Origin of the sequence: Pantoea piersonii, from assembly GCF_003612015.1 — a bacterium.
In the GTDB taxonomy this organism is placed as follows: Bacteria; Pseudomonadota; Gammaproteobacteria; order Enterobacterales; family Enterobacteriaceae; genus Pantoea; species Pantoea piersonii.
On the sequence record NZ_RARB01000010.1, the window covers coordinates 115344 to 210831 of the forward strand.

Here is a 95488-nt window from a genome sequence, read left to right on the forward strand (position 1 = left end):
TCCGTGCCAGGCTAAAACCTGCACAGCACCACACGCGGTTGAACATTAATGTTTAGGCTCTGGCGAGAGCTTTCTCACCAAAGGCGGCATACTATACAGAAAATAACCGCTTTTAGCAAATCTTCTGCAAGATACCCGCTGGTCGCGCCAGCGTGTACACTAGGCATCCCGCTATGAATCGTTGAACCGGAAAGAGATCGCTATGCCCGTCGTTCAGGTTGCCCTGCCCGTTCCGCTACCTCGTCTGTTTGACTATCTGCCGCCGCACGGCACGCAGCCGGTGATGGGCGGGCGCGTCAGCGTGCCGTTCGGCAACCGTAAAATGGTCGGCATTGTGGTGGGCTTTCGCGAACAGAGCGACCTGCCGGAAGCGCAGCTCAAACGCGTCGCCGAGGTGCTGGACAGTGAATCGCTCTATCCCCCTTCACTATGGCGTCTGCTTAACTGGGCGGCGGGTTACTATCACTCGCCCGTCGGCGAGGTGCTGAGCCATGCGCTGCCGGTGCTGCTGCGCCAGGGAAAACCCGCACAGGAGGCGCCGCTGTGGCAATGGGTTATCACTGAACAGGGCCAGGCGACCGCGCCGGAAAGCCTGAAGCGCGCGCCGAAACAGCAGCAGGCACTGGCGGCGCTGCGTAATCAGCCGCTTTATCGTCATCAGGTCGCCGAACAGGATCTCACCGAAACGGCCTTCCAGGCGCTGCGCGCTAAAGGATTGTGCGATCTGCGCGAACACCAGCCGCAGCGGCTGGACTGGCGCGAGCGCTATGCGGTGAAAGGCGAGCGTCTGCGCCTCAATACCGATCAGGCGATGGCGGTCGGCGCGATCCGCAGCGAAGATGAGCACTATGCCGCCTGGCTGCTGGCCGGGATCACCGGCTCCGGTAAAACCGAAGTCTATCTCAGCGTGCTGGAGAATGTGCTGGCGCGCGGCAAGCAGGCGCTGGTGCTGGTGCCGGAGATCGGCCTGACGCCACAGACCATCGCCCGCTTCCGCGAACGCTTCGACGCCCCCGTCGACGTGCTGCACTCCGCCCTGAACGACAGCGAGCGACTCGCCGTCTGGCTGCGCGCGCGCCAGGGCGAAAACGCCATTATCATCGGTACGCGGTCGGCGCTCTTTACCCCGCTGGCGCGTCCGGGCGTGATCATTATTGATGAGGAGCATGACAGCTTCTATAAACAGCAGGAAGGCTGGCGCTATCAGGCGCGCGACCTGGCGGTGTTCCGCGCGCGCGAAGAGAATATCCCGATTGTGATGGGTTCGGCGACGCCTGCGCTGGAGACGCTGCACAACGTGCGCAGCGGCAAATACCGTCAGCTCGACCTTACGAAACGCGCCGGAAACGCGAAACCGGCGCTGCAGCAGCTGGTGGATCTCAAAGGCCAGCAGCTTATCGGCGGCCTGGCGCCCGCGCTGATTGGCAAAATGCGCCAGCATCTGCAGGCGGGCAATCAGGTATTGCTGTTTCTTAACCGCCGCGGCTATTCCCCCGCGCTGCTCTGCCATGACTGCGGCTGGATTGCGGAGTGCCAGCGCTGCGAGCGTTATTACACTCTGCATCAGCAGCAGCGCCAGCTGCGCTGCCACCACTGCGACAGCCAGCGCCCGCTGCCCAATCAGTGTCCGCAGTGTGGCTCGACGCATCTGCTGCCGGTCGGCGTCGGCACGGAGCAGCTGGAGCAGCAGCTCGGCACGCTGTTTCCCGGCGTGCCGGTATCGCGCATCGACCGCGACACCACCAGCCGCAAGGGCGCGCTGGAGCAACATCTGGCCGATGTCCATCGCGGCGGCGCGCGCATTCTGGTGGGCACGCAGATGCTGGCGAAAGGCCACCATTTCCCGGACGTAACGCTGGTCTCGCTGCTGGACGTGGATGGCGCGCTTTTTTCCGCCGATTTCCGCGCCGCAGAACGCTTCGCGCAGCTCTATACACAGGTCGCTGGCCGCGCCGGTCGCGCCGGCAAACAGGGCGAAGTGTTGTTACAAACCCACCATCCTGAACATCCGCTGCTGCAGTCGCTCTTGCATCAGGGCTATTTCGCTTTTGCCCAGCAGGCGCTGCTGGAGCGCCAGTCGGTGATGCTGCCGCCCTGGACCAGCCATGCGCTGTTTCGCGCCGAGGATCACGATAACCAGCAGGCCGCCGAATTTCTGCAGCAGTTGCGCAATCTGCTGGACGCCAGCCCGTTGAAGGATAACGCCATGTGGCTGATGGGCCCGGTGCCGGCTTTGCAGCCAAAGCGCGGAGGACGCTGGCGCTGGCAGTTGCTGGTGCAGCATGCCTCGCGTAAGCGCCTGCAACAGCTGCTCGACGGCTCGCTGCCGCTGATCGCGACGCTGCCCGCCGCACGTAAAGTCAAATGGACACTCGATATCGATCCCACCGAGAGCTAAGCCTGCGAGCCAGATCGAAAAAAGTCGCACAAGTCACAATTTTTATGCAAATTAAGTAACAACCCAGCCGCGCAATCGTTAACAATGTGCGCGGCGTGGCTTTTTTCGGCCACAACTATCCTTTAAATGCGTCAGGAGTAGAGTGTTGGAGCAGAATCCTCAAGCGTCCGCCGCCACCATGAAAGATGTGGCCGAGAAGGCGGGCGTTTCAACCGCAACCGTCTCGCGCGCGCTGATGAATCCTGAAAAAGTCTCGGCGGCGACGCGACAAAAAGTCGAACAGGCGGTGATAGCCGTCGGTTATGCGTCGCACGGGCTGGCGCGCAACGCTCGCCGCGGCGAGACGCAGACGATTCTGGTGATTGTGCCTGACATCTGCGATCCCTTCTTTAGCGAAATCATTCGCGGCGTCGAAGTGACGGCGGCGCAGGAGGGTTATCTGGTGCTGATTGGCGACTGCGCGCACCAGAACCAGCAGGAGAAGACCTTTCTGGATCTGCTGCTGACGCGCCAGATCGACGGTATGGTGCTGCTCGGCTCGCGGATCCCGTTCGATCCCGTTAACGAGGAGCAGCGCAATCTGCCGCCGATGGTAATGGCAAACGAGTTCGCCCCGGAGATGGCGCTACCCACCGTGCATATCGACAACCTGACGGCCGCTTTTGAGGCGGTCAATCATCTGCTGCAGCTGGGCCATCGCCAGATCGCCTGCATCGCCGGGCCGGAAGAGATGCCGCTGTGCCAGTACCGCACCCAGGGCTATATTCAGGCGCTGCGCCGCAGCAATCTGACCGTCGACCCCACTTATATTGTCCGCGGCGACTTCAGCTTTGAAGCGGGCGCGCAGGCGCTGAAACAGCTGATGGCCCTCCCGCAACCGCCGCGCGCGCTGTTCTGCCACAGCGATATGATGGCGCTCGGCGCGATGAATCAGGCGAAGCGCCTTGGACTGCGCGTGCCGCAGGATCTGTCGATCGTCGGTTTCGATGATATTGAGCTTTCGCGCTACTGCGAGCCGCCGCTGACCACCGTGACGCAGCCGCGCTATCAGATTGGGCGCGAGGCGATGCTGCTGCTGCTGGATGAGCTGCAGGGCAAGCGCGTGAATAACGGTTCGCGTCTGCTGGACGCCGAACTCACCGTGCGCGGCAGCACGGCACCTGAGAAGAAGCGCGAGAAATAGCCGCACTTTTCAGTTATTTTCAGTAGATTCTTAAGGCGAACACTGCTGGTCAAAGTTCCAACCCTTGAGTAACATGGCGGACTCCTTGCCGGGCGGTCTTTCAAGGCGTTTTCGCCCCGTTGGCACGATTTTTTGAAGGGTATCAGAACGAGAGTGGCACAGAGAGATTACGTAAGCCGCGGGCGTTCAACAGGGACGCGTCGCAAAAAAAGCAACACCAGCCGTGGAAAGAAAAGCAAAGGCGGTTCAGGTGTTTCCAAACTCATGGTGGGGCTGGCCGTCGCGGTGCTGGTGACCTTTGCCGGTGGTTTATGGTTCCTTGCGCATCATAAAAAAGAAGATGTGCCAGTGATCCCGGATCATAAAGCCAACGGCAACGGTCTGCCGCCGAAGCCTGAAGAGCGCTGGAAATATATTAAAGAGCTGGAGAATCGTCAGGTCACGGTGCCGACGCCGACTGAGCCGTCGGCAGGCGGCGAGATCCAGTCGCACACGCAGCTTACCGACGAGCAGCGCCAGCTGCTGGAGCAGATGCAGGCGGATATGCGTCAGTCGCCGACGCAGCTGAATGAAGTGCCGTGGAATGAACAGACCCCGGCGCAGCGGCAGCAGACACTGCAACGCCAGCAGCAGCTTCAGATGCAGTCGCGCCAGCAGCAGACGCAGCAAACTACGCAGCAGAGCCAGCCGACGCGTCAGCCACAAACCACGCAGCAGAGCCAGCCGGCGCATCAGCCGCAGACCACGCATCAGACACAGCAGCCGAGCGCGCGCCCAACGCCGCAACCGCGTCAGACGCAGACGCAGCAGCCCGCTCCCGTCACGCGCGAGCCTGCGCAGGAGACGGCGAAGAAAGCGGCGGAAAAACCCGCCTCTTCGCAGCGCTGGATGGTGCAGTGCGGCTCGTTCAAAGGCACCGATCAGGCGGAATCGGTTCGCGCCGGTCTGGCGTTTGAAGGGTTCGAAAGCCGCATCACTACCGGCGGCGGCTGGAACCGCGTGGTGATAGGTCCCTTTAAAGATCGCAGCAGCGCCGACAGCACGCTGAAGCGGCTGCGCGGCAACGGCCATTCAAACTGTATTCCGCTCGCGGTCGGGGGTTGAAACCCGCCAAACCCGCCCCATATCTGGTTGCATGATGCGCCGCGCCTTGCCGCGCGGCGCTTTTTTTCTACTGCAACAAGGGGTCTGCCCGTGACAACAATAGTAAGCGTACGACGCAACGGACGAGTCGTGATCGGCGGTGATGGCCAGGCAACTCTCGGCAATACCGTTATGAAAGGCAACGTTAAAAAAGTGCGTCGTCTTTACAACGATAAAGTAATTGCCGGTTTCGCTGGCGGCACTGCAGATGCCTTCACGCTCTTTGAACTCTTCGAACGTAAACTGGAAATGCATCAGGGTCACCTGGTGAAAGCTGCCGTTGAGCTGGCGAAAGACTGGCGTACCGATCGTATGCTGCGTCGCCTTGAAGCGCTGCTGGCGGTTGCCGATGAAAACGCCTCGCTGATCATCAGCGGCAACGGCGACGTTATCCAGCCAGAAAATGATCTGATCGCCATTGGTTCCGGTGGCCCCTTCGCTCAGGCGGCAGCGCGTGCGCTGCTGGAGAATACCGAGCTGAGCGCGCATGATATCGTCGCGAAATCGTTAGATATCGCGGGCGACATCTGCATCTACACCAACCACAATGTTAACTTCGAAGAACTGCCGGCCAGGGCGTAAGGATTAAACATGTCTGAGATGACTCCCCGCGAAATCGTCAGCGAACTGAATCGCTTTATTATCGGCCAGGACGGCGCAAAACGTGCAGTTGCTATCGCGCTGCGCAACCGCTGGCGTCGTATGCAGCTCGACGAAGAGCTGCGCCATGAAGTGACGCCGAAAAATATCCTGATGATCGGCCCGACCGGCGTCGGTAAAACCGAAATTGCCCGTCGCCTGGCTAAACTCGCCAACGCGCCTTTCATTAAAGTAGAAGCCACGAAATTCACCGAAGTCGGCTACGTCGGTAAAGAGGTGGACTCCATTATTCGCGACCTGACCGACGCCGCGGTAAAAATGGTGCGCAGTCAGGCGATTGAAAAGAACAAATACCGTGCCGAAGAGATGGCAGAAGAGCGCATTCTCGACGTGCTGATCCCGCCGGCCAAGAACAACTGGGGCCAGCCGGAGCAGAGCAGCGAGCCTTCAGCTGCGCGCCAGTCGTTCCGCAAAAAGCTGCGCGAAGGCCAGCTGGACGACAAAGAGATTGAGATTGACCTTGCGGCCGCTCCGGCCGGCGTCGAGATCATGGCACCTCCTGGCATGGAGGAGATGACCAACCAGCTTCAGTCGATGTTCCAGAATCTGGGCGGCCAGAAGCAGAAGCCGCGTAAGCTGAAAATCAAAGACGCGATGAAGCTGCTTATCGAAGAGGAAGCGGCGAAGCTGGTTAATCCGGAAGAGCTGAAGCAGGACGCCATCGAGGCGGTAGAGCAGCACGGTATCGTGTTTATCGACGAGATCGACAAAATCTGTAAGCGCGGCCAGTCATCCGGCCCGGACGTGTCTCGCGAAGGTGTACAGCGCGATCTGCTGCCGCTGGTGGAGGGTTGCACCGTTTCGACCAAACACGGCATGGTGAAAACCGATCACATTCTGTTTATCGCATCAGGCGCGTTCCAGGTCGCCAGCCCGTCGGATCTGATCCCGGAACTGCAGGGCCGTCTGCCGATCCGCGTTGAGCTGCAGGCGCTGACCGTGAACGACTTCGAGCGCATCCTTACCGAGCCGAACGCCTCTGTGACCGTGCAGTACAAAGCGCTGATGGGTACCGAAGGCGTTAACGTCGAGTTCACCGATGACGGCATTCGTCGCATCGCCGAAGCGGCATGGCAGGTAAACGAAACGACCGAAAATATCGGCGCGCGTCGTCTGCATACTGTGCTGGAGCGTCTGATGGAAGATATCTCCTATGACGCCAGCGATCGCCATGGCGACTCCATCACCATCGATGCAGAGTATGTCAGCAAGCACCTGGATGAGCTGGTAGCGGACGAAGATCTCAGCCGCTTTATCCTGTAATTCCGTTTTTCAATGCGCTTGCGCAAAGCCCGGCCACTGCGCCGGGCTTTTATTTTCTGCATGCTGCTGATGCAGCGCCTTTTTTTCCGCTGATGATTTTGCCAACAATCCGCAACTGGCGGTATACTTACCGCTCCTGTGGCAAACAGATGAACCCATCATGAAATACGATACCTCTGAACTCTGCGACATCTATCATGAAGAAGTGAACGTTGTTGAACCACTTTTTTCAAACTTTGGTGGCCGCACCTCATTTGGTGGTCAGATAACCACAGTGAAATGTTTTGAAGACAACGGCCTGCTCTACGACTTGCTGGAAGAGAACGGTCGGGGCCGCGTGCTGGTGATTGACGGCGGCGGTTCGGTGCGACGCGCGCTGGTCGATGCGCAGCTGGCTCGCCTGGCGGTTGAAAATGAATGGGAAGGGCTGGTGGTTTACGGCTCCGTGCGTCAGGTAGACGACCTGGAGGAGCTGGAGATCGGCATTCAGGCGATTGCCGCTGTTCCGGCGGGTGCGGCGGGCGAAGGCATCGGGGAAAGCGATGTGCGCGTTAACTTCGGCGGCGTCACCTTCTTCTCCGGCGACCATCTCTATGCCGACAATACCGGCATTATCCTTTCTGAAGATCCGCTCGATATCGAGTAGCGTCAAAAACGAAAACGGGAGCGCGTCGCTCCCGTTTTTCATTCTACTGAGGCGCTTACACCTCTTCCATTTTTCCCAGCAGTGCACGCAGGCGATCCTGCCACAGATGCTGCTCTTCCTTTAGCTGCTGATTTTCACGCACCAGCGAGTCCTGATTGCCCGCGGCCTGTTGCGCTTCGTTTCTCAGCGCGTTGTTCTGCTCTTTCAGCTCTTCGATTTCCATCTGCAGCAGGGTGATGGTATCAATCGCCTGCTGTACTTTCGCTTCCAGTTTCTCGAATACTTCAAATGACATCTTTCTGACCTCTCCTAAATTCTCGCAGGGCGTTGATGATGCCAGCCTTAGCGCGTGACGCCCTGTATCAGCCAGGCCAGCAACAATGTTTCCGATTGTATGTAGCCTGCCAGCGCAAGTCCAGCGACGTGGGCGTTGCGAGCGCAGTCTGTAACATTTTTCGGCTTATGCCTGGAGCCTGACCTCCAGACGCGAGCCTGGCGAAAAACGAAGCGGCTAAAGAGATGAAATGATGTTTCATGAAAGTCAAAAGGCGCGAAAACGCGCATTTTTTTGACTCAGCACACAGATTTAGATTTCGCTATTTCTCGTTTATGCTCGTTAACGATAAATTCACATCAGCCCTACAAGAGAGCTGGGTGGCTCATGGATTGAGAACAAAAACTGATAAAATTTAACCTCGCTTCAGGAATACCATTATGAGTCAGACAACGAACACACTGAAAGGGCAGTGCATCGCCGAATTTATCGGTACCGGCTTAATTATCTTTTTTGGCGCAGGCTGCGTGGCCGCGTTGAAAGTTGCTGGTGCCGCTTTCGGACAATGGGAAATCTGCATTGTCTGGGGACTCGCCGTCTCCATGGCCGTCTATCTTACCGCCGGCGTATCTGGCGCCCATCTTAACCCTGCCGTCACGGTGGCGCTTTGTCTGTTCGCCAACTTTGAAGGACGTAAGGTGGTGCCCTATATTCTGGCGCAGGTTGCAGGTGCATTCTGCGCAGCCGCGCTGGTTTACGGCCTTTATTACAATCTGTTTTTCGATTACGAGCAAAGCCACCAGATGGTGCGCGGCACGGTTCAGAGCCTGGATCTCGCCGGTATCTTCTCAACCTACCCTAACCCGCATATCAGCGTGGGACAGGCGTTCCTGGTTGAAATGGTGATTACGGCGGTATTAATGGCAGTCATCATGGCGCTGACAGACGATGGCAACGGCGTACCTCGCGGTCCGCTGGCGCCACTGTTAATCGGTCTGCTGGTAGCCGTTATCGGCGGTTCCATGGGCCCGCTGACCGGCTTCGCCCTTAACCCGGCGCGTGATTTCGGACCCAAGCTGTTCGCCTTCTTCGCAGGTTGGGGTAACGTTGCCTTCACGGGCGGTAAAGATATCCCCTACTTCCTGGTACCGATCTTTGGCCCGTTAGTGGGAGCCTGTCTGGGCGCCTTCGCCTATCGCGCACTGATTGGTCGCCATCTGCCGGGCGCAGTAGTGGCCAGCAGCAAAACAGAAAAACCGGTCGCACGCGCTGAGCAGCGTAAAGCGTAAGTTTCACCTTTTCATCGGGAATGCATTATGACGACGACTACTGATAAAAAATATATTGTTGCGCTCGACCAGGGCACCACCAGCTCACGCGCCGTCGTGCTGGATCATGACGCCAATATCGTTGCGGTATCGCAGCGTGAATTTACCCAGATCTATCCTAAAGCCGGCTGGGTTGAACATGACCCGATGGATATCTGGGCATCCCAAAGCTCTACGCTGGTAGAGGTGCTGGCGCACGCCGACATCCGTTCTGATGAGATCGCCGCAATCGGCATCACTAACCAGCGTGAAACCGCCATCGTCTGGGACAAAGAGACCGGCAAGCCGATCTATAACGCTATCGTATGGCAGGATCCGCGCACCGCGGACTACTGCAATAAGCTGAAAAAAGAGGGTCTGGAAGAGTATATCCAGCACACCACGGGTCTGGTGATTAACCCCTACTTCTCCGGCACCAAGGTTAAATGGATCCTCGACCATGTAGAAGGCGCGCGTGAACGCGCGAAGCGCGGCGAGCTGCTGTTCGGCACCGTGGATACCTGGCTGGTGTGGAAAATGACCCAGGGCCGCGTGCATATTACCGATCACACTAACGCCTCACGTACCATGATGTACAACATTCACAAGCTGGAATGGGATCAGCGTATGCTGGAGATCCTCGACATTCCGCGTGAAATACTGCCGGAAGTGAAAGGCTCTTCAGAAGTTTACGGCCAGACCAACATCGGCGGTAAAGGCGGTACGCGTATTCCTATCGCTGGTATCGCAGGCGACCAGCAGGCGGCGCTCTACGGCCAGCTCTGCGTTCAACCGGGCATGGCGAAAAACACCTACGGCACCGGCTGCTTTATGCTGATGAACACCGGCACCGAAGCGGTAACGTCATCGCACGGTCTGCTGACCACCATCGCCTGCGGCCCGCGCGGCGAAGTGAACTATGCGCTGGAAGGCGCCGTGTTTATCGGCGGCGCCTCTATTCAGTGGCTGCGTGACGAGATGAAACTGATCAGCGACTCCACCGATTCTGAATACTTCGCTCTTAAGGTTAAAGATACCAACGGCGTCTATATGGTGCCCGCCTTTACCGGTCTGGGCGCGCCTTACTGGGATCCCTATGCACGCGGCGCGATTTTCGGTCTGACGCGCGGCGCGAATGCTAACCACATTATTCGCGCCACGCTGGAGTCTATCGCCTATCAGACGCGCGACGTGCTGGAAGCGATGCAGAACGACGCCAATACACGCCTGCAGTCGCTGCGCGTGGATGGCGGCGCGGTAGCGAACAACTTCCTGATGCAGTTCCAGTCCGACATTCTCGGCACGCGCGTTGAGCGTCCGGAAGTGCGCGAAGTCACCGCGCTGGGCGCCGCCTATCTGGCGGGTCTGGCAGTAGGCTTCTGGGGCGACCTGGAAGAGGTCCGCGCCAAAGCCGTGATCGAACGCGAATTCCGCCCAAGCATCGAGACCACCGAGCGCAACTTCCGTTACGCCGGCTGGAGAAAAGCTGTGGCTCGCGCGCAGGCGTGGGAAGAACACGACGAGTAATGCACCGTCCCGCGTCCTTACGCGGGATGTTTTACTCGCTGACCACGGCCTTTCGCCGACCCGCTCTCTGAGCGATCTGCGCCCGCGACCCTGTCGCGGGCTTTTTTTTGCCCTTCCCCGCTATGCTACACTGCCCTTTTTCATCAGGTGCAGGCCATGAAACGAGAACTTGCCATAGAATTTTCCCGCGTGACCGAAGCGGCAGCCTTAGCTGGCTATCGCTGGCTGGGCCGCGGCGACAAAAACAGCGCCGACGGCGCCGCTGTCCATGCTATGCGACACGTCCTGAACACCATCGATATCGACGGCCAGATTGTGATCGGCGAAGGTGAAATCGATGAAGCGCCAATGCTCTATATCGGTGAAAAGGTCGGCAGCGGTCGCGGCGACGCGGTAGATATCGCAGTAGACCCGATCGAAGGCACGCGAATGACTGCGATGGGCCAGGCCAACGCACTGGCGGTGCTGGCGGTCGGCGACAAAGGCAGTTTTCTGCACGCGCCGGATATGTATATGGAAAAGCTGATTGTCGGCCCGGCGGCGCGTGGTCATATCGATCTCAACCTGCCGCTGGAGACCAATCTGCGTAATATCGCGACGGCGCTGGATAAACCACTGGCGCAGCTGACGGTTTCTATTCTGGCGAAACCGCGCCACGACGCGATCATCGCGCAGCTACAACAGCTTGGCGTACGCGTGTTTGCGTTCCCGGACGGCGACGTGGCGGCCTCTATTCTCACCTGTATGCCTGACAGTGAAGTCGACGTGCTCTACGGCATCGGCGGTGCGCCGGAGGGCGTGGTATCAGCGGCGGTGATACGCGCGCTGGATGGCGATATGCAGGGCCGCCTGCTGCCACGTCATCAGGTCAAAGGCGAGAGCGAAGAGAATCGCCGCATCGGCGAGCAGGAGCTGGCGCGCTGCGACGAGATGGGAATTAAGGCGGGCGAGGTGTTACCGCTGGCGCGTATGGCGCGCAACGATAACGTTATCTTCGCCGCCACCGGCATTACCAGCGGCGACCTGCTGAAAGGTATTACGCGTCAGGGCAATATCGCCACCAGCGAAACGCTGCTGATTCGCGGTAAATCGCGTACTATCCGCCGCATCCAGTCGATCCACTATCTGGATCGCAAAGACGCGGCGCTGCACCCTTTTATCCTGTAACCGTGCCGCTTTGACTCTCCGGCTGCCGCGACAGCGGCAGCCAGCAGAGCAGCATCACCAGCGCGGTAGCGAACATCAGCATACCCAGGCTGAACTGGTCGCGCTGCGGCAGCAGCGCGGACGCCCACGCCACCACGCCCGAGCCCAGATTCTGCAAACCGCCAATCAGCGCGCCAGCGCTGCCAGCCAGCCATGCGTAGGGCTCCATCGCGCCTGAGGTCGCCAGCGGAAACAGCATGCCCGCGCCGAAGAAGAAGAGCGCAGCGGGCACCAGCAGCGTCCAGATATTCATTACGCCGAACCACGCCGGGATCCACATCAGCGCTCCGGCCAGCAGACAGCTGTTGACGCCGATCCACATCAGGCTGTGCCATGAACGCGCCTCGCGTCCGGCAAACCACGCGCCGAAAAAGGCGGCGGGAATAGGCAGAATAAACAGAATACTGACGGTGAACGCATCCAGTCCAAGCACCCCGCCCAGCAGCACGCCACAGCTCGCTTCGAATACCGCAATCCCCGCCAGCGCGCCGATGAGCAGCAGAATAAAGCGCACGAAGCTGGCGTCGCTCAGCAGACGCTGGTAGCGGCGGAAAAAGGGCGTTACGTCGCCGCCTTGCGGCCGCGTTTCCGGCAGCCAGCGCGCCATCGCGCCCGTTACCGTGACGCAGAGCAGCAGTAAAAAGGCGAAACAGGCGTGCCAGCCGAACAGCTTCGTCAGCAGCGCGCCGATGACCGGCGCGAGCAGCGGGCTGACCAGCAGCCCCATATTGAGCAGGCTGTTAGCCTGACGCAGCGCAACGCCCGCATAGAGGTCGCGCGGCATGGTGCGCGCCATAACGCCTGCCACGCCGGTGCCCAGTCCCTGGATGGCGCTGCCCAGTACCAGCACGTTCAGCGACGGCGCCAGCATAGAAGTCACGGCACCGATCATAAAGATCGTCATTCCAGCGAGGATCACCGGACGGCGTCCGATGCTGTCGGAAAGCGGGCCATAGATCAGCTGCGATCCGCCATAGGTCATCAGATAGGCCGCCATGACGCGCTGCATTGTGCCGTTATGCACGTTAAGCGCGTCCGCCATGTCAGCCATCGCCGGTACATAGATAGTTTGCGCCATCTGCCCAACCGCCAGCATTAAAATCAACATCAGCAGCAGCGGCCGATTTTCCATCTTCTTCATCGACATCTCGGTCTGGGAAATAAGGTTAATTCAGCAGCAAAACGCGCTGCATTGAGATAATGACGGGCAAAATATCAGGATTACGTGACAAATCGAGAGGCGGGCATAAAGCGGCCGAAGAAGGTGCGTCAAGTTTTCGTACCACCCTGTCAACCCGGGGCAACGGCGTGTTGAGGCGTGCGGTGCATTTGTCGATTAGAGCCTAAAAACCGGCGCGCGGGTGGAAAATCCGCCGTGCAGCCGCGATGATATCACTGTGCCTGAAAAATCAACGACCAGGAGAGTAATGATGGCCGAATGGGTCAATGCGCAAGTAAAGGAAGTGAAAAACTGGACAGATGCGCTGTTCAGCCTGCGGGTGCATGCACCGATCGATACTTTCACCGCCGGACAGTTCGCTAAGCTGGCGCTGGAGATAGACGGCGAACGCGTGCAGCGCGCTTACTCTTACGTTAACGCGCCCAGCGATCCGCTGCTGGAGTTCTATCTGGTTACCGTGCCGGAGGGCAAACTGAGCCCGCGTCTGCAGGCGCTTAAGCCAGGCGACAATGTGATGGTGACAAAGGAGGCCGCCGGCTTTTTTGTACTGGATGAGATCCCGCCGTGCAAAACCTTATGGATGCTGGCTACCGGTACGGCGATCGGCCCCTATCTCTCTATACTGCAACAGGGCGAAGGCCTGGATCGCTTCGACCATATCGTGCTGGTGCACGCGGTGCGCTACGCCGCGGATCTCAGCTACCTGCCGCTGATGCAGTCGCTGCAGCAGATCTATAACGGCAAGCTGCGTATTCAGACGGTGGTAAGCCGTGAAAACGCCACCGGCTCGCTGACCGGCCGCGTGCCGGCGCTGATAGAGAGCGGCGAACTGGAGCGCGCGGTGGGTCTGACGATAGAGCCGGAATCGGGTCATATTATGCTGTGCGGCAACCCACAGATGGTGCGCGATACCCAGCAGTTGCTGAAAGAGACGCGCGACATGCGCAAGCATCTGAAGCGTAAACCGGGTCATATCACCAGTGAGCACTACTGGTAAGCTGTGCTGCGATGCGGTAAATCTTATCTCAGGGCAAATTTTGCCCGTCGTGCTTTTGACTTTCGCAGCCAAAAACCGTTCTAATTTGGCACTAAGTTTACTGGTAGAGCCTATGAAATGAAGAATTTGCCTGGCGCATTGTTGCTGAGTCTTGCGCTTACGGCCTCGGCATTCGCTGCCGATCTCCCGCTGAGCGAGCGTAGCGAATCCGTGCCTGCCGCACCCTATTTGCTGGCGGGCGCGCCTACCTTTGATATGACCATCGGCCAGTTCCGCGAAAGGTATAACGCCGCCAACGCCGATCTGCCGCTGATGGAGTATCGCGCCATCGACAATAAAAACGACAGCAGCCATCTGACGCGCGCGGCGAGTAAAATCAGCGAAACGCTTTACGCCTCCACCGCGCTGGAACAGGGTACCGGGAAAGTGAAAACGCTCCAGCTGACCTGGCTGCCGGTGCCAGGACCGGATCAGAAAGCCTCGCAGGAGAAAGCGATGGCTTATATGACCGCGTTGCTGCGCTTTTTTGTTTCCGGTCTGTCACCCGATGAGGCGCGACAAAAGCTGAACGCGCTACTGAGCGAGGGCAAAGGCGCACGCTATTTTTCCCGCACCGAAGGCGCGCTGCGTTTCGTCGTAGCGGACAATGGCGACAAGGGGCTGACCTTCGCCATTGAGCCGATAAAACTCACGCTGCCGCCTGCCGATCAGGGCGGCAAAAATGACGAAAAGCAAAGCCATTGACCTGAGAGATCTCTATACTGTCTGGCAGTCTACGCTGCCTGACGGCAGTGCAATTTAATGAATCGCGTAACGCGGAGGATAGAATGCGACATCCATTGGTTATGGGTAACTGGAAACTGAATGGCAGCAAGCAGATGACGGGCGAGCTGATCGAAGGCCTGCGCAAAGCGCTTTCCGGCGTTGACGGCTGCGGCGTCGCGATCGCACCACCGGCTATCTATCTCGACCAGGCGAAACATGCCATCTCCGGCAGCCATATTGCCCTGGGCGCGCAGAACGTCGACGTGAACCTGTCCGGCGCTTTTACCGGCGAAACCTCCGCGGAAATGCTGAAAGACATCGGCGCGAAATATATCATTATCGGTCACTCTGAGCGTCGTACTTACCACAAAGAGAGCGACGAGTTCATCGCGAAGAAGTTCGCCGTGCTGAAAGCGGCTGGCCTGGTGCCGGTGCTGTGCATTGGTGAAACCGAAGCGGAAAACGAAGCGGGCCAGACTGAAGAAGTGTGCGCACGTCAGATCGACGCGGTACTGGAAACGCAGGGCGCTGAAGCCTTTAACGGCGTTGTCATCGCCTACGAGCCGGTCTGGGCTATCGGCACAGGCAAATCAGCCACCCCGGCGCAGGCGCAGGCAGTACACAAATTCATCCGCCAGCACATCGCGAAGAAAGACGCTGCGGTCGCCGAGCAGGTTATCATTCAGTACGGCGGTTCCGTTAACGACAAGAACGCGGCTGAACTCTTCACCCAGCCGGATATCGACGGCGCGCTGGTAGGCGGCGCCTCACTGAAGGCTGATGCCTTCGCTGTTATCGTTAAAGCTGCGGCAGAAGCGAAAAAAGCGTAATGTCAGCTAAGTAAAAAAGGCGGCCTGCAGGCCGCCTTTTTTATTGCCGTAAAATCTCGCAGCTATGGTCCTGCAACTCCTCCGCCGATCCCCGGTTTAGCAACAGCCAGTTGCGCTCAAGCGCCATCAGCGCCAGACGCCCGTCAGGTAGCGCCGCCAGCGCCAGACCATATTTTCCCATTTCGCTGCGCGCGTCAGGGATTTCATTCGCCACGCGGATAAACAGGCTCTGCTGCGTCAGCTCCGGCAGCGTTAGCGCGCGTATCCGGTAATCATGCTGACGCAGCCTTTCCGTTTGCCAGCGCCTGGATAGCACGGGCGCAAGACTGTTCAGCGTGCGGCGCACATCGGGACGCAGGCAGGAAATATGAATATGCAGCTGATTCTGGGTGCGGCCATACTGAGCGTTAATCGCCAGCGACAGCGCGCTGTCCGCGATGGGCGCGCCGCGCCGCGCCGCCAGCTGCGCGCGCGACTGCCAGGCGAAAGCGAAAAAGTTGGGCGTGGCGGGATCCAGCAGCGCCGGGCTCTCCATGCCGGTGATTTTCGCCAGCGGGATCAGCAGATACTGCAGCGGGCCGTTCAGATCTTTTAGCAGCGCATAGCCCTGATCGAGCGCGACGCGCTGGCAGGGCGCGGGGCTGCCCGTTGCGCGCTGATTCGGCTCGCATTTTTCGCTGACGATCTGCCACAGCGCATCGCTGTTTTTATGCAGGTGGAGAGCGGCGATCGCTAAACCGCTTATAAGGATCAACAGCAGCAGTGCAATCAGGCCCAGCGCACGGCGACGTTCCCGCATAGCAAGGTTCCTCTTTCAGCTTTTGCCCGAATCCTCGCCTGGCCGCCGCCGAATGTCACGCACAAATAAAAAGGGCCAGCTTGCTGGCTGGCCCTTTTCCCTGCATTTGTACGGTTAAGGCTTCATCACCTGATCGTAGGTGCCGCCATCGGCGAAGTGCGTTTTCTGCGCCTGCGTCCAGCCGCCGAACTTATTGTCGATGGTGAACAGCTTCACCGGCGCGAAGGTGCTGGCGAATTTTTTCGCGACTTCCGCATCGCGCGGACGATAGAAGTTCTGCGCCGCAATGGTCTGGCCTTCCGGCGAGTAGAGATACTTCAGGTAGGCCTCTGCAACTTTGCGCGTGCCCTGCCCGTCTACCACCTTATCGACTACGGAAACGGTCGGCTCGGCCAGAATAGATTCGCTCGGCGTGACGATTTCAAATTTGTCTTTACCCAGTTTATCGACCGCCAGGTAAGCTTCGTTTTCCCAGGCGATCAGCACGTCGCCGATGCCGCGTTCCACGAAGGTGTTAGTTGCGCCGCGCGCACCGGAGTCCTGAACCTCGACGTTTTTAAACAGCGCTTTTACGTAAGCCAGCGCTTTCGCCTGATCGCCGTTGTTTTGATCCAGCGCCCAGCCCCATGCAGCCAGATAGTTCCAGCGCGCGCCGCCTGAGGTTTTCGGGTTCGGTGTGATGACTGAAACGCCTGGTTTGATCAAATCCGGCCAGTCATGGATACCTTTCGGATTGCCTTTACGCACCAGGAAGACAATGGTGGAGGTGTAAGGTGCGGAGTTGTCCGGCAGACGTTTGATCCAGTTCTTATCGATACGGCCGCGTTCGGCGATGGCATCGACGTCGGATTGCAGCGCCAGCGTAACGACATCGGCGCGAATGCCGTTAATTACGGAAGTCGCCTGTTTGCCTGAGCCGCCGTGGGACTGGCGGATCACGACGTTATCGCCGGTTTCTTGCTTATAGTGCGCGGCGAAGGCTTTATTGTACTGCTCGTACAGCTCGCGCGTCGGATCGTAAGAGACGTTTAGCAGCTGGTAATCCTTTGCCAGAACGCTGGCAGAGGCCAGCAGAAGGGTAATTCCAATACTCCACTTTTTCATTATGCACGCTCCCGATGTCATCTGGCCGGTAGCGTGACATAAACCATTTTAGAGCTAAAAGAATTAAAAATAAGCAGTTATAACCGGCTGGAATATAGGCAGCTAAAATAAAGGCGTGCCTGTAAAGCACGCCTGAACCTGGCTGTAAATCAGTAAAGCTTCTTCGCCGTCTCGAGCCAGTCGCGCTTAAACGGACGCTTCATATTTTCGATAGCGTCGATAATGTCGTGATGGACCATCTTCTCGTTCTGGATACCGACGCAGCGGCCGCCGTAGCCCTGCAGCAGCAGTTCAATCGCATAGGCGCCCATACGCGATGCCAGGATACGGTCGTAAGCGCAAGGCGCGCCGCCGCGCTGAATATGGCCAAGCACGGTAGCGCGCGTTTCGCGTTTGGTTTCCGCTTCGATGTACTTCGCCAGATCGTCGATATCGCAGATATGCTCTGTGATCGCCACGATCGCGTGTTTTTTGCCTTTCGCGATGCCCGCTTTAATCTCCATCACCAGCTCTTCGCGGGTATAAGGAATTTCCGGCAGCACGATAAATTCGCAGCCGCCCGCAATTGCCGCAGCCAGCGTCAGGTCGCCGCAGTAGCGTCCCATCACTTCGACAATAGAGATACGCTGATGCGAAGAAGAGGTGTCGCGCAGGCGGTCGATCGCCTCGACCACGGTTTCCAGCGCGGTGAAGTAGCCGATAGTGTAGTCAGTACCCGCTACATCGTTATCAATGGTGCCAGGCAGGCCGATACAGGGGAAGCCCATTTCAGTCAGGCGCTTCGCGCCCATATAGGAACCGTCGCCGCCGATGACGACCAGCGCATCGATGCCGCGCTTTTTCATATTCTCAATCGCGACCTGGCGGACTTCGTCGTTACGGAATTCCGGAAAGCGCGCCGATCCCAGAAAGGTGCCGCCACGGTTAATCATGTCAGACACGCTATAGCGGTCGAGATTAATCATACGGTCTTCATACAATCCCAGATAGCCGTCATAGATACCAAAAACTTCCAGTCCTTCGCTCAGCGCTGATCGCACAACGCCGCGAATGGCTGCGTTCATGCCGGGGGCGTCGCCGCCGCTGGTCAATACACCAATTTTTTTGATCATGACAACCTCTGGATTGTTAAAACGAAAAGTTAATCCTGCCTGTCGTGCGCCGCTAAGCGGCATATCGTTATGCGCGACCCGTGATGGCAGATAGTATATCAAAGGCTTGCTGCTGAATTGATTCAGGTCAGACAAGTTTTCACTAAATTTTTTGCATATATGTTAGCGCTTCGTCATTTTAAATAATTGAAACTGATTTAATCAGGTTAAAAGCCGGGTGAATCTTGCTGTTCGATCGCGACTACCGAACAGGGATCCTGGTGAATGATCACGTCCGATCCGGGGAATCGTTTACGCAGCGCCTTTTCAACCTGATCCGCTACGCGATGCGCCTGAACCAGCGGCAAATTGTCATCCAGTTCCAGATGCAGCTGTATAAATTTAGTCGGTCCTGACTGGCGCGTGCGCACATCGTGCACCCCCTCTACGCCAGGCCAGTTCAGTGCGAGATTCAGAATGATGTTGTGCTCTTCTTCAGGAAGCGCGCGGTCCAGCAGCGCCTGTACGGCGTCGTAGCCCATACGCAGCGCGCTGTACAGGATAAAAACGCCGATGCCCAACGCAAACAGCGCATCCGCGCGCGTAAAGCCATAGCTACTCAGGGCAAGGGCAATCAGGATAGCGCCGTTCATGATGACGTCGGACTGGTAATGCAGCATATCGGCACGGATCGCCTGACTGTGCGTGTGGCGGACTACCCAGCGTTGAAATGCCACCAGCAGCAGGGTTGAACAGAGCGCCACAACGGTGACGACTACCCCGACCAGCGGCGCGCGCAGCGTACCTGGCGAAGCCAGATGCTGAAGACCGGTTAAAAACAGGAACAGAGCCGAGCCGGAGATAAACATGCTCTGCGCCAGCGCCGCCAGCGACTCCGCTTTGCCATGACCAAAGGTATGGTTGGCGTCAGCAGGCTGCAGCGCATAGCGCACTACCAGAAGGTTTGTCAGCGAGGCGGCGATATCCACCAGCGAATCCACCAGGCCGGCCAGCAGGCTGACGGAACCGGTATACCACCAGGCGAAAATTTTTACGATAAGCAGGCAAGACGCCAGGATAGTCGCCGCCAGCGCTGCGCGCTTTACCAGACGGGCATAGGTGGGTTGCATAGTTTGCTCCCTGAGCCATTACAGGCATGCACCCGAAACAAAGGAATGGCTAAAGTCTAACATCCAGACTGTCGCTGCGCATAAATCCTCTGTCACCACAAAGAGGAAAGCTGTCAAAGCGCCATAAAAAAACAAACCCCGTCCTCAGGGAGGACGGGGCATCATTTCCCGCTCGGGAAATGCACGAGTACAGCTGAGCTCGTTAAAAATCAGGAAGAGCTGCGGCCGCCGCCGTGGCTGTTCTGACCGCCTTTTTTGCCCGCTTCAGAGGCTTTTTCACGGTCATTTTTGAAGTTACCGCCGCTGTTTTGTCCGCCTTTTTTACCAGCTTCAGAGGCTTTCTGCGGGTTATCTGCGAAATTGCCTGAACCACCACGATGTTCTGCCATAACTTACTCCGTTAATATATTCAGATTGATTTACGTAATGTGGTTAATGCACTCCATTTAAATTCCCGGGATGTGCGCTTTCCTTGCTGCGACAGGATTAAGTGTAGAGGTAACCTGAGATAATTCAAGAAACGGCAAAAATTGATAAGCAATTGATTTACATGACGTTACTTATATATACGCAAAACTTATTTGCTTATTATCATATATTTAAATACTTCACCGCCTCGCTTTATTTATTTAATGCGTCTCGCTTATCCATATATTTACCCGGCATAACTCACTCACTCAAAAAAACAAACGAGACGCGGGAAAATATTATTCTGATAATTAGCTGAATATTTAAGGGGTTAGTCCCTTTCTTAAATAGAGTGTTAATAGCTGTATAGCAACATTCAACGCAGGTTGACACAGCGGCCAGAAACGCGCAAAAAGGCAAAAAAAACCCCGCCATCATGGCGGGGAAGACAGGGATGGTGTCTATGGCAAGGAAAACAGGGATACTATGTTACTGGTTACTGCTGGTACTACTCACTGCTTGCAGCGATGAAGCTGACTGCAAATTCGAGAGCTTGCGTAACTCGGTGAGGCGCCGCTCGTAATTCTTCTGCAATACGGCCTGCTGCGCCGGCGTTAGCAAGTGGTACATCTGGTTACGAATGCGCGCCATCTCGACATGCTGTTCGACCTGCGCCTGAGCGATTTTCTCAGCCTGAGCGCGGATAGCCGCTTCGTTAAAATTGTCTGCCGTAATCAGGCCATGCATGTTTTCGATATCGCCAATGCTGACAGGGGAACGTTCGTACCGCGCCTGCTGCATCAGGTCTCGCATCTGCTGACGTTGTTCTTCTGTCAGATCAATGCCGTCGAACATGTGGCTTTGCGGATTTTGCGTCATACTGCCTGTCGTCAATCCGCCGTGATGCATTTCGTCAATCGTCGTCGTGTCTGCTGCTCCTGCGCTGGCGTGATTGAGAACCATCGCTGAGGCAATGACGACGGCGGTTACTGTGCGCATCGTTTACTCCAGTTCGTTCCGTTTTACGATTCAACGAGAACCAGTGTACGGCGACAGCTGCAAACATCCGTCAGGGGGTGTAAAACTACGTAAAGCGTTGGATTGACGAGTCAGGAACACGGTATTTTGCCTGCGGAGGGCAATAAAAAATGAATAAAATCCTGTTGGTTGACGATGATCGCGAATTGACTTCGCTGCTTAAAGAATTGTTAGAAATGGAAGGGTTTGAGGTGGTAGTCGCCAGCGACGGCGAACAGGCGTTGAGCCTGCTGGACAACTCCATCGATCTGCTTTTGCTCGATGTGATGATGCCGAAAAAGAACGGCATCGACACGCTGAAAGAGCTACGCCAGCAACATCAGACGCCCGTCATTATGTTAACCGCGCGCGGTAGCGAGCTGGATCGCGTGCTGGGGCTTGAACTGGGTGCGGATGACTATCTTCCTAAGCCCTTTAACGATCGCGAGCTGGTGGCGCGTATCCGCGCCATCCTGCGCCGTTCTAACTGGAGCGAGCAGCAACAGCAGCACGACAGCAGCTCGCCGACGCTGGAAGTGGACTGCCTGCGCCTTAATCCGGGCCGTCAGGAAGCCAGCTTCGACAGCCAGACGCTGGATCTTACCGGCACGGAGTTCACCTTGCTCTATCTGCTGGCGCAGCATCTCGGCCAGGTCGTCTCGCGCGAACACCTGAGTCAGGAAGTGCTTGGCAAGCGCCTGACGCCGTTCGATCGCGCCATTGATATGCATATTTCCAACCTGCGCCGTAAACTGCCCGAGCGCCGTGACGGCCACCCCTGGTTTAAAACCCTGCGCGGACGCGGCTATCTGATGGTTTCGGCTTCATGATTGGCAGTCTTACCACCCGCATCTTCGCCATTTTCTGGTTAACCCTGGCGCTGGTGTTGATGCTGGTGTTGATGGTGCCCAAGCTGGATTCGCGTCAGATGGCTTCGCTGCTCGATAGCGAGCAGCGGCAGGGCACAATGATTGAGCAGCATGTGGAAGTAGAGCTGGCGCAGGATCCGCCCAACGATTTGATGTGGTGGCGGCGACTCTCGCGCGCCATCGATAAATGGGCGCCGCCAGGACAGCGTCTGCTGCTGGTTACCAGCGAAGGCCGCGTGATTGGCGCGCAGCATAATGAAATGCAGGTTATCCGCAACTTTATCGGGCAGTCCGACAACGCCGATCATCCACAGAAAAAGAAATATGGCCGTATCGAAATGGTCGGCCCTTTTGCCGTGCGCGACGGCGAAGATAACTATCAGCTTTACCTGATTCGACCGGCGACCAGCTCGCAGCTCGATTTTATTAATCTGCTGTTTGACCGCCCGTTGCTGCTGCTGATTGTCACCATGCTGATCAGCTCGCCGCTGCTGCTGTGGCTGGCGTGGAGCCTGGCGCGTCCGGCTCGCAAGCTTAAATATGCGGCGGATGAAGTCGCCAGCGGCAATTTGCGCCAGCATCCGGAACTGGAATCGGGCCCGCAGGAATTCCTCGCCGCCGGCTCCAGCTTTAACCAGATGGTGAGCGCGCTCGAACGTATGATGACGTCGCAACAGCGCCTGCTGTCAGATATCAGCCATGAACTGCGCACGCCGCTGACGCGTCTGCAGCTCGCCACAGCGCTGCTGCGCCGCCGTCACGGCGAAGGCAAAGAACTGGAGCGCATCGAGGTAGAAGCGCAGCGTCTGGACGGCATGATTAACGATCTGCTGGTGCTGTCGCGTACCCAGCACAAGAACGCGCTGGTCAGCGAGGCGATAAAGGCGAATCAGCTCTGGAACGACGTACTGGAAGACGCGAAATTCGAAGCCGAGCAGATGGGTAAACAGCTCGACGTGCCCTATCCGCCAGGTCCCTGGCCGCTTTACGGCAACCCGCATGCGCTGGAAAGCGCGCTGGAAAACATCGTGCGAAACGCGCTGCGCTACTCACATTCGCATATCAGCGTCAGCTTCTCGGTGGATATTAGCGGCCTGACGGTACACGTTGACGATGACGGTCCGGGCGTCAGCCCTGAGGACCGCGAACAGATATTCCGTCCGTTCTACCGTACTGATGAGGCGCGGGATCGCGAGTCAGGCGGAACGGGGCTCGGCCTGGCGATTGTCGAGACCGCGATTCAACAGCATCGCGGCTGGGTAAAAGCTGACGACAGCCCGCTTGGCGGCCTGCGCCTGACGCTCTGGCTGCCGCTCTACTCCTCCAGCCGATAATAATTTGCTATGCTTCGGCCCTCGTTATCGGGGGCCTTATGCTTAACATCGTCTTATTTGAACCAGAAATCCCACCTAATACCGGCAATATTATCCGCCTCTGCGCGAATACCGGCTTTCAGCTGCATCTGATTGAGCCGCTCGGTTTCGCCTGGGATGACAAACGGCTGCGCCGCGCCGGTCTCGACTATCACGAATTTACCGCGATTAAGAAGCATGAGAATTACGACGCGTTTCTGCGCGTAGAACAGCCGGAGCGGCTGTTTGCGCTGACTACCAAGGGTACGCCAGCGCACAGCGCGGTCAGCTACCAGGCGGGCGACTATCTGCTGTTTGGCCCGGAAAGTCGCGGCTTGCCAGCCGAGATCCTTAACGCGCTGCCGACAGAGCATAAAATCCGCATCCCTATGCGCGCAGAGAGTCGCAGCATGAATCTGTCGAACGCGGTATCGGTAGTGGTGTATGAAGCCTGGCGCCAGCTTGATTACGCAGGCGCGCGGCTCAGTTAGATCCCGTCGCCAAACTCAAAGCCCGGCACGGTGCCGTTGAAGTGTTGATCCATATCCATCGAAGGTTTATCGCTCGCCGGTTTGCCGACAATGCGCGCCGGTACGCCTGCCGCGGTAGTATGCGGAGGCACCGGCTGCAATACCACTGAGCCCGCGCCGATCTTTGCGCCGCGCCCTACTTCAATATTGCCGAGAATTTTCGCGCCTGCGCCAATCATCACGCCTTCGCGGATTTTCGGATGGCGATCGCCGCTGGTTTTACCGGTACCGCCAAGCGTGACCGACTGGAGAATAGAAACGTCGTTCTCCACCACCGCCGTTTCGCCGATAACGATGCCGGTCGCATGGTCAAGCATAATGCCATGACCAATGTGGGCCGCCGGATGGATATCTACGGCAAAGGAGACGGAGATTTGGTTTTGCAGGTAGACCGCTAACGCACGACGCCCTTCGTTCCAGAGCCAGTGGCCGATACGATACGCCTGCAGCGCATGGAAGCCTTTGAGATAGAGCAGCGGCGTAGAGTATTTATCTACCGCCGGGTCGCGCTGGCGTACCGCCTGGATATCGTGCGCGGCTGAGGCGATCATCGAGGGATCCTGACGATAGGCCTCTTCAACGATTTCGCGAATGGCGATAGCGGGCATGATGGGATTGGAGAGCTTGTTCGCCAGCATATAGCTCAGGGCGCTGCCGAGGTTCTCGTGCTTCAACAAGGTCGCATGAAAAAAGCTGGCCAGCATCGGCTCGCAATCGGCCAGCGCGCGCGCTTCCGCTTTGATGTTGTTCCAGACCAGTTCTAATTCATCAGACGACATTGCGGTTTTCTCCCGATAAAAAAAGCGCCTGAATGGCGCTACAGGTAACAATGCTGCGCATCCTGCGTCAGCTTGTACTGTTTTCGTCCTTCCTTGTACGGCCTAACAGGCTTAATGCTGCCTCTCGCGCCGGTTTTCCGCAATAGAGCACCTGGTAGATTTGCTCGGTAATCGGCATTTCAACGCCGACACGCGCAGCCAAGGCTCTGACTTCTTTGGTGTTTTTAAAACCTTCTACAACTTGTCCGATAATGCGCTGCGCGTTCTCGACCTCTTCGCCCTGTCCCAGCATCAGGCCGAAACGGCGGTTGCGCGACTGATTGTCGGTACAGGTCAGCACCAGATCCCCTAAGCCAGCCATGCCCATAAAGGTGGTGGGATCGGCACCCAGCGCGGCGCCGAGTCGGCTCATTTCCGCCAGGCCGCGCGTGATCAGGGCGGTACGCGCATTCGCGCCGAAACCGATGCCGTCAGAGATGCCTGCGCCGATGGCGATAACGTTTTTCACCGCACCGCCAAGCTGTACGCCGATAAAATCAGGATTGTTATAGACGCGGAAACTCTTGCCGCAGTGCAGCTTTTGCTGCAGATCCTCGGCAAAGGTGGCATCGGTCGCCGCCAGCGCAATCGCGGTCGGCAGCCCTGCAGCCAGCTCTTTGGCGAAGGTCGGCCCCGAGATCACCGCAAGCGGCGTATCATCGCCCAGGATCTCACGCGCCACATCCTGCAGCAGCCTTCCGGTCTCTCTTTCCAGCCCTTTGGTCGCCCAGACGATGCGCGATTCGGGGCGCAGATGCGGTTTAATCTGCCTCAGCACGTCACCAAATACATGGCTTGGCACGACGACCAGCAGATCGCGGCTGGCCGCAATGGCGCTGGCTAAATCGGGCTCAAGCTCGAGATTATCGGGAAAAGGCACGTCGGGGAGAAAAGCGCTGTTGCAGCGTTCGGCCTGCAGCTGCGCCAGATGCGCGGGATTATGTCCCCACAGCAGCACGGGATGGCCGTTGCGGGCTAAAGTAATGGCCAGAGCGGTGCCGTACGAGCCGGCACCGATGACGCTAATCGAAGCGTGTGTAATCATCAGGCATCCTGATGTGGTTCGGCACCTTCGCCTTGCTGCTGCAGATAGTTCATGAACAGCGCATCAAAGTTGACCGGCGCCAGGTTAAGCTGCGGGAAGGTGCCGCGAGACACCAGGCTGGTGATGCATTCGCGCGCGTACGGGAACAGGATGTTCGGGCAATAAGCGCCCAGGCAGTGCGCCATCTGCGTGCCTTCGATGCCGCTGATGGTGAAAATACCTGCCTGCTGAACTTCACACAGGAATGCGGTTTCTTCGCCAACGCTGGCGGTCACAGTCACGCGCAGCACCACTTCATAAACTTCGTCAGCCAGCTGTGATGACGCAGTATCCAGATCCAGCTTCACTTCCGGTTCCCACTCTTTCTGGAAAACCTGCGGCGCGTTCGGCGCTTCGAAAGAAACGTCTTTGGTGTAAACGCGTTGAATCTGGAATTGCATTTCGTTGGTGTTTTGTTCTGACATCTGACTAAGTCCTGTGAGTTGAAAAATCCTGCGCCGCTTACGCCTGCAGTAGCGGATCTAATCCTTCACGACTGTCCAGCGCGTAAAGGTCGTCGCAGCCGCCAATGTGCTGCGCATCAATGAAAATCTGAGGCACGGTGGTGCGGCCGCTGCGTTTAATCATCTCTTCGCGTTTCGCGGCGTTCCCGTCGATAGGGATCTCTTGAAACGACACACCTTTTTGACTCAACAGCGCCTTCGCCCGGTGGCAGAAAGGACAGGTCGCTTTGGTGTAAATCTCGACATTCGCCATGTTGCGTACCTCAGTAGATGTTATTTTCCGCGTACCAGCGGAAGGTTGTCTCCGCTCCAGCCGCTGATGCCGTCTTTCAGTACGGTCACCTGGCTAAAGCCGGCAGCGCTCAGTTTTTCAGCCGGTTCGCTCGCGCTCTGGCCGGTCGCGCACACCACAATTATGGGCTGGGCTTTATGCTTTTCCAGCTCGCCGAAGCTGCCTTTTTTGATATCTGCCGCCGCCACGTTCAGCGCGCCCGAAATATGTCCTTTGCGGTAATCGTCACGCGACCGCACGTCTACTACTACCGCCTCTTCTTTGTTAATCAGGCGGGTCGCTTCGCCGCGGCTGATAACTTTCACCTTTGAAAACATACCTTTAAAGGTGGTCACAATCACCAGAACCAGTAAAACGACCCATGCCAGACTGAGGATGGTGTGATTGCTTGCAAACTGCATAATATCTTGCATGAGGGGTAAAGACTCCAGACCGGGCTAATTAAGCTAAAAACAAGGGTTCTGAGTATACCTGCGCCACTTCTCATGTACAGACGCTAAGCAGCCAGAGTTACGATTTGTGCGTCATTTTCTAAAAAAAATTGCCGTATAGCAAAAATGACGTAACCCTTATGCGAGATCGGGAGAAATACCGACATCTTTGGAAAAGGAAATCCAGTGGCGTTACGCTGGTAAGCGGCTGTTCATCGTGGAATAATCACTGGCCTATGAAGGGAAAAGCGACTGTTTTAGCCACAAGGACTCGTCACAGCGGAAAAAAACGCCCGTTGCCTGCATACCTGTCCACTCTCTCCTTCAGCCTGCTTTGCGCGGGCGTACTGTTATTGCCTGCGGCTGCGCATAGCGCCGACGACAGCAAATCGCAGCTAAAATCCATCCAGCAAAATATTGCCGAAAAAGAGAAAAGCGTTAAGGCGCAAAAAATTGCGCGCAGCAAGCTGCTCGATCAGCTACAAAGCGAGGAAAAGGTGATTGCGCAGGCGAGCCGCCAGCTGCGTGAAACCCGCAACAGCCTGAACGCGCTTAACAGCGAAATCAGCCAGCTCACCGCCTCGATAGCGCGGCTGGAAAAGCAGCAGTCGCATCAGGAAAGCCTGCTGGCTCAGCAGCTCGATGCGGCGTTCCGTCAGGGCAAGCATAACGGCGTACAGCTACTGCTTGGCGGCGAAGAGAGCCAGCGCAGCGAACGTATTCTTGCCTATTTTGGCTATCTCAACGACGCGCGTCAGCAGAGCATCGACGCGCTGCAAAAAACCCGCCAGACGCTGGGCGAGCAAAAAACGTCGCTGGAGCAGAAACAGCAGCAGCAAAAAACGCTGCTGGCCCAGCAGCAAGGCCAGCAGGAGAAGCTGCAACAGGCGAGCGCGGCCCGTAAGAAGACGCTGAGCGCGCTGGAAAATGCGCTGGAAAAAGATCAGGCCGACCTGGTGGAGATGCGGCAGAACGAAAGCCGCCTGCAGGACAAAATCGCCCGTGCCGAACGCGAGGCGCGCGAGCGTGCTGCACGAGAAGCACGTGAGGCGGAAAAAGTGCGGCAGCGTCAGGCGCAGGCGAAAGCCAAAGGCTCCACCTATCAGCCGACGCAGAGCGAACGCGAACTGGTGGCGCGTACCGGGGGCCTTGGCCGCGCAGGCGGACAGGCGATGTGGCCGGTGCGCGGACGTATCGAACACCGCTTCGGCGAGCAGCTGCAGGGCGAGCTGCGCTGGAAGGGGCTGGTGATCGATGCGCCAGAAGGTTCCGAAGTCAAAGCGATAGCCGATGGCCGCGTGCTGATGGCTGACTGGTTGCAGGGTTACGGACTGGTGGTTGTGCTGGAGCACGGCAAAGGCGATATGAGCCTCTACGGCTATAACCAGAGCGCGCTGGTGAGCGTTGGAGCCCAGGTGAAGGCCGGACAGCCTATCGCCCTGGTGGGCACCAGCGGCGGACGCGGTACGCCATCGCTCTATTTTGAAATCCGACGTCAGGGACAGGCCGTCAATCCACTCCCGTGGTTAGGAAGGTAAGTGTTTTTTCAACGTCCCCATCTCGCCGCCGTTATCGGCGGACTGTTACTGAGCTGCGCCGCCCATGCGGGCAAGCTCGCCATTGTTATTGACGATTTCGGCTATCGGCCTTCTGAAGAGAATAAAGTGCTGCAGATGCCCGCCGCGATCTCCGTCGCGGTGCTGCCTGACGCGCCCGGCGCGCGTTCGATGGCGATTAAGGCCCATCAGGGCGGACATGAAGTATTAATCCATCTTCCCATGGCGCCGCTCAGCAAGCAGCCGCTGGAAAAAGATACGCTGACGCCGGAGATGAGCAGCGAAGAGATCGCGCGTATCCTGCGCAATGCGGTCAATAACGTGCCTTACGCCGTTGGGCTGAATAACCATATGGGCAGCAAAATGACATCCAGCCTGCCCGGCATGGTGAAGATGATGCAGGCCCTTAATCAGTACAATTTTTACTTCCTTGACAGCATGACTATCGGCAACAGCCAGTCGGTGCCCGCCGCGCAAGGCACGCGTGTGAAGGTGCTGAAGCGCCGCGTCTTTCTGGACGACAGCCAGGATATTGACGCGATTCGCCAGCAGTTTGCGCGAGCGGTGAAGCTGGCGCAGCGCGACGGCTACGCTATCGCTATTGGCCATCCCCATCCTAATACCGTGCGTGTGCTGCAGCAGATGCTGCCGACGCTGCCTGCGGATATCACGCTGGTGCGTCCGAGCCAGCTGCTGAATGAGCCGCTGCACGGCGGGTCGTCCCCGGTTAAGCCGCAGCCGCGACCGCGTCCGCGTCCGCAGAAACCGGGCTTCCAGCCGCCTGGCGTATGTCAGGTGCAGCCGCAGCCGGTTCCGGCAACAAAAGCGCTTGGTGTTGTGTGGGAGAGCGTTAGCCAGAGCGTTATCGCACAAAGGCTAAAAGCGCTTTTCTAAAAAGCGATTTCATTCGGCCACGTAGCCTTAACATTCTTTTCTGAACAGAAATCACTATAATCCGGAGCGAGCTACGCAGACCGGTTATAAGGATTTCTGTCAGGATGGGGACGGCGAAACAAAGAATTATGCTGCTGGATAACGGCAGAGAATGGGGCGGCGGCACGAACAGCATGCTGGAGCTGCTTAAACGCATCGACCGTGACGCTTTTGATATCACCTGCTGCTTTTATCACAATTACACGCGCGGCAATGGCGAAACGATCGAATCGGTTCTGAACGCCATCAATATACCGGTGATCTTTATTCCGCAGAGAAAGCAGCCGGTCTGGGCGAAACTCGCTAAGGAAGCTGCACGCGCCCTGCTTTTCTTCAGTCGTCGTCTGAAAAAAGAGGCGGTCGACGCTATTGACGCACGCTGGCGCGTGCTGCCCAACGCCAGCAAGCTTCGCGCGCTTTTGCAACAGGGGCGCTACGATACGCTCTATATGAATAATCAGCCCAGCACGAATGTTGAAGGCTACGTCGCTGCACGCGATCTTGATATTTCCGTTGTTCAGCACTGCCGCATTGAACCGCTGATGAACAGCCGTCTGGTAAAAATGGTTAACGATGGGTGCGATGCGGTGATTGCCGTTTCGCATGGCGTAAACCAGACATTACGCGCCAGCGGAGTTGATGCCTCACGCTGTTTTACCGTCTCCAACGCGATTGATATCCACCAGCCTTTACCCGACCGCGCGACGGTGCGCCAGCGCTTAAACCTGCCGGCAGAGGCCTTTATTTTCGGGACTATCGGCTCGCTGATCCTGCGCAAATCGAACCATCATGTTCTGCAAGCGTTAAGCCATTTCAAACAGGCCTGTCCCGATGCGAACTGGAAAATGATTGTGGTTGGCGATGGACCGGAAGCAGGCCCGCTACGCCAGCAGGCCGAGAGAGAAAATATTCTCGACCGGGTAATCTTTACCGGTTTTCAGAATAACGCGCTGGATTACCTCGCCGCTTTTGACGTTTTTATCCTGGCGTCCCGTAGCGAAGGTCTGCCGCGCGTCGTGCTGGAGGCGATGCTGGTAAACACCGCCGTTGCAGGTTCCCGCGTGGTTGGCACTGAGGAATTAATCAGCCATAACGATACTGGCCTGTTGTTTGAATATGGCGATGTCGCGCAATTAACACAACACCTCATCACGCTCTGGCAGGATCAGGCCTTGCGTCAACGATTAACCCATGCCGCGTCGACGCGCGTTCGGGCACAATACGCTATCGAAAACTACGTTAAAGGCGTAGAGGCCATCCTGAAAAGCGTCACAAGGAAGAAGCATGCTTAATTTTCTTAACCCACGTTTTCGTCGCGTGCGCGCACGTCATAATTTGCCCTACTCTCAACCCGACGTGCAGGGCGAGACCCCCGTTACATCGATCGTTATCCCTTGTACCGGGGAAGATTATATTGAAGAAGCGAAGCTCAGCGCGCTGTTTGCTGAACGTTTTGCAACTGCAGCCCAGGAAATCGTCATCGTGAGCGACCAGCCTGCCGCTGCATTTGGCACGCTGCCGGGCAAAACGCGGATTGTCACGCTGGAAGTGCCGCAGCGCGAAGAGCCCTATCCCTACAAGCAAATTTATCGCAGCCGGCTGATTAAAATACAGGCGCCATTATACGCGCAGGGCGAAGGGATCCTGATGATCGATTCCGATCTCAATTTGCTCAAAATGCCTGAAATCAGCATGAAAACCGGGCATTTTTATTCCAGCTTCCGCCAGGGAAAGATGATTGCCAAACTGGCTGGCGCGGCGCAGGAAACCATCCCCGCTTATTATAAACTCAGCGTTCGTCCTTACCTTGTGGACCATGTTAACGGTGCTTATCTGGCGGCTACGCGCCAGACCTGGCAACGCGTCTGCCCGCTCTGGCTGACATTATTTGATGACACATGGAAATTAATGAACGATAGCCAGCCGCCAACCGATCAGCTGCCGCTGGCGTGCCTGCTGGATCTGCTGGACCTCCGCACCGTTAACCTGGGCGAATGGGCGAACTGGCCGGTCTCTAAACGCATCGGCGGCAAGCCGGGGCTTATACCGCCTGAAGTGGTGGGCGCACACGGCGGCTTTCCCCTTTCTGAATGGCAGAAATATCTGGATGATCCTCGCCAGCCGCTGACCTTTAAGGGTCAGGATTACACCCGAAAAGTGCGCTACCTGACGGATGCGGAGAAGCAACAGCAATAGCCATAAAGCCGCCTGCGCGGCTTTTTAATCCCAGCTCAGCACCACTTTTCCTGAACGCCCGGAACGCATTTCGTCGAAGCCTTGCTGAAAGTCGTCGATAGAGTAGCGGTGGGTGATCACCGGCGTGAGATCGAGCCCAGACTGAATCAGCGCCGCCATCTTATACCAGGTCTCGAACATTTCACGTCCATAAATGCCTTTAATAAACAGTCCCTTGAATATAACCTGATTCCAGTCGATAGCCATTTCTCCCGGCGGGATGCCGAGCAGCGCAATGCGTCCGCCGTGATTCATCACCTCCAGCAGCGTACGGAACGCAGGCGGCGCGCCGGACATCTCCAGCCCGACGTCGAAACCTTCCGTCATCCCCAGCTCGCGCATCACGACGCGCAGATCCTCATGCGCCACGTTAACCGCGCGCGTCACGCCCATCTTACGCGCCAGTTCAAGGCGATAGTCGTTGATATCGGTGATCACTACGTTGCGCGCGCCGACATGTTTACAGACCGCCGCCGCCATAATGCCGATAGGGCCAGCACCGGAAATAAGCACATCTTCGCCTACCAGATCGAACGACAGCGCGGTGTGCACCGCATTGCCGAAGGGGTCGAAAATCGCGGCGAGCTCGTCGGAAATATTGTCAGGGATGCGGAAGGCGTTGAAAGCCGGGATCACTAGATACTCGGCAAAACAGCCCTGACGGTTTACGCCCACGCCGATGGTATTGCGACACAAATGGGTGCGTCCGGCACGACAATTGCGGCAGTGTCCGCAGGTAATATGCCCTTCGCCAGAGACGCGATCGCCGATGCTGAAGCCGCGTACCTCCTGGCCGATCGCCACCACTTCGCCAACATATTCATGCCCGACGATCATCGGCACAGGGATCGTTTTCCGCGACCAGTCATCCCAGTTATAGATATGGATATCGGTGCCGCAGATAGCGGTTTTACGGATCTTGATCAGCAAATCGTTATGGCCCGGCTCCGGTATCGGCGCATCGGTAACCATCCAGATACCTTCCTGCGCATGAAGTTTGGCTAACGCTTTCATTCAGAGCTCCTCAGGCGATCACGCCAAGCTGTTGTCCAATACGGGTAAAGGCGTCTACTGCGCGCTCCAGCTGCTGCTGGGTATGCGCCGCCGAAATCTGCGTGCGGATGCGCGCCTGACCGCGCGGCACCACAGGAAAGAAAAAGCCGGTAACGTAAATCCCCTCCTGCTGAAGCAGGCGGGCGAACTCCTGCGCCACGCTGGCTTCGCCCAGCATCACGGGAATAATGGCGTGATCGGCGCCCGCCAGGGTAAAACCGGCTGCCGTCATCTTCTCGCGGAAGAAGCGCGCGTTGTCCCACAAACGCTGTCGCAGGCCATCGCCTTCGCTCAGCAGGTCGAGTACGCGAATTGAGGCGGCAACGATCGCAGGCGCCAGCGAATTGGAGAACAGGTAGGGGCGAGAGCGCTGTCGCAGCCATTCGACCACGTCTGCGCGGGCGGCGGTATAGCCGCCGGAGGCGCCGCCCAGCGCTTTGCCCAGCGTGCCGGTAATGATGTCGATGCGTCCCATAACGTCGCAATATTCATGCGTGCCGCGGCCGGCCGCGCCGACAAAGCCTACCGCATGGGAGTCATCCACCATCACCAGCGCATCAAACTCGTCAGCGAGATCGCAGATGGCGCGCAGGTTAGCGATCACACCGTCCATAGAGAAGACGCCATCGGTAGCGATAAGGATATGGCGTGCGCCTTTTTCCCGCGCCTCAACCAGACAGGCCCGCAGCGCCTGCATATCGTTGTTGGCGTAGCGATAGCGCTGCGCCTTGCAGAGCCGCACGCCGTCGATAATCGAGGCATGGTTTAGCGCGTCGGAGATGATCGCGTCTTCCGCGTCCAGCAGGGTTTCAAACAACCCGCCGTTGGCGTCAAAACAGGATGAATAAAGGATGGCATCGTCCATGCCGAGAAACGCCGCCAGCTTTTTCTCCAGCTGTTTATGGATATCCTGCGTGCCGCAGATAAAGCGTACCGAGGCCATACCAAAGCCATGCGATTCCATGCCCTCTTTTGCCGCCTGAATTAACGCTGGATGATTAGCCAGTCCTAAGTAATTGTTGGCGCAAAAGTTAATAACCTGATCGTCGCCGACTTCAATATCGGTTTGCTGAGCGGAGGTAATGATGCGCTCCTGCTTAAACAATCCTTCCCGGTGCGCCACATCCAGCTGCTGGCGGATCTGCTGATAAAATTGCGCTGGCATCATTGTTCTCCTCAGATGGCATAAATTCGGCACATCTTACTGAATAAGAAGGATGCTAACGATAAATCGACCAGGAGAATGTTAATTTTGCAGCATAGTTCACGTCAGAGGGCGGAGCGGCGACAGCGTGTCGGAGTCATCTGGCTGTCTGCTCCGTGATGAAATGTTATGATATGAGACATTAGCGCGTGAAACCGCCTGTTTCATGCCCCCAACTTTTAAGGTAGAGCACATGATTATCGTCACTGGCGGCGCGGGAATGATTGGCAGCAATATCGTCAAGGCGCTCAACGATCGTGGTATTCGCGATATTCTGGTCGTCGACAACCTCAAAGACGGCACCAAATTTGTCAATCTGGCCGATCTGGATATCAGCGATTACATGGATAAAGAGGAATTTCTGACCTATATCGCCGCGGGCGAGGATCTGGGTCCGATTGAGGCCGTTTTTCATGAAGGCGCCTGTTCTGCGACGACGGAGTGGGACGGCAAGTACATGATGGACAATAACTATCAGTACTCCAAAGATCTGCTGCACTATTGCCTGGAGCGTGAAATTCCTTTCCTCTACGCCTCTTCTGCCGCGACCTACGGCGGCCGTAACGACAATTTTATCGAGAAGCGCGAATATGAGCAGCCGCTGAACGTTTACGGCTATTCGAAAATGCTGTTCGACCACTACGTGCGTCAGATCCTGCCGGAAGCGGAATCGCCGGTATGCGGCTTCCGCTATTTCAACGTTTACGGCCCGCGTGAAGGCCACAAAGGCAGCATGGCGAGCGTGGCGTTCCACCTCAATACGCAAATCGCCAGCGGCGAAAATCCCAAGCTGTTTGAAGGCAGCGATAACTTCAGACGCGACTTTATCCACGTTGATGATGTGGTCGCGGTCAATCTGTGGTGCTGGGAAAATAACATTTCCGGCATCTACAACTGCGGTACCGGCCGCGCCGAATCGTTCCAGGAAGTAGCGGACGCGGTGCTGAAATTCCACCAGAAAGGGCAAATCGAATACATTCCCTTCCCGGATAAGCTGAAAGGCCGTTATCAGGCCTATACTCAGGCGGATCTCACCCACCTGCGTGCGGCCGGATATGACAAGCCGTTCAAAACCGTGGCGCAGGGCGTGGCCGAATATATGGCCTGGCTGAACCGCAACGCATAAGGAACGCGTACCGGCGATGAAAATTCTGGTTATTGGCCCGTCGTGGGTCGGCGATATGATGATGTCGCAAAGCCTCTATCGCACCCTCAAGGCTCAACATCCGGACGCCGTGATTGATGTGATGGCACCTGCATGGTGTCGTCCGCTGTTGTCGCGCATGCCGGAAGTCAACCAGGCGCTGGCGATGCCGCTGGGGCACGGCGCGCTGGCGCTCGGCGAGCGGCACCGCATTGGCAAAACGCTGCGCGCCAGCGGCTACGATCGCGCCTATGTGCTGCCTAACTCCTTCAAATCTGCGCTGGTGCCTTTCTTCGCCGGAATTAAACGCCGTATCGGCTGGCGCGGCGAGATGCGCTACGGCCTGCTGAACGATGTACGCGTGCTGGACAAAGCGGCGTTTCCTCTGATGGTGGAGCGTTATATTGCGTTAGCCTGCGACACGCCGGTCACCTCGGCGCAGCAGCTGCCGCAACCGCTGCTCTGGCCGCGGCTTCAGGTAGAGGATCAGGAAAAAATCGAGACCGCCGCCCAGTTTGAGCTGTCGGCGGAGCGGCCGCTGATCGGTTTTTGTCCCGGCGCGGAATTTGGCCCGGCGAAGCGCTGGCCGCACTATCACTACGCCGCGCTGGCGCAGCAGTTGATTGCCGAAGGCAAGCAGGTGGTACTGTTCGGTTCGGCAAAAGACCGGGCCTGCGGCGACGAGATTATCGCGGCGCTGCCTGCGGAAGCGCGACATTACTGCCGCAACCTGGCGGGCGAAACGCAGCTTGAGCAGGCGGTAATTTTGATTGCGCGCTGCGACGCCGTTGTCAGCAATGACTCTGGCCTGATGCATATCGCCGCCGCGCTCAATCGCCCGCTGGTGGCGCTTTATGGGCCAAGCAGTCCCGACTTTACGCCGCCACTTTCCAGACAGGTGCGCATTATCCGCCTGATCACTGGCTACCATAAGGTGCGCAAAGGCGATGCCGGAGAGGGCTATCATCAGAGCCTGATCGATATTCAGCCGACGCGCGTTCATCAGGAGCTGAGCGAACTACTGGCTCACCCGCAGGAGACGGCATGCACGTCCTGATCGTCAAAACTTCGTCGATGGGCGATGTGCTTCATACGCTTCCCGCCTTAACCGATGCCATGCAGGCGATCCCCGGTATCCGATTTGACTGGGTAGTGGAAGAGAATTTCGCCCAGATCCCCTCCTGGCATCCCGCGGTGGATAAAGTTTTGCCGGTAGCGATTCGCCGCTGGCGCAAACACTGGTTCGGCAGCCAGCAGCGCGAAGAGCGCGTGCGCTTTAAGCGCGATTTGCAGTCGCGCCAGTATGATGTCGTGATCGATGCTCAGGGGCTAATCAAGAGCGCCGCACTGGTGACCCGTCTGGCCAGAGGCGTTAAGCATGGCCAGGACAGCCGCAGCGCGCGCGAACCTTTCGCCAGCTGGTGGTACGACCAACGCCATGAAATTGACAAGAAGCAGCATGCGGTAGAACGGACGCGCGAGCTGTTCGCCAAAAGCCTCGGCTATGAGAAGCCGCAGACCCAGGGCGATTACGCCATCGCCGCGCACTTTCTGCGCGACGAGCCGCAGAATATCGCCCCCTATCTGGTATTCCTCCATGCGACGACGCGCGACAACAAACACTGGCCGGAAAGCCACTGGCGCGAGCTGATCGGCCTGCTGCAGCCAGTCGGACTGCGTATCAAGCTGCCCTGGGGCGCCGAGCACGAACATCAGCGCGCCCAGCGCCTGGCGGAAGGCTTTGATTACGTCGAGGTGCTGCCGAAGCTGACGCTGGAGGCGATAGCGCGCGAACTGGTGGGCGCCAGAGCGGTCGTGTCAGTGGATACCGGGCTGAGCCATCTGACCGCGGCGCTGGATCGTCCCAATATCACGCTCTACGGGCCAACGGATCCGGGCCTGATTGGGGGTTATGGGCAGAATCAGCAGGCTCTCTGTCCGCCTCAGGGCAACAACATGTCCGATATTAGCGCGGAAGCAGTCAAAGAAAGGCTGGAGAAAGCTTTAGGATGAAAAAGCTCCACATTATCAATCTGGGTAAAATGGGCGGCGTTGAGCGCCTTTTTCTGCAGTACATCAATGACTTTTCTGAGGGAAAGGATGAGGTTATCTGCATCAGCAATGAGATCGATGAAGACATTCGTCGGCAGATGCCGCAGCAAAAGATTACCTTCGCGAGTCGTTTGTTTAACGGCTTTAAATTAAAAGCTCCTCAGTCACTCAGAAAATATCTCTTGCAGAAACGGGTTGAGGCCAGCGATGCGCAGGTCATTGTGGTCTGGGATTTAGTGCCCCGGCTGACAGCAAAACCGAAACGAGCAAAGCTGGTCTATTACGATCATGGCTGCTCCTGGCGCTACCCAAAGAACCATAAGACTCTGAGTTTTATGCGCATGTTGGATGGCGTTATCTCTGCATCTTCAGCCTCTTCTCAGGTAATGAAGCATCGGTTTAATCTGCCCTGCCCCCATCATGTGGTGATTAACCGCATCATGACACCGCCCGGTATCCGGACAGAACCTCGCGTCCTGACGTCGCCAGTTAAAATCGGCACGGCTTCTCGTCAGGTCAGCCTGAAAGGGATTAGCGTCACTCTGTTGACGCTGAAAGAATTATTGCAGCGAGGCCATAACGTTACGCTTGAAATCGCGGGAAAAGGACCTGACCGTGATGCGTTTGCCGCTCTGGCCAGAAAGCTGGGGATTGAGGAAAACGTCACTTTCAGCGGCTTCCAGCAGGACATAGCGCCGTTTTTTAATCGTATCGATATCTATATGAGCACGCCGGTTACTGAACCTTTCGGCCTGTCATGCATGGAGTCTCTCTATTTCGGCGTACCTGTTATTTATCCTCTGGTCGATGGGCAGCCCGAAGTTATAAAAAATGGGGTGTGTGGTATTGGGCTGACGCCTTCCGTTACTATTGAGGAGCATGAAAAGCTGACGGGCATACGGGTAGATTTTCCTTACGACGTCTACGATCCCGTAAAAAATATCATGACTCGCCCGCTACTGCTTTCCCATACCGCCTGCGCGGACGCTATAGAAACGTTATTAAATCCGCCAACCTATCAGCGCCTTAGCGCAGAGGCGAAACGCTGGACAAAAGAACATTTTGATTACGCCGTTTTCAGGATCGAATTCAACGGTGCGTTGAGCGCTATAGCTGGTAGCTGATATGAAAATTAAGCCGACTCTTTTTCGACAGGATACGCCGCATTTATTTTTTAGCCTGCTCATTTTCTCCGGATGCGCCCTCGCTTTTCTGACGGCCCCGTTCGGTGGATCATTCGGCAGAAACGTTTTTTATATCACCAGCTATCTGGCGCTGGCAGGATTTATTGTTCATTCCAGATATTATCTGCAAGAGAAAAAAAACCTGATTTTGCCCGGCGCTCTTTTGCTTGTCGGGTTAGTAAGTATTATCTGGACCACGATCTATAAACAACCCGGGGATTACATTACCCTTTACCGACAATATCAGTCGACCGGAAGGCTACAAATTGCAGCCTCATTTTTGCTGCTGGTGACACTAAACGAAAGGCGTATACGCCAGCGCGCTGCAATCAGTGCCGCCGTTATTACAGGCCTGGCCGTAAACAGCTATGCGCTTTATCAGGGTATTCATCTCCATATTGACCGGGTAGAGCTCAATTATGACCGGGCAACCGTTGCTGCTTATATCATTACGGCCGTAAACCTCGTTTTTATTAAATCAGCCCTGCTATTCAGGACGCGTCACAAAATATGGCTGTTCGCCCTGTTATTTATAGTGACTTACGCCACTGTCATCCTGACCGGAACGCGGGCAGCCATGCTGGCTTACCCCATACTGGTGCTGATCCAGGTCTTGTTCACTAAGGATGTCATACAGCGTAAGCATAAAATCATTCTCTTTACCGCCCTTCCGGTATTGCTGGTGATTAGTGCGCTGGTTTTCCAGAGTAAAATTCAGTCGCGCATTCATGACTTAAAAGAAAACATTGCCATGATGCATGAAACGCAGGGAGAAAACTCGTTAATCTCTCGTATCAGTATGCAGACTGTTGCCTTCCACACCGGCTCCAGCGCCCTGGCCGGGCAATCCGCGGAGGAGCGCGGGCAGAGAGCTGAAGCGTTAATTAAACAAGACCCCAGCCTCTATGGCGCACAGATTTATCTGACCGTGCATATGCATAATGAACTACTGGAAAACTTCTCTATAAAAGGTCTTTTCGGCGTTCTTTCTTTAATCGGCCTGTATCTGAGCTTGATCTACTGCTCGTTCAGGCCCATGCGCAACTCAGCCCTGCTTTCCATATCCATATCGCTCATTGTTTATGGCTTGAGCGATGTGATTTTCTTTAGTACGGAAGCAACCTTACTGTATTGCCTGGCAATTATCTTTAGCGTGATGATAATGAAACAGAATAATCCCTCTGAGGACAGGCGCTAATGACAGAACAGGCGTATCTGCTGAGCGTCATCGTTCCCTTTCACAATGATGAGGCTTTTATTGTTTCCTGCCTGACCTCACTGTTGACTCAGGCTGATGACGATATGCAGGTTATTATCATCGATGATGGTTCGACCGATAATTCGGCGCAACAGGTTGCCACGCTATTAGCGCGCTATCCTCACCAGCATATTACTTTTATCCAGCAGGAAAATCAGGGTATTGCGACAACACGTAATGTCGGGTTACGTCACGCAAGCGGCGAGTTTATTACTTTCCTGGACGGCGATGATCTCATAAGCAGTAACTATTATTCTGTCATTAAGCCAGTACTGCTTGAAGGTAGCGACGATCTTATTGATTTCGATTATGCTCGCTTTGACGAGACGCCGCCTGTAGCGCCGCAAAGCGAAACGGCGCAGCGGAAGGTTTATGATATTCCGGAGCAGGGTCTCGCCTGTTTACACCCGCTGTTTAAACGTGCAATGTGGCATTTGTGGAACCGTATCTACCGGCGTACTCTGCTGGAAAGCGATCGCTTCGAAGACGGCCGTCGCTATGAGGATGTGATTTTTACGCCCTTTCAATACTTCAAAACCCGCCATATTTGTCATCTGGATAATACGCTTTACTACTATCGTGACAACCGCGGCGGCATAACACGCAATATTCGCCCGAGCGATATCAGTGACATGCTTTTTGCACTGGAAAAAATGCGAACCCTGGCTGAAGCGCGGCGCAATGAACCCGATTTCCGCAGGCTGGCGGCGGACATGATGTTGAACTGCTTTAGCGAAGTAAAAAGCATGTCAAAGGCGCTCTATGGCTATTACTACTACTCCCCTGAGACCATGAAAGCGCTAAAAGCCGCCGCCTTAATTTGCCGAGGCTACTGCAAGCCGAAAAAATACTGGCAGATGCGCTATCCGGGCCTGGACACCTTCTTTTCAGCCATGCGCCGCATCGGCAAAAAAAAGCCAGCGTCGGCTTTACACCGACGCCAGTAACTGCTCTTTTTTCTGAATGGCGAATTCTGTCAGCGTCATGCCCTGGGTACGACTTTGCAACCAGCTGAAGAGCTGTTCAAGATCGTCATACAATCGTTCAATATCCGCCTCGTTTTTAAAAGTCGGGCTGCCGTCGGGCATGAATTCAGACGAATGGAGCATAAACTCCACATAATCGCAGCCCTGAGCCAGTGACTGTTCTGCTACCTGCTTCATCTGTGCAAGGTTGCCGCCTACGGGCCTGAGCCAGTTTACGGAAGGACCGCGCTGCTTGCCTCGCAGGCTGTCCCAGGCTGATTTCAGTCGGGTAGCAAGGGGGCCGTGCCGATACTGGATGCTCATGGGCACTTCTAATAAGCCCGACAGTCCAGGCTGCGATATATCGTTCTGGTTAAGGAAGTAGGCGCGATCGGGGAAGCGGCTATAATCTGTACCGCCCTTACCCTGCGGCGCGCCAGTGGATCCGCGCCAGTCGACGCGTGGCGTAACAGAACAATCGACGAGATAGCCATTATCCACCAGCGCCTGCGCATATATTTCGTTGAATGCCCAGCGCCCAGCGCGATGGCTGCACATCTTCGTCTGAAAAGTATTTTCCAGCAGATCGGTCATAAAGGCGACTTTGTCGCGCAAAACTTGCTCTGGATATTCAATCAGGTAGGGCTGGTAGCGCCAGTCATCATCGGTAAGAGCATGTGCTGGCGGGCTATGCCAGGCGTGCAGGTGCATTCCTACTTCACCCTGACCACGCGCCAGCACATCGCGGGCGAAATCGACATAGGCGGAATCGCTCGCCATTTCGTAATTGGTCAGCCAGGTGGGTTTAAAACCATACTTTTCGCATAACGCCTGAAATCGCGGCAAAAAACGAACATTATGCGTTGTAACCTGGCCGCTACGGTTGCGCCAGAGGTTATCACCTTCAGTATCGAGCGTAATTAAAAAAGCTGGTTTTTCCATTGCTTATCCGTAAAAGGAGGTGCCGCAGTAAGCTGTTATGTTACGCAGGCAGGGCGCAAGTGGCAAAAAATTTAATGGCAGAGTTCTTACTCTGATTTGCAGCAGAGCATGTTTGGTTAAACTAAAATAATTTAAGCTGTAAGTTCTTTCATCTTGTTACGTTAACGTTTTATAAAACAAGGGTAGGATATCCCAGCATGGCTCCTTTAAGATTGGGTCCATAACAAGATTAGTGTTTATACACTTTTTTCTGCCAGGTCGAAGCAGCCTTGTATTTAACTCTGTAAAGGCTGGCAATTTGAGGTAGGTATTTTGTCGAAACGCATACTGATGATCATTGATGGCTTACCCGGCGGAGGCGCTGAGAAAGTCGTACTGACACTGGCGGAAGGTCTGGTTAATCAGGGACATCGCGTCTCCCTTTTCTCTTTGCGCAGCGTATGCGACTACCCTATCCCGGATGGCGTTGATTATCAGGTCGTTAAGGATCGCTGTAAACTTCCCTGGCGCAAGCTTACTGAAACGCATCGCCGTGCGCAGCTCCTTGATCAGGCAGTTGTACAGTCACAGAGTACAAAAGGCGATTTCGATCTGGTGTTTTCACACCTCCACAAGACCGATCGCATCGTTAAACATTCACGCGTGCTTGATCAGACAAAAATATGGCACTGCCTGCATGGCGTCTTTTCCGCATCCTATCTGGCCAGGAAATCAGGTTTTTCACTCTGGCTGAAGCGATTAAAAATACGTCATGTTTATCAAAATCGTCAGCTTATTGCCGTCTCGCCTTATGTGCTTGAAGATTTAATTGAGAATATTGGCGTCAGGCCCAGCCGCACGCGCGTTATCGCCAACCCGTTTGATTTTGAGCTAATAAAACAGCTTGCGGCAAAACCCTGCCCGCTTGCAGGCACCGATTTTATCCTGCATGTGGGCCGCTTCCACGAAACCAAACGTCATGACCGGCTTCTTGAGGCTTATGCGCAAAGCGGCATTGCAGCTCCGCTTGTGCTGTTGGGCCAGGGTCGTCCTGAGCGCGAGGCGCAGTTGCGCCAGCAGGCGAAAAAGCTGGGTATTGCAGAGCGCGTTATTTTTCAGGGATTTCAGGCAAACCCTTATCCCTGGATACGCCATGCCCGGCTGCTGGTTGTCAGCTCTGACAGCGAAGGGTTCGGCAATGTTTTGGTGGAAGCGCTGATCTGTCAGACGCCGGTCGTCAGCACCCGCTGCCCGGGCGGACCAGCAACGATTCTGACTAATGACTTGTCACGGGGTCTCGCTGATTTGAACGCCGCCTCTCTGGCGAAAAAAATGCATGAAATTTATCATTACCCGCCTGAGTTGCATCATCTCGACCTAAGCATTTATAGTCTCTCCGTTATTTGTGAACAGTACCTGCAGCTTGCGCAGCCGCCACATAAGGAATTATCCGCCGCTCCGCAACTAATGAGCTAAGAAGGTCTCCCTTTCGGCGTGACCGGATAAAGGGAAAACATTTTGAATTACGTAATACTTTTTCTGCTTTTTTTGCCAGTAAAGTGGGTGATGAAGCTGCTGCATCCGCGAAAGGGTAAAAACCTGGTGATTCAGACAGCGAAAATTGGCGACTTCGTTAACATCACGCCGCTGCTGGCACATCTGCAAAAAAGCGATGCGCTGTTAAGCCGCAGCGTTGCGCCACTGGCGGAGCGTGACGATACGCTGGAAAGCCTCTGGTATATTGAGGATTACAAAAGGAGCCTGATCAAGAAATTCAGGCTGGTATGGCTGCTTCTCAACCGTTACGACAACATCTACCTTCTGCATCCCAACAATCTGAATTTATTTATTGCCTCCTGCTGCAACGCCAGCAATAAGCAGTTTTTAACCACTTATAAACGCAAAGCTTATCAAAACCTGTTCTACCTGACCGCCAGCGGTGTCGTCAGTCATGAAAAAAACACGCTGACGGTAGAAAATTATTTAAAACTGGCTGATCGCTCTTTTACCAAAGAGAGCTATCCCAGACACGCCACCCGCCCTCTCTGGCAACCTGACGTCCTGCCGGAAGAGATTTTTTCTGGTCAGGGGGCAAAGATTGGCTTTAGCATTACCGCCGGCAATCAGGCCAAAACGATCCCTCCAGCTATCTGGAAAACCCTTTTCGACAGTCTGGATGATCTGCCTTGTACTTTTTATGCGTTTGGCGCGCCCAATGAGCAGACTCGTATGCAGGAGCTTTTTAAGGTGACCGGCGAGCGAGAAAATATTGTCAATCTGGTGGGAAAAGTGCCGCTGGAAAGCCTGCCGGCCGCCATCCGCGAAATGGATTTTTATGTCGCTTCAGACTCCGGAAATGTCTATATCGCCGACGCGCAGCAGGTGCCTGTTATTTTGATATACGGCCCCTGTAGCGTAGAGGAGCAACGCCCGCTTGGCGATGTCTTATTGATTGGCCCTGACCACATTGCCCCCTCTTCCTTTGTGTTTGATGCGCTTTATCAGTTCCATCAACCAGCTGAACAGTTGTATAAACTGGACCAGCGCAAGCTTAACGATATTCACGATTTTATTTCCGCCAGGCTGGACAAGCAGCTGGCGCGACGGAAAAACAAACAGACAATATGACAGGAAAGCCTGATTATTCTCCTTTGCTCAGCATCATTTCCCCCATGTACAACGCGGGCGAAATGTTCGATGCCTTTATGCAGTCGCTACTGGCGCAGACGCTGACCTCGCTGGAAATCATTATCGTCAATGACGGCTCCACCGACGATTCCGGCGCGCGCGCCGATGCGTATGCGGCTCAATACCCCCATATCACTGTTATTCACCAGGAAAACGGCGGCGTGTCGCGCGCGCGCAACGCCGGACTGCGCGTCGCGCGCGGCAAATATGTCACCTTCCCGGACTCGGACGACACCATGCAGCCAGAGATGTATAAAACCCTGGTGGCAATAGCGGAAGAGGACGATCTCGACGCAGCGCAGTGTAATGCCGAGTGGTTTTTCCAGCGCGACCAGCGTACCAGGCCGATAATTCCGCTGGATCGCCTGCGCAGCACGCCGGTGCTGAGCGGCGCGGAGTGGCTCAATACCGCGCTGAAAACGCGGCGCTACCTGCATGTGGTCTGGCTGGGCATCTATCGCCGATCATTGATCGAGCAGAAGCAGCTCTGGTTTGAGCCGGGTTTGCATCATCAGGATATTCCCTGGACCACCGAGTTTATGTTCAACGCACGGCGCGTCCGCTATACCGATCAGGTATTTTATCGCTACTATCTGCACGACGCTTCAATCAGCAACCGCAAACGTACCGGTCAGCGCAACGTGGAGTATCAGCGCCACTATCTGAAGATCGCCCGCATGCTGGAGGAGATCAACGCGCGCTATAAAGAGAGCGTGACGATTTATCCGGCTTTTCATGCACAAATCACCCACGAAGCGCTCAGCGTCTGCCACTGCGTGCGCCGCGAGCCCGATCCGGCAGCGAAGCAGGCGATAATCAACGATATATTCACCAGCAAAACGCATCTGCGTATGCTGCGTAATGCGCGCGGCATCAAGCAGTGGTATCAACTGCTGCTGTGGCTGAGTCGCCTCTGGCGCTGGCGAGACAAATAACCGCCGCCGCAGGTTTCACCTCTTAAGGGTTTGCCCTACAATCGCCTCACTGAAAATTAAGAGCATTTGTGTATGGCAAACCCGACTCACGCAGACGTTACCCCACACAATATTTTGCTAATCAAGCTGCGCCACCACGGCGATATGCTGCTTACTACGCCGGTTATCAACGCGCTGCGCCAGCGTTATCCCCAGGCCAATATCGACGTGCTGCTCTACAAAGAGACACGTCCGATGCTGGAAGCGCATCCGGCGATTCGCCAGCTGCACGTTATCGACCGCAAGTGGAAGCAGGAAGGAAGCTGGCGCAAACTGCGCCACGAGCGCGATCTGCTTGCCGCCGTTCGCGCCAGCCATTATGACGTCGTCATCAATCTCGCCGATCAATGGCGCAGCGCGCTGATTACCCTGTTCAGCGGCGCGCCGCTGCGTATCGGCTTTGCCTTCAATAAGCGCAACAACGCATTCTGGCGGCTCTGTCACAACGCTCTGGTGCCGACCCGCAACCATAATCAGCTTCATACGGTTGAGCAGAATATGACGGCGCTGACGCCGCTCGGCATTTCACCGCAAGGCGCGCGCGTTTCTATGCATTACAGCGCCGTCGATGGACAAAAAGTCGAAGCGCTGCTGACTGAACAGGGTGTTGATGCCGCTTTTATCGTCGTACAGCCCACCTCGCGCTGGAATTTTAAGTGCTGGGAAGAGGAGAAGGTCGCCGCGACTATCGACCAGCTGGCGCAGGCGAACTGCAAAGTGGTGCTGACCGCCGCGCCCGACAAGCATGAAATGGAGATGATCGCGCGCATCCAGGCGCTCTGCACGACGCCGAATCTGGTATCCCTGGCGGGCCAGCTCACGCTGCCCCAGCTGGCGGCGCTGATTGACCGCGCCCGGCTTTTTATCGGCGTGGACTCCGCGCCGATGCATATGGCCGCCGCGCTCGACACGCCCTGCATCGCGCTGTTCGGCCCGACCAAGCTTCAGTTCTGGCGGCCCTGGGGCGAGCATAACCACGTCATCTGGGCGGGCGATTACGGCCCGCTGCCCGATCCCGACGCCATCGATACTAATACCCGCCAGCGTTATCTCAGTGCCATTCCGGTCGACGATGTGGTCGAGGCGGCAAGGACGTACCTACATGACTAAATTACGCCTGGCGATCGTCCGGCAAAAATACCGTCCCGACGGCGGCGCCGAACGTTTTATATCACGCGCGCTCGAAGCGCTCGGCAGCGAGCAGCTGGATCTCAATATCATCACGCGCAGCTGGCAGGGCACGCCCAATCCCGACTGGCATCTGCATATCTGCAATCCGCCTAAGCTGGGCCGTATTTCGCGTGAGCGCGGCTTTGCGCGCGCAGCGCGCGCCTGCTGGGAAAAAGAGCGGTTCGATATCGTTCAGAGCCACGAGCGCATCGCGGGCTGCGATATTTTTCGCGCCGGCGACGGCGTGCATCGCGTCTGGCTGGAGCAGCGGGCGCGCATCGTCTCGCCGTGGCAGCGTATGAGCACCGCGCTCAGCCCCTATCATCGCTATGTGCTACGCGCGGAAGCGGAAATGTTTAACGCTTCCTCTCTGAAAGCGGTGATCTGCAACTCCGAGATGGTCAAGCGCGACATCCTGCGCTGCTTTTCGCTGAGCGCGGAGAAAATCCATGTTATCCATAACGCCATTGATGCTCAGCGCTTCCAGCCCGCCAGTGAGGCGAGCCGCCATGCCACGCGTCAGCAGCTGCAGCTGCCGGACAGCGCCACTGTACTGATCTACGTCGGCTCCGGCTTCGAGCGTAAAGGGTTGAAGGCGGCAATTGAGGCGCTGGCGAACAGCGACCGCTATCTGATCGTAGTCGGACAGGACAAGCAGCTGTCGCGCTATCAGCAGCTGGCGAATCAGCTGAACTGTCTCGACCGACTGCGCTTTGTCGGCGTGCAGCAGGATGTGCAGCCTTTTTACCACGCCGCCGACGGGCTGCTGTTGCCGACGCTCTACGATCCTTTCCCCAATGTCGTGCTGGAGGCAATGGCCTGCGGCCTGCCGGTGATCACCAGCACCGGCTGCGGCGGCGCGGAATTTATTACCGCTGGTCAGGAAGGCTTCGTTTGCGATGCGTTAGATATCAACGCGTTGAATCAGGCTATTATGGCGATACCAGCCCTTTCGGCTGATTCGCGTCTGGGCGAAGCTGCAAGGCGCAGAATTGAGCCCTACGGACCTCAGCGTCTTGCGCAGTCGCTGACTTCGCTTTATCAGCAGGTTCTGTCGCGTCGCTGACAAAGTGATGAGCGTATTTAGGCTTTCTGATAACATAGATTGATTTATGTGAAATTTTTTCTGCCAGGCTGTCGAAACGATAACTATGACAACCCTCTATACCGTTCTGCTCTATCTTATTCAGCCGCTCATCTGGCTGCGCCTCTGGCTGCGCGGCCGTAAAGCGCCGGCGTACCGTAAACGCTGGGCAGAGCGCTACGGCTACTGCACGGGAAAAGTGGAGCCGGACGGCATTGTTCTGCACTCAGTTTCCGTCGGTGAAACCCTGGCGGCGATTCCGTTAGTGCGCGCGCTACGCCATCGCTATCCCACCCTGCCGATTACCGTGACCACCATGACGCCGACCGGCTCTGAGCGGGCGCAGTCGGCGTTCGGCAAAGATGTGCATCACGTTTATCTGCCTTACGATCTGCCGGGTGCCATTAATCGTTTCCTCGACACGGTCAATCCGCGTCTGGTGATCATCATGGAAACCGAGCTGTGGCCCAACATTATTCGTATTCTGCATCAGCGTCAGATTCCGCTGGTGATCGCCAATGCCCGCCTGTCGGAACGTTCTTCTAAAGGTTATCGCAAGCTGGGCGGCTTTATGCGCGACCTGTTGCAGCGCATCACCCTTATCGCCGCACAGAATGCGGAAGATGGCGATCGCTTTCTGGCGCTGGGCCTGAAACGCTCGCAGCTGGCGGTCACCGGCAGCCTGAAATTCGATATTTCCGTCACGCCTGAGCTGGCCGCCAGAGCAATTACGCTGCGTCGTCAGTGGGCGCCGCGCCGTCCGGTCTGGATCGCCACCAGCACCCATGAAGGGGAAGAGGCGATTGTGCTCGATGCGCATCGTCGTCTGCTGCAGACTTTTCCCGACCTGCTGCTAATTCTGGTACCTCGCCATCCGGAGCGCTTCAGCGACGCGCGCGATCTGACGCAAAAACGCAACTTCAGCTTTATCCTGCGCAGCAGCGGCGAAATCCCCTCCGGCTCGACGCAGGTTGTTATCGGCGACACCATGGGCGAACTGATGCTGCTCTACGGCATTGCCGATCTCGCCTTTGTCGGCGGCAGCCTGGTAGAGCGCGGCGGACACAATCCGCTGGAGCCTGCCGCGCACGCCATTCCGGTGCTGATGGGGCCGCATACCTGGAACTTCAAAGATATCTGCAGCAAGCTGCAGCAGGCGCAGGGCCTGATTACCGTGACCGACGTTGTATCGCTGGAGAAAGAAGTGACCAATCTGCTTCAGGATGAGGATTACCGACTCTACTACGGTCGCCACGCGGTCGAGGTGCTGCACCAGAACCAGGGCGCATTGCAGCGTCTGCTACAGTTACTCGAACCTCATTTACCGCCACGGGCCCACTGATGACCGCTCGCCAACGTCTTTCTGTGGTAATGATCGCCAAAAATGAAGCGGCGCTACTGCCCGACTGTCTCGCCTCGGTCAGCTGGGCGGATGAAATTATCCTGCTGGACTCCGGCAGCAGCGATGAGACCGCCGAGATTGCCCGCCAGGCTGGCGCAAAGGTCTATCATGCCGAGGCGTGGGCCGGTTTCGGCAAACAGCGCCAGCGCGCGCAGCGCTACGCCAGCGGCGATATGATTCTGATGATCGATGCCGACGAGCGCGTTACGCCGACACTGCGCGCCAGTATTGAGGCGGTGCTAACGCAGCCACCCTCGGCGACCGTCTACAGCCTGAACCGCAGCAACCTTTTTCTCGGCCGCTTTATGCGCCACAGCGGCTGGTATCCGGATCGCGTGATGCGCCTCTATCCGCGCGCGCTGAACTATAACGACAACCTGGTGCATGAATCGCTGGAAACGCAGGGTGCGCCGGTCGTCCGGCTGCAGGGCGATCTGCAGCATCTGACCTGTCGTGACCTTATTATTTTCCAGCAAAAGCAGCTGGCCTACGCCGCAGCCTGGGCACAGGAGCGTCACCAGCGCGGCAAGCGCTGCGGCCTCTTCTCGATATTTACCCATACGCTAGGCGCTTTTATGAAGACGCTGCTGCTGCGCGCAGGCTTTCTCGACGGCAAACAGGGATGGATTCTGGCCGTGGTCAACGCGCAGTACACTTTCAACAAATATTCCGCGCTGTGGGCGCTGAATCATGCCGCAGATAAAGGCCGTCTATGAGCACTAAAGCGATTTATCCCGGAACCTTCGACCCCGTCACGCTCGGCCATCTTGATATCGTGACGCGCGCCGCGCAGATGTTTAATCAGGTAGTTATGGCAGTCGCCGCCAGTCCGAGCAAGAAGCCGATGTTTACTCTGGAAGAGCGCGTCGATCTGGCACGCAGCATGGTGGCGCATCTGCCAAACGTCGAGGTAGTGGGATTTAGCGATCTGATGGCGAACTTCGCCCGGACGCAGCAGGCCAACGTACTGGTGCGCGGCCTGCGTGCGGTGTCCGACTTTGAATATGAGATGCAGCTCGCCCATATGAATCGCCATTTGCTGCCGACGCTGGAGAGCGTGTTCCTGATGCCGACCGAAGGCTTCTCTTTTATCTCTTCTTCACTGGTAAAAGAGGTAGCGCGCCACGGTGGCGACGTGAGCGCCTTTCTGCCGCCGCATGTGCTCCAGGCGCTGCTGGCGAAGCTGGCCTGATTAACGCTGGCAGTTGGGGCACCAGAAGGTGCTGCGCTGCCCGTGCTTACCGCTGACAATCGGCGTACCGCAGGCGCGGCAGGGTTCGCCAGCGCGTCCATAAACCTGCAGCTCCTGAGCAAAATACCCTGGCTTGCCGTCGCTCTGTAAGAAGTCGCGCAGCGTCGTACCGCCCTGCTCTATGGAACGCAGCAGTACGGCCTTAATGGTCGCGGCCAGACGCTGCGCCTCTTCATCGCTCAGGCTCATTGCCGGACGATCGGGCAGGATCCCGGCAGTGAACAGCGATTCGCTGGCGTAGATATTGCCGACGCCGACGACCACTTTATTATCCATTAGCCACTGCTTTACCGCCGTGCGCTTGCCGCGCGACTTTTGATAGAGATAGTCGCCGCTAAAGGCGTCGCTGAGTGGTTCAGGCCCCAGATGCGCCAGCACGTTGCTCCCTTCGGGATCGGTGCTCCACAGCCAGGCGCCAAAGCGGCGCGGATCGGTGTAGCGCAGCACTTTGCCGTTGCTCATCACTAAATCGACATGGTCATGCTTCGCGGCGGGCTGCTCTTCCGGCAGCACGCGCAAACTGCCGGACATGCCAAGATGGATGATGATCCAGCCGTGGGGCAGCTCCAGCAGCAAATATTTGGCGCGGCGCTGCACGCTCAGCACAGGCTGGTCGCTGAGCGCATGGATCTCCTGCGACACCGGCCAGCGCAGACGCGAATTACGCACCACCGCATGTAGAATTTTTTCGCCCACCAGATGCGGTTCTATGCCGCGTCGGCTGGTTTCGACCTCGGGTAATTCCGGCATGTTCTCTCCTCAAAAAGCGGCAAAAACAAAAAACCCGGCCGAAGCCGGGTTTTTCACAGAACACCAAAATTATTTAATTTTGGCTTCTTTGTAGATCACGTGCTGACGTACAACCGGATCGAACTTTTTCAGTTCCAGCTTCTCAGGTTTAGTACGTTTGTTCTTCGTGGTGGTATAGAAGTGACCTGTACCAGCAGAGGAAACCAGCTTGATCTTCTCACGAATACCTTTAGCCATGATTCAGTTCCTTAGTACTTCTCACCACGGGCGCGGATTTCGGCCAGAACCGTATCGATGCCCTTTTTATCAATAACACGCATACCTTTAGCAGATACACGCAGAGTAACGAAGCGCTTCTCGCTCTCAACCCAGAAACGGTGTGAGTGCAGGTTCGGAAGGAAACGGCGTTTCGTCGCGTTCATTGCGTGGGAACGGTTGTTACCGGTCACCGGACGCTTTCCAGTTACCTGGCAGACTCGTGACATGTCTATTCTCCAAAAATCAAATCAGCTCGAGCTTTAAAAACTAGGTCTTGGCCGCCTCGTCAGGCTCATAGCCCGCCAGGCGAGTTCCATGTGAACCCGCTAAGCTGGCCCAAACGCCAAACCCGAGATTCTCAAAGGTGGCGTAGTATACGCCGCTCAGCGCAAGTGCTCAAGTCCCGAACAGATAAAGATCCCTGAAGATCGTGCAAAAACCCGCCATCTGCACCTGGCAAGGGAGGCTTTTTACAGCCAGCCGCGCTCCGCAAAAGAGACATATTCGCCGTGACCAATCACCAGATGATCGAGCAGACGTATATTAAGCAGGGCGCAGGCCGCGCTTACTTTGTGCGTAATATGGCGATCGGCGCGGCTGGGTTCCGCCATTCCGGAAGGATGATTATGCGCCAGAATAATCGCCGCCGCGTTAAGCTTCAGCGCCTCGCGCACGATTTCACGCGGATGCACCTCGACGCTGTTAATGGATCCCATAAATATTTTCTGCGCCTGCAAGACACGGTGCTGATTATCAAGAAACAGCGCCATAAAAATCTCCCGCTCCTGATGCGCCAGCACGCCCTGCAGATAGTGTCGCGTCACCTGCGGGTTCGCCATCACATCTTCCCGCGCCATCTGGCTGGCGAAAAAGCGCCGCGCCAGTTCAGCGATAGCATGCAGCTGCGCCAGCTTCGCAGCGCCGACGCCTTTTATCTCGTCAAACTCCGCCGGCCCGGCGGTCATAATGTGATAAAGCGAACCGAACCGCTGCAGCATCTGCTGCGCCAGCGTCATGACATTCGCACCGACCGTCCCTGTGCGAAGAAAGATCGCCAGCAGTTCGACGTCGCTTAACGCCTCTGCACCCATCAACCGCAACTTTTCCCGTGGTGTCATATTGTCCATAAATGCCTCCTGCCGTTGACGACATCATGGTTAAATACTGTATACTTAACCAGTAACTTCTGCCGAATTTACGAGGCGGCTCGCAAACGCAGGAGGTGAAAAGGTGCGGGGTCGGTTTTATGATACAGTCCTGCCACCCAGCCGCGCCTGACGCGGCTTCCAGCGAAACGAGGCCTACAGCATGATGGGATTAGCCGGAAAAAAAATTCTGCTTGGCGTAAGCGGCGGCATCGCCGCGTATAAAACGCCCGAGCTGGTGCGCCGCCTGCGCGATCGCGGCGCTGAGGTGCGCGTGATGATGACGCCCGCCGCCAAAGCCTTTATTACGCCGCTCAGCCTGCAGGCCGTTTCCGGCCATGCGGTATTCGAAGACCTGCTCGATCCTGCTGCCGAAGCGGCGATGGGCCATATCGAACTGGCGAAATGGGCGGATCTGGTGGTGCTGGCGCCAGCGTCAGCCGACCTTATCGCTCGTCTGAACGCGGGCATGGCTAACGACCTGGTGACGACCGCTTGTCTCGCCACCGCCGCCCCCGTTGCCGTGGTGCCGGCGATGAACCAGCAGATGTATCGCGCCGCCGTCACCCAGCATAACCTGCAGCAGCTTGAAGCGCGCGGCCTGCTGATTTGGGGACCCGACAGCGGCAGCCAGGCGTGCGGCGATGTAGGGCCAGGACGCATGCTCGATCCGCTGGCCATTGTCGACTACGCGGCGCAATGGGCGTCGTCAGTCAACGATCTGCAACATCTCAACATTATGATTACCGCCGGTCCGACGCGCGAAGCGCTCGACCCGGTGCGCTACATCAGCAACCACAGCTCCGGCAAGATGGGTTTCGCCATCGCCGCCGCCGCCGCCAGTCGTGGCGCCAGCGTGACGCTGGTGACCGGTCCGGTAACCCTGCCGACGCCGCCTGCGGTAAAGCGCATTGACGTCACGTCGGCACTGGAAATGGAAGCTGCTGTGATGGCTGAAGCGGCGCAACAGCAGATTTTTATCGCCAGCGCCGCCGTAGCGGATTACCGCGCCGCGACCATTGCGGCGGAAAAGATGAAAAAACAGGGCGGCGAAGACGATACCGTCACGCTCCAGCTGGTGAAAAACCCGGATATCGTGGCGGGCGTCGCCGCGATGCAGCAGGGCCGACCTTATGTGGTTGGATTTGCCGCTGAAACCCAGAATGTGGAAGAATACGCACGACAAAAGCGGGTAAGAAAAAATCTGGACCTGATCTGCGCCAATGACGTGGCGAAAGCCGGACAGGGATTTAACAGCGATACTAACGCGCTCCACCTTTTTTGGCAGGAGGGAGAAAAACGCTTGCCGCTCAGCGATAAGACGCTCCTTGGCCAACATTTATTAGACGAGATTGTCCGCCTTTATGATGAAAAAAATCGACGTAAAGATTCTTGATGCGCGCGTGGGCGCAGAGTTTCCGCTGCCTACGTATGCCACCTCCGGCTCGGCCGGGCTTGATTTACGCGCCTGTCTGGACAGCGCGCTGGAAATCGCACCCGGCATGACTACGCTGGTGCCGACTGGCCTCGCGATTCACATCGGCGATCCCAGCCTGGCGGCGGTTATCCTGCCGCGCTCCGGTCTTGGCCATAAGCACGGCATCGTGCTGGGCAATCTGGTCGGCCTGATCGACTCCGACTATCAGGGCCAGCTAATGGTATCGGTGTGGAACCGCGGCCAGCAGAGCTTTACGCTGCAGCCAGGGGATCGCCTTGCGCAACTGGTCTTCGTACCGGTGGTGCAGGCGGAGTTCAACCTGGTGGAGGATTTTGACGCCAGCGCCCGCGGGGACGGCGGTTTCGGCCATTCAGGTCGCCAGTAACGCCCATTTTTTCTTAACCATCTGTTTATTTCTTATCAGCCTTAAGTTTCGCGCTTAGGGCTGACAGGAAGGTGTGCCTGCTTAAGGTGAATTTCAGGGGTTTTTAAGGTCATGGCAGAAAAAAAACTCGCCAAACGGAACCGTCGCGAAGAAATTTTGCAGGCGTTGGCGCAAATGCTGGAGTCCAGTGACGGTAGCCAGCGCATCACTACCGCCAAGCTGGCGGCAAACGTCGGCGTTTCTGAAGCGGCGCTCTATCGCCACTTTCCCAGCAAAACGCGCATGTTCGACAGCCTGATTGAGTTTATTGAAGACAGTCTGATTACCCGCATCAATCTGATCCTGAAAGATGAAAAAGAGACGATGGCGCGTCTGCGTCTTATCGTGCAATTGATTCTTGGCTTTGGTGAGCGTAATCCGGGGCTGACCCGTATTCTGACTGGCCACGCGCTGATGTTTGAGCAGGATCGCCTTCAGGGGCGTATCAACCAGCTGTTTGAGCGTATTGAAGCGCAGCTGCGTCAGGTGATGCGCGAGCGCAGAATGCGTGAAGGCGAAGGGTTTGAAACGGATGAGGCGCTGCTGGCGAGCCAGCTACTGGCTTTTTGCGAAGGCATACTGTCGCGTTATGTACGCTCTGAATTCCGTTTTCGCCCTACCGCCGATTTTGATATTCGCTGGCCGCTGCTGGCCGCACAGCTGGTGTAGTTCGCCTGCTGCTCGCATTAGCCGGGCTGGGTTCCCTTTCCCGATCGGGGGAAAGGGAATGTCACAGCGTTAAATGCCGTACTCTTTCTGGTAGGCGCGCACCTTCGCCAGATGATCGGCCATTTCCGGCCTCTCTTCCAGATAGCTAATCAGATCTGCCAGGGTGATGATGGCGGTGACCTGACATTTGTAGTCGCGCTCAACCTCCTGAATCGCTGAAATATCACCGCGCCCGCGCTCCTGCCGATCGAGAGAAATCAGCACGCCCGCCAGCGTAGCGTTATGCGCGTTGATAATATCCATCGATTCACGGATCGCAGTGCCGGCGGTGATTACGTCATCCACCAGCATGACGCGCCCCGCCAGAGGACTGCCTACCAGCAGGCCGCCTTCGCCATGATCTTTCGCCTCTTTGCGGTTGAAGCAGTAAGGCACGTCGCGATCATGGTGGTCGGCCAGCGCCACAGCGGTTGTCGTGGCGATGGGGATACCTTTATAGGCGGGGCCGAACAGCAGATCGAAATCGACGCCGCCATCGACTAACGCCTGCGCGTAGAAACGGCCCAGCAGCGCCAGATCGCGACCGCTGTTAAACAGGCCAGCATTGAAAAAATAGGGGCTTTTACGGCCAGACTTCAGGGTAAACTCGCCGAACTTCAGCACCTGCTTGTTCAGGGCGAATTCAATAAACTGACGCTGCCAGGCTTTCATCTCTCACTCCTCTCACAAAAAAAAAGGCGACTCTCTGGTCGCCTGTTAAATCAGTTGTTCAGCGCCGCTTTCTGCGCCTGAATCAGTTCCTCAATGCCGCCGCGCGCCAGCGCGAGCAGCGACAGCAGCTCCTCATGGCTGAACGGCTCGCCTTCCGCCGTGCCCTGTACTTCAATCATGCGGCCATCTTCCAGCATCACGACGTTCATGTCGGTTTCGGCGGCGGAATCTTCCACATACTCCAGATCGCAGCGTGCTTCGCCCTCGACGATGCCGACGGAGATCGCCGCTACCATGCCTTTCATCGGGTTGGCTTTCAGCTTGCCGTCCGCCACCAGCTTATTCAGCGCATCGGCCAGTGCCACGCAGGCACCGGTAATCGATGCGGTACGCGTGCCGCCGTCAGCCTGGATCACGTCGCAATCGAGCGTGATGGTAAATTCGCCCAGCGCTTTGAGATCGACCGCCGCGCGCAGCGAGCGGGCAATCAGGCGCTGGATCTCCAGCGTACGTCCGCCCTGTTTGCCTTTTGCCGCCTCACGCGCCATACGGCTATGCGTGGAACGCGGCAGCATGCCATATTCAGCGGTAACCCAGCCCTGCCCCTGTCCTTTCAGGAAACGCGGGACACTCTCTTCCACGGTAGCAGTGCAAAGCACTTTGGTTTCGCCGAACTCCACCAAAACTGAGCCCTCGGCATGTTTGGTATAGTTTCGGGTCAGGGTGACGGGACGCACCTGTTGTGCGCTTCGGCCTGCTGGACGCATGGTAATCTCCGGCTGAAATGAATTGGCTGCGCATTATACGGACTTCCTCGTCGCCTGTCTTGCTGACGGGATTTCACAGCGGCAGATGAATTTCCGCACGGTCTGTGGCTAAATGCGCCTTCCTCACTCACTGAAAATAAAAAGTATGACCTCAATTCTTCATTTCCTGCTGGCGCTGGCGGTGATTTTCGCCCTTGCGCTGCTGGTCAGTCATGACCGCAAACAGATACGCCTGCGTTATATCGTGCAGCTGATCGTAGTAGAAGCCGCACTGGGCTGGTTTTTCCTGCACTCCGCCAGCGGACAGGGGGCGGTCAGCGCCTTCAGCGGCTTTTTTGAGAAGCTGCTGACCTTTGCCGCGCAGGGCACCGACTTCGTGTTTGGCAATATGAGCAAGCAAGGGCTGGCCTTTATCTTCCTCGGCGTGCTCTGCCCTATCATATTTATCTCGGCGCTGATCGGCATCCTGCAACACTGGCGCATTCTGCCGCTGCTGATTCGGCTGGTGGGCACGCTGCTGTCGAAAGTAAACGGCATGGGTAAGCTTGAGTCATTCAATGCGGTCAGTACCCTGATCCTCGGCCAGTCAGAGAACTTTATCGCCTATAAGGGCATTCTGGGCGATATCCCGCCGAAGCGCCTCTACACCATGGCCGCCACAGCGATGTCCACCGTGTCGCTCTCTATTGTCGGCGCCTATATGACGATGATCGCGCCTAAATATGTGGTCGCCGCGCTGCTGCTCAATATGTTCAGCACCTTTATTATTCTCTCCATTATCAACCCCGGCAAAGCGCAGGATGAACAGGCGATCCAGCTCGACAAGCTGCATGAAGAGCAAAGTTTTTTTGAGATGCTCGGCGAGTACATTCTGGCGGGTTTCAAGGTTGCGATGATTATTCTGGCGATGCTGATCGGCTTTATCGCGCTGATAGCCGCGGTTAATGCGCTCTTCAGCGCGCTGTTCGGCTACAGTTTTCAGCAGGTTCTTGGCTATGTCTTCTATCCTTTTGCCTGGCTGATCGGCATTCCTGCCGTGGATGCGCTGCAGGCGGCCAGCATTATGGCGACCAAGCTGGTCGCGAATGAGTTCGTGGCGATGATTGAGCTGCAAAAGGTAGCGGCAGGCATGACGCCGCGCGGTCTGGGCATTCTCTCCGTGTTTTTGGTGTCGTTCGCTAACGTCGCCTCTATCGGCATCGTGGCCGGGGCGATCAAAGGACTGAATGAACAACAGGGCAATGTAGTGTCCCGTTTCGGCTGGAAGCTGGTTTATGGCTCAACGCTGGTGAGTCTGCTGTCGGCAGCGTTTGCCGGCCTGTTTATCTGATCTCTGCGGCGGCCTTACCGCCGCCGTTTTTGCTCAGAACCCAACGCATACTGGCGCATCAACGCGCATCACCGACTCCTGACCGAAGCGCTGCTTGTAAATCGTGCGCAGCGCTTCGATATCGCTGTTCACGCCGTTTTCCGCCCCATGAATAAGCAGTAGCGCCTTGCTCGGCTCGCGCGCCAGCTTTCCGCTTTTCTCCAGCCATTGGCCGCTGGCGTCGTAAACGCTCAGGCCTGCTTTGAAGCGCGGCGTCACCTCTTTATCCAGAAAAAGCTGCCAGTCGGAGCGGCTCACCATACCGCCCTGCGGTTTGCTGAGGCCGAACCACAGCGTAGTCTGCATCATCATCTCGCCACCTGCGCATACGGCAACAGGTTTAGTCGGCGGCGCAGGCGGGCGCGGCGCCTGGCAACCGGCCAGCAACGCGGCCAGCGCCATGGAAAGGGCAACAGAGCGGAACATTGGCGTTATCCTTAATCAAAACGATCAGCGGCCATCATAAGTGTCTGTCCGCAAAAGCGGAAATGTTTCGTTATTCGCATGCACTTGCGCTTATGCCTGTTAGCGCGCGGCGGGTATCGCTATACTTGCTGCATAATTTCTGACAAAGAGTAGCCGATTATGATCCGCAGTATGACCGCTTACGCCCGCCGCGAAGCCAAAGGCACCTGGGGCAGCGCCGCCTGGGAACTCCGCTCCGTTAACCAGCGTTATCTTGAAACTTATATCCGTCTGCCGGAGCAGTTTCGCAGTCTGGAGCCGGTTATTCGCGAACGTATTCGCCAACGCCTGACGCGCGGCAAAATCGAGTGCAACCTGCGCTTTGACGCCGATCCCGGCGCCCAGGGCGAGCTGATGCTGAACGAAACCCTGGCGAAGCAGCTGGTGCAGGCCGCTAACTGGGTGAAGATGCAGAGTGACGAAGGCGCCATCAATCCGATGGAAATTTTGCGCTGGCCTGGCGTGATGTCTGCACAGGAACAGGATCTGGATGCGATTAATGCCCAGCTGCTGAGCGCGCTGGACGGCGCGCTGGATGACTTTATCGTGGCGCGCGAAAGCGAAGGCGCCGCGCTGAAGGCGATGATCGAACAGCGTCTCGACGGTGTGAAGCAGGAAGTGGCGAAAGTGCGTACCCAGATGCCTGAGATCCTGAAATGGCAGCGCGAACGTCTGGTCGCGAAGCTGGAAGAAGCGGAAGTACAGCTGGAAAACAACCGTCTCGAGCAGGAACTGGTGATGATGGCGCAGCGTATCGACGTCGCGGAAGAGCTGGATCGCCTTGAAGCCCATGTTAAAGAGACCTATAACATCCTGGGTAAAAAAGAGGCTGTCGGTCGCCGCCTCGACTTTATGATGCAGGAGTTCAACCGCGAGTCGAACACGCTGGGTTCGAAGTCAATTAATGCGGACGTCACCGCATCGGCGATTGAACTGAAGGTGCTTATTGAGCAAATGCGCGAGCAGATTCAGAACATCGAGTAACGACGCAGTAACTGCAAACGGCTCGCCTCGCGCGAGCTTTTCACCACTTTTCCATGCTGTCCTGCGTAAATTCTGCGTAAATAACCATAAGCATTCATTTCCGGACCGCTCTAAAATTTAGTGCGTTTGTTGCCTGCTATCACTTTAGTTGTTTTTTAACCTACTGTTTCAAAAAAGGATTTTATTATCCCTGTCATCTCTTCCCGCTTTAATGCCTCATTCGATGAAACATCCATCTCCATATGATTCTGTTGTTTCGCTTTCTTTAGCGGCACTTTTTGCTAATGTGCCGGTCCGATTGACTACAAGCTGTAGCGCCTGGGGAACTTATGGAAGTGCTTCTTTATGCGATACATACATTTCATCACATAAAGGTGCGCTATGAAAAAGACCGGAGCTTTTTGCCGTTCCATGCTGCATCCACGCTACTGGGTTACCTGGCTAGGTCTGGGCATTCTGTGGCTGCTGGTTCAGCTTCCTTATCCTCTTTTAATGCGTCTTGGCGCTAATGCCGGTACGCTTTCTCGTCATTTTCTAAAACGTCGTGAGCGCATTACGCGACGCAATATCGAACTCTGCTTTCCCGGCATTGCTGAGAATGATATTGAGCGCATGATTGCAGGTAACTTCGCTTCGCTGGGTATGGCGCTGGCAGAAACCGGCATCGCCTGGTTCTGGTCCGATCGCGCGGTAAGAAAACTGTTTGAAGTGTCAGGCCTGCAGCATTTGCAGTCCGCCATGGAGCAGAAGCGCGGCGTGATGGTGATCGGCGTGCACTTTATGTCGCTGGAGCTGGGCGGTCGTATCAGTGGTTTGTGCCAGCCGATGATGGCGATGTACCGTCCGCATAACAACCGGGCGATGGAGTGGGCGCAGACGAAAGGCCGTATGCGATCCAATAAGGCGATGATCGATCGGCGCGATCTGCGCGGTATGGTTCATGCGCTGAAGAAAGGCGAGTCGGTATGGTTTGCGCCGGACCAGGATTATGGCCCGAAAGGCAGCGTATTCGCCCCACTGTTTGCCGTTGAGAAAGCAGCGACCACGAATGGCACATTCGTTCTTTCGCGCCTCGCAAATCCGGCGATGTTAACCATCGCGCTGATCCGCAATCCAGATAACTACGGCTACCAGCTGATTATTGATCCGGCACTGGAGAACTATCCTCATACTGATGAGGCCGCTGCTGCCGCCTATATGAATAAAGTTATCGAAAGCCAGATCCTGCGGGCGCCAGAGCAGTATCTGTGGCTGCATCGTCGCTTCAAAACCCGCCCGCCAGGCGAAGCCTCGCTCTACGTTTAATCCACACCGCATCATGAGCGATCATGGTGCGGTTTTTAGCATTGTGCGGCTGGCATCCGGCCGCCGATTGCTGAATGATGGGGTTTCATCTGTTTGTGCAGGAACTTCGTATGGATATGAATCAACGCTGGCAACGTCCTCTGCCTGACGACCGTCTTACGCCCTACATTGAGATCGACGCCGAAAGGCTGGAAAAGAATCTGCAGGCGATGCAGGAGAAAGCCAGCCGCGCAGGCGTCACGCTGCGCCCTCATATCAAAACGCATAAAAGCCTCTATATCGCTCGTCGTCAGCGTGCGCTGGGCGCGTGCGGCATTACCGTTTCTAAGCCGAGCGAAGGGGAAGTCTTTATCCGCGGCGGTGAACGCGACATCTTGCTGGCTTATCCGGTTATCCGTGCCGAAAGCATAGCGGCACTGCTGAAACGGGCGGCGGAGCACCAGGCGAAAGTGACGCTGATTGTCGATACGCCGCATGGCGTAGCCGCTATCGCTGAAGCGCAACGCCAGCAACCGGATGCCGACATCGCAGTAGCGATTAAGGTAGATGTCGGGCTGCACCGTATCGGCATCGATCCGCATCGGGACGACGCGGCCGCCCTGGCGCAGGCTATTCAGGCGGCGCAGCTGCGTTTCGCTGGGCTGGTGTCGCACGCCGGGCACGCCTATGGCGCCGGGAATCGTGATGCCATTGCTGCGATCGCTCAGGAAGAAGCGCGGCTGATGCAGCATGTGCAAAACCAGCTGCGAGAAGCGGGTTTCGCCGATTGTTCTGTTTCCGTTGGCGCCACGCCCACGGCGCTGGCCGCGCCAGTGGCAATCGGAACCGATGAGATCCGCCCGGGAAACTATGCCCTGCTCGATCTGACTGCGTGTCGTCTCGGCCTGAGCCGCGTTGAGGAACTGGCGCTCAGCGTTATTGCCCGTGTCGTCGCGGTAAATCGCCATTTCATCATTATCGATGCCGGTTCCAAAATGCTGAGCTCGGATAAAGGGCCACACGGCACGAATGCCAGCGGGTTCGGCGTGGCCGTTGATGAAAATGGCGTTTGCTATGAGGTCGGCAAGCTGTCGGAGGAACACGGGTTTATCCCCTGGCAGGATAGCGCGCCGAGCGTCGGCGCCCTGCTGCGTATCTACCCTAATCACAGCTGCGCGGTGATGGCGCAGTCGGACAGCTATGTGCTGCGTCACGCCGACGGTCATGCAGAGACCCAGCCGATCGATGCGCGCGGACGTTTTCTCTGACGCTTTTACGGCAGGCCGCCAGGCCTGCCAGCCTGATGAAACCCTGTCTGCGCCACACTTCTCGCCGCGCGCGATTTTCCCTCTGCGCGCAACATGCTTTAATGCCTTTTTAACCACGTTCCGGAGGTAGCATGTTGTCGTCCCAGGTTGTCAGTCAGACCATTGCGCGTAACTGGTTAGATTTGTATGAAACGATCTGGAAGCCGGAATATTTTGCGAAATGGGCTTCTGGGCTAAGCAGCAGCACGCTGGAACAGGAAGGGAGTAACTGGCGCGCCCGTGGACCTGAGGGTTCAGTGAAGATTCGCTTTACGCCGCATAATCCGTTTGGCGTGATGGATCACTGGATAGATAGCGGCTTTGGTAAAGAGATCTATATGCCGATGCGCGTAATAGCCAATGAGCAGGGCGCTGAGGTGCTTATCGTAGTTTACCGTCAGCCGCTGATGTCTGATGAGAAGTTTTCTCAGGATATTGAATGGGTAAGAAGCGATCTTGCTCGTCTCAATCGCCTGCTTACTCAGTAAACCAGGCCAAAAAGCCGTCATTCTTTAGTCATTGTTGGGCCTTACGGCTCAGAAAAGTGAAAAAAGTTCGGTGAAAATGCATAAGCACTTTCACCTTTTTCATAAGCCGTTCCTGCCTCTCACAACAGTTTCATTAAAGCCAGATAGCCGGGAAAATTCCTGGACAGCCAGCACTGCCGTTTCGCTGTAATGCCTGAAATACGTGCATTCTCTGCGTATGTACATTTTTTATTCCGCGCATTTTCCCTTTTTACTGCACAACGATTAATAAAGCTTTACAACGGAAGTTAAAAATATTTCATGCAAATGATGAATCCATTTATTTCTACAGCGGCTTTATCGGAGTTTTCTGATGGTGTGAAATTAAAAAAACGAGGTATAAATTAACCACACACACAGCAACACTTAAAATAACAACATCAGGAAATTAAAAATGGATTGCTCAACTACGGCTCTGCTGTCAGAAGAAGAACTTGTTGAGATCGCTGGCAGGATGCTGGCAGGAGAATATAAAACAATAAAAGGATTTACCCAGGACCTGGCCGCTTTTCTGTTAAGCACAGAAAAGACGGCCCTGTCCCGGGACAATAAAAATAACGGGGAAATTATTTACGTATCAGAAATCCATCGCATTGAATCAATAATAACAGGTGAAGCCTGGCGTACTACGTCTGGACTTCGCTCAGGCGAATGGCATTAATTATTTGGGTGAAATAGTCAGCTATTTCGCGCATAACACTTTATTCGGTACCTGTACCTAACGAGTATATCATGGCGATACGTGAACGAAGCTTTACTGGTGCAAAGTGGTCGATTCTCTCTTCAATTAAAGTTATCGGCATCGGTGTGCTCCAGCTCTCTTTACTGGCGCAAATTCTGCAGGCTAACGAGCTGAATCTACTGGCTGTTGCTATTGTCGGACTGCTGATCATCGATACCCTTGCCGATCGTGGCTTTTCCAACGCCCTGATCCGCAGCGGCAGCTTGTCGGTTCGCGATCAGTCAATGCTTTACTGGGGCAATATGCTGCTGAGCCTGGTTATTTTTGCTGTACTGTTTATCGGCAGCGATCTTGTCAGCAGTTATCTGCAGCAGCCCGAACTGGCTATTATGCTGGAAATGGTCTCCGTGGTTTTTATTATTATCCCTCAGGGACAGCATTACCGCGCTATTATGCAGCGTGAAAAGCAATATACCCGCATCGCCTTTACTGAAACTATATCGGTGCTTTTTGGTCTTGGCGTCACCTTATTCACCGTCTGGCTGACGCCATCGGTACTGTGCGCCATCTGGGGTTATCTGGCCATTGCTTCCGTACGTATGCTGATCTACTGCTATTATGGCCGGGAAAGTTTTCAGCCGGAATATTGCTTTAACCTGAAAGAATACAGTCGCATTCGTGCAAGAATCGGATAATAAAAACAAGTCTGTATGGTGGGCTCTGGGCATCTGAAGAGATGCATTCGCGTGCTGGTGACAGCACGCTCTTTTCTTTTTATCCGCCCTGCATTTTTATTGCCGCAAAGAGACCGCTCTGCCTGCAAAAGCCGTACCTGTCGCACCTCTTCCTGTTAATTCCCTGAAAAAGCGCGTCGCTGGAATAGTCGCTGAAATTACGATTCGCTTTTCTTATTTTATTGTCGCAGCGGCGCTTGCCGTTTTCCCTCAACGCCAGCGTTTTTCCTCAGGCCAGCATAAGTTAAACTGATACCAAGCGATCGCCTGAGAATTTTTCAGTAGCTGATATTCCTCTAACCCCGTAGCCTTGCCGCCCACCCTCTGGAGCCAGCTATGTTATTAACCGTCCTCTATATTATCGGCATTACCGCAGAAGCCATGACAGGCGCGCTTGCCGCCGGACGACGCAAAATGGATCTGTTTGGCGTCATTATCATCGCCTCAGTGACAGCGATAGGCGGCGGCTCCGTGCGAGATATTTTGCTGGGTCATTATCCGCTGGGCTGGGTTAAGCACCCGGAATACATCATGATCGTTGCCGCTGCGGCAGTACTTACCACCTGGCTTGCGCCGCTGATGACGCACCTGCGCAAAGTTTTCCTGGTACTGGATGCGCTGGGCCTGGTGGTCTTCTCGATTATCGGCGCCCAAGTGGCGCTGGACAGCGGCCATGCGATGATTATCGCCGCCATCGCCGCCGTGATTACCGGCGTATTTGGCGGCGTGCTGCGCGATATGTTCTGTAATCGTATCCCGCTGGTCTTTCAGAAGGAGCTCTATGCCGGTATCGCCTTCGCTTCCGGCTGGATCTATATCCTGTTGCTGAAAACCTCGCTGGCGCATGAGGCCGTCGTGATCATTACTCTGCTGTTCGGCTTTCTGGCGCGCCTGCTGGCGCTGCGCTTCCGGCTCGGTCTGCCTGTTTTCAACTACCCGCATCCGGAGCATTGACGCCGTTCGGGATGCCCTGCTCTCGCAGAAAAGCGATCAGCTTTTGCATGCGTGTATCCTGCAACATGGCGTAAATGCGCTGCGCCAGGGTTGCGCCGACGCCAGGCAACGCCTGCCACCGTTGCACGTCGCGCTGCTGCACCTCATCCCAGGTCGCGTCCGGTAAAGCGTGAAGCGCTCGCCGCGGCAGCGGTATGCCCAGCGCGCCAATCCAGCGACGCAGCGGCTGCTGTCGCGTAAGGTTGAACCGGTGCCAGAGCTGCTGTGCGCGCGTCGGGCTAATGCCTGACGTCTGCGCGATCTGTTCCGGCGTCAGCGTCAGCCAGGAAAAAAGATGCTCCATGGCGCTGCTCTCCAGCAGCCGTAGCCAGGTGCTGCGCTGCACGCCAGCGATATCCAGCACCGATTTCTGACTCAGCCAGCTTAACCGCGCCAGCAACTGCTGGCGGCAGGAAGGCGTGATGCTCAGGCAACTGAGCGGCGTGAATTGTTCAGGATCGGGTGGTTCCGGGTAGTCACGCTCCCCTACCCGCCAGATGACTCTTTCCAGACGTGGAATACCCTGTCCCGCCAGGCTGATAACGACCTGATCGCCTGCGATAACATCCCATTCCCGCCAGCGCCGTAGCGAACCGATGTTCACCCGCCGTACGATTTTGTCGTCGAGCGCGACCGGCTGAAGATTAAGCACTACAGAGATATTTCCGGTACGGCCAGTGTTGAAATCAACCGACCGTACTTCACTGTTCACGTCCGGCGGCTGGAATTTCCACGCCACCGCCCAGTCACCTTCGCCAGGCATCCAGCTTTTTCCGACTGGCCGCATCGCCTGATGTACCACCACGCCGTCTGTGGCAAAGGGAAGCGGTGCGCTGAACCAGCGATCCCGCCAGCTTGCGACCTCTTCCTCATCATGAACAGGTTTACTCCACGTTTGCGCCAGCCCCAGTCCCCAGGCAGCAAGCTGTTGCAGACGATCCGCCATCTCAGCGGGACCATCCGGCCAGCCCCAGATAAACAAGCCGATATCGGCCAGCAGCGGACCAGGTGTCTGGCTCATTAACGCGCCAGCGACCTGTGCCCGCGCGTTTTTACCGCCGTCGCGCGCCTGGCGATGATCGGTCATCTTCAGAAACAGCTCGCCCTGCAGTACCACACGCGGCGCATCGCTCTCAATCCGTAACGGGATGGCAGGAATATAAGCCGCTTTTGCCAGCCATGACTCGCCGCGCAGGCCGTCGCCGCGACTAATTAATGCCGTCAGCTTTCCCGCCTCATAGACCAGCGTGACCGCTACGCCGTCGATTTTCGGTTGTACCCATAAATCCCGACGATTCTGCATCCAGTACGCCAGCGCCAGCTTATCGCGCAGCTTTTTTACGCCGGTATGCGCCACCGGATGCGCGACTCTGCCGCTGGCTGGCAGTCGGGAAGTGTAAATTGATTGCGCGGGTCTGAAGCAGCGCTGCCAGCTTTTCAGGCGCTGCAACAGCGTGTCGTAATCCGCATCGCTGATCAGACTCTTTCCGTCGCGATAGTAGGCATCATCCCAGCGTTGCAACTGCTGCTGCAGGCGGGCAATTTCATCTCCGGCGCGCGCGGGCGTCCATACCGGGCAAAGCGCGTTAGCCGAACCGACAGCCAGCAGTAACAGACTCAGCAGCAGGCGTAACTTCTCTTTCATAGCGAGCCTCCTCAACGTTTCGCCTATTGAAGCGGCGAGGAAACGACAAGGCGACAGGCAAAGCGAGAGAACGGAACTGGCTGCGCAGGAAAAGAATGCGCTTGCGGCCTGGCAAAGCTGCTTCTGCGCGCTGCGACGCAAAAGTTTTAGCGCAGCGTTATGCGCAAACGCTGCGTTAAGGCGCTAAGCCGTGTATACTGAGCAGGAAATCGACTCCGCTCTTTACTCAATTCAAGAAGACCATGGCTCAAGGCACGCTTTTTATTGTTTCCGCCCCCAGCGGCGCGGGTAAATCCAGCCTGATTCAGGCACTACTGAAGACACAACCGCTGTACGATACGCAAGTGTCTGTTTCTCATACCACCCGCGGCATGCGTCCCGGCGAAGCCCATGGCGAGCACTATTACTTCGTCTCGAAAGAAGAATTTGAAGCGATGATCGCGGAAGATGCCTTCCTCGAGCATGCGAAAGTCTTCGACAACTATTACGGCACGTCGCGTAAAGCGATTGAGCAGGTTCTCTCTACCGGCGTCGATGTGTTCCTGGATATCGACTGGCAGGGCGCGCAGCAGATCCGCGCAAAAATGCCCGCCGCACGCAGCATTTTCGTTCTGCCGCCCTCGCAGGACGAGCTGGACCGCCGCCTGCGCGGCCGCGGTCAGGACAGCGAAGAGGTGATTGCCCGCCGCATGGCACAGGCGGTCTCTGAGATGAGCCACTACGCTGAATACGACTATTTAATTATCAATGATGATTTCGATCTGGCCCTGTCGGATCTGAAGACCATTATCCGCGCTGAACGCCTGCGCATGGGTCGCCAGAAGGCGCGCCATGATGCTTTAATCAGCAAACTATTGGCAGTCTGAAGTCAGTTTCAGTATTATGCCCAGTCATTTCTTCATCTGTGGAGTAGCACACCTATGGCACGCGTAACCGTTCAGGACGCAGTAGAAAAAATTGGTAACCGTTTTGACCTGGTGTTGGTCGCTGCACGTCGTGCACGTCAGATGCAGGTAGGCGGCAAAGATCCGCTGGTTCCGGAAGAGAACGATAAAGCCACCGTTATCGCCCTGCGCGAAATCGAAGAAGGCCTGATCACTAACCAGATCCTGGACGTTCGCGATCGTCAGGAGCAGCAAGAGCAGGAAGCCGCTGAATTACAGGCCGTTACCGCTATCGCTGAAGGTCGTCGTTAACAGCAACCTGCAGGCCAACCTTGTATCTGTTTGAAAGCCTCAATCAGCTGATTGAAAAATACCTGCCGGAGGAGCAAATCAAGCGCCTCCAGCAAGCGTACCTTGTCGCACGTGATGCTCACGAGGGACAGACACGCTCCAGCGGCGAGCCCTACATTACCCATCCTGTTGCCGTCGCCTGTATCCTGGCGGAGATGAAGCTCGACCATGAAACGCTGATGGCCGCGCTGTTGCACGACGTGATCGAAGACACGCCGGCCACCTATCAGGATATGGAGCAGCTGTTCGGCAAAAGCGTGGCGGAGCTGGTAGAAGGCGTATCCAAGCTGGATAAGCTGACCTTCCGCGACAAGAAAGAGGCGCAGGCAGAGAACTTCCGCAAGATGATTATGGCGATGGTGCAGGATATCCGCGTCATTCTCATCAAGCTGGCCGACCGCACGCACAATATGCGCACGCTGGGCGCGCTGCGTCCGGACAAGCGTCGCCGCATCGCGCTGGAAACCCTGGAGATCTACAGTCCGCTGGCGCATCGCCTGGGTATCCATCACCTGAAAACCGAGCTGGAAGAGCTGGGTTTCGAGGCGCTCTACCCTAATCGCTATCGCGTGATTAAAGAGGTAGTAAAAGCGGCGCGCGGCAACCGCAAAGAGATGATTCAGAAGATCCTGGCGGAGATCGACGGGCGACTGCAGGAAGCGGGCATCCCCTGTCGCGTCAGCGGTCGTGAAAAGCATCTCTACTCTATCTACCGTAAAATGACGCTAAAAGAGCAGCGTTTTCACTCCATCATGGATATCTACGCTTTCCGCGTGATCGTGAAGGATGTGGATACCTGCTATCGCGTGCTCGGTCAGATGCACAGCCTGTACAAACCGCGTCCAGGCAGGATGAAAGATTATATCGCTATCCCCAAGGCCAACGGCTATCAGTCGCTGCACACCTCCATGATCGGGCCGCACGGCGTGCCGGTCGAGGTGCAGATCCGTACCGAAGATATGGATCAGATGGCCGAGATGGGGGTCGCCGCGCACTGGGCATACAAACAGGCGGGCGAAAGCGGCACTACCGCGCAGATTCGCGCCCAGCGCTGGCTGCAAAGCCTGCTGGAGCTGCAGCAGAGCGCGGGCAGTTCGTTTGAATTCATTGAGAGCGTGAAATCCGATCTCTTTCCTGACGAGATCTACGTCTTTACGCCGGAAGGGCGCATCGTCGAGCTGCCGGCTGGCGCGACGCCGGTCGATTTCGCCTATGCAGTGCATACCGATATCGGCCACGCCTGCGTCGGCGCGCGCGTCGATCGGCAACCCTATCCGCTGTCGCAGCCGCTTACCAGCGGCCAGACGGTAGAAATTATCACGGCGCCGGGCGCACGCCCTAACGCCGCCTGGCTTAACTTCGTCGTCAGCTCCAAAGCACGCGCCAAAATTCGTCAGCTGCTGAAAAATCTCAAGCGCGAAGACTCCGTCAATCTTGGACGCCGTCTGCTGAGCCACGCGCTCGGCGGCAGCCGAAAGCTGGCCGAGATCCCGCCTGAGAACATCAAGCAGGAGCTGGATCGTATGAAGCTGACGTCGCTGGACGACCTGCTGGCGGAGATCGGCCTCGGCAACGCCATGAGCGTTGTGGTGGCGAAGAACCTGCTGCAGTCGACCAGCGCGACGCCGCCGAGCAGCAGCAAGCGCGGCAAGCTGCCTATCAAAGGCGCTGACGGCGTTTTGATCACCTTCGCTAAATGCTGTCGTCCGATTCCTGGCGATCCCATTGTGGCGCACGTCAGTCCCGGCAAAGGGCTGGTGGTGCATCACGAATCCTGTCGTAATATTCGTGGCTACCAGAAAGAGCCGGAAAAATTTATGCCGGTGGAGTGGGATAAGGTCACCGATCAGGAATTCGTGGCTGAAATCAAGGTCGATATGTTCAACCATCAGGGCGCGCTGGCGAACCTGACGGCTGCGATCAATACCGCAGGCTCTAATATCCAGAGCCTCAATACCGAAGAGCGCGACGGCCGCGTTTATAGCGCCTTTATCCGCCTGACCGCGCGCGATCGCGTCCATCTGGCGAACATTATGCGTAAAATCCGTGTAATGCCGGACGTGATCAAAGTCCACCGTAACCGTAATTAGCGCATGAATGCCCAACGCTTTGCTCGTATTCAGGAGATGCTGACGCTTCGCCAGCACGACCTTACCGTCTGCATGGAACAGGTGCACAAGCCGCACAACGTCTCGGCGGTGATCCGCACCGCGGATGCGGTGGGCATTCATGAAGTGCACGCCGTCTGGCCCAGCGAACGAATGCGCACCATGGTCTCCGCTTCTGCCGGCAGCAACAGCTGGGTGAAGGTAAAAACCCACCGTCATATTGCTGAGGCGGTCACGCATCTGAAAGATCGCGGCATGCAGGTGCTGGCGACCAACCTGTCGGCCAGAGCGGTCGATTTTCGCGAAATAGATTATACCCGCCCGACCTGCATTTTGATGGGTCAGGAGAAAACCGGCATAACCGCCGAAGCGCTGGCGCTGGCCGATTGCGACATCATTATTCCGATGGTCGGCATGGTGCAGTCGCTGAACGTTTCCGTGGCGTCCGCGCTGATCCTCTATGAAGCGCAACGCCAGCGGCAGAATGCCGGGCTCTATCAGCGTCAGCACAGCCTGTTGGATGAAGATGAGCAGCAGCGTCTGCTGTTCGAAGGTGGCTATCCGGTGCTGGCGCGCGTGGCGAAGCAGAAAGGTCTGCCTTATCCCCATATCAATGCCAGCGGCGAAGTAGAAGCTGACGCTGAGTGGTGGGCCAGAATGCAGGCTACGGGGAAAAAGAAATGAAAGGCCGCCTGCTGGATGCCATTCCGCTCAGTACCCTGACCGGCGTCGGCGCCAGCCAGGCGGCGAAACTGGCTAAGCTCGGCCTGCATACCATTCAGGATCTGCTGCTTCATCTCCCGCTACGCTACGAAGACCGCACTCAGCTGTACGCTATTAACGATCTGCTGCCCGGCATCTGGGCCACGGTAGAGGGCGAGGTATTGCAGTCTGAGGTCACTTTTGGCCGACGCCGTATGCTGGTGTGTCAGATCAGCGACGGCAGCGGCGTCCTGACCATGCGTTTCTTCAACTTCAACGCAGGTATGAAGAACAGCCTTGCGCCGGGTCGCCGCGTTACCGCCTATGGCGAAATCAAGCGCGGCCAGCGCGGCCCAGAGATTATTCACCCCGAATATCGCGTACAGGGCGAACAGAGCCCGGTAACCCTCGAAGAGACCTTAACGCCGGTCTATCCCACCACCGAAGGCATTCGTCAGGCCACGCTGCGCAGCCTTACCGATCAGGCGTTAACGCTGCTGGAGAGCGTGCCGATCGCCGAACTGCTGCCGCAGGAGCTGGCGCAGGGATTGATTAGCCTGCCGGAGGCGCTGCGCACGCTGCATCGCCCACCGCCCGATCTGCGTCTGAGCGAACTGGAGCACGGCCGTCATCCGGCGCAGCGTCGTCTGATTCTGGAAGAGCTGCTGGCGCACAATCTCAGTATGCTGGCGGTGCGCGCTGGAGCGCAGCGCTATTACGCGCTGCCGATGACGCCGCGCCATACGCTGAGCGACAAACTGCTGGCGGCGCTGCCCTTCTCCCCAACCAACGCGCAAAAACGCGTGGTGCAGGAAATAGAGCGCGACCTGGCGAATGATTTTCCGATGATGCGCCTGGTACAGGGCGACGTCGGATCCGGTAAAACCCTGGTCGCAGCACTGGCGGCGCTGGATGTTATTGCGCACGGCAAACAGGTGGCACTGATGGCGCCTACCGAGCTGCTGGCAGAACAGCACGCGAACAACTTCCGCAGCTGGTTCGCGCCGCTCGGGATTGAAGTTGGCTGGCTGGCCGGCAAGCAGAAAGGCAAAGCGCGTCAGGCGCAGCAGGAGGCGATCGCCAGCGGCCAGGTGGCGATGGTGGTCGGCACGCACGCGCTGTTCCAGGAGCAGGTGCAGTTCAAAGGCCTGGCGCTGGTAATAATCGACGAGCAGCACCGCTTCGGCGTGCACCAGCGGCTGGCGCTGTGGGAGAAAGGCGAAGAGCAGGGCTTCCATCCGCATCAGCTGATTATGACCGCTACGCCGATCCCGCGTACCCTGGCGATGACCGCTTACGCCGATCTCGATACGTCGACCATTGACGAACTGCCACCAGGCCGTACGCCGGTCACCACCGTGGCGATCCCTGACAGCCGCCGCGACGACATTATCGCCCGCGTGCGGCATGCCTGCCAGGAGGGCCGCCAGGCTTACTGGGTCTGCACGCTGATCGAAGAGTCTGAGCTGCTGGAAGCGCAGGCGGCGGAAGCGAGCTGGGAAGCCTTAAAAGCTGCGCTGCCCGATCTGAATATCGGCCTGGTGCATGGCCGCATGAAGCCTGCGGAGAAGCAGGCGGTAATGGCGGCCTTTAAAGCCAATGAGATGCAGCTGCTGGTAGCCACGACGGTGATTGAGGTCGGCGTCGACGTCCCCAACGCCAGCCTGATGATTATCGAAAACCCGGAACGCCTGGGTCTGGCGCAGCTGCATCAGCTGCGCGGACGCGTCGGGCGCGGCGCGGTTGCCTCGCACTGCGTCCTGCTCTATAAGGCACCGCTGAGCAAAACCGCGCAGCGGCGTTTACAGGTGCTGCGCGACAGCAACGACGGCTTTGTTATTGCCCAGCACGATCTGGAGATCCGCGGCCCGGGCGAACTGCTGGGTACACGCCAGACCGGCAACGCCGAGTTCAAAGTCGCGGACCTGCTGCGCGATCAGGCGATGGTGCCAGAAGTGCAGCGCGTGGCGCGCCATATCCACCAGCATTACCCAGAACAGGCCAGGGCGCTGATTGAGCGCTGGCTGCCGGAAACCGCCCGCTACACCAACGTCTGACCCGCCTCCTTTTTCACCGGCTAAACCGCTCCTTTCCGCACGCTTAAGATAAAGAGTGGCAAACGATTGCTTTCAGCCATAAGCGGTTTAAAATCCCCCTCTTCACAGATTGGGAAGCCACTTTATGTCCGTTAAGCAACCAGACGCCACCCTGAATAAATCAACCGCGCCGCGCCAGAGCGAGCTGATTTATCGTCTTGAAGATCGTCCGCCGCTGCCGCAAACGCTGTTTGCCGCTGGTCAGCATCTGCTGGCGATGTTCGTGGCGGTCATCACCCCCGCTCTGCTTATTTGTCAGGCGCTGGGCCTGCCTGCGCAGGATACGCAACATATTATCAGCATGTCACTTTTCGCCTCCGGCGTGGCTTCCGTGCTGCAGATTAAAACCTGGGGTCCGGTCGGTTCAGGCCTGCTGTCGATCCAGGGCACCAGCTTCAACTTTGTTACGCCTTTAATTATGGGTGGCATGACGCTGAAAAACGGCGGCGCTGACGTGCCGACCATGATGGCCGCGCTGTTCGGTACGCTGATGGTCGCGTCCTGTACCGAGATGGTGCTGTCGCGCGTACTGCATCTGGCGCGCCGCATCATTACTCCGCTGGTCTCCGGCATTGTTGTGATGATTATCGGCCTGTCGCTGATTCAGGTCGGGCTGACCTCGATTGGCGGCGGCTTCGCCGCCATGAACGATCACAGCTTCGGCGCGCCGAAAAACCTGCTGCTGGCGGGCGTAGTGCTGGCGGTGATCATCGTGCTCAACCGGCAGCGCAACCCCTATTTGCGCGTCGCGTCGCTGGTTATCGCCATGGCCGTCGGCTATTTCGCCGCCTGGCTGATGGATATGCTGCCGCAGGCCGCCGCGCCGGTCAGCCAGCCGCTGCTCTCGGTACCGTCGCCGCTCTACTACGGCCTGGGCTTTGACTGGAACCTGCTGATCCCGCTGATGCTGGTATTTATGGTGACGTCGCTGGAGACCATCGGGGATATCACCGCCACTTCGGACGTCTCAGAGCAGCCGGTAAGCGGCCCGCTCTATATGCAGCGTCTGAAAGGTGGCGTGCTGGCGAACGGGCTGAACTCCTTTGTTTCCGCCCTGTTCAATACGTTCCCGAACTCCTGCTTCGGCCAGAACAATGGTGTTATCCAGCTTACCGGCGTCGCCAGTCGCTACGTGGGCTTTGTGGTGGCGCTGATGCTGATCCTGCTTGGCCTGTTCCCGGCGGTTAGCGGTTTTGTGCAGCATATTCCGGAACCGGTACTGGGCGGCGCGACCATCGTGATGTTCGGTACCATCGCCGCCTCTGGCGTGCGCATCGTATCGCGCGAGCCGCTGAACCGCCGCGCGATTATGATTATCGCGCTGTCGCTGGCGGTCGGGCTGGGCGTATCGCAACAGCCGCTGATCCTGCAGTTTGCACCAGACTGGCTGAAGACGCTGCTCTCTTCCGGCATCGCCGCAGGCGGGATCACCGCCATCGTGCTGAACCTGATTTTCCCGCAGGAAAAGTAATCTCTCCGGCGGGCCGTGGCCCGCCTTTGCTATTTATTCGTATTTACATCCAGGCTGTTGAGCTACAACGGTAATTCAGGCATAACAAGCACTGACCGGAAAGATGGCGGGATGGATGCAATGAAATTTCTTGGAAAGTTTTTTCTTACGGTACTGTTGCTGCTGGTGCTGAGCCTGGTGGTGATCTACGTTCTGTTGCAAACGCAATGGGGCGCGGGCTGGTTCAGTCGTTACGTGAGCGATAAAACCGCATGGCATCTCTCCCTCAGCAAGATAGAACATAATTTCTCCTCGCCTTCGCACATCATTCTCGACAACTTCAGCTTCGGCCATGACGGCCAGCCGGCCGCGGTCGTGGCAAAACGCGTTGATCTCGGACTCGCCCTGCTGCAGTTTAGCGATCCGCTGAATTTCGGCAGCATCGAACTGCGCGACGGCATTGTGAATCTGGCGAACCTGACGCCTGGCGACGACCTGCCCTTCCAGGCCGGTCGTCTGCAGCTGAATAATATGCGCATTGACAGTCCAGATACCCCGCTGCCGCTTTCGGCTCTTCAGGTGAACGGCGGCATTATGCCCTGGAAACCCACCGCGAAGAGTATGCTGGGCAGCGACGCGCAGTTTCAAATGAGCGCTGCCGATATGACGCTCAATAACGTTTCAGGCGCTAACATCTTGATTCAGGGCAGCGTAACGCAGGGCCGTATGCTGTTCAGCAACGTCGGCGCCGATCTGGCGCGCGGTTCGATGACCGGCAGCGCCGAGCGCGACGCACAGGGCAACTGGCTGATCCGCCAGCTCCGCCTTAACGATATTCGTCTGCAAACTACCCAAAGCCTGACCGATTTTCTGCGCCCGATTCAGGCGCTGCCTTCCGTCACCATTAACCGTCTGGATATGACCGATGCCCGGCTTCAGGGCCCGGACTGGGCGGTCACTGACCTTGACCTGACACTGAAAAATGTCACCTGGCAAGGCGACGACTGGCGCAGCGACGACGGTTCGCTGTCGCTGAATGCCAGCAACTTTATTAATGGCCGCTTTGAGCTGAACGATCCGATTCTTAATCTCAACCTGTCGCCGCAGGGCATCGCGCTTACCCAGTTCAGCTCGCGCTGGGCTAACGGCGTCATCCGCGCCGACGGTAGCTGGAGCCGCAGCGATAAACGTCTGACGCTGAATAATCTGGCGGTCGCCGGGCTGGAGTACACCCTGCCGGAGACGTGGCGCGATCGCTGGCAGGCGACGCTGCCAGAATGGCTCGATACGCTGGAGATCAAACGCCTCACCTCCAATCGCAACCTGATTATCGATATCAATTCGGCGTTTCCTTTCCAGATGACCTCGCTGGACGGCAGCGGTGAAAACCTGCTGCTGGCGCGTCAGCATCAGTGGGGGATCTGGTCAGGCAAGCTGAGCCTCAACGCGGCGGAAGCGACCTTTAACCGCGCCGACCTGCGTCATCCGTCGCTGTCGCTGAACGCCGACGACCGGCAGATTCAGGTGACGGAGCTGAGCGCCTTTAGCGGCAACGGATTACTGGAAGGCTCGGCCAGCGTCGGTCAGCAGCCGGATCGCCCGGTCGCGCTGACGCTGAAGGGCCAGGCGGTTCCCGCCAGCGTGTTGCAAAACTGGGGCTGGCCCGCTCTGCCAGCAAGCGGCCCCAGCAATTTCCAGCTTCAGCTGAACGCCTCGCTAAAGGCGGGCGCGCCGCTGAAATCCTCAGCGAACGGCTCGCTGTCGCTGCGCACCGATACCCAGCAGATCCAGCAGCAGATGCAGGCGGGCGAGGTAAGATAAACGCTCATGCCAGCGGCCGCGCCGCCAGACAAAAGGGCCGATGATTCGGCCCTTTTTATTTAGTTGATGCGCGCGCCGGAACCACCCTCTTCCAGCGGCTCGTCGGGATCGGCGGGCAGCACGATATAGACGCCTTCAAACACTGCGCCCAGCTCCTCATTGCCGAACAGCTCGACTTCAAGGCGTACGCGCGCTTTGCGGCCGCGCGCCAGTCGATCGAGATCGCCGCTCATGGAGCCAATATCGGCAGTCGCGCCCGGACGTCCGGTAATCGGTTTGCTGTAGCGAATATGGGCATCGGCCAGGATAATGGTGCCGCCAAGATGGCGTTCGCGCAGCAGCAGCCAGATCAGCCCCCAACCGGTCAGGGTCGCCAGCGAGAAGAGACTGCCTGCAAAAAGCGTATGGTGCGGATTCTGGTTGCCGGTTTCCGGCATGGTGGTAATAAATTTCTGGCCGGTGAACTGCAAAATCCGCACGCCCATCTTTTCGCTGAGCGGAATATTGTCATACCAGGCCTGCTGTAATTGCCCGCACCAGTCGGCGCGATGCAGGATATCGTCCAGCGTCACCACCGGTTTGATCATCAGAAAGTGGCGCAACGGCGTGGTTTGCGGCGCGGTGATCTCACCCTGATTGATGTAGCCCAGCTTGGCAAAGAATTCGACCGCATCTTCACGCGCGGCGCAGGTGACGCGCTTGACGCCTTCCTGACGGGCAACCGACTCCAGCGTCATCGCCACCAGCGTGCCCAGCCCTTTGCCCTGGACAGAAGGATGTACGGCGAGGAAGCGAATCGACGCTTCGTTGTCGGCATTGATATAGAGCCGCCCGGCGGCCACCGGCTGGCCATGTTCGTCCACCACCATCTGATGGTGCGCCAGCGCGTCCCAGCCGTCCCGCTCCGAACCCTGAGGCTGGCGCAGCGGCTTGCGTAACATTTCCCAGCGGAACTGGTAGTACATATCCAGCTCTTCCGCAGTTTGCGGTACCCGAAGATGATACATAAAGTGGTTCTCTCGTTCAGAGCCTGCATGGCCGATCCCGTGCTGCTCGGCTGCCAGCCTCACACCTGTAACCAGAAGGTGACAGGACCATCATTGACCAGCGCGACCTGCATATCGGCAGCAAAGCGTCCGTTGGCGGTGGTCACGCCCTGGCGACGACAGCAGTCGCTGAAATATTCATACAGGCGGTTAGCCTCATCGGGCGCCGCGCCGCGTGAAAAAGAGGGACGCATCCCTTTCTGCGTATCCGCCGCCAGCGTAAACTGCGACACCACCAGCACGCTGCCGCCCGCCTGCTGGACGTTAAGGTTCATTTTCCCCTGCTCGTCGCTGAAAATACGGTAGCCCAGCACCTTTTCCGCCAGCCTTTCGGCGCGCTTCTCATCGTCCTCTTTTTCCACACCCAACAGCACCAGCAGGCCGGGACCGATTTCGCCGACCACCGTGCGATCTACGCTTACGCTGGCGCTGAGTACTCGTTGTATCAACGCAATCATGCAACCTCTCGTTCTTTTTCGCCTTCCTGCTGTTTCAACTGGCGATAATCGCCCAGCGTCACGGTGATTTCCGCGCCCAGCAACACAATACACCAGGTCCAGTAGACCCAGAGAAACAGGATTGGAATAACCGCCAGCACGCCATAAATCAACTGGTATGAAGGAAACATCGTAACATAGAGGGCAAAGCCCTTTTTACCCAGCTCAAACAGCGCGCCCGCCACCAGCGCGCCGATAAGGGCATCGCGCGACGGCACGCTGCGCGTCGGCACAATGCTGTAAAGCAGCCAGAACGCGAACCAGGAGAGCAACAGCGGGAAAACCCGCAGCACCTGATCGATGATGCCGTAAACGCCGCTGGCGCTGACCCAGCGCAGCGACAGCAGGTAGGAGCTGATCGCCAGGCTGGCACCAGCCAGCAGCGGCCCCAGCGTCAGGATCATCCAGTAAACGGCGAAGGAGTACACCAACGGACGCTTCTTATGGCTGCGCCAGATTGTGTTGAGCGACGTATCGACCGAATGCATCAACAGCAGCGCGGTGATAATCAGCCCTACCGCGCCCAGCGCCGTCATGCGATGCACGTTAGCGACGAACTGATCCAGATAGCGCTGCACCACATTGCCCGCCGCCGGAACGAAATTGGTAAAGATAAAATTTTTCAGCTGAACGCTGACTTCAGAAAAGACCGGAAACGCGGAGAAAAGCGCAAATACCACAGCGATCAGCGGCACCAGCGCCAGCAAAGAGACAAAGGCCAGGTTCCCGGCCTGCGTCGTCATATTGTCCTCGTCGATGCGTTTCCACAGCAGCCTGAGCCACAACCAGAGGGCGTGGCAGTTCGAAATAAAGGGGCGTGACGTCATCATTCAGCGATGGCTTGCCAGCCAGGTCGGCACGGTTTTGCTATCGGTGACCAGCACGCTCCTGATGCCCAGCGCCTCGGCAGCCGCAATGTTATCCGCATTGTCGTCAAAGAAGATCGCCTGATCGGCATGGTAGCCTTCTTGCTGCAGCACATGCTCAAAGATGCGCGCTTCAGGCTTGCGCATCCCTAACTCCTGCGACAGGTAGACCACGTCCGCCGCCGCTCGCACCTCAGGATATTGCGTTGGCCAGAACTCCGTATGCAGCCTGTTGGTGTTAGAGAGGATCACCACACGGTGGCCGTCGGCGCGCAGCTGATTCATCAGCGCCAGTGTCTCGGCGCGCGCCTCCATAAATACCGCCTGCCAGCCCGCCACGAACTGTTCGTAGCTCAGCGCGATATCAAGCTGTTCACACAGCTTTGCGGCGAAATGCTCGTCGCTAATTTCACCGCGCTCGTGCTGCTCAAATGCCTCATCCATATGGAAGCGGCTTTGCAACAGCGCCAGCGGTACGCGGCCAAGGTCACTCCAGACGCCCAGCACACGGTTAAAATCGATATCAACAATCACATTGCCTAAATCAAAAATGTACAACATGTCGTTACTCCTCTGATTCCCTGGATCATTCACTCTAGCGGCAAAAACAGGGACTGAACAGGTAACAGGCAGGAGAAAAGTCCGTTATGGAAGCTGGCGCATGCGGGCTTAACGCGCGCAGGCTGCGGGCTGGGCTATCGCAACAGGGTAAACAGAATCAGAATGGCGGCAGGAATAAAAAAGCCCCGGTAAACGGGGCTTTTTATCAAGGCGAAACGTCTTACTCTTTCGGACCGCGAGACGCGCGTTTGCGGTCGTTCTCGGTCAGATGACGTTTACGGATACGGACTGACTGCGGCGTCACTTCTACCAGCTCGTCGTCATCGATGAATTCGATGGCCTGCTCAAGGGTCATCTTCACCGGCGGCACCAGGGTAGTCGCTTCATCCGTACCGGAAGCACGCATGTTGGTCAGCTTCTTACCGGTCAGGCAGTTAACGGTCAGGTCGTTAGAACGGCTGTGAATACCGATGATCTGGCCTTCATAGACTTCTGCGCCGTGACCCAGGAACAGCTTGCCGCGATCCTGCAGACCGAACAGGGCGAAGGCTACCGCTTTACCCTGACCGTTAGAGATCAGCACGCCGTTCTGACGCTGGCCCACTTCGCCCGGACGAATGTCGTCGTAGTGGCTGAAGGTGGAGTAAAGCAGACCGGTACCTGAAGTCATGGTCATGAATTCGTTACGGAAGCCGATCAGACCACGGCTCGGGATAACGTAGTCAAGACGCACGCGACCTTTACCATCCGGATCCATGTTTTTCAGATCGCCTTTACGCTCGCCCATGGCTTGCATAACCGCGCCCTGATTGTTCTCTTCGATATCCAGCGTGACGTTCTCGAACGGCTCTTGTTTACGGCCGTCGATTTCACGGAAGATAACTTTCGGACGGGATACCGCCAGCTCGAAGCCTTCGCGACGCATGTTTTCGATCAGCACCGACAGGTGCAGTTCGCCACGGCCGGATACGCGGAACGCGTCCGCATCTTCAGTCTCTTCAACGCGCAGCGCTACGTTGTGCACCAGCTCTTTGTTCAGGCGCTCAAGGATCTGACGCGAGGTCACATACTTGCCTTCCTGACCGCAGAACGGCGAGGTGTTGACGTTGAAGAACATGGTTACGGTCGGCTCATCGACGCTCAGCGCTGGCAGCGCCTCTACATTCTGCGGATCGCAGATAGTATCGGAGATGTTCAGCTCGCCCAGACCAGTGATCGCCACGATATCGCCCGCTTCCGCCAGGTCAGTATCGATACGCTCCAGGCCGAGGTGACCCAGCACTTTGCCAACTTTACCGTTGCGCGTTTTGCCTTCGCTGTCGACAACAGTAACCTGCTGGTTCGGCTTGATTTTACCGCGCTTGATGCGGCCGATGCCGATCACGCCCAGGTAGTTGTTGTAGTCCAGCTGCGAAATCTGCATCTGCAGCGGCGCGTCAACTTCAACCTGCGGCGGAGAAACGTGCTCAACGATCGCCTGATAAAGCGGGGTCATATCTTCAGCCATGTCGGTGTGATCCAGACCGGCGATGCCCTGCAGCGCAGACGCGTAAATAATTGGGAAATCAAGCTGCTCGTCGGTTGCGTCCAGGTTGACGAACAGGTCGAATACCTGGTCAACAACCCAGTCAGGACGTGCGCCCGGACGGTCAATCTTGTTGATGACAACGATCGGCTTCAAACCATGGGCAAAGGCTTTTTTGGTCACGAAGCGGGTTTGCGGCATAGGGCCATCCATCGCATCGACAACCAACAGCACCGAATCCACCATGGACATGACGCGCTCTACCTCACCGCCAAAGTCGGCGTGTCCTGGGGTATCAACGATGTTGATACGGTAGTCATTCCATTTGATGGCGGTGTTTTTAGCGAGGATAGTAATCCCACGCTCTTTCTCCAAATCGTTGGAGTCCATCACACGCTCAGTCGCTTCGGTACGTGCGTCAAAGGTACCGGACTGTTGCAGCAGTTTATCAACCAGGGTGGTCTTACCATGGTCTACGTGCGCGATGATGGCGATGTTACGCAAATTTTCGATCACAACTTTGCCTCAGGCATTAGAAATAGCGCGCTATTGTACACGGATTAAGCGGGATACTGAACACGATCACACTTCTCACCTGAAGTTTATTGCACTGACGGAAATTTGCGCTGGCTGCGGTGCACTTAATGCACTAAGTTGGAGTAATGCACCATATTGGTGCTTAAATTTGCCGGCAAAGCACGCTTTTGGTGCAAAAAAGTCAGACTGGTGCATCTCCCCGGCAACAAAAGAGTGCGCACAGGCCCGATTTAGTCGCTTTGAAAAAAGTTGGCATAAAATTCGCTTTATCTTTTTTAAGCGAAAACAGCAGTTGCACGACAGTTGCAGAGCTTGCCGAGATCGGTTGGTTGGGAATGGCGGTCAGACACACTGGAATTCAGACGACGCAGCCACTCACCACGATGATAATGACCCTTTCCAGGAGAGTTGAGTATGTCCGCTGAACACGTTCTGTCGATGATGAACGAGCACGAAGTTAAGTTTGTTGACCTGCGTTTTACCGATACCAAAGGTAAAGAACAGCACGTTACTATCCCTGCTCACCAGGTTAACGCTGACTTTTTCGAAGAAGGCAAAATGTTTGATGGCTCCTCTATCGGCGGCTGGAAAGGCATTAACGAATCAGACATGGTGCTGATGCCGGACGCAACGACTGCGGTACTGGACCCGTTCTTCGAAGACCCGACGCTGATCATCCGTTGTGACATCCTCGAGCCAGGCACAATGCAGGGCTACGATCGTGACCCGCGCTCCATCGCCAAACGCGCTGAAGAGTATCTGCGCTCTTCCGGCATCGCCGACACCGTACTCTTTGGACCGGAGCCGGAATTCTTCCTGTTCGACGACATTCGTTTCGGCTCTTCTACCTCCGGCTCGCATGTCGCTATCGATGATATCGAAGCGGCCTGGAACACCGGCAAAGAGTACGAAGGCGGCAACAAAGGCCACCGTCCTGGTCTGAAAGGCGGCTACTTCCCGGTTCCGCCGGTCGACTCTTCGCAGGACATCCGCTCCGCCATGTGTCTGACCATGGAACAGATGGGCCTGGTTGTTGAAGCGCACCACCACGAAGTGGCGACCGCAGGTCAGAACGAAGTGGCGACCCGCTTCAACACCATGACCAAAAAAGCGGACGAAATTCAGATCTACAAATATGTCGTGCATAACGTCGCGCACGCCTACGGTAAAACCGCGACCTTTATGCCGAAGCCGATGTTCGGCGATAACGGTTCTGGCATGCACTGCCATATGTCGCTCTCTAAAGGCGGCGTAAACCTGTTCGCAGGCGACAAATACGGCGGCCTGTCTGAAACCGCGCTGTTCTACATCGGCGGTATCATTAAGCACGCAAAAGCGATCAACGCCCTGGCGAACCCGACCACCAACTCCTATAAGCGTCTGGTACCTGGCTACGAAGCGCCGGTTATGCTGGCTTACTCTGCCCGTAACCGCTCCGCCTCTATCCGTATCCCGGTTGTTGCCAGCCCGAAAGCGCGTCGTATCGAAGCGCGCTTCCCGGATCCGGCCGCTAACCCGTACCTGGCGTTCACCGCGCTGCTGATGGCTGGCCTGGACGGCGTGATCAATAAGATCCACCCGGGCGATGCGATGGATAAAAACCTGTACGATCTGCCGCCGGAAGAAGAAGCGGAGATTCCAAAAGTTGCAGGTTCGCTGGAAGAAGCGCTGAACGCGCTGAACGAAGATCGCGAGTTCCTGACCCGCGGCGGCGTATTCACCGACGATGCCATCGATGCCTATATCGAACTGCGTAAAGTTGAGAACGATCGCGTTCGCATGACGCCGCACCCGGTTGAGTTCGAACTGTACTACAGCGTTTAATCTTTATTCTGCACAGGTCGCGTTGCCGCTCCAGGCGGCAACAGGAAAGATCCCGAGGCTGCTAACGCAGCGGCGACGCGCAAGGCGCAGAAGATTTTTGTTGCCGTGGAAACTTTAGCCCATCTCCGGATGGGCTTTTTTCGCCGCGAAATCATCGTTCAGCCGTCTGGAAACAGGCGCGGAAGAGTATAATGCACTGAATTAGTGCAGAGGAACGCTGTATGGCAACTGGCTCCCTGCCCGACGCGGGGCAAATTCTCAACTCTCTGATAAACAGTATCCTGCTGGTGGACGACGAACTGGTCATTCACTATGCCAATCCGGCGGCGCAGCAGTTACTGGCGCAAAGCTCACGCAAACTGTTCGGCACGCCGTTGCCCGACCTGACGGGTTACTTTTCGCTGAATATCGAGGTAATGCGCGAGAATCTGGAGGCTGGCCAGGGTTTTACCGACAGCGAAGTGACTTTGGTGGTCGATGGCCGCGCGCATGTAATGGCGCTGACGGCGCAACGGCTGCCGGACAGCTTTATTCTGCTGGAGATGGCGCCGATGGATAACCAGCGCCGTCTCAGCCAGGAGCAGCTTCAGCATGCGCAGCAGGTCGCGGCGCGCGATCTGGTGCGTGGACTCGCGCATGAAATTAAAAATCCGCTCGGCGGACTACGCGGCGCGGCGCAGCTGTTATCTCGTGCCCTGCCCGATCCGTCGCTAAACGAATACACCAAAGTCATTATCGAGCAGGCGGACCGTCTGCGTAACCTGGTCGATCGACTGCTCGGCCCGCAGCAGCCTGGCATGCATATTACGCAGAGCATTCATCAGGTAGCGGAGCGCGTAGTAAATCTGGTGTCGATGGAGCTGCCGGAAAATGTCGCGCTGGTGCGCGATTACGATCCCAGCCTGCCGGAGCTGCCACACGATCCCGATCAGATTGAGCAGGTGTTGCTGAATGTGGTGCGCAACGCGCTGCAGGCGCTGGGCAAAGATGGCGGCACTATTATTTTGCGCACCCGCACCGCCTTTCAGCTCACGCTGCACGGCACGCGCTACCGGCTGGCGGCGCGCATCGACGTTGAGGATGACGGCCCGGGTATTCCGGCCCAGCTACAGGATACGCTGTTCTACCCAATGGTGAGTGGACGCGAAGGCGGCACCGGCCTGGGTCTCTCTATCGCCCGTAGCCTGATTGATCAGCATTCAGGAAAAATTGAATTTAACAGTTGGCCTGGACACACCGAATTTTCGGTTTACCTGCCTATACGCCAGTGAGGTTTCTATGCAACGAGGGATAGTCTGGATCGTCGATGACGATAGCTCCATCCGCTGGGTGCTTGAACGCGCGCTTACTGGAGCCGGGTTAAGCTGTGCCACGTTCGACAGCGCCAGTGAGGTGCTGGACGCGCTCTCGACCAAAACCCCAGACGTTTTACTGTCAGATATCCGCATGCCGGGCATGGATGGGCTGGCGCTGCTGAAACAGATTAAACAGCGTCATCCGATGCTGCCGGTCATCATTATGACAGCGCACTCCGACCTGGATGCGGCAGTAAGCGCTTATCAGCAAGGCGCGTTCGATTATCTGCCGAAGCCCTTTGATATTGATGAAGCCGTGGCGCTGGTTGAGCGCGCTATCAGTCACTATCAGGAGCAGCAGCAGCCGCGCAACCAGCCAGTCAGCGGCCCGACTACTGATATCATCGGCGAAGCGCCGGCGATGCAGGACGTTTTCCGCATTATTGGTCGTTTGTCGCGCTCGTCGATCAGCGTGCTGATCAACGGCGAATCAGGCACCGGTAAAGAGCTGGTCGCACATGCGCTTCATCGCCACAGCCCGCGCGCCAAAGCGCCCTTTATCGCGCTGAATATGGCGGCCATCCCGAAAGATCTGATCGAATCTGAGCTGTTCGGCCATGAAAAAGGGGCCTTTACCGGCGCAAACCAGATTCGTCAGGGCCGTTTCGAGCAGGCGGACGGCGGCACGCTGTTCCTGGACGAGATCGGCGATATGCCGCTCGACGTACAGACGCGTCTGTTGCGCGTCCTGGCTGACGGGCAGTTTTACCGCGTCGGTGGCTATGCGCCGGTAAAAGTCGACGTGCGCATTATTGCAGCCACGCACCAGAATCTGGAGCTGCGCGTGCAGGAAGGCAAGTTCCGCGAGGATCTCTTCCATCGCCTGAATGTGATCCGCGTTCATCTGCCGCCGCTGCGCGAACGCCGTGAGGATATTCCTCGTCTGGCGCGTTATTTCCTGCAGGTGGCGGCGCGCGAACTGGGCGTTGAGGCGAAAATCCTTCATCCAGAAACCGAAGCAGCGCTGACGCGTCTGCACTGGTCAGGCAATGTGCGCCAGCTGGAGAATACCTGCCGCTGGCTGACGGTGATGGCGGCCGGTCAGGAAGTGTTGATCCAGGATCTGCCTCCTGAGCTGTTCGAGTCCAGCACGCCGGAAAATCCGGTGCATTCGCTGCCGGACAGCTGGGCGACGCTGCTGGCGCAGTGGGCCGACCGCGCGCTGCGTTCCGGTCATCAAAACCTGCTCTCTGAAGCGCAACCGGAAATGGAGCGCACGCTGTTGACGACTGCGCTGCGCCATACCCAAGGGCACAAGCAGGAAGCGGCACGACTGCTGGGCTGGGGGCGTAACACCCTCACTCGCAAACTGAAAGAGCTGGGCATGGAGTAACGGCGCGGGCGAACGGGCGACTTTTTGTACGCTTTTTCGCCTTGTCCCGCTTTACACACCGATGCCGTTCAGTATTATACGGGCGGCTATCGGGAGATGAACGATGTTAGAATCCTTTCTTCACATGATTTCGCACAATGTCGCCGTTATCGGCAGCGCTGCCGGCCATTCGCCGCAGGCTGCTGTCGCGGCCGTACTGTGCGCCATTATGGTCAACCTGTTTAACTGATCGCAGTGCTGCAAGCGGATGACGGGGCGCACCTTTGTCATCACGCCCCGTCATCCGCGCAGGCATAGGTTCGCATTAAATCACGCGCGAAAACTGCTGCTGGCGCGCCTTCTGCCGCAGATAAACGTCAAAGCACATGCAGATATTGCGGATCAGCAAACGGCCTGCGCCAGTGACCTGTAAACCGCTGGCGCGCCGCTCCACCAGCCCATCTTCTGCCAGCGGCTGTAACAGCGCTAAATCTTCAGCAAAGTAGTCGCAAAAACGAATCGCGTACTGCGCTTCGATGGCGCGAAAATCGAGCGAAAAGTTGCAAATCAGCCTCTTGATAACGTCGCGACGCAGGCAATCGTCCCTGGTAAGCGCCACGCCGCGCCAGAGCGCCTCTCCACGCGTCGCCACCGCGTCGTACCAGCGGTTCAACTCTTTCTCATTCTGCGCGTAGCTGTCGCCGATCATGCTGATGGCGGAAACACCGAGGCCCAGCAGATCGCTGTCGCCCTGCGTGGTGTAACCCTGGAAATTGCGATGCAGCAGCCCTGCGCGCTGCGCCTGCGCCAGCTCATCCTGCGGCTTCGCAAAGTGATCCATGCCGATAAATTCATAGCCCTGCCGGGTCAGCGTAGCGATGGTCTGCTGCAGGATCTCCAGCTTCTGCTGCGCCGACGGCAGCTCCTGCTCTTTGATTTTACGCTGCGCCGCAAACAATGCGGGCAGGTGCGCATAGTTGAACACGCTCATCCGATCCGGATTAAGCGCAATCACGCGCTGTAGCGTATAGGCGAAGCTCTCTGGCGTTTGCAGCGGCAAACCGTAGATGAGATCGATGCTGGTGGAGTGAAAGCCCTGCTCGCGCGCTCGCGCCATCAGGGCAAAAATCGCCTCTTCATCCTGTACGCGATTAACGCGTTCCTGTACCGCTTTATTGAAATCCTGTACGCCCATGCTCAGCCGGTTAAAGCCGAGCTGGCGCAGATGCGAGATAGTGTCAGGCTCGATTTCACGCGGATCGACCTCAATCGACATTTCAAGATCGTGGGCCAGGTTAAAGTGTGTTCTCAGCAAAGCCACCAGCCGGGAGAGCTGCTCATGGTTGAGAAAGGTCGGTGTGCCGCCGCCCCAGTGCAGCTGCGTGACGCGTCGATCGCGGAACAAGGGGGCGCGATGGCGAATCTCTTGCGCCAGCGCGTCCAGATAGCGGTCGGCCTTATGCAGCTGGCGCGTCACAACCTTATTGCAGCCACAGAAGTAGCAGAGCTTATGGCAGAACGGGATATGAACATAGAGCGACAGCGGCCGCTCAGGATAACGAGCCACGGCGCGCTGAAAATCCGTTTCGCCATAGCTGTCGCTGAACTCAAGCGCAGTGGGATAAGAGGTATAGCGCGGGCCAGCGTAATTGTACTTTTCAATAAGTCGCTGATCCCAGGAGACGGGTTGCAAAGACATGCTTACTCCTTCCGGTGACGTCTGAGAGAAGGTCGCGATGCAGAAGAGAGGAAAGGTGGGCGGGACTGAACCCGACGTAAACGTGACTTCAGACGCGACAGGCGCCGTAGTTTAGCCAATAACAGCAGGAGATAACATGTGAGCAGCAGCGCTAAAATTGATCCAGGCCAAAACATAACGATTTACCTGTCTGGCGCGGCATGCGCCGGAGCGCATGCCGATCAAAAACTCAGTTACCTTTGAGCAGGCGATACATATCTTCCTCGGCCTGCTCATCTTCCGCCTCGTCATCCATATTGATGCCGAGCTGCTCCATCAGTTCGTCAATGCGATCCAGGGTTTCATCCAGCCATGCCTGCTCTTCCGCCGACAGCGTGTCGCCATTTTCCATGCGATCCAGCAGCGCATCCAGACGCTCGCTGTTTTCCAGCTGCGCCAGCTCCTCTTCCGGACTGAGGCGCACTTTTGGCGCGACCGGCTTCGCCGCTTTTTTTACTGGCGCGCTGACCGTTACGCCATCCGCCACCAGCGGAATCGGTTTTTTACTGCCGATACGCGGGTCTTTGGCTTTATTGCCCTGGCCAGATTTTCCCGCGCTGGTTTCAGGATTGGCGCGGCTGCCCGATGCATTGCCGCGATGCTTTTTGTCGCGCTTGCGATCGCGCGCGACCTGATTGAGTTCTTCACGCGATTTGCGTTTTGTTTTGCTTGCCGGTTTACCGTGCGCGCCGCGTACAGGTTGCTTCATGATGTTCGGTCTCAACGTTTTTAATCAGTATCAGTATATACCCCTCACTCTTGACGCGGCTTTTTTGTCGGCGATGCGCACCTGAAAGTACGTATCCTCTTCACAAGCTCGTCTGATAACGGAAGGTACGGAATTGCGGCGAAATCTAGCAGAAAGCGAACAAAGAAAAAAGGCGACAGCCTGATGCTGTCGCCTTATTTCACACCTTCCGCAGAAGGAATCATATTTTTAATCCATTTTGGCTCGCAACGTCCCGGTTGATCCCGCGCCTGCTCAATTCCTGAGCTACTCCCTGTCCTTTTCCGGCCCGCAATCCCTGACCGTTTCCCTTCCTCCGCTCGCGGTCATCCCGACGCTCCTGAGCACATCTTCCTGATGGGTGCTGCCTTGCACTGCCCAATAATGTAGACCAACCTGCGGAAGCCACAACCCAGTCACGGACTGATTTGCGCATTTTAACAGCTGAATATTGTTAATTTATTGATTTCTAACATCTTTATTTTTCAGGTTTTTCATTAAAACGGGTTATAACGGGCAACGTTTATGGCAAATATCTTACAAAATTCTGACAACCGATGCTGTCGGGCACTTTTGCGTCATAACGCGTATAATCAGCGCCAATGCCCGTATTCGTCTCTGGAGTTAAACTTTGTCTGCACTGAATTATCACGTTACCCATTTTATCCTCAGCGCCCCTGATATCCGCCATTTACCTGCCGATACAGGTATTGAAGTTGCCTTCGCCGGGCGTTCGAACGCGGGTAAATCCAGCGCGCTGAATACGCTGACCAACCAAAAAAGTCTGGCGCGCACCAGTAAAACGCCTGGGCGCACACAGCTAATCAATCTGTTTGAAGTCACCGACGGTAAACGCCTGGTGGATTTGCCTGGCTACGGCTACGCCGAAGTGCCGGAAGAGATGAAGCGTAAATGGCAGCGCGCGCTTGGTGAATATTTGCAAAAACGCGAAGCGCTGAAAGGCCTGGTGGTGCTGATGGATATTCGTCACCCGTTAAAAGATCTCGACCAGCAGATGATTGAGTGGGCGGTAGAGAGCCAGATTCCGGTACTGGTACTGCTGACGAAAGCGGATAAGCTCGCCTCTGGCGCGCGCAAAGCGCAGCTCAATATGGTACGCGAAGCCTCGCTGGCCTTTACGGGCGATGTGCAGGTGGAGATGTTCTCTTCTCTGAAGAAGATGGGCGTCGACAAGTTGCGCCAGAAGCTGGATGTCTGGTTTAACGAATTAGCGCCTGCGCAGGATGCGTCGGCTGACGCGTAGAAAGTGAGTAATGTCGCTCGCTGCGCTGAGCAAAAGCCCAATAAAAAACGCCCCAGTCATATAATGACTGGGGCGGCTAATATTCAGCCAAATCCGATTACGTGAAGTAAAAGGTCTGAAAGATAGAACATCTTACCTCTGTACCCTACGCCTCGAACTTTACCTGATTTTTTCTGACGTACAAAGGCTTTTTTGTAGTTAGTTTTCATCAAACGACATGATTTTTCATGCGTTCATCACAAAAATAGCCTCTGACTGTAGTTTAATTACGAAAAAAATGCTTAACCGATAAGTAGTTAGAAAACGCGCAATTTCACTCTCTGGCTGAATCGGTTAAACAGACTTTTTTCTTATGTGCCGCGCAGACCGGAGAGCCGTCTCCCTCCCCGGCATGAGCAACATCAATCAGTGTGCCTCGTCCCAGTTTTCTCCGACGCCGATCTCAACCTGCAGCGGGACATCGAGCTTCATACTGCCTTCCATCAGCTTACGGATCTGCTGGCTTGCGGACTCGACTGCATCGCTCTGCACTTCGAACACTAGTTCATCGTGCACCTGCATGATCATCCTTACCGCGGCATCGTTTTGCTGTTGTAGCCACTCGTCGACCGCAATCATTGCGCGCTTGATGATATCCGCCGCCGTGCCCTGCATTGGCGCGTTGATAGCCGCGCGCTCGGCGGCTTTACGGCGAATAGCATTGCTGGATTTGATGTCCGGCAGCCAGAGGCGGCGTCCATCCAGGGTTTCGACATAACCGTTGCTGGCTGCAAGCTGGCGTGTGTTTTCCATATAGCGCAGCACGCCGGGATAGCGTTCAAAGTAGAGATCCATATACCTTTTTGCTTCACCCGCGCCGATATTAAGCTGACGTGACAGACCGAACGCACTCATGCCATAAATCAGGCCGAAGTTAATCGCCTTCGCGCTGCGGCGCTGCTCGCCGCTCACTTTGTCGAGCGCAACGCCAAATACTTCTGCCGCGGTGGCGCGGTGAATATCTTCACCGTGGGCGAAAGCATCCAGCAGGCCTTTGTCCTGCGACAGGTGCGCCATGATACGCAGCTCAATCTGCGAATAGTCTGCCGCCACGATGCGGTTACCTTTCCCTGCGATAAAGGCCTGACGGATGCGGCGCCCCTCATCATTGCGCACAGGAATGTTCTGCAGGTTAGGATCGGTAGAGGAGAGACGCCCGGTTGCGGTTACCGCCTGATGGTAGGAGGTATGTACGCGGCCAGTTAGCGGGTTGATCATCTGCGGCAGCTTGTCGGTATAGGTTGATTTAAGCTTCGACAGGCCGCGATGCTCAAGAATGACTTTCGGCAGCGGATAATCAAGCGCCAGTTCCGCCAGCACCTCTTCGCTGGTAGAGGGTGCGCCGCCAGGCGTTTTTTTGGTCGGTTTGATGCCCTGTTTTTCAAACAGAATCGTCTGTAGCTGCTTAGTGGACGAAAGATTAAAAGGCTCGCCCGCCAGCTCATGCGCTTTCTGCTCCAGTTCCGCCAGCCTGTGCGTCAGCTCTTTTGAGTGTTGCGCCAGAATGCCCTGATCGATCAGCACGCCATTGCGCTCGACGCGTGAAATCACCGTCACCAGCGGCATTTCAATCTCTTCGAAAATTTTCTTCGGCCCCGCCTCTTTCTCCAGCTCCGCCCACATTTTCAGGTGCAGCTGGAGCGTGACGTCCGCATCTTCCGCCGCGTAGTGCGCCGCCTGCTCCAGCGCGATTTGATTGAAAGTCAGCTGGTTTTTGCCCTTGCCGGCAATCTCTTCAAAAGTCACGGTCTTATGATTCAGCCAGCGGGCCGACAGGCTATCCATATCATGCTTACCCACCACGCTGTTAAGAATGTAGGATTCCAGCATGGTATCGAACTTAATGCCGCCCAGTTCGATGTCGTAATTTTTCAGGACGCCGCGATCGTACTTCAGGTTCTGGCCTACTTTCAGGGCATTATTATCTTCCAGAATCGGTTTGAGTTGCGCCAGCACCTCAAGGCGATCCAGCTGATCCGGCGCATCAAGATAATCGTGGCCGACCGGCAAATAGGCGGCTTCTCCCGGCGCGACGGCCAGCGCGATGCCGACGATGTTGGCGCTGAGCGTATCGAGCGAGTCGGTTTCCAGATCAAACGCGAAGAGATCGCTCTGTTTCAGCTTCTCCAGCCAGGCATCAAAGGTCGCCTGATCGAGAATAGTGACGTAGCCGTCTGAAGCGAGCACGCTGGTCGCCTCTGGCTTAGCGGATCCTTCGTCAGGCAGCGCCTGCTGCGCTTTCAGATTGCTCTTTTTTCCCTGCAGCCATTTGCCGTCCTGAAGATCGGCCAGCCAGCGTTTGAATTCGTAACGACCGAACAGCTCCTGCAGAGCCGCAACGTTCGGTTCAGCAACCGTCAGCTCGCTGCAGGTAAGCTCAAGCTCGACGTCGGTTTTGATGGTGGCAAGCTGATAAGAGAGGAATGCCACTTCGCGGTTCTGCTCCAGCTTCGCCGCCATGGTTTTCGCGCCGCGGAAAGAGAGCTCGGCGACCTTATCAAGGTTATCGTAAATGGCGCGCATGCCGCCTAACCCCTGCAGCAGCGCCTGTGCGGTTTTTTCGCCGACGCCCGGTACGCCAGGAATGTTATCCGAGCTGTCGCCCATCATCGCCAGAAAGTCGATGATCAGCGCTGGCGGCACACCATATTTCTGCTCTACCTCTTCAGGGCCGAGAATGGTGTTGGTCATGGTGTTGATTAAGGTAATGTTCGGTGTGACCAGCTGCGCCATATCTTTATCGCCGGTGCTGATAAGCACAGGGCGGCCCTCTTTCTCCGCCTGCAGCGCCAGCGTACCGATCACGTCGTCCGCCTCAACGCCGCTTACCGCCAGCAGCGGCAAGCCCATCGCTTTTACCATCTCGTGCAAAGGTGCCGTTTGCGCGCGCAGATCGTCCGGCATTGGCGGGCGATGTGACTTGTAGTGTTCGAACAGCTCATCCCTGAAGGTTTTGCCTTTGGCATCAAATACCACGGCAACGTGGCTTGGATTGTATTGCGTCAGCAGACTTTTCAGCATGTTGAGCACACCGTACATCGCGCCGGTAGGCTCTCCTGCGCTGTTAGTAAGCGGCGGAAACGCATGGTAAGCGCGGTAAAGGTAGGATGAGCCATCAACCAGAATCAGGGGGTTTTCTGCAATTTGCGCCATAAGTCTGTGTAATCTTCGTTGCCATGGATTGGACTATAAGGATGCCACAGCTTGAGCAGAATGTTGAACGCAGGCCGTCCACGTCGCGATTTTTTCACGATTTTACGGCGCGGATCGCAAGGATCTTTCTGTGGATAACTTTGTGCGCAAAAATCATAACGCTTTACGCTCTGCGGTATAAAATGTCGGCATTATTTATTAAACATATAAAAATCAATGTATTATTTTATTACCGTGACAGGGTATGCCTTTCTACACAGGGAGTGGCTTATGTGGATATTAAATTTAGAAGGATGCGAATGGACTATTTTGCTAAATAATTTCGGCCATAAAAAAACGCCGACAATGTCGGCGTTTTCAGGCGGAAAGTACGCGAGTTATTTCTGGCTGACCAGGAACTTCACGACGTTGGCATATTCCGCGACAAAGTTATCCATAGAGCTGGTGTCGAGACCGCCGTTATTGACCATATATTTACCGTTAACGAACATTGCCGGTACGCCGCGCAGATCGACATCTGACGCCGCTTTTTCCTGCTGCGCAACCAGCGCTTTTACGGCAAAGCTGTTCCAGGCGGCATCATATTCCTGAGAAGAGATACCTGCCGCGTTAATAAAGGCCGCCTTCAGGCTATCTGCATCACTGATAGTTTGGGTTTTCTGAATGCCATCGAAGAGAGGGGCAGTTACTTTATCCTCGACGCCCAGCGCCATCGCAACCGCCCATGCGTGGGTGACTACCGGGCCGAAATCGCCGCCCAGAAAGTCGACATGGTATTTAACGACTTTAGTATCAGCGGGCAGATTCTTTTTCACGGCATCGCTGATGTGATAAATACGCTCGAACTGATAGCAGTGCGGGCAAAAGAAGGAGAAGAACTCCATCACCTGCGGTTCGCCAGCAAGAGGCTTCGGCAGGCTGACGTATTGCTGGCCATCGGTAAACTGGGCAGCAGAAGCGCTGAACGCCAGCACTAAACCAACCAGTGCAAACCATATTTTCTTCATTGTGAAAAATTCTCCTGACTTCTCTATTTAAAATTGCGGGGTCAGCTGTAGCGGCGGTTCCTGCAACAACTTCTCCTGCTCGGTAAATTGCGAAATCTGTCTGCGCCAGAAATCCTCGTCCGTCATCCATGGAAAAGCACGGGGGAAAGCTGGATCCTGCCAGCGGCGCGCAACCCAGGCCAGATAATAAACCATGCGCATAGCGCGTAAAGGCTCAATCAGTGACAATTCATTAATATCAAAATCACTGAATTCAGTATAAGCCTCCAGCAAAATATCCCACTGGATACGCTGCTCCTGACGATCGCCGTTGATCAACATCCAGAGATCCTGCACTGCCGGCCCGTTACGCGCATCGTCGAGATCGACGAATAACGGCCCGTCGCGCCACAGGATATTGCCCGGATGACAATCGCCATGCAGACGCAGCGGCTGCCAGCTGTGATGCCAGCGCTGCTGCAAGGCGACACCAAGCTTATCGACAGCCTGCAAAAGAGCGGCCTTCAGAGAGGCGGGCACCAGAGCGTTGCTTGCCAGCTCAGCGCGCGGCTGATGCAGGTACTCCTCTAAATCCATAGTAGGACGCTGTTCAAAGCGTTGTTTGCGTCCGGTCTGATGTATGCGCCCCAGAAAGCGACCTACCCACTCCAGATGCTCATCATTGTCCGTTTCATACTGACGACCGCCAAGGCTGGGAAAAACGGTGAAAAAGAAGCCGGCATGGGTGTGAAGTGTTTTTCCCTGTAGAACAAGGGGCGCGGCAACCGGCACTTCGTCAGTTTGCAGATCGTGCGTGAAGCGATGTTCTTCTTCAATTTGCGCCGCGCTCCAGCGCTGCGGGCGGTAAAACTTCACGACGTAGCGATGCCGGTCTTCATCACTGAATTGATAAACCCGATTTTCATAGCTGTTGAGCGGGGTTAAACCAGACTCAACCCTAAGACCTGTCTCCCATAGCGCATCAAGGATGGCGTCAGGATTAAGTGTCTGGAAGTTAAAAGCGGCATCCATGGTATTACCCGTTACTGTCTTTGCAAGGAGCCGGCAAGCATAGCATTAGTTGTCGTCCTTAATCACACCGCGAGCGCGCAGCAGCGCGGTTTTAAAATCCGTTTCATAATCTTTTTGTCGGCCCGGAATTTCCGCATACTTGTCTGCGTCACGCATTTTCAGATGGTAAATCAATACGTCATCGGTTAATTCACTTAATGGGCCACTGAAACCAGATTCCTGCGCCAGTTTTTGTAAAAATTGCATAAGGTTAAGATCGGGTTCCTGTTGCCATGCAGGCCGTAACAGCTCGAGCAGTTCATTCAGGCGATGATATTTCATCTATTTTTCCTCATAACAGGTTTGTTATAAGCCTTTAAACAGGGGTATCGGCATGACAGCATTAACCGGCGTTATTCTGGCCGGCGGACAGGGGCGTCGTATGGGCGGTCAGGATAAAGGTTTGGTGCTGTTTAACGGCATCCCGCTTTATCAGCATGTTCTTCAACGGCTCAGGCCGCAAGTCGACATTGTCATGATAAGCGCCAATCGTAACCTTGATCGGTATCAGCTGAGCGGCTGTACGGTCATCCCTGATACTCTGCCCGATTATCCAGGGCCGCTTGCGGGCATGCTGAGCGCTCTCCTCGCCGCGGAAACGGAATGGGTCGCCTTCTGTTCCTGCGATACGCCATTTGTGCCCGTCGATTACGTAGATCAGCTATGGCGACAGAGAGAAAAAGCGCCAGCAGTCTGGGCGCGTTCGGCCGAGCGCGATCACCCTGCGCTGGCTTTATTGCACCGCAGCCTGGCTGAGCCGCTGGCTGGTTACCTGCAGCGCGGGGAGCGACGCCTGATGCAGTTTTTACGTGAGCAGGGTGGGCATGCGGTGCAGGTAAGCCAGAATGAAGCCCCTTTCCGCAACGTCAATACGCCTGAAGATCTCGGGGAGAACGCTGAATGACGCTGCCCTTACTGGCTATTGCCGCCTGGAGCGGAACCGGAAAAACCACGCTGTTGCAGCAGGTGATCCCCCTGCTGAAAGCGAGAGGCATCCGGCCTGGGCTGATAAAACATACTCATCATCAGATGGAGATCGATACGCCGGGTAAAGACAGCTATCTGCTGCGAAAAGCGGGCGCCGATCAGGTTATTGTCGCCAGCTCGCAGCGCTGGGCGCTGATGTGCGAGACGCCGCAGAGCGCTGCGCTCGATTTGCATTATCTGGTCAGCCATATGGATCCGGCTTTACTGGATGTCGTGCTGGTTGAAGGATTTAAAGATGAACCGGTGCCGAAAATCATCCTGTGGCGCGCAGGCGTAAAAGAAGATGTTTCGCCATTGCTGGATGAGCACGTTATTGCTGTGGCCAGCGACAGTCGCCTGGAAGTAGAGGTGCCTTTGCTGGACCTGAATCGTCCGGAAGAGATTACTGCTTTTATTACAGAGTGGCTGAGTAAGACATAAAAGACGCGACGCGCTGAATAATGATCTTTGCAGCGCGTTTTTTTGCGGCCTAAACGCAAAAAACCCTGACCGTCAGGTCAGGGTTATCGCGTATGGATGCCTGGCAGTTCCCTACTCTCGCATGGGGAGACCCCACACTACCATCGGCGCTACGGCGTTTCACTTCTGAGTTC

93 protein-coding genes, 1 rRNA gene and 1 pseudogene are annotated in these 95488 nt (G+C 56.5%); 58 read left to right on the top strand and 37 right to left on the bottom strand.

The genetic code is table 11. The annotated features are described in order from the left end of the window. Positions 1-202: 202 nt before the first annotated feature. From priA to rraA, 6 genes are all read left to right on the top strand, one after another. Positions 203-2398: a primosomal protein N' gene (priA, locus tag D7S44_RS20455; RefSeq protein WP_120458023.1), complete on the top strand. Its 2196-nt coding sequence runs from the start codon at positions 203-205 to the stop codon at positions 2396-2398. 145 nt (positions 2399-2543) lie between these two features. Next, positions 2544-3581: a DNA-binding transcriptional regulator CytR gene (gene cytR / locus D7S44_RS20460; RefSeq protein ID WP_120458025.1), complete on the top strand. Its 1038-nt coding sequence runs from the start codon at positions 2544-2546 to the stop codon at positions 3579-3581. A 153-nt stretch (positions 3582-3734) separates the two neighbouring features. Beyond that, positions 3735-4685: a cell division protein FtsN gene (gene ftsN, locus D7S44_RS20465; RefSeq protein WP_120458027.1), complete on the top strand. Its 951-nt coding sequence runs from the start codon at positions 3735-3737 to the stop codon at positions 4683-4685. A gap of 90 nt (positions 4686-4775) precedes the next feature. After that, entirely contained in the window at positions 4776-5306 is a 531-nt protein-coding gene (gene hslV, locus D7S44_RS20470) for an ATP-dependent protease subunit HslV (protein WP_120458028.1), read from the top strand. Between the two features lie 9 nt (positions 5307-5315). Then, positions 5316-6647, top strand: coding sequence for an ATP-dependent protease ATPase subunit HslU (gene hslU, locus D7S44_RS20475; protein WP_120458030.1), 1332 nt, complete (start codon positions 5316-5318; stop codon positions 6645-6647). Between the two features lie 160 nt (positions 6648-6807). After that, positions 6808-7293: a ribonuclease E activity regulator RraA gene (rraA, locus tag D7S44_RS20480; RefSeq protein ID WP_120458032.1), complete on the top strand. Its 486-nt coding sequence runs from the start codon at positions 6808-6810 to the stop codon at positions 7291-7293. 55 nt (positions 7294-7348) lie between these two features. Here rraA and zapB read toward each other — a convergent pair whose 3' ends face one another. Continuing rightward, positions 7349-7588 carry a cell division protein ZapB gene (gene zapB / locus D7S44_RS20485; RefSeq protein ID WP_120458034.1) on the bottom strand — a complete coding sequence of 80 codons (240 nt, stop codon included), beginning with the start codon at positions 7586-7588 and terminating at the stop codon, positions 7349-7351. Positions 7589-8007: 419 nt separating this feature from the next. Here zapB and D7S44_RS20490 point away from each other — a divergent pair, with 419 nt between their 5' ends. The 3 genes from D7S44_RS20490 (at position 8008) to glpX (ending at position 11568) form a co-directional block, all read left to right on the top strand. Then, the gene (locus D7S44_RS20490) at positions 8008-8856 is read left to right on the top strand and encodes an MIP/aquaporin family protein (RefSeq protein ID WP_120458036.1); all 849 of its coding nucleotides are present in this window, start codon (positions 8008-8010) and stop codon (positions 8854-8856) included. Between the two features lie 27 nt (positions 8857-8883). Beyond that, complete coding sequence (gene glpK, locus D7S44_RS20495) at positions 8884-10401, top strand: glycerol kinase GlpK (RefSeq protein WP_120458038.1); 1518 nt, start codon at positions 8884-8886, stop codon at positions 10399-10401. Between the two features lie 156 nt (positions 10402-10557). Further along, positions 10558-11568 carry a class II fructose-bisphosphatase gene (gene glpX / locus D7S44_RS20500; protein ID WP_120458040.1) on the top strand — a complete coding sequence of 337 codons (1011 nt, stop codon included), beginning with the start codon at positions 10558-10560 and terminating at the stop codon, positions 11566-11568. Here the strand turns inward: glpX and emrD are convergent. Beyond that, positions 11558-12748 carry a multidrug efflux MFS transporter EmrD gene (emrD, locus tag D7S44_RS20505; protein WP_167456982.1) on the bottom strand — a complete coding sequence of 397 codons (1191 nt, stop codon included), beginning with the start codon at positions 12746-12748 and terminating at the stop codon, positions 11558-11560. The two genes, glpX and emrD, sit on opposite strands and share 11 nt — an antisense overlap. Before the next feature lie 289 nt (positions 12749-13037). Here emrD and fpr point away from each other — a divergent pair, with 289 nt between their 5' ends. The 3 genes from fpr to tpiA all read left to right on the top strand — a co-directional run bounded on the left by fpr (position 13038) and on the right by tpiA (position 15379). Further along, a complete protein-coding gene (gene fpr / locus D7S44_RS20510) occupies positions 13038-13784 on the top strand; it encodes a ferredoxin--NADP(+) reductase (protein ID WP_120458154.1) in 747 nt (248 codons plus the stop codon). A 117-nt stretch (positions 13785-13901) separates the two neighbouring features. Then, complete coding sequence (locus tag D7S44_RS20515; RefSeq protein ID WP_120458044.1) at positions 13902-14528, top strand: DUF1454 family protein; 627 nt, start codon at positions 13902-13904, stop codon at positions 14526-14528. 83 nt (positions 14529-14611) lie between these two features. Next, on the top strand, positions 14612-15379 hold the full coding sequence (tpiA, locus tag D7S44_RS20520) for a triose-phosphate isomerase (protein WP_120458045.1): 768 nt from the start codon (positions 14612-14614) through the stop codon (positions 15377-15379). Between the two features lie 40 nt (positions 15380-15419). Here tpiA and D7S44_RS20525 read toward each other — a convergent pair whose 3' ends face one another. The 6 genes from D7S44_RS20525 to cpxP all read right to left on the bottom strand — a co-directional run bounded on the left by D7S44_RS20525 (position 15420) and on the right by cpxP (position 20910). Continuing rightward, positions 15420-16178 (bottom strand): CDP-diacylglycerol diphosphatase, encoded by a 759-nt coding sequence (locus tag D7S44_RS20525; protein ID WP_120458047.1) that lies wholly within the window; start codon positions 16176-16178, stop codon positions 15420-15422. A 114-nt stretch (positions 16179-16292) separates the two neighbouring features. Further along, a complete protein-coding gene (locus D7S44_RS20530) occupies positions 16293-17282 on the bottom strand; it encodes a sulfate ABC transporter substrate-binding protein (protein WP_120458049.1) in 990 nt (329 codons plus the stop codon). 149 nt (positions 17283-17431) lie between these two features. Continuing rightward, positions 17432-18394: a 6-phosphofructokinase gene (gene pfkA, locus D7S44_RS20535; protein ID WP_033754393.1), complete on the bottom strand. Its 963-nt coding sequence runs from the start codon at positions 18392-18394 to the stop codon at positions 17432-17434. Positions 18395-18600: 206 nt separating this feature from the next. Continuing rightward, positions 18601-19503 (bottom strand): CDF family cation-efflux transporter FieF, encoded by a 903-nt coding sequence (gene fieF, locus D7S44_RS20540; protein WP_120458051.1) that lies wholly within the window; start codon positions 19501-19503, stop codon positions 18601-18603. Between the two features lie 209 nt (positions 19504-19712). After that, positions 19713-19892, bottom strand: coding sequence for a con-10 family general stress protein (locus D7S44_RS20545; RefSeq protein WP_081137847.1), 180 nt, complete (start codon positions 19890-19892; stop codon positions 19713-19715). Positions 19893-20400: 508 nt separating this feature from the next. Continuing rightward, on the bottom strand, positions 20401-20910 hold the full coding sequence (gene cpxP / locus D7S44_RS20550; RefSeq protein ID WP_120458053.1) for a cell-envelope stress modulator CpxP: 510 nt from the start codon (positions 20908-20910) through the stop codon (positions 20401-20403). A 149-nt stretch (positions 20911-21059) separates the two neighbouring features. On the opposite strand from cpxP, the gene cpxR reads away from it, so the two are divergent. The 3 genes from cpxR to trmL are packed head-to-tail and all read left to right on the top strand — an operon-like array spanning position 21060 to position 23640. After that, positions 21060-21758, top strand: coding sequence for an envelope stress response regulator transcription factor CpxR (cpxR, locus tag D7S44_RS20555; protein WP_120458055.1), 699 nt, complete (start codon positions 21060-21062; stop codon positions 21756-21758). Beyond that, positions 21755-23131, top strand: a complete 1377-nt coding sequence (gene cpxA, locus D7S44_RS20560) for an envelope stress sensor histidine kinase CpxA (protein ID WP_120458056.1) — start codon at positions 21755-21757, stop codon at positions 23129-23131. Before cpxR ends, cpxA begins: the two co-directional genes overlap by 4 nt. A gap of 38 nt (positions 23132-23169) precedes the next feature. Then, positions 23170-23640: a tRNA (uridine(34)/cytosine(34)/5-carboxymethylaminomethyluridine(34)-2'-O)-methyltransferase TrmL gene (gene trmL, locus D7S44_RS20565; protein ID WP_120458058.1), complete on the top strand. Its 471-nt coding sequence runs from the start codon at positions 23170-23172 to the stop codon at positions 23638-23640. Here the strand turns inward: trmL and cysE are convergent. The 5 genes from cysE to D7S44_RS20590 form a co-directional block, all read right to left on the bottom strand. Then, entirely contained in the window at positions 23637-24458 is an 822-nt protein-coding gene (cysE, locus tag D7S44_RS20570) for a serine O-acetyltransferase (protein ID WP_120458060.1), read from the bottom strand. The two genes, trmL and cysE, sit on opposite strands and share 4 nt — an antisense overlap. A gap of 67 nt (positions 24459-24525) precedes the next feature. After that, the gene (gpsA, locus tag D7S44_RS20575) at positions 24526-25542 is read right to left on the bottom strand and encodes an NAD(P)H-dependent glycerol-3-phosphate dehydrogenase (RefSeq protein ID WP_371315548.1); all 1017 of its coding nucleotides are present in this window, start codon (positions 25540-25542) and stop codon (positions 24526-24528) included. Then, entirely contained in the window at positions 25542-26006 is a 465-nt protein-coding gene (gene secB / locus D7S44_RS20580) for a protein-export chaperone SecB (protein WP_033754370.1), read from the bottom strand. Before secB ends, gpsA begins: the two co-directional genes overlap by 1 nt. Before the next feature lie 37 nt (positions 26007-26043). Next, on the bottom strand, positions 26044-26298 hold the full coding sequence (gene grxC / locus D7S44_RS20585; RefSeq protein ID WP_033754368.1) for a glutaredoxin 3: 255 nt from the start codon (positions 26296-26298) through the stop codon (positions 26044-26046). Between the two features lie 20 nt (positions 26299-26318). Then, positions 26319-26750, bottom strand: a complete 432-nt coding sequence (locus tag D7S44_RS20590; protein ID WP_120458064.1) for a rhodanese-like domain-containing protein — start codon at positions 26748-26750, stop codon at positions 26319-26321. Between the two features lie 254 nt (positions 26751-27004). Here D7S44_RS20590 and envC point away from each other — a divergent pair, with 254 nt between their 5' ends. The 4 genes from envC (at position 27005) to D7S44_RS20610 (ending at position 31453) form a co-directional block, all read left to right on the top strand. Beyond that, positions 27005-28306, top strand: coding sequence for a murein hydrolase activator EnvC (gene envC, locus D7S44_RS20595; RefSeq protein ID WP_120458066.1), 1302 nt, complete (start codon positions 27005-27007; stop codon positions 28304-28306). Further along, positions 28307-29218 (top strand): divergent polysaccharide deacetylase family protein, encoded by a 912-nt coding sequence (locus D7S44_RS20600; protein WP_120458067.1) that lies wholly within the window; start codon positions 28307-28309, stop codon positions 29216-29218. Between the two features lie 104 nt (positions 29219-29322). Then, positions 29323-30549, top strand: coding sequence for a glycosyltransferase (locus D7S44_RS20605; RefSeq protein ID WP_120458069.1), 1227 nt, complete (start codon positions 29323-29325; stop codon positions 30547-30549). After that, entirely contained in the window at positions 30542-31453 is a 912-nt protein-coding gene (locus tag D7S44_RS20610) for a hypothetical protein (RefSeq protein ID WP_120458071.1), read from the top strand. The genes D7S44_RS20605 and D7S44_RS20610 overlap by 8 nt, the downstream gene beginning before the upstream one ends. A gap of 24 nt (positions 31454-31477) precedes the next feature. Here D7S44_RS20610 and tdh read toward each other — a convergent pair whose 3' ends face one another. Then, positions 31478-32506, bottom strand: coding sequence for an L-threonine 3-dehydrogenase (gene tdh, locus D7S44_RS20615; RefSeq protein WP_120458073.1), 1029 nt, complete (start codon positions 32504-32506; stop codon positions 31478-31480). A 10-nt stretch (positions 32507-32516) separates the two neighbouring features. Next, positions 32517-33710: a glycine C-acetyltransferase gene (locus tag D7S44_RS20620; RefSeq protein ID WP_120458076.1), complete on the bottom strand. Its 1194-nt coding sequence runs from the start codon at positions 33708-33710 to the stop codon at positions 32517-32519. 232 nt (positions 33711-33942) lie between these two features. Between D7S44_RS20620 and rfaD the strand changes: the two genes are divergently transcribed. Genes rfaD through D7S44_RS20650 form a run of 6 tightly spaced genes read left to right on the top strand, consistent with a single transcriptional unit; the run spans position 33943 to position 40334 of the window. After that, positions 33943-34875 carry an ADP-glyceromanno-heptose 6-epimerase gene (gene rfaD, locus D7S44_RS20625; RefSeq protein ID WP_120458078.1) on the top strand — a complete coding sequence of 311 codons (933 nt, stop codon included), beginning with the start codon at positions 33943-33945 and terminating at the stop codon, positions 34873-34875. A 16-nt stretch (positions 34876-34891) separates the two neighbouring features. Then, positions 34892-35950 carry an ADP-heptose--LPS heptosyltransferase RfaF gene (gene rfaF, locus D7S44_RS20630; RefSeq protein ID WP_120458081.1) on the top strand — a complete coding sequence of 353 codons (1059 nt, stop codon included), beginning with the start codon at positions 34892-34894 and terminating at the stop codon, positions 35948-35950. Then, positions 35938-36906 carry a lipopolysaccharide heptosyltransferase RfaC gene (rfaC, locus tag D7S44_RS20635; RefSeq protein ID WP_120458082.1) on the top strand — a complete coding sequence of 323 codons (969 nt, stop codon included), beginning with the start codon at positions 35938-35940 and terminating at the stop codon, positions 36904-36906. Before rfaF ends, rfaC begins: the two co-directional genes overlap by 13 nt. After that, complete coding sequence (locus D7S44_RS20640; RefSeq protein WP_120458084.1) at positions 36903-38069, top strand: glycosyltransferase family 4 protein; 1167 nt, start codon at positions 36903-36905, stop codon at positions 38067-38069. Before rfaC ends, D7S44_RS20640 begins: the two co-directional genes overlap by 4 nt. A gap of 1 nt (position 38070) precedes the next feature. Then, the gene (locus tag D7S44_RS20645) at positions 38071-39327 is read left to right on the top strand and encodes an O-antigen ligase family protein (protein WP_120458086.1); all 1257 of its coding nucleotides are present in this window, start codon (positions 38071-38073) and stop codon (positions 39325-39327) included. Then, complete coding sequence (locus tag D7S44_RS20650; RefSeq protein ID WP_120458088.1) at positions 39327-40334, top strand: glycosyltransferase family 2 protein; 1008 nt, start codon at positions 39327-39329, stop codon at positions 40332-40334. The genes D7S44_RS20645 and D7S44_RS20650 overlap by 1 nt, the downstream gene beginning before the upstream one ends. On the opposite strand, the gene D7S44_RS20655 is transcribed toward D7S44_RS20650, so the two are convergent. Next, positions 40317-41294 (bottom strand): polysaccharide deacetylase family protein, encoded by a 978-nt coding sequence (locus D7S44_RS20655; RefSeq protein ID WP_120458090.1) that lies wholly within the window; start codon positions 41292-41294, stop codon positions 40317-40319. The two genes, D7S44_RS20650 and D7S44_RS20655, sit on opposite strands and share 18 nt — an antisense overlap. Positions 41295-41624: 330 nt before the next feature. Between D7S44_RS20655 and D7S44_RS20660 the strand changes: the two genes are divergently transcribed. The 8 genes from D7S44_RS20660 (at position 41625) to coaD (ending at position 49783) form a co-directional block, all read left to right on the top strand. Then, a complete protein-coding gene (locus D7S44_RS20660) occupies positions 41625-42749 on the top strand; it encodes a glycosyltransferase (protein WP_120458092.1) in 1125 nt (374 codons plus the stop codon). Positions 42750-42791: 42 nt separating this feature from the next. Then, positions 42792-43901: a glycosyltransferase family 9 protein gene (locus D7S44_RS20665; RefSeq protein ID WP_120458094.1), complete on the top strand. Its 1110-nt coding sequence runs from the start codon at positions 42792-42794 to the stop codon at positions 43899-43901. After that, the gene (locus D7S44_RS20670) at positions 43898-44896 is read left to right on the top strand and encodes a glycosyltransferase (protein ID WP_120458096.1); all 999 of its coding nucleotides are present in this window, start codon (positions 43898-43900) and stop codon (positions 44894-44896) included. The genes D7S44_RS20665 and D7S44_RS20670 overlap by 4 nt, the downstream gene beginning before the upstream one ends. A 72-nt stretch (positions 44897-44968) precedes the next feature. Then, positions 44969-46045, top strand: coding sequence for a putative lipopolysaccharide heptosyltransferase III (rfaQ, locus tag D7S44_RS20675; protein WP_120458098.1), 1077 nt, complete (start codon positions 44969-44971; stop codon positions 46043-46045). Further along, a complete protein-coding gene (locus D7S44_RS20680; protein ID WP_120458100.1) occupies positions 46038-47171 on the top strand; it encodes a glycosyltransferase family 4 protein in 1134 nt (377 codons plus the stop codon). Before rfaQ ends, D7S44_RS20680 begins: the two co-directional genes overlap by 8 nt. Before the next feature lie 85 nt (positions 47172-47256). Next, on the top strand, positions 47257-48531 hold the full coding sequence (waaA, locus tag D7S44_RS20685) for a lipid IV(A) 3-deoxy-D-manno-octulosonic acid transferase (RefSeq protein ID WP_120458102.1): 1275 nt from the start codon (positions 47257-47259) through the stop codon (positions 48529-48531). Then, positions 48531-49307 carry a glycosyltransferase family 2 protein gene (locus tag D7S44_RS20690; protein WP_120458104.1) on the top strand — a complete coding sequence of 259 codons (777 nt, stop codon included), beginning with the start codon at positions 48531-48533 and terminating at the stop codon, positions 49305-49307. The genes waaA and D7S44_RS20690 overlap by 1 nt, the downstream gene beginning before the upstream one ends. Then, a complete protein-coding gene (coaD, locus tag D7S44_RS20695; protein ID WP_120458105.1) occupies positions 49304-49783 on the top strand; it encodes a pantetheine-phosphate adenylyltransferase in 480 nt (159 codons plus the stop codon). Before D7S44_RS20690 ends, coaD begins: the two co-directional genes overlap by 4 nt. Here coaD and mutM read toward each other — a convergent pair whose 3' ends face one another. The 4 genes from mutM to radC all read right to left on the bottom strand — a co-directional run bounded on the left by mutM (position 49784) and on the right by radC (position 51978). Next, complete coding sequence (mutM, locus tag D7S44_RS20700) at positions 49784-50593, bottom strand: bifunctional DNA-formamidopyrimidine glycosylase/DNA-(apurinic or apyrimidinic site) lyase (RefSeq protein ID WP_120458107.1); 810 nt, start codon at positions 50591-50593, stop codon at positions 49784-49786. Between the two features lie 69 nt (positions 50594-50662). Continuing rightward, a complete protein-coding gene (gene rpmG / locus D7S44_RS20705; protein ID WP_001051798.1) occupies positions 50663-50830 on the bottom strand; it encodes a 50S ribosomal protein L33 in 168 nt (55 codons plus the stop codon). An 11-nt stretch (positions 50831-50841) separates the two neighbouring features. Then, positions 50842-51078, bottom strand: a complete 237-nt coding sequence (gene rpmB, locus D7S44_RS20710) for a 50S ribosomal protein L28 (RefSeq protein WP_010616494.1) — start codon at positions 51076-51078, stop codon at positions 50842-50844. A gap of 243 nt (positions 51079-51321) precedes the next feature. Continuing rightward, on the bottom strand, positions 51322-51978 hold the full coding sequence (gene radC, locus D7S44_RS20715) for a RadC family protein (protein WP_120458109.1): 657 nt from the start codon (positions 51976-51978) through the stop codon (positions 51322-51324). A gap of 184 nt (positions 51979-52162) precedes the next feature. Between radC and coaBC the strand changes: the two genes are divergently transcribed. The 3 genes from coaBC to slmA all read left to right on the top strand — a co-directional run bounded on the left by coaBC (position 52163) and on the right by slmA (position 54527). Then, positions 52163-53392, top strand: coding sequence for a bifunctional phosphopantothenoylcysteine decarboxylase/phosphopantothenate--cysteine ligase CoaBC (coaBC, locus tag D7S44_RS20720; protein ID WP_179256443.1), 1230 nt, complete (start codon positions 52163-52165; stop codon positions 53390-53392). Beyond that, a complete protein-coding gene (gene dut / locus D7S44_RS20725) occupies positions 53361-53819 on the top strand; it encodes a dUTP diphosphatase (RefSeq protein ID WP_126690255.1) in 459 nt (152 codons plus the stop codon). The genes coaBC and dut overlap by 32 nt, the downstream gene beginning before the upstream one ends. 111 nt (positions 53820-53930) lie before the next feature. Beyond that, positions 53931-54527: a nucleoid occlusion factor SlmA gene (slmA, locus tag D7S44_RS20730; protein WP_120458113.1), complete on the top strand. Its 597-nt coding sequence runs from the start codon at positions 53931-53933 to the stop codon at positions 54525-54527. A 69-nt stretch (positions 54528-54596) separates the two neighbouring features. Here slmA and pyrE read toward each other — a convergent pair whose 3' ends face one another. Further along, positions 54597-55238, bottom strand: a complete 642-nt coding sequence (gene pyrE / locus D7S44_RS20735) for an orotate phosphoribosyltransferase (RefSeq protein ID WP_120458115.1) — start codon at positions 55236-55238, stop codon at positions 54597-54599. A gap of 50 nt (positions 55239-55288) precedes the next feature. Next, positions 55289-56005: a ribonuclease PH gene (gene rph, locus D7S44_RS20740; protein ID WP_033754298.1), complete on the bottom strand. Its 717-nt coding sequence runs from the start codon at positions 56003-56005 to the stop codon at positions 55289-55291. A gap of 145 nt (positions 56006-56150) precedes the next feature. Between rph and D7S44_RS20745 the strand changes: the two genes are divergently transcribed. Continuing rightward, the gene (locus D7S44_RS20745; RefSeq protein ID WP_120458117.1) at positions 56151-57335 is read left to right on the top strand and encodes a NupC/NupG family nucleoside CNT transporter; all 1185 of its coding nucleotides are present in this window, start codon (positions 56151-56153) and stop codon (positions 57333-57335) included. 33 nt (positions 57336-57368) lie between these two features. On the opposite strand, the gene D7S44_RS20750 is transcribed toward D7S44_RS20745, so the two are convergent. Further along, positions 57369-57800, bottom strand: a complete 432-nt coding sequence (locus D7S44_RS20750) for a DUF3574 domain-containing protein (RefSeq protein ID WP_120458119.1) — start codon at positions 57798-57800, stop codon at positions 57369-57371. A 159-nt stretch (positions 57801-57959) separates the two neighbouring features. On the opposite strand from D7S44_RS20750, the gene D7S44_RS20755 reads away from it, so the two are divergent. The 7 genes from D7S44_RS20755 to D7S44_RS23925 all read left to right on the top strand — a co-directional run bounded on the left by D7S44_RS20755 (position 57960) and on the right by D7S44_RS23925 (position 64311). After that, the gene (locus tag D7S44_RS20755) at positions 57960-58823 is read left to right on the top strand and encodes a YicC/YloC family endoribonuclease (RefSeq protein WP_120458121.1); all 864 of its coding nucleotides are present in this window, start codon (positions 57960-57962) and stop codon (positions 58821-58823) included. 381 nt (positions 58824-59204) lie between these two features. Next, complete coding sequence (lpxP, locus tag D7S44_RS20760) at positions 59205-60128, top strand: kdo(2)-lipid IV(A) palmitoleoyltransferase (protein ID WP_120458123.1); 924 nt, start codon at positions 59205-59207, stop codon at positions 60126-60128. A 110-nt stretch (positions 60129-60238) separates the two neighbouring features. Next, positions 60239-61375: an alanine racemase gene (locus tag D7S44_RS20765; protein WP_120458125.1), complete on the top strand. Its 1137-nt coding sequence runs from the start codon at positions 60239-60241 to the stop codon at positions 61373-61375. Between the two features lie 131 nt (positions 61376-61506). Further along, entirely contained in the window at positions 61507-61902 is a 396-nt protein-coding gene (locus D7S44_RS20770) for a polyketide cyclase (RefSeq protein WP_120458126.1), read from the top strand. Between the two features lie 433 nt (positions 61903-62335). Further along, positions 62336-62602: a hypothetical protein gene (locus D7S44_RS20775; protein WP_120458127.1), complete on the top strand. Its 267-nt coding sequence runs from the start codon at positions 62336-62338 to the stop codon at positions 62600-62602. A 71-nt stretch (positions 62603-62673) separates the two neighbouring features. Then, positions 62674-63318 (top strand): oligosaccharide flippase family protein, encoded by a 645-nt coding sequence (locus D7S44_RS20780; RefSeq protein WP_120458128.1) that lies wholly within the window; start codon positions 62674-62676, stop codon positions 63316-63318. A gap of 375 nt (positions 63319-63693) precedes the next feature. Next, a complete protein-coding gene (locus tag D7S44_RS23925; protein ID WP_033754272.1) occupies positions 63694-64311 on the top strand; it encodes a trimeric intracellular cation channel family protein in 618 nt (205 codons plus the stop codon). Here the strand turns inward: D7S44_RS23925 and ligB are convergent. Further along, a pseudogene (ligB, locus tag D7S44_RS20790) lies at positions 64252-65995 on the bottom strand (NAD-dependent DNA ligase LigB); the annotation flags it as partial. The gene D7S44_RS23925 and the pseudogene ligB sit on opposite strands and share 60 nt — an antisense overlap. Positions 65996-66237: 242 nt before the next feature. Here ligB and gmk point away from each other — a divergent pair. The 7 genes from gmk to D7S44_RS20825 all read left to right on the top strand — a co-directional run bounded on the left by gmk (position 66238) and on the right by D7S44_RS20825 (position 75407). Further along, on the top strand, positions 66238-66861 hold the full coding sequence (gmk, locus tag D7S44_RS20795) for a guanylate kinase (protein ID WP_120458129.1): 624 nt from the start codon (positions 66238-66240) through the stop codon (positions 66859-66861). A gap of 54 nt (positions 66862-66915) precedes the next feature. Next, positions 66916-67191 carry a DNA-directed RNA polymerase subunit omega gene (gene rpoZ, locus D7S44_RS20800; protein WP_013511051.1) on the top strand — a complete coding sequence of 92 codons (276 nt, stop codon included), beginning with the start codon at positions 66916-66918 and terminating at the stop codon, positions 67189-67191. Between the two features lie 20 nt (positions 67192-67211). Continuing rightward, positions 67212-69320 carry a bifunctional GTP diphosphokinase/guanosine-3',5'-bis pyrophosphate 3'-pyrophosphohydrolase gene (gene spoT, locus D7S44_RS20805; protein ID WP_120458130.1) on the top strand — a complete coding sequence of 703 codons (2109 nt, stop codon included), beginning with the start codon at positions 67212-67214 and terminating at the stop codon, positions 69318-69320. A gap of 3 nt (positions 69321-69323) precedes the next feature. Next, the gene (gene trmH / locus D7S44_RS20810) at positions 69324-70022 is read left to right on the top strand and encodes a tRNA (guanosine(18)-2'-O)-methyltransferase TrmH (RefSeq protein ID WP_120458131.1); all 699 of its coding nucleotides are present in this window, start codon (positions 69324-69326) and stop codon (positions 70020-70022) included. Further along, complete coding sequence (gene recG, locus D7S44_RS20815) at positions 70019-72097, top strand: ATP-dependent DNA helicase RecG (RefSeq protein ID WP_120458132.1); 2079 nt, start codon at positions 70019-70021, stop codon at positions 72095-72097. The genes trmH and recG overlap by 4 nt, the downstream gene beginning before the upstream one ends. A gap of 124 nt (positions 72098-72221) precedes the next feature. Then, entirely contained in the window at positions 72222-73607 is a 1386-nt protein-coding gene (locus tag D7S44_RS20820; RefSeq protein WP_120458133.1) for a nucleobase:cation symporter-2 family protein, read from the top strand. A 120-nt stretch (positions 73608-73727) separates the two neighbouring features. Further along, complete coding sequence (locus D7S44_RS20825) at positions 73728-75407, top strand: AsmA family protein (RefSeq protein WP_120458156.1); 1680 nt, start codon at positions 73728-73730, stop codon at positions 75405-75407. 59 nt (positions 75408-75466) lie between these two features. On the opposite strand, the gene fabY is transcribed toward D7S44_RS20825, so the two are convergent. The 5 genes from fabY to typA form a co-directional block, all read right to left on the bottom strand. Further along, complete coding sequence (fabY, locus tag D7S44_RS20830) at positions 75467-76414, bottom strand: fatty acid biosynthesis protein FabY (protein ID WP_120458134.1); 948 nt, start codon at positions 76412-76414, stop codon at positions 75467-75469. Positions 76415-76473: 59 nt separating this feature from the next. After that, the gene (gene dtd, locus D7S44_RS20835; protein ID WP_120458135.1) at positions 76474-76911 is read right to left on the bottom strand and encodes a D-aminoacyl-tRNA deacylase; all 438 of its coding nucleotides are present in this window, start codon (positions 76909-76911) and stop codon (positions 76474-76476) included. After that, a complete protein-coding gene (locus tag D7S44_RS20840) occupies positions 76908-77777 on the bottom strand; it encodes a virulence factor BrkB family protein (protein WP_120458157.1) in 870 nt (289 codons plus the stop codon). The genes dtd and D7S44_RS20840 overlap by 4 nt, the downstream gene beginning before the upstream one ends. 3 nt (positions 77778-77780) lie before the next feature. Next, positions 77781-78377, bottom strand: coding sequence for a glucose-1-phosphatase (gene yihX / locus D7S44_RS20845; RefSeq protein ID WP_120458136.1), 597 nt, complete (start codon positions 78375-78377; stop codon positions 77781-77783). 220 nt (positions 78378-78597) lie between these two features. After that, on the bottom strand, positions 78598-80418 hold the full coding sequence (gene typA, locus D7S44_RS20850) for a ribosome-dependent GTPase TypA (protein WP_120458137.1): 1821 nt from the start codon (positions 80416-80418) through the stop codon (positions 78598-78600). A gap of 435 nt (positions 80419-80853) precedes the next feature. Here typA and glnA point away from each other — a divergent pair, with 435 nt between their 5' ends. From glnA to D7S44_RS23380, 4 genes are all read left to right on the top strand, one after another. Beyond that, positions 80854-82263, top strand: a complete 1410-nt coding sequence (gene glnA, locus D7S44_RS20855) for a glutamate--ammonia ligase (RefSeq protein ID WP_120458138.1) — start codon at positions 80854-80856, stop codon at positions 82261-82263. A 221-nt stretch (positions 82264-82484) separates the two neighbouring features. Next, positions 82485-83534, top strand: a complete 1050-nt coding sequence (gene glnL, locus D7S44_RS20860) for a nitrogen regulation protein NR(II) (RefSeq protein WP_120458139.1) — start codon at positions 82485-82487, stop codon at positions 83532-83534. Between the two features lie 7 nt (positions 83535-83541). Then, positions 83542-84951, top strand: coding sequence for a nitrogen regulation protein NR(I) (glnG, locus tag D7S44_RS20865; protein WP_120458140.1), 1410 nt, complete (start codon positions 83542-83544; stop codon positions 84949-84951). A 103-nt stretch (positions 84952-85054) separates the two neighbouring features. Continuing rightward, positions 85055-85180, top strand: a complete 126-nt coding sequence (locus D7S44_RS23380) for a YshB family small membrane protein (RefSeq protein ID WP_147402120.1) — start codon at positions 85055-85057, stop codon at positions 85178-85180. Between the two features lie 75 nt (positions 85181-85255). Here D7S44_RS23380 and hemN read toward each other — a convergent pair whose 3' ends face one another. Continuing rightward, positions 85256-86629: an oxygen-independent coproporphyrinogen III oxidase gene (gene hemN, locus D7S44_RS20870; protein ID WP_120458141.1), complete on the bottom strand. Its 1374-nt coding sequence runs from the start codon at positions 86627-86629 to the stop codon at positions 85256-85258. A 229-nt stretch (positions 86630-86858) separates the two neighbouring features. Continuing rightward, positions 86859-87377: a Der GTPase-activating protein YihI gene (yihI, locus tag D7S44_RS20875; RefSeq protein ID WP_120458142.1), complete on the bottom strand. Its 519-nt coding sequence runs from the start codon at positions 87375-87377 to the stop codon at positions 86859-86861. Positions 87378-88026: 649 nt separating this feature from the next. On the opposite strand from yihI, the gene yihA reads away from it, so the two are divergent. Then, the gene (gene yihA / locus D7S44_RS20880; protein ID WP_120458143.1) at positions 88027-88659 is read left to right on the top strand and encodes a ribosome biogenesis GTP-binding protein YihA/YsxC; all 633 of its coding nucleotides are present in this window, start codon (positions 88027-88029) and stop codon (positions 88657-88659) included. A gap of 83 nt (positions 88660-88742) precedes the next feature. Here the strand turns inward: yihA and spfP are convergent, their stop codons facing one another. The 5 genes from spfP to D7S44_RS20905 form a co-directional block, all read right to left on the bottom strand. Further along, the gene (spfP, locus tag D7S44_RS24210; protein WP_071892919.1) at positions 88743-88790 is read right to left on the bottom strand and encodes a small protein SpfP; all 48 of its coding nucleotides are present in this window, start codon (positions 88788-88790) and stop codon (positions 88743-88745) included. A gap of 274 nt (positions 88791-89064) precedes the next feature. Further along, positions 89065-91851, bottom strand: a complete 2787-nt coding sequence (polA, locus tag D7S44_RS20885) for a DNA polymerase I (RefSeq protein ID WP_120458144.1) — start codon at positions 91849-91851, stop codon at positions 89065-89067. A 377-nt stretch (positions 91852-92228) separates the two neighbouring features. Continuing rightward, positions 92229-92858: a thiol:disulfide interchange protein DsbA gene (gene dsbA / locus D7S44_RS20895; protein ID WP_120458146.1), complete on the bottom strand. Its 630-nt coding sequence runs from the start codon at positions 92856-92858 to the stop codon at positions 92229-92231. A 27-nt stretch (positions 92859-92885) separates the two neighbouring features. After that, positions 92886-93869 carry a serine/threonine protein kinase gene (locus D7S44_RS20900; RefSeq protein ID WP_120458147.1) on the bottom strand — a complete coding sequence of 328 codons (984 nt, stop codon included), beginning with the start codon at positions 93867-93869 and terminating at the stop codon, positions 92886-92888. A 45-nt stretch (positions 93870-93914) separates the two neighbouring features. Continuing rightward, positions 93915-94190, bottom strand: a complete 276-nt coding sequence (locus D7S44_RS20905; RefSeq protein WP_120458148.1) for a YihD family protein — start codon at positions 94188-94190, stop codon at positions 93915-93917. 52 nt (positions 94191-94242) lie between these two features. Between D7S44_RS20905 and mobA the strand changes: the two genes are divergently transcribed. Both mobA and mobB read left to right on the top strand, forming a co-directional pair. Then, complete coding sequence (mobA, locus tag D7S44_RS20910; protein ID WP_120458149.1) at positions 94243-94812, top strand: molybdenum cofactor guanylyltransferase MobA; 570 nt, start codon at positions 94243-94245, stop codon at positions 94810-94812. Then, positions 94809-95315, top strand: a complete 507-nt coding sequence (mobB, locus tag D7S44_RS20915; protein WP_120458150.1) for a molybdopterin-guanine dinucleotide biosynthesis protein MobB — start codon at positions 94809-94811, stop codon at positions 95313-95315. Before mobA ends, mobB begins: the two co-directional genes overlap by 4 nt. Before the next feature lie 98 nt (positions 95316-95413). On the opposite strand, the gene rrf is transcribed toward mobB, so the two are convergent. After that, positions 95414-95488, bottom strand: a 5S ribosomal RNA gene (gene rrf, locus D7S44_RS24215); the annotation flags it as partial.

Bases quoted from the DNA above. Each gene is read 5' to 3' on its own strand.
- priA (WP_120458023.1), top strand. From the start codon at position 203: ATGCCCGTCGTTCAGGTTGCCCTGCCCGTTCCGCTACCTCGTCTGTTT.
- hslU (WP_120458030.1), top strand. From the start codon at position 5,316: ATGTCTGAGATGACTCCCCGCGAAATCGTCAGCGAACTGAATCGCTTT.
- rraA (WP_120458032.1), top strand. From the start codon at position 6,808: ATGAAATACGATACCTCTGAACTCTGCGACATCTATCATGAAGAAGTG.
- zapB (WP_120458034.1), bottom strand. From the start codon at position 7,588: ATGTCATTTGAAGTATTCGAGAAACTGGAAGCGAAAGTACAGCAGGCG.
- D7S44_RS20490 (WP_120458036.1), top strand. From the start codon at position 8,008: ATGAGTCAGACAACGAACACACTGAAAGGGCAGTGCATCGCCGAATTT.
- glpK (WP_120458038.1), top strand. From the start codon at position 8,884: ATGACGACGACTACTGATAAAAAATATATTGTTGCGCTCGACCAGGGC.
- glpX (WP_120458040.1), top strand. From the start codon at position 10,558: ATGAAACGAGAACTTGCCATAGAATTTTCCCGCGTGACCGAAGCGGCA.
- emrD (WP_167456982.1), bottom strand. From the start codon at position 12,748: ATGAAGAAGATGGAAAATCGGCCGCTGCTGCTGATGTTGATTTTAATG.
- fpr (WP_120458154.1), top strand. From the start codon at position 13,038: ATGGCCGAATGGGTCAATGCGCAAGTAAAGGAAGTGAAAAACTGGACA.
- D7S44_RS20515 (WP_120458044.1), top strand. From the start codon at position 13,902: ATGAAGAATTTGCCTGGCGCATTGTTGCTGAGTCTTGCGCTTACGGCC.
- tpiA (WP_120458045.1), top strand. From the start codon at position 14,612: ATGCGACATCCATTGGTTATGGGTAACTGGAAACTGAATGGCAGCAAG.
- D7S44_RS20525 (WP_120458047.1), bottom strand. From the start codon at position 16,178: ATGCGGGAACGTCGCCGTGCGCTGGGCCTGATTGCACTGCTGCTGTTG.
- D7S44_RS20530 (WP_120458049.1), bottom strand. From the start codon at position 17,282: ATGAAAAAGTGGAGTATTGGAATTACCCTTCTGCTGGCCTCTGCCAGC.
- pfkA (WP_033754393.1), bottom strand. From the start codon at position 18,394: ATGATCAAAAAAATTGGTGTATTGACCAGCGGCGGCGACGCCCCCGGC.
- fieF (WP_120458051.1), bottom strand. From the start codon at position 19,503: ATGCAACCCACCTATGCCCGTCTGGTAAAGCGCGCAGCGCTGGCGGCG.
- D7S44_RS20545 (WP_081137847.1), bottom strand. From the start codon at position 19,892: ATGGCAGAACATCGTGGTGGTTCAGGCAATTTCGCAGATAACCCGCAG.
- cpxP (WP_120458053.1), bottom strand. From the start codon at position 20,910: ATGCGCACAGTAACCGCCGTCGTCATTGCCTCAGCGATGGTTCTCAAT.
- cpxR (WP_120458055.1), top strand. From the start codon at position 21,060: ATGAATAAAATCCTGTTGGTTGACGATGATCGCGAATTGACTTCGCTG.
- cpxA (WP_120458056.1), top strand. From the start codon at position 21,755: ATGATTGGCAGTCTTACCACCCGCATCTTCGCCATTTTCTGGTTAACC.
- trmL (WP_120458058.1), top strand. From the start codon at position 23,170: ATGCTTAACATCGTCTTATTTGAACCAGAAATCCCACCTAATACCGGC.
- cysE (WP_120458060.1), bottom strand. From the start codon at position 24,458: ATGTCGTCTGATGAATTAGAACTGGTCTGGAACAACATCAAAGCGGAA.
- gpsA (WP_371315548.1), bottom strand. From the start codon at position 25,542: ATGATTACACACGCTTCGATTAGCGTCATCGGTGCCGGCTCGTACGGC.
- secB (WP_033754370.1), bottom strand. From the start codon at position 26,006: ATGTCAGAACAAAACACCAACGAAATGCAATTCCAGATTCAACGCGTT.
- grxC (WP_033754368.1), bottom strand. From the start codon at position 26,298: ATGGCGAATGTCGAGATTTACACCAAAGCGACCTGTCCTTTCTGCCAC.
- D7S44_RS20590 (WP_120458064.1), bottom strand. From the start codon at position 26,750: ATGCAAGATATTATGCAGTTTGCAAGCAATCACACCATCCTCAGTCTG.
- envC (WP_120458066.1), top strand. From the start codon at position 27,005: ATGAAGGGAAAAGCGACTGTTTTAGCCACAAGGACTCGTCACAGCGGA.
- D7S44_RS20605 (WP_120458069.1), top strand. From the start codon at position 29,323: ATGGGGACGGCGAAACAAAGAATTATGCTGCTGGATAACGGCAGAGAA.
- D7S44_RS20610 (WP_120458071.1), top strand. From the start codon at position 30,542: ATGCTTAATTTTCTTAACCCACGTTTTCGTCGCGTGCGCGCACGTCAT.
- tdh (WP_120458073.1), bottom strand. From the start codon at position 32,506: ATGAAAGCGTTAGCCAAACTTCATGCGCAGGAAGGTATCTGGATGGTT.
- D7S44_RS20620 (WP_120458076.1), bottom strand. From the start codon at position 33,710: ATGCCAGCGCAATTTTATCAGCAGATCCGCCAGCAGCTGGATGTGGCG.
- rfaD (WP_120458078.1), top strand. From the start codon at position 33,943: ATGATTATCGTCACTGGCGGCGCGGGAATGATTGGCAGCAATATCGTC.
- rfaF (WP_120458081.1), top strand. From the start codon at position 34,892: ATGAAAATTCTGGTTATTGGCCCGTCGTGGGTCGGCGATATGATGATG.
- rfaC (WP_120458082.1), top strand. From the start codon at position 35,938: ATGCACGTCCTGATCGTCAAAACTTCGTCGATGGGCGATGTGCTTCAT.
- D7S44_RS20640 (WP_120458084.1), top strand. From the start codon at position 36,903: ATGAAAAAGCTCCACATTATCAATCTGGGTAAAATGGGCGGCGTTGAG.
- D7S44_RS20645 (WP_120458086.1), top strand. From the start codon at position 38,071: ATGAAAATTAAGCCGACTCTTTTTCGACAGGATACGCCGCATTTATTT.
- D7S44_RS20650 (WP_120458088.1), top strand. From the start codon at position 39,327: ATGACAGAACAGGCGTATCTGCTGAGCGTCATCGTTCCCTTTCACAAT.
- D7S44_RS20655 (WP_120458090.1), bottom strand. From the start codon at position 41,294: ATGGAAAAACCAGCTTTTTTAATTACGCTCGATACTGAAGGTGATAAC.
- D7S44_RS20660 (WP_120458092.1), top strand. From the start codon at position 41,625: ATGATCATTGATGGCTTACCCGGCGGAGGCGCTGAGAAAGTCGTACTG.
- D7S44_RS20670 (WP_120458096.1), top strand. From the start codon at position 43,898: ATGACAGGAAAGCCTGATTATTCTCCTTTGCTCAGCATCATTTCCCCC.
- rfaQ (WP_120458098.1), top strand. From the start codon at position 44,969: ATGGCAAACCCGACTCACGCAGACGTTACCCCACACAATATTTTGCTA.
- D7S44_RS20680 (WP_120458100.1), top strand. From the start codon at position 46,038: ATGACTAAATTACGCCTGGCGATCGTCCGGCAAAAATACCGTCCCGAC.
- waaA (WP_120458102.1), top strand. From the start codon at position 47,257: ATGACAACCCTCTATACCGTTCTGCTCTATCTTATTCAGCCGCTCATC.
- D7S44_RS20690 (WP_120458104.1), top strand. From the start codon at position 48,531: ATGACCGCTCGCCAACGTCTTTCTGTGGTAATGATCGCCAAAAATGAA.
- coaD (WP_120458105.1), top strand. From the start codon at position 49,304: ATGAGCACTAAAGCGATTTATCCCGGAACCTTCGACCCCGTCACGCTC.
- mutM (WP_120458107.1), bottom strand. From the start codon at position 50,593: ATGCCGGAATTACCCGAGGTCGAAACCAGCCGACGCGGCATAGAACCG.
- rpmG (WP_001051798.1), bottom strand. From the start codon at position 50,830: ATGGCTAAAGGTATTCGTGAGAAGATCAAGCTGGTTTCCTCTGCTGGT.
- rpmB (WP_010616494.1), bottom strand. From the start codon at position 51,078: ATGTCACGAGTCTGCCAGGTAACTGGAAAGCGTCCGGTGACCGGTAAC.
- radC (WP_120458109.1), bottom strand. From the start codon at position 51,978: ATGGACAATATGACACCACGGGAAAAGTTGCGGTTGATGGGTGCAGAG.
- coaBC (WP_179256443.1), top strand. From the start codon at position 52,163: ATGGGATTAGCCGGAAAAAAAATTCTGCTTGGCGTAAGCGGCGGCATC.
- dut (WP_126690255.1), top strand. From the start codon at position 53,361: ATGATGAAAAAAATCGACGTAAAGATTCTTGATGCGCGCGTGGGCGCA.
- slmA (WP_120458113.1), top strand. From the start codon at position 53,931: ATGGCAGAAAAAAAACTCGCCAAACGGAACCGTCGCGAAGAAATTTTG.
- pyrE (WP_120458115.1), bottom strand. From the start codon at position 55,238: ATGAAAGCCTGGCAGCGTCAGTTTATTGAATTCGCCCTGAACAAGCAG.
- rph (WP_033754298.1), bottom strand. From the start codon at position 56,005: ATGCGTCCAGCAGGCCGAAGCGCACAACAGGTGCGTCCCGTCACCCTG.
- D7S44_RS20745 (WP_120458117.1), top strand. From the start codon at position 56,151: ATGACCTCAATTCTTCATTTCCTGCTGGCGCTGGCGGTGATTTTCGCC.
- D7S44_RS20750 (WP_120458119.1), bottom strand. From the start codon at position 57,800: ATGTTCCGCTCTGTTGCCCTTTCCATGGCGCTGGCCGCGTTGCTGGCC.
- D7S44_RS20755 (WP_120458121.1), top strand. From the start codon at position 57,960: ATGATCCGCAGTATGACCGCTTACGCCCGCCGCGAAGCCAAAGGCACC.
- lpxP (WP_120458123.1), top strand. From the start codon at position 59,205: ATGAAAAAGACCGGAGCTTTTTGCCGTTCCATGCTGCATCCACGCTAC.
- D7S44_RS20765 (WP_120458125.1), top strand. From the start codon at position 60,239: ATGGATATGAATCAACGCTGGCAACGTCCTCTGCCTGACGACCGTCTT.
- D7S44_RS20770 (WP_120458126.1), top strand. From the start codon at position 61,507: ATGTTGTCGTCCCAGGTTGTCAGTCAGACCATTGCGCGTAACTGGTTA.
- D7S44_RS20775 (WP_120458127.1), top strand. From the start codon at position 62,336: ATGGATTGCTCAACTACGGCTCTGCTGTCAGAAGAAGAACTTGTTGAG.
- D7S44_RS20780 (WP_120458128.1), top strand. From the start codon at position 62,674: ATGGCGATACGTGAACGAAGCTTTACTGGTGCAAAGTGGTCGATTCTC.
- D7S44_RS23925 (WP_033754272.1), top strand. From the start codon at position 63,694: ATGTTATTAACCGTCCTCTATATTATCGGCATTACCGCAGAAGCCATG.
- gmk (WP_120458129.1), top strand. From the start codon at position 66,238: ATGGCTCAAGGCACGCTTTTTATTGTTTCCGCCCCCAGCGGCGCGGGT.
- rpoZ (WP_013511051.1), top strand. From the start codon at position 66,916: ATGGCACGCGTAACCGTTCAGGACGCAGTAGAAAAAATTGGTAACCGT.
- trmH (WP_120458131.1), top strand. From the start codon at position 69,324: ATGAATGCCCAACGCTTTGCTCGTATTCAGGAGATGCTGACGCTTCGC.
- recG (WP_120458132.1), top strand. From the start codon at position 70,019: ATGAAAGGCCGCCTGCTGGATGCCATTCCGCTCAGTACCCTGACCGGC.
- D7S44_RS20820 (WP_120458133.1), top strand. From the start codon at position 72,222: ATGTCCGTTAAGCAACCAGACGCCACCCTGAATAAATCAACCGCGCCG.
- D7S44_RS20825 (WP_120458156.1), top strand. From the start codon at position 73,728: ATGAAATTTCTTGGAAAGTTTTTTCTTACGGTACTGTTGCTGCTGGTG.
- fabY (WP_120458134.1), bottom strand. From the start codon at position 76,414: ATGTATCATCTTCGGGTACCGCAAACTGCGGAAGAGCTGGATATGTAC.
- dtd (WP_120458135.1), bottom strand. From the start codon at position 76,911: ATGATTGCGTTGATACAACGAGTACTCAGCGCCAGCGTAAGCGTAGAT.
- D7S44_RS20840 (WP_120458157.1), bottom strand. From the start codon at position 77,777: ATGACGTCACGCCCCTTTATTTCGAACTGCCACGCCCTCTGGTTGTGG.
- yihX (WP_120458136.1), bottom strand. From the start codon at position 78,377: ATGTTGTACATTTTTGATTTAGGCAATGTGATTGTTGATATCGATTTT.
- glnA (WP_120458138.1), top strand. From the start codon at position 80,854: ATGTCCGCTGAACACGTTCTGTCGATGATGAACGAGCACGAAGTTAAG.
- glnL (WP_120458139.1), top strand. From the start codon at position 82,485: ATGGCAACTGGCTCCCTGCCCGACGCGGGGCAAATTCTCAACTCTCTG.
- glnG (WP_120458140.1), top strand. From the start codon at position 83,542: ATGCAACGAGGGATAGTCTGGATCGTCGATGACGATAGCTCCATCCGC.
- D7S44_RS23380 (WP_147402120.1), top strand. From the start codon at position 85,055: ATGTTAGAATCCTTTCTTCACATGATTTCGCACAATGTCGCCGTTATC.
- hemN (WP_120458141.1), bottom strand. From the start codon at position 86,629: ATGTCTTTGCAACCCGTCTCCTGGGATCAGCGACTTATTGAAAAGTAC.
- yihI (WP_120458142.1), bottom strand. From the start codon at position 87,377: ATGAAGCAACCTGTACGCGGCGCGCACGGTAAACCGGCAAGCAAAACA.
- polA (WP_120458144.1), bottom strand. From the start codon at position 91,851: ATGGCGCAAATTGCAGAAAACCCCCTGATTCTGGTTGATGGCTCATCC.
- dsbA (WP_120458146.1), bottom strand. From the start codon at position 92,858: ATGAAGAAAATATGGTTTGCACTGGTTGGTTTAGTGCTGGCGTTCAGC.
- D7S44_RS20900 (WP_120458147.1), bottom strand. From the start codon at position 93,869: ATGGATGCCGCTTTTAACTTCCAGACACTTAATCCTGACGCCATCCTT.
- D7S44_RS20905 (WP_120458148.1), bottom strand. From the start codon at position 94,190: ATGAAATATCATCGCCTGAATGAACTGCTCGAGCTGTTACGGCCTGCA.
- mobA (WP_120458149.1), top strand. From the start codon at position 94,243: ATGACAGCATTAACCGGCGTTATTCTGGCCGGCGGACAGGGGCGTCGT.
- mobB (WP_120458150.1), top strand. From the start codon at position 94,809: ATGACGCTGCCCTTACTGGCTATTGCCGCCTGGAGCGGAACCGGAAAA.